Origin of the sequence: Sporosarcina sp. NPDC096371 (assembly GCF_044762865.1) — a bacterium.
Taxonomy (GTDB): Bacteria; Bacillota; Bacilli; order Bacillales_A; family Planococcaceae; genus Sporosarcina.
In genome coordinates this window covers 746,584-861,926 of sequence record NZ_JBIWFE010000001.1, presented here as the reverse complement: position 1 = coordinate 861,926, position 115,343 = coordinate 746,584, and the positions used below count along the sequence as shown (strand labels likewise).

Below are 115,343 nucleotides of genomic sequence, written 5' to 3'. Positions count from 1 at the left end.
GAGCAGAAGTCAATCGGATTGCCAACGACAAACTCAAGACGTTTGAACTCGCCACTCTTCTGGGCATTTCAGCGATACCAACGAAAAAAGTTCAGCAGATCGAACAAATAGAATCGTATCCATGTGTCTTGAAAACTGTGGATGGGCATGGCGGCCAACAAGTGGTTCTCTGTACATCACATGTACAAGCGGCAGCATTTTTAAGCCAGTTCCACGACCACACATTAATTGCACAACCGTACATCGAATCGGGTGCACGTGATATTCGGGTGTTCATGATTGGCGAGGAAGTCGTAGGTGCTGTCAAAAGAACTGGTCATGACTCCTTCAAATCAAACTACACACTTGGCGGCACCGTTGAACAATATACACTCGCCAACTGGCAGGAAAAAGAAGCCAAAACAATTGCGAAAGCAGTGAAAAGTGACTATATCGGCATCGATTTTATTCTGCTCCCAGATGGCAGATGGATGCTGAATGAAATCGAAGACCCTGTAGGTGCGCGCTCCTTATATACAACCCATGATTTTTCTGTAGCAAAAAAATTGATGGAGTATGTGAAGGAAAAGCTTTCTTAACACGTTATTTGAATACAGTGAGAGTCCCGCCAATCTTTTTTGAATGGCGGGGCTTTTTTCGGTAAACACAGAAAATAAACAGGTTGACGTAAATTATTGAGTTGTTATACAATAAATGAGTAAACCTAACTACATAAATAGATAACCAATTAAGGAGACTTCAACTATGGTAGAATCGCGTTTCAAATTACGAATGATGATAATATCAGCACTATTCGCAGCCATTATTGGTGTATTAGCACAAATCACGATTCCTTTACCCATCGTTCCCATTACAGGGCAAACGCTAGCCATCGGACTGGCCGCGACCATATTAGGAACACGCTACGGGACTTTATCGGTTGTCATTTATTTATGTATGGGGGCGATTGGTGTACCTGTATTCGCACAAATGCAGGCTGGTTTCGGCATTTTATTCGGGCCTACAGGCGGCTATTTAATTGGATTCATCCCTACCGCATTGATCATTGGGTATTTTCTTGAGAAGACAAGCTTTACACTGAAAAATGCAATAATCGCAAATGTATTAGGCATGTTTATGGCATTAACATTTGGAACCGTCTGGCTAAAAATGATTGCCGATCTTTCATGGACCGCGGCATTCACTGGCGGGTTTGCACCTTTTCTAATCGTCGGACTTATGAAAGCAGTAATGGCGGCGTGGGCTGGGATTGCCGTTAGAAATCGATTGAAATCAACAAACCTGTTAAACACATGGCGTGTTGAAGTGAAATAAAAATAGCAAAAGGCATCCCGATGTAAGGGATGCCTTTTCCATTTATTGTCGAGGTGCAAAAAGGATAACCGAAACGCCTAGTAGACAAATAGCGGCACCAACCCAATCATAAACGTCGGGTGCTTTCTTATCTACTCCCCATCCCCACAACACCGCGAGGACGATAAAGACACCACCATAGGCCGCGTAAACCCTACCAAATGAGGGGAATGCTTGAAAGGTAGCGATAACCCCGTATAAAGCCAGCGTTATTCCGCCAATTAATCCCCAATAGTACGGCTTTCCTTCGCGCAACCAAAGCCAGATCAGGTACCCGCCGCCTATTTCTGCTAATCCGGCAAATATAAATAATATAATGGCAACAATCATTGCAATACACTTCCTAATTCAATTGATGATATAAGTATAGCCTATCCATATTAAATAGTTTTACTTTACCTTTCGCACGAAAGAAAAAGCCACAGCCTTAACGGCTGTGGCGACGTATACTTATATGCTAACTCATAACTTTTTTACTAACAATCTCCTGAACCTCTGAACCATCAAGCGTTTCTTTTCGAGTCAGCGCTGCCACTAATCGTTCGAATTCTGCGGAGTATTCCCGAATAAGACTTTCCGTTTGACTGAGCGCCTTGTCAAAAATCACTTGCATTTTCGCTTCTTTTTCCCCTTCATTAAAGGTCAATGTGAAGCCGTCTTGCAAGAGACCTGTATCAACCATTCTTTCAATAATTTCTCTCGCCTGCTGCACATCACCACCGACGCCAATGCTGTGCTCGCCGAGGTGGATACGTTCAGCCACCCCACCACCCAAAATCATGCTGACCTGATCCAGTAATTCACTATACGTCGAAAGATGAAGTTCTTTCTGAACGGGAGCAACATACCCAAGAGCCTGTCCTCTTGGAATAATCGTCGCTTTCCTCACTGAACCAGGTTTGGTAATCGCTGCGATAAGCGCGTGACCAGATTCGTGAATAGCTACTCTACGCTTCGTTTCCGGATCATTCAATGTACGTGAAGCGCTCCCCAAAATGGTACGGTCAATTGCAAAATCCAAGTCGTCTTTTCCGATTTGTTGACGCCCATCACGAATAGCTCTTTTACTCGCCGTTTCAAACAGTGAACTAAGTTCAGCTCCGGAAAAGCCCGCTGTACTTTCAGCCAATACATCTAGGGATGCAAAGACGTCTCCTGCTAGTAGCTTTCCTTTCGTATGGATATCAATAATCTCTCTTCTACCTGTGGTATCTGGTAAAGGAACTTGGAATGAGTAATCGATTCGTCCTGGACGAAGAAAAGCTTCGTCTAGCATATCCTTACGGTTCGTTGCAGCAATGAATAGCACACCGTCATTATTATTACCGCCATCCAACTGTACAAGTAATTCCGTTAACGTTTTTTCCGTTTCTTCCCCACCATGCGTTTTCCGCTTTCCAGCAAGCGCATCAACCTCATCAATGAAAATGACTGCTGGACGTTGCTTTCTCGCATTTTGGAACAGCGTGCGTACACGGGAAGCTCCGACACCCACAAATAATTCCGTGAAAGCTGCACCACTCGATGAATAAAATGTGGCACCAATTTCCCGGGCAATAGCTTGCGCTAGCAAAGTCTTTCCTGTTCCCGGCGGCCCATACAGTAGAATACCTTTCGGCGGTTTAATACCAAGCTTTGCCGATCGTTTTGGATCTTTTAAAATAGATAATGTTTGGTAAATTTCTTCCTTCATTTCATCCGGAAGTCCACCGATGTCTTGTAACGTAACATCAGGTAAAGGTATTGCTTTAGATGCGCTATTTTTCATAGCAGAGGCACCAATGCCAATCTTGCCTTTTTTGTGGAGAACGAACAGTGTTACGAGTGATGCTATAAGTAATCCTCCGATCAGTAGACCATCGAATTGATTTTGATTTGAGTATTGATATGATAGATTGTATTTTTCCACCAGTTGTTCAACTAACTGGCTTTGCGGGCGAACTTTTGTCACATAAAGCGCGTCTGTCGTCTGTAAATACAAAGATCCACCTGACGTTTCTTTAAGTGAGATTGCCTGACCTTTGTCTGCCTGAATCGTTTTTTCCATTTCTGAAAATGTAACGGCAATTCCTTTATTTGCATCCACTACATACCAGCCAACACTTGCAGCTACTCCAATGACTAAGAGGACTAGAATCACAATCTTTGTTGCAAGCGTAGAATGAAACTTCAAGTCTGCTCAGCTCCTTATAGGATATATGACTAGTATAAATGATGAGCAAGGTCTTTTGGTGAACGAATAAAAGGATTACCACCCAGTAATGCCCATATCCATCTGTAGCTCAACTTGGATTAGCAAGGGACCTCTTTATCTGACGCTCCCCTTTTAGTGCAAGGTTACAGGTTGATTCAAGTGAAAAAGCCCTGAATTAGATTCAGAGCTAACCATTTACCATGTTTTCAAAAACTGCCTAGTTCGACTACGTCCCATTTCCAAAAGGGCTTCTTTGGACTGTTCATCTAAATCGAAATCAGTCGCGCTATACCCCTCCACCGGAATGAAAATAATATTCATTTCATGCTTGCGGGAGATATATCTTTCATCATGTGCATTTTTCATCGTTGTAAATAGCGCTTCGAATAAATTTAAGGCATTATTGATTGGGTAGCCTTGCTGATCTTCTTGACTACGACTTAGCTTCAAACCAAGTACTGGACGTTCTTTTCGTCCTCTTTCATCGTCAAATATCCACAAGGGGAAATTACTTAACACCCCGCCATCAACAACAATTGTGTCACCTGATCCAACTTTCAATCTGACAGGCTCAAAGAAAAATGGAATCCCGCAACTCATGCGTAATGCGCGCGCGATTGGAAATGTCTCTGCAGTAATTCCATAACTCGGCAAATCGTCTGGCAGCACAATCATTTTACCATTCGTTAAATCGGAAGCAATGAGCTTCAAAGAGCCTGGTGCGACATCCGCAAATGTATAGACATCTTTCGCCGCCAACTTTTCTAAAAACCAATTTTCCAATGCTTTTCCCTGATACAAACCGAGCCGCCAATATAAACCAATCCATTTCATAAAGGGAAATGGTAGTATCCTTCTACTCGGATCGAGCAAAGATTGTACATCCAGTTCATCTAATATCTCTTCAATTTCCTTAGCTGTATAACCAGCAGCTATAAAGCTTGCGATGATTGCACCTGCGCTCGTTCCAGCTACACGCTGAAAGCGATACCCCTTTTCCTCCAACATTTGATAGGCTCCCACTAATGCAAATCCTTTCAAACCTCCCCCTGAGAACACCCCATCTATTAACATCGTTAATCTCTCCCTTTTTCTTGGTGTTGTTACACTGTAAGAATAAAAGAAGAATAATAGAACAAAAAGTACCGGCCAGAAAACAATTTTGCATTGTTTTAGTCGCCGATACATGTATTTATCACAGACGAAAATTTTGTCGCCATTCAATCAGTTCCGATGCTATCATCGGTTTCGCAAAATAGTAACCTTGAATTATCGGTTGCTCACATGTTGAGGATAAAAACTGTGCTTGCTCCTCTGTCTCTACCCCTTCAAAAACAATCGACAAATCCAATGAACTCCCAAGTGCAATGATTGCTTGAATAATCGATGAATCTTTTTCGAATGCCGGCACTTCCTCCAAAAAAGATTTGTCAATTTTTAGTGTTGATATCGGCAATTTCTTTAAATAAGAGAGCGATGATACACCCATACCAAAATCATCAAGCGCGACAGAAAAACCATCTTGACGAATAATACTAACGGCTCTCATGGCTTCTTCAATCGATTTGACGAAACTTGTTTCCGTTATTTCAAGTTCAAGAAGCCTTGGTTCTAAATCATAATTTGTAACGGTTTGCTTTAAAACTTTCAACAGTCGTGTTGAGGTAACGTACTGGCCCGGTATATTAATGGACACTTGCCCAAATGATCTTCCATCCTTACGCCATTCTACTATCTGACGGCAAGTCCGCTCGATGACCCAATCGGTCACATCCAGCATTTGATCATACTCTTCCAAAATAGGAATGAACACCGCTGGAGAGAGCATGCCATACGTTGGATGTTGCCAGCGAAGCAAGGTTTCAACACCTATTACTTCATAAGTTTTGCCATTCACCTTTGGCTGATAGACAAGATACAGTTCTTCTTCCACCATCGCACGTTCTACATCTCTCGCTATTTCTCGATCAAATGTATATGTATGTATGTTTGGATCATAGGGAATAATTTCAAATTTGTATTGAAGCGATGGTGAATTTAATACCGCTAGCACATCCGAATATATTTTTGACGATTCATTTTGTTGGCTAACTGGTAACCAGGCACAGACCGCGGGAAGAATAATTTCCTTATCTTGATATGTGATTGGCTGACGAAGTGTTTGTGCGATTTTTTCCATTGCTGTTTGAAAAGCAATCTCCCGCTCTTGGCCTCGCCCTAAAAAGGCAAAACGATTACCTTTAATTCTATACAGATCAGTTTGTGGCGATTTTAGCGCAATCATTAAATCCGCGACATGCTGCAGGACTTCATCGCCAAAGAGATATCCATTCTCTCGATTAACTCTTTCCATATCATGTATATGCCAAATCGCTAGTGTCTGCTTCGCCGAAGAATTTGCCAACCGCCTTTCGAAATGACGACGATTTGGTAATCTTGTCAAAGTATCATAATAGTTGGCTCGATAGTTCACATAACGATCTACCAGAGTCGATAACAGCAGTAAACTGAGTAATATAGCCATACCACCTGCAACAGTGATCACGAGAAATGATAGTTCAAACTCATGATTCATCATGGAATTATATGTATAATCCGATACAACATAAAAAGAAATCGCCATCATTCCTGTATAGTGCATACTTGAAACCGCTAGCCCCATGATGATAGCTGCAAGAAATTGTATGAAGCGATTTTCCATATAACGCTGGAGAGCTGAAAAAATGAACAGCGCGACGAAAGAAACTGATATGGCAATAATAATAGACGCTGTAAACAGCCATTTATCATAGACATAACTCGCATCCATTTTCATAGCAGCCATCCCAACATAATGCATCGTTGAAATACCCAGTCCCATCACAACTCCGGCAATGATGTTCAGCCAAAGTATTTTTTTTGGCCGATTGGCTATATAAAACGCTAGAAAAGATGTAAGCATAGCTGGAAATATTGAAATGATAGTTAATAAACGATCATAGTGCATACTAACTGGTAGAGAAAAAGCACTCATTCCTACAAAATGCATAGACCATATACCAAATCCCATAGCAATCGACGCCAGCGTAAGCCAGAAATTATGATGCAAAAAGCTATTTTTTTGGGCACGCTCATTCATAGCTAACGCTGTATAGGAAGCAAAACATGCAATCAAAATTGATAACCCAATAAGCGGTAGCGAATACACCCCTTGTAACTCAATCAAATCTTTTGGTGGCGGACCAAAAAACATATTAGTCCCCCTTTCTACGAAGTTTATTTCAGTAAATCATACCATTCGTCCCAATCAATTAATATCCTTAAGTATTAAACAGAATTTAAAAATGGTTCTTTATATCTATAAATAAATAATTATCGGTACCTACTTCACACTTTAAATAGTTTTTAATACCACGCGGAACTTAGTAATCAGACATTCGTCTCTATTATGGTATACTTTTTTCACACAACACATAAAGACACATAATGGAGGAACATCATGAATCGATTAGAAGTAAAGAAGACAAAAAAACGTAAAAAATGGCCATGGATCATTGCAATTATTGCTCTTGCAATCGCGGGAGTTGCGCTAACCGTCTTTTTAGATTTAACCTCAACCTTAAAAGAAATGTACAAACCTATAGATCGGGAACTGTCTGATAAACGCGAGGAAGGTATCGCATTTGACAAAAAAGATCCTTTTTCGGTACTTGTGCTGGGCGTTGATGAACGAGAAGGCGATAAAGGTCGCTCCGATACAATGATTGTCATGACTATCAATCCAACTTTGAAGTCAACGAAAATGGTCAGCATACCGCGCGACACGTATACGGAAATTGTTGGTCACGGTACTCAGGACAAGCTGAATCACGCCTATGCGTTTGGCGGCATTCAGATGTCGTTAGATTCAGTTGAGAATTTATTGGATATGCCGATTGATTATGTTGCAGAAGTCAATATGGAAGGTTTTCAAAAAGTAGTTGATGCCGTCGGTGGCATAACGGTTGACAATGCACTAGAATTCACACAGGATGCCTTCCGCTTCGAGGCTGGTGAAATTACATTGACTGGTAAAGAAGCATTATCCTATGTACGAATGCGTAAAGGAGATCCAAATGGGGATTGGGGTAGACAAGATCGACAAAGACAAGTCATTCAAGGCGTTTTGCATGAAGGAAAATCGGTCAATAGTTTATTAAATTACCGCAGTGTTTTTAATGCTCTAGGCGACAACGTGAAAACCAATATGACATTTGATGAAATGGTTGGTGTTCAAAAAAACTACCGAGATGCGGCTGATACAATTGAACAATTGCATTTCGAAAAAGGGACAGGCGAGCGCATGAACGGCGGGATTTGGTATTATGTGATGGATGAAGAGGAATTACAAGAAGTTTCAAGTACGTTGAAACAGCATTTGGAATTGAAGTGACGTAATTCACAAGTGCTGTAATTTGGCTACATCCAATCTTCCTGAAGCCTTATACTGAATACGCACAAGGTTTATAGATTAAAAAATGCCCCGATGGATTTACATCCGGGGCATTTTTGTCGTTTAAAAACCTACAACACCACTACATGAATTACATTTTTGTATCACAAATTTAAGGCTATAACCGCTCAGGTAACATCATGCATTTGTTTCTAAATTTTCATTGCATGATCTGAATAGTTTAATACTGTAGATACTTTCCACTTTCAGACATTTTATGAGCTAGGCGAATCGTTGATACGGCTAACTCTGCATATGTCACTTGTTGTTTAGGATGAAAAGAATTTTGATTTACTTTTAATAATCCTACTGAGTTTGCTAATGCCACGTAGCCACTATATTCTTTGTTAACCTTTTTGGCATCGGCAAAGTCAAGTTTATAAATACTTGCATCTTTAGCGGCTTGCTCAAGTCCTAGGATTCGTATATACCAGGCTGCTAGTTCTTCCCTTGTGACAGGTCCATCGACATCAAAACCTTTATCATTTGGTTGAATGATCCTCAATTCAACCGCACGTTCAATCACTTGATAGAACGGATGTTTAACGTCTATATTCTTAAATGTTTGATTCATATTTTCTTGATCAACTTCATGGTTACCTTCATAAAAATAAGTAAGTGAATTAATGATGACCTTTAATGCTTCGCCTTTTGAAACAGAAGCATTCCCGTCAAATTTCTTACTATCTTTTACGTCTAAAATATTTGCTTGAATAAGATAATTGAGTTCCTCTTGAGCCCAAGGATGTGAAATGACAGTTGAATTTTTTCTATTCAAAAAGCTCTTCCATTCTCCTGTGTTAGCATCTAAAAAATTTAACGATTCTTCGCTAAATATAGGTACATAGACAAGATCATAGCCATGATTGGCCCCGTTTTGCTCTTGTTTCTTATACGTTAGTTTTAAATTTAGTGACTCTTTCAAGATATTTTTTGCCGCTTCCTTGGAAATTATTTTATCACTCGATGGCCATTTTTCCACCTCTTGATAACTGACATTTAGGCTACTTAAAGAACCGTCTGCAGCGATACTTACAGTAATGTCATCTCCTATCACAGTAATACCATTGACAACTCTCGGGAACGAAATGCTAAAAGCACCTAGTTCTTTGTCAAAATAAGGAGTTGCTATAGGCATAGCATAGTTGTGTAGGTAGGATGGAACCCATTCCTTTAGATATTGAATCGCTTGGGTGAGTGCTTTCTGCTGAGAAATAGCATTCTCTTTTTTAGGTTGTTCTCCAATTTGTTCTTGAATTTGACTTGTTAGATCGTAGAATTGCGTAACTTCTCCAGTACGTTTATTAATTTCCAAGGCCGTTCCAGTTCCACCATTCGCAAATTGATACATATAGTTAATACGGAAAACCGTCTGTCCGTTATAATTTTCTACTTCCTGAATAGACTCAATGTTTAATTTAACCTTATCAGATTTACTTGTAAGGAGTTGTTCAGCAATTTTCTTTGCTTCTTCTAAAGAAACGCCATTTTGTTTTGCGGGTAATGGCTTATCAGAAATCATCTCTATCTTTGTCCCCTTAGGAAAGTCTGTCGTGTAGCCGTTTGTAGTTAACCACTTCCCTGAAGTTGCGTGAACCCCCTGTAAATTTACAGTTGGTTGATAAACGAGTTGGACTCCACGTTCACCCGTCCTGTAATCAGTATTAATTTGATAGTACAAATCAGCAGATAGATTTCCTTTCACATTCTCTTCAATCTTCTTTTTATCTTTTAACAGTTTTACATCCTCAAAGGTAGATTTTTCGTTCTTCATAGGATACCTGTAAAAATTAACGAGCTCGCCATTCCCAAGAATAGTTACTTCTATCCTCTGATCCGAAACGGGTACTTTATTTTCCATACGTGTGAAAGAAAATGAATAACGAACAGGTTCTGTTAATGGTTGTTGTGAATAATAGTTGAAGGAATCTGTTTCCAATTGATATTCTTCGCCATCAAGAAATTGCTTTATAAAATTAACTGCTTTTTTCCTAGCCTCTTCTTTCGAAACCTTTGCAGGAAATAATGCTTCTGCTTCATTGGTAGGTTGATAATAAAATTGTTCGATGTCTAAATCCTTTCCAACGAATCCAACACTGCCATACAATCGCTTCCCATTAACTGTTTTAGTAAAAGATAAATCATGACGCAATGTCTCGTCATCAAGATAAAAATGACCATTACTCATTTGAAAATCACTATCTTTTAAGTAACCAAACTGATTAGGGAACAACTTCCGAAACTTCTTAATTAAATCATTTTTTGTGACACCTATTTCTGTGGAAGCAACTTGAATCTGTACCTTTTCTGGTTGCTCATTCACTGTGTTTGATGCGTTGGCAATAGTTGAAAACATTCCAAAAGATAAAACAGAGGAACTTAATAGGATACCGGCCTTCTTCACTTTTTTCAAAATAACCCTCCTACATGTAGTGGTCAATAACTTGTACAGTCGATTCCGTGAATTGTGAACAAGAAACTTTTCTTCTTTTCTATCGTTGATTCCAGACAACATTTTGATTTTATGATTTCTATAAAGAAGATAGACCTAATTTAACAATTGATTTTCCAGCTGATAAAATCGATAAATAAGAATTGATTGTATTTGAAGAATAAAGCTCAGCACCTTGCCTCATTAGACGGCAGGTGCTGAGCTTTATTTTCCATTACTTATAAGTTTGGCAAGTTTTTCTTCATTAGCCACATGATACATCTAAAACCTACGAAGGTCATTACTCGGATTGACTGCGCCGATACTTTTAATGCATCCATTCCGGTTTGCAAAAATACTATTTACCCATTGAAACGTATTTCATCCACGGTGAACTTCTTCATCCCTTCCAAATCTGGCTCGTACCCGATACCATAGGCAGTCGGAACAGCGATATAACCACCATCTACGACCACCTCCGGAGAAATAATATCTCGTTCCCAGTAATGAGATGATCCTGCTGTGTCACCTGGTAGGATGAAGTTTGGCAGTGTTGTGAGTGCAATATTATGTGCACGTCCAATTCCTGCCTCCAGCATACCACCACACCAAACCGGAATGCCTTGCTCCATACAGTAATCATGAATTCTTTTCGCTTCGCTCAGGCCTCCAACACGCCCAATTTTAATATTAATCACTTTTGTACTACCAAGCTCTACAGCTTTTCTTGCATCTTCAAGAGAATGTATGCTTTCATCCAAACAAATTGGTGTTTGTAATTGTTTTTGCAACACAGCATGGTCAATAATATCATCAGAAGCAAGTGGTTGTTCAATCATCATCAAATGGAACGCATCAAGTTGTTTAAGCAAGTTCACATCTTTTAGTGTATACGCCGAGTTAGCATCTGCCATTAGCGGGACGTCGGGGAAATGTTTGCGTAGCTCACGGATGACTTCGATGTCATGTCCCGGTTTAATTTTCACCTTTATGCGCTTATATCCTTGGTCGATAAATCCTTGGACAGCAGTCACTAAATCCGCATGATTTTCATGGATGCCGATACTAATACCTACTTCAATCTTATCTCGTTGTCCACCTAGCGCTTGTGCCAGTGTCAATTTTTTACGCTTAGCATAGAGATCCCAAATGGCACCTTCAACAGCTGCCTTGGCCATATTATTTCTACGAATAGCAGCGAATAAAGTACCCACTTCATCCGGATGATCAATTTCTTTCCCTATTACCATCGGGATTAAAAAATCTTTAATCATATGTAGATTTGTTTCAAGCGTTTCTTCTGTGTACCAAGGGGCACGGAATGCGACAGACTCACCCCAACCTGTGTTTCCGAGCTCATCCTTTACCTCAAGCACCAGGAAATCCTTCTCTTGAAGCGTGCCAAAACTTGTTACAAATGGTGTTTTCAACATCATCTTCATTTTACGGACGTAGATTTCTTTAATGATCATTGGAATTCTCCTTGTATGTTAAAGTTAGTCTAATTATGTACCTTATCGTTCTATCTTCCCTCTTTCCCGGTGAAGTTTCAACATTTACATCCATACAAAACTAAAGACACCTCATCTAGTAGACAAGGTGCCTTTTCACTGTCTTATGCTCGTGCCAACATCCGTTCCAGTGCGGTAATCGCATCTTTAGCCGTTTCTTTATCAACCTGAATAATATTGACCTCCTTTGCCTTTGCAATACTGTCCAAACTCCATAATAGATGGGGTAGATCAATACGATTCATGGTCAAACAAGGACACATACTCGGATTAAGGGAAATAATTTGTTTGTCCGGATGATTTTGAATGAGTCGATTGACAAGATTCATTTCCGTACCAATTGCCCACTTGCTACCAGGTTCTGCATTTTCTATTGCATCAATAATGTACTTTGTAGAACCGTTGTCATCCGCCAGTGCAACGACTTCGCGTGAACATTCCGGATGGACGATGATACGCATTTCTGGATCATTTTCGCGAAGGTCAACAATATTTTTAACAGTAAAGTTCTCATGAACGGAGCAATGTCCTTTCCACAAAATCACTTTGACGTCTTCCCATTTCCCTTCAAACTCCAGCTTATCGCGCACCGGGTTCCACACAGCCATCTGCTCTAACGGAATCCCTATGTCGTACGCTGTATTTCTACCTAGATGTTGGTCCGGTAAAAAGAGGATTCGTTCTTTTTGTGTAAAAGCCCATTCCACCATCGCATGCGCATTTGATGATGTGACCGTCGCACCGCCGTTTCTCCCAACGAACGCCTTAATCGCTGCAGTCGAATTGACGTATGTAAGAGGGACGATGGTGTCGCCAAACATTTCCGTAAGAGCCTCCCATGCCCGATCCGTCTGGAAGATATTCGCCATATCCGCCATCGAACAGCCCGCACGCATATCAGGTAAATACACTTTTTGATGGTCATTTGTCAAAATATCAGCCGTTTCTGCCATGAAATGTACACCACAAAAGACAATATGCTCCGCTTGTTCATTTGCCGCGCAAAGCTGCGCCAATTGTAAGGAATCGCCTGATACATCTGCAAACTGGATGACCTCATCTTTTTGGTAGTGATGCCCTGGGATGAAAAGTTTCTTCCCAAGTTGATTTTTAATAGCCGTAATACGTGCTTCCATTTGCTCGCGTGTCAGATTTTTATACATTTCTGGCAATGTACCACTTTTCTGCTCTTCAAAATAGTGCAAGATAGACAAATCGATTCCCCCATTATTTTGTATGAATACTTACATTTGCGCTTATATCCAGCGCCTTTACAGAGTGCGTTAAATAGCCTAAAGAGATATAATCTACACCCGTTTCCGCATAAGTACGGATTGTATCATTGGTAATCATCCCAGACGCTTCGGTGATGATGCTGTCAGGGACAATTGCTATCCATTCAGCAATTGTTTCGGGTGTACAATTGTCAAACATAATAATGTCCACTTTCGCTGCAATTGCTTCCTGTAATTGCTCAAATGATTCTATTTCCACCTCAATTTTCACAGTATGGCCAAGTGCCGCTTTGACTGTTTCCACGGCTTTGGTCAGAGAGCCCGCAAATGCCAAGTGATTATCCTTCAACATCACTGCATCAAATAAGCCGTTACGATGATTGAAACCACCGCCGGTACGAACCGCATATTTATCCAACATGCGTAAGCCCGGCATCGTTTTCCGGGTATCACATACTTTCGTTCCCGTCCCCTCGATTTTTCCCACAACCCGATTTGTTTCAGTAGCTATCGCACTCATCCGTTGAATCAAGTTTAAAATAACACGCTCACTTTTCAATAAGCTCTGAACAGAACCTTTGGCAGTCGCAATGACACTTCCTTTTACAATTGGTGTGCCATCCTCCACATAACAATTTACTGTCGTGTTTCGATCGACAACTCGTACGCCTTCTTCAATGACCTTTGTCCCGCAAAAGATACCGTCCATTTTTGCCACGATATTCAGTTCTCCGATGACGGACTCAGGGAATAAAAATTCACTGGATAAATCACAATCACCGATATCTTCTAGATAAAACTGTTCAAGCATAGACCTCAACTTTATGGTGTTCACGTTGTCGTTCCCTCATTTCGATTCCTTTTTTAGATTGGACAATATGGATTTGTCCCCATCGCTCATCCTCTTCGTAAAAATCTTCTCGATTATGTGCCCCTCTGCTTTCCGTCCTCAGCTGCGCAGCTTTTGTAATCAGTTTTGCGGCATGTAGCATAAACAGCAATTGAATGGTGTCGGTACTCCATTCATTCAATGACAAATCCTCGGAAATTCCTTCTCCGTATCCACTTAACCAATTATCCAGTTGTTCGAGTTCCGATTGCGTCCGAATAATCCCTGCATAGGCCATCATTTTTTCCTGTAGTTCTGCTTTAGCAGGCAACAAAGGCTCTTGTCGCACAGCTTGCTTCGTTGGAAAAACAAATGTACTTGCCATCCCGCTCTGGGCAGGCTGTATATTGAGAAACGTGGCCAATTTTTTGCCGTAATGTAGCCCTTCTAGTAGCGAGTTGCTTGCAAGCCGGTTGGCGCCATGGACACCTGTAGATGCCGTTTCACCAATCGCATACAATCCTTCAATCGATGTGCGGCCTACGGAATCGACGGCAATTCCCCCCATCAGAAAATGGCAGCCCGGTGCGACAGGAATCTTCCGTTCTTTCAATGACACGCCATTTGCCTCACACATCGCAGTGATGGTTGGGAAGCGTGCTTCGAATCGATCAATCTTCGAAATGTCCAAATAGACGTCTTTTCCAGCCACTCGCTGTTGAAATAATTCTTTCGCTACAATATGTCGTGGTGCCAAGTCTTCCAGGGGATGTTTTCCAGCCATTATCGGTATTCCAGCCCCATCGACCAATTGGCCCCCTTCCCCTCTGACCGCTTCAGAAACCAAGCCCCTTGTTTTACCGTTTAAGTAAAGTAGCGTCGGATGAAATTGTATAAATTCCATATCTGTAATTTCCGCACCTGCCCGGTACGCTAGCGCAATGCCATCACCGGCCACGGAAGGATCATTTGATGTGAAGGAAAATAATCCGCCAATTCCCCCCATCGCTAGAACTACATGATCAGCGATATACATTTCGTTATTGCCCTCTTCATCCTTCGCTTTAATGCCAATACACTTTTTCGTAACCGGATGAATAATAAGTTCATAAACAAAGCGATTTTCTACAACATCAATATCTTCCCTCAGAGATAAAAATAGATGATCCATTATGTATGTACCTGTTGCATCACCGCCACAATGAACAATCCGGTTTCGTCCATGGGCACCTTCCATGCCCAAAGCAAGTCGTCCCTTATCGTCCTCATCGAAATAAAGTCCACCGTCTTTCAACTGTTCAATGAGTTCTGGACCATTCTCAACGAGCTCACGTACTTGCTGTTCGTTATGAAAATGACAACCTGCTTTAATCGTATCTTCATAATGAAAGACCGGTTTGTCCCCCTCACCGACTGCCGCCGCGATCCCCCCTTGCGCTCGATAGGAATTACTAGCACGTCTTGTAGATTTTGTGATGATCAGTACGCGAAATCGAGCGCTTAGATGATGGGCTAGTTGCATGGCAGCAATACCGCTACCGACAATGATACAATCATACGTCTTCATTTTTGTCCCCCCGACCCGTTTAATGTCTTGACACCTATCTTTACACAAAAGATAATCTATGACAAGATGAATTTATTACAACTGAGGGGGAATGACTTTTGCATTACTTTGATTACGCAGCAACAACACCATTACATCCGGAGGCAGCACATATCTATGGCAAACTGTCACAAGGTTGCTACGGTAATACGAGTAGCTTGCATGAAGTGGGAGCGGAAGCACAAAATATGCTGACGTTTTGCCGTGAGGAACTTGCGGGGATGCTCGGCGTTCATTCTGCCGGTATTTATTTTACGGGTGGAGGTACGGAAAGTAATCTGCTGTCGATTATTTCACTAGCGAAAGCTAATCGCCATAAAGGGAATCATATCGTTACGACAGTCGGCGAACATCCCTCCATCGATTCTGCATTGGCTTATTTACAAGAAGAAGGATTCACTGTCACGACAATCCCATTTACAGAAGAGGGCTTTGTGGATCTTCAGTTATTTCAAAAAGCATTAACAAGCAAGACGATTCTTGTTAGCATACAACACGTCAATCCAGAAATTGGTACGATACAGCCACTTGAAGAAATTGCGTCACTCTTACACGAACGCTCGATTCTTTTGCACAGTGATTGTGTGCAGTCTTTTGGTAAAATCAATTTGAAACCGATAGCGCAAATTGTTGATAGCCTAACCATCTCCAGCCATAAAGTGTACGGGCCAAAAGGAGTCGGTGCTGCCTACATTCACCCTCGTCATCGACTTGTACCCGTCTTCCCAGGTTCGGTCCATGAATCTGGTTTCAGAGGAGGTACGGTTAATGTGCCAGGCATCGCCGCATTCGTTACCGCTGCTACCTATGCGAACAACATCGATCACCATTGTGCTTCATTCCGACATGCATTTCTGGAAAAAATCATGAGACATCCCAAGCATTTTACCGTCTACCAAACAAGCGTTGCCGAAAAACAACTTCCGCATATTATCGGACTAGGTGTGAAAAATATCGAGGGACAGCTAATCATGCTAGAATTGAATCGACTCGGTTTCGCAATTTCGACTGGTAGCGCTTGCCAAATCGGCCAACAACATACATCGAAAGCTATGATGGCCCTACAAGTAGATACACAACAAGCGAAGGAATTTATACGTATTTCTTTCGGAAGTAGCACAACAATGGATAGCGTACACAAGTTAGCGAATCACCTTATTGAAAGTGCCTTAAAAATTCATGCATCAGTATGCTAAACTAATAATGCTAGGAGGAATTTAAATGACCGTTAATAAAAAAATACATGGCGATGAACGCCGACAACTATTGATCGATACATTGCAATCATCTGCCAGACCGATGACCGGAAAAGAACTTGGAGAGATGACCAATGTCAGTCGGCAAGTCATTGTCGGAGATATTACATTGCTGAAGGCAAAAAACGAACCTATCATTGCGACAAGCCAGGGCTATATCTATATGCAAGCACAAACGGCACAGGAGAAAATCGAAAAAGTAATCGTCTGCCAACATCAACCTGAGCAAACGGAAGAGGAATTGAATATCCTGGTCGATAACGGGGTAACTGTAAAAGATGTAAAAATCGAACATCCTGTTTATGGAGATTTAAGTGCTTCTATCATGGTATCCAATCGCCATGAAGTGCAAGAATTCATCAAAAGAATTCAAGATGCGGACGCGTTTTACTTATCGAAGCTAGCTGAAGAGGGCATTCATCTTCATACCCTACTAGCAGACAATGTAGAGCAAATAAATCAGGCGGAGCATGCATTAAGAAAAGCGGATATCCTCGTCGAATGACCGGATTCCGCTTTTCATTCTCACTAAAAAATCCAAAAGACTATCGGGCCAATAACCGCGCCGATGATGGCACACAGTGTCATGGCAACCGAACTCATCGAGGCTTCCTGCTCACCAAGTTCAATGGCTTTCGATGTACCTAAGGCATGGGCCGCAGCACCTAAGCCAAGCCCCCGCCCCATAGCCGTATCTATCCGAGTCCATCTAAAAAACATCGGTCCGAAAATAACTCCAGTAAAGCCTGCCAGCATGACAAATACGACCGCTAACGAAGAAATCCCCCCTACTGCCGAGGTAATTTGAATCGCGATAGGCGTAGTAATTGATTTTGGTAATAATGAAAGAAGAATGTCTTGCGAGAAACCAAATAACTTGGCAAATAGGACGCCACTCGCCATTCCGACCACAACGCCCATTAACCCCCCCCCACCAATCGGAAGCATATTCTTTTTCAGTAGATCCCGCTGCTTGTATAACGGAATGGCTAACGCAACAATGGCCGGACCAAGTAATCCATCCAACCACTTCCCACCAATCATATACGTCGTATAAGGAACTTTAAACAACAGAAGGATGATGATAATCGCAATTGTCGATGTAAGAATAGGAATTAAAAAAGACCTACGATACTTTACATATACAACATTCAGTACAAGGTAAATACCAATGGTCATGACAGTAAAAAGGATAGCAAACATCATTATTCGCATGGCACTTCCTCCTTCTTAGCCGATTTCCTGGCAATAAATTGACTGGTATAGCCCGAAATCCACATCGTCAAAAATGTACTAATCATTGTAATAGGGATTAATAGAATGCCTTTTCCTTTAAAGACGTCCCCATAATCCATCGCACCAACTGTTGCGGGTAAGAGGAATAGCGGGATAAAAGATAATAAGAAATAAGAACCTGCTTCAATCCACTGAAGCCGAACAATTTTCAATGATAATGCTGCCCATAGCAATAGCAGACCTATGATACTACCTGGAAGCGGTATATGAAAAAAATTTCTAAGCCAGCCGCCTACTAGCACAATGCCGTATAATAATAGGACTTGTACAACAATATTCACGTATTTCACCAAGACCCCTCTTCCCCTTCCATGATGTATATGCCAAAGTGAATTGTAAGACTATTCCTATGATTATAGAGAAGTATAGTAGAATTATCAAAGGCGGCTCTTATGAAACTCTTTTAAAAGTGAAACGTATAATAGCTATCCGTATGTATCAAATTTATAAAAGGAGTGGTTGCTAATGGGATTTAGTCCATTTGATGATTTCATGTTTTCATTCGGTCCAATCTTCATCGCTGTCATATTTATTGTAGTCATTGGTTTCTTTATTTTTACGATTGTTAAAGGGATTGGTCAATGGAATACCAACAACAACTCACCAAAGTTAACCGTCCCCGCAGAAGTCGTCACAAAGCGTTCTGAGACGTCTGGCGGATCAGGCGAATCATCGGCCAGCACATGGTATTATGTCACCTTTCAAGTCGAAAGTGGTGATCGCATGGAACTGCCAATGAAGGGCTCTGAATACGGTATGCTCGCTGAAGGCGATGTGGGAATGCTAACTTTCCAAGGCACGCGTTACCTAGAATTTAAACGGGTTATTCGCGAATAAACTGTAACGAACACAACGCCCCCACTTATCACTGGGATACGCCCTTTATGTGATTGAAGTGGGGGTCTTCCATCGGCAAATAGATAAAACCCCTTGTCAATTTGTCAGACAAGGGGTCTTACACACTATTCCAATCCGATTTCTTTCTCCAACTGCTTCAAAAAACCTACCATATAGTCATGCCGTTGCTCTGCCATACGCTTGCCTTCTACAGTCACCATCAGCTCTTTCAGCAACAGTAACTTTTCATAGAAATGCGTAACTGATGCGGTTTCCTTACCCCGATACTCCACCTCAGACATATGTCCACGTACCATTTCGCTAGTATCATATAGCCTTCTACCCCTTGCCCCGCCGAATGCAAACGTCCGGGCAATCCCAATGGCTCCAATTGCGTCTAAGCGGTCGGCATCGCGGACGATAGCTCCTTCAATGGATGTCAGTTCTTTCGCATTACCGCCGCTGAATGACACACTTTCAATACATGCAAGAACTTGTTGAGATAGATCATCAAGCGCACCGATTGAACGTAAAATATCAGCCGCAGTTAGCTGACCATCCGTTTTGTATTTGGCATCATCAATATCATGCAGTAGAACAGCTAACCGGACAACATCTTGGTTGGCAGTTTGCTCTTTATGTAAAATCTCTTCAGCATTTTTCAAGACACGTTCAATATGTGCAAAATCATGACTTGCATCAAACTGATTGTATATTTGTTCGACTACTTGCCGACATTTCTTTAGAAGGTTCTCCATAAAATCACTCCGTTTTTGATTAATATAAAATGAATTAGGTAGTTCAGAAAATTTAGGCATATCGTTGACGTAAATTGTCGATTAATGTATAGTTAATTCATCCATGCATAGAATGGATGGGACATTGAAACGCCGAGGAGGAGTCTACATGTACCAGGGAAAAGTCAAATGGTTCAGCAATGAAAAAGGCTATGGTTTCATCGAAGCGGATGACGGGGAAGATGTGTTCGTCCACTTTACCGGTATTGTATCAGAAGGCTTTAAAACGCTTGATGAAGGGCAATCCGTATCTTTCGAAATCATCGAAGGAAATCGAGGTCCTCAGGCGGCGAATGTCTTAAAATATGGCGATGAATGATTCAACATAAAATCCCGCTGACGCAAGTTCCGGCGGGATATTATTTTTTGACCTTATTCATCTCCTGCCCTAGAAACCGAAGCTGCTCACCGATTGTACAGATTTTTATACAAAATCTGTGGGCACCTGTCTTCCCTTTCTCTTTGGACAGTTGTTTTTTCAGAAAACAATCCTCACAATAGGTAACAAGAATCTCATCAATTTCACCCATTATCGTTGTCTTATTCATAATTTCCTCCCAGTAAGACGATTCATCTATTCTAACTTGAATCAGCAATAAGTTCAAACTCCTTACTGAATCAAGTTATGTGAAAAATATGGCATGTAGCTACAACTCTTCGAAAGAATACGTCAATCGAGGTGAACCATATGCTTGAAGTATACGTGGACGGTGCCAGTGCTGGTAACCCAGGAAAAAGTGGTATTGGAATTTACATCAAAGGCGAGGGCCATCAACTCAGGATTTCCGAAGCGATTGAACCAACAGACAATCACACTGCTGAATTCCAAGCTCTGCTACGCGGAATGGAAGAAGCAGCAAAGTTAACGACCGGTATCGTATCCGTACGCTCTGATTCCCAGATTGTTGTCATGGCTGTGGAAAAAGAATTTGTTAAACGAGAAGCCCATAAACCAATCTTGGCACAAATTCTTGCCATCGCCAAAACGTTTGACTTCTTTTTCATCAAATGGATTGCCGATACAGAAAACCGCGCCGCCGATGCCCTTGCGCGAGAAGCCATACATAAAAAAGACTGAATTGGCCAAGCCGCTTCAGTCTTTTTTCGTTATGCTTTCATAAATGTAACCGTATTGTCCGTTGAATCATACAAAACCCATTCTCGATCCCCTACAACCGCACCGACATTGACGTGAATATTCTCACCCTCCATACGATATGGAACGCCAAATTCAATCTCTTGATGAATACCATTTTGCACCAACTCAGATTGATGGCTATGGCCATAAAATACAAAAGAATGTTCAACACTTTCTCGAACGAGTGACCAAGGTAGCCCGCCCCACTCCCACTGGTGCCCATGGATAACTTTAGCATTGCCCATATCAATTGTTTGCGGCAATGTAGCTATTTTTTCCCGTAACGAATCATCTGTTTGCGTTATCAATAAGATACGTTCTTCTTGATTACCACTTACTGAAGGAAACATCAATAAGTCAGGAAAGCCTTCGGGAATAAGCATGACATCCTCTAGGTTTGTATATTTTTTATCGGTAATATTTTTTTTACTAATGATGCATTCAAACAAGTCGCCTGTTCCAACCAACTCCGCTTCCGGTGCTTTATCGGAAATGTCGGCGAGCACTTTTTCTAGATCCACCTTGGAAGAATGAATGTCTCCGAGTAATGCAAAGATCATGTAAATAGCCTCCTCAATCTTTCTCGACCTTGGCGTCTTTCTGCGAAATCCAATCGCTATAACTACCAACGTACAGGCGCACACTGTCAAAACCATTGTGCTTCAGCATGGCGTATAACGGAGCCGCAGTCACGCCACTACCGCAATACACGGTCACTTCCTCCGATGGATCCGCGACCTGCGCCAATTGCGATTTGACACTTCCATCTAAATCGAAGATACCACCTTTTTTCAACTGTTCCCAATCAAAGTTCAACGCACCCGGAATCCGCCCCGCAATCGGATCAATCGGCTCCTTCTCACCACGGTAACGTTCCGCTGCGCGGGCATCTAGTAAGATACCCGCTGTATTACCCGCAACCGTCTCCTCGACCAGCTGACGAGATGCATAGATACCTTCATCCCATTCAGGAGACATCGACGTTAAAACAGGTACCGATGCTACGCTATCAATCGGAATTCCAGCCTGTGTAATCGCCCCGAAACCTTCAACCGCGATAACAGCATTGGTGAATCCAGCGTATTGCAGCAACCACCATGCGCGTGCCGCAAACGGACTGCCACCATCGTCGTAAATCACAATGTGGTCACCGATTGATAGGCCACTTTTACGGAACAGATTCGTCAAGGCTTCCTTTTCAGGCATTGGATGACGTCCGGCTGTTTTAGTCATATCAGACATGTCTTGTTCAAGGTCCCAGTACACCGCACCCGTTACATGACTTTGCTCATATTTCCGCTGACCTTCATGCACATCTTGCAATGAAAAACGGGTATCAATCCATTTCGTTTCACCAAAATCGATATCTTTTACAGACACAAATACGTTCCCCAATTACCCCAGCTCCTTCACTGTAGTTTATTATAAACTGCACGCCATTCTTCAAGCTGTTCTGTTCCTTGTAGTAGTGTTCGTTCTGAAGCAATCTGCGACAGGCTTTCTTTCAATAAATGCTGTCTAAGTCCTTCTGCTTCACTGTCAATCCAACTATCCGTCCACTTTTCAAGTAACTCCTTTTCATGCCCTAAATAAATGGAAGCATCTTGCTTCAGTAGCTCCTCCAGTCGGTCTTTCAAGATATCCCGTTCCCCTTTTTCAAAGAACGCCTTCTGATTCTTAAACAGTTTATTGACACGACTATAGACGTTCGGATCTGCATAAGGCGCCTCGAATGACAACATTTCAGCATCCTGCGCTTCGTATGGTGAAGGTGAAATGGAGCCGTCTGTCTCATTTAGATGGGAAGCTTCTATGCGTTGACGTTCATTCAGCTGCTTCTTCATGAAGTTCAACATCCGTAAATTGGTCACTTTCAGCTCTTGTGTCAAATCGAATCCAATCATCTGCACAGTTTCAGCAAGCGCGCCTTTCAATGCACGATCCGCTGAATGATTAACGAAGATGGATGGATTATATGCTTCTTTGAAAAAATCGCCGTAGCGTAAAAATACGCGTTGTAAAATGTAGTAGACCAGTTCACCCAACTCATTATTTGCTGCTTTTCTTAACACATCTGCAAAATTGTAAGCGAAGTGTTGACGCACTTCCCCTTCAATCTTATTCAACTCTTCTAGTCTTTCTGCCTTTCGCGTCATGTTCGCTTCCGTACGTGAAATCAGTGAGGACAAGCGTTCGATTGTTTTTAGAGTCTCTTCTTCTAACGCCTGCACTGCAAGTCCTTTAAGATCGTTCTCAAGGAAATGATGGAACTGTTCTTCGAACGGGGTCATAAGTGGATCTAGTTGTTTAGCCACTTTAGCTTCAAGTGCTTGCAAGCTTGAAATCCCATGAACCCTCGGATTGCGGATGCCGAACTTCTGCAGTTCATCCGAAACGAATGTCTTAACAGCCTCCGCTTCTTCCGCGTTGGATGCAAGGTCGATGGCATTGACGATGAAAAACATCTTATCGAGTTCGAACGCATCTTTCACACGCCCCAGTTGGACAAGGAACTCCCTATCTGCTCTGGCGAATGCGTGGTTATAATAAGTGACGAACAAAATAGCATCGGCGTTTCGGATATAGTCAAATGCAACATCCGTATGACGTGCGTTGATGGAATCGGCCCCAGGAGTATCGACAAGCGTAATCCCTTTTCGCGTCAATTCGCAATCATAATAAAAATCAATGGATTCAACAAAACAGCTACGATCTTCTTCCGCGACAAATTTAACGAATTCGTCCCGTTCCGCCTTGATGATGGAACCTAGTTCATTTTTATAGATGGGATACCCTTTTTTGAAAGCCGTGATAAACGCCCTATGAATATGAAGATTTTCATCCGTCAATTCTGTATGAAGTGCCTCATCAGCCTTTTGATAGGCATCATTCAATGAAGTTGTTACTACACCAAGCGATTCAAATGAACGGCTAACGTCTTCAATCATACGTTCTTCTGTTTTCAACAGCACATCAGCCGTGCCGTCTTCTTTCCCTGGCCCAACAGGACGAATTCGATTGATAGCCGCCGTTGTTGGATTTGGCGAAACCGGTAATACTTTCTCCCCAATCAATGCATTCGAAAATGAAGATTTTCCTGCGCTAAACGCTCCAAATAATGCAATGGTAAATTCTTGACCATCTAACCGATCCGCTTTTTTCCGTAAATAATCAGCTGTTTCCAGAAAACCTGGGATACTTTCTACTGAATGTGCGACTTGAATGGCTTGAGCAACGACCGTTTCTGAATCAGAAGTAATTATTGCCAACTCAGGCTGATTGGTGTCTTCGTCCGGTTCCACTATTTCTTCCGGGATAACCACTTGCTCTTCGGAAAACTCCATTGTTTGAAGCGCTTCGCGTGTCTCCCACTTTTGAAGAAGCATTTCGCGCCCCTCAATGATTGCTGTGGATGGACTTTCCATGCTATTTTCAAGAGTTGCTAATTGAACTTCAACTTCCTCAACTTGCCTGATGGCTTGTAGTTTTTCATCCAAACGACGTACTTTCTGCTCAAGCATACCGGCATTATCATCGCCTGCTGTCGATGCAATCAACGCCATATCATGTTTCCATTCGTCCGTCATTCGGCGGAATGTAGCATGGATTGCTGTTTTCATACGTTCCGAATAGTTTAGTACGGTGTCACCTGTAATGACGTCTGATACGGTAAATTCCTTTTCAATCGCAGCAAACGGAATAGACAAATCCATTCCATCAATGGCAAGCGACCGTTCGTCTGTCAAAATCCCGGCCTCTTTCAAGGTCTTTTTCATAAGGGTTTTCAAATGGACCTCAATTTGAGCATGGACGAGCGCACCCATATTATCAGCCAATGCCTGTTTACGGCGTTCTCTTTCTTCAGCCGTCTTTTTGGCACCAAATAGTAAACCGACTTTAAAACGAGAAGATAGTGACTCCAAATATGTCTTCAACAGTTCACGCGTTTCATAGGGTGTGATGGCTGCACTTTGCATAAGGCTATTACGTTCATTTTCAAATGTAGTAGAAAATTCATCCCCTGACAGAAGCGCTAGCATTTTTTTAGATTCCGAAGCCTCTTCTAGCAGTTCGTCATGCCTGTCCCACTCATCATCCGTAACGATTGCAGAAAATGTATTTTTCCGCTCCACAATTTCATCGGCTAAATAGAAGCTATGCTCATCTTTTAGCTTCACAAGTGTTTGCTTCGCATTTTCTACGAATCGCTCCTGCCAGTTTTCCATCGATCCATCAACAATCGCTTTAACAGCGCCAAAATCATTATGTGGATGTGCCGCATCTTTCAATGAGGTATAAAAGATGCCTTTCGGTATAACGCCCCACATCTTAAATGAGTCTTCAACGGACTGTTTGAATTCTGCAAATGACAATTCGCTATCACGATGTTTGTCGATTTGATTGATGATTAAATAAACGTTATCGTTATAACGCATCAATTCCTTCGTAAAACGAAAGTTTAGTTCGGATTGTACATGATTATAATCCATCGTATAAAAAACGAGGTCTGCAAGGTGAAGTGCAGATTCCGTTGACAGTCGGTGAGCATCGTCCGTTGAATCGACACCTGGCGTATCCATTACTGTGATACCCTCAGGTAACTTAGATTGCGTATGACCTATTTCAACAAGTGATACGGCCGCTCCGTCCTTACTAAACGATTTGACGGCCGCTGGAAAACCATGCCCTCCATATTTCACTGCAGTCCCATCTGTACGATAAATAACCGCAAAATCCGTAGCTGTTTTTCGTACTTTTACAATGTTAGCACTTGTCGGGATTGGACTTGAAGGCAATAAGTCATCACCCGTCAATGCATTAATCATCGATGATTTACCAGCGGAGAAATGGCCTGCAAAACCAATTGTATATTCCCTGTCAATCAGTTTCGCTGCAAAAAGTTCCGTTTTCTTAAAACGTTCTTCATCATCATTGTTCGCAAAAATTTGACCGTAACTAGCCGCTTGTTTAATTAATAGATCTATCTCTTGCATGGTTCACTCTACCCCTTCATCAATTGCTGTCCCTATCATACCATTTTTCTTTATATGACAAATAAAAAAATAAATCATAGAATTTTGTCGAATAACGTGTTTCTCTAAGAGAATACCAGTATAATAGAACTATCATTATTATATGGAGGTGATTTTTATGAGTACTTCCACTCACGCTCGGATGATCTTAAATGCAACTATTGTCTCGTTATCAACTATCATTCCTATCAAATTAGAATTTTTAGCTCCCACGAGGATCGTACAACCATACGACCAAAAAGAATTAAGTGTATTGATCGAACTTGTAGGTAGTGTAAAAGGCCAGTTAATCCTAGATTCGTCCACGGATATCATTGCAAAAATTGGACAAACCATGTTTGGTATGACTATTGAAAGTGAGATGGTTGAATCGTTAACCGGAGAGATCGGCAATATGATAGCTGGAAACTTATGTACTTTACTTGAAAAAGACGGTCTTATTCTTGATATTTCCCCCCCTACAGTTATGGCAGGTACAAAAAAGTTTTGCGATTTCAAACAGGCTATCAAATTACCAGTACGATTTGACAACGGCGCCATATTAAATGTACTCCTGACAATAGATGAAAATTAAAACCAAAAAGTGCTGTTCCATTCACCGGATTTTCTCCGGGGTATGAAACAGCACTTTCTATTTACAGATTATAAAACTTTGTGTATTTTTCGGACAAATAGTCTGCCAAATAACTGGCGTTTAGACCTTCACCTGTAGTATCTTGAATAATTTCAAGCGGCTTCTTCATCTTGCCGTATTGATGAACATGCTCTGTTAACCATTCAAGAATCGGGCTGAACTCCCCTTTTCCACACAATTCATCAAAATGAGGGATATCTTTTAACATAGCCGCCTTGAGTTGCGCAGCATACATATAGCCGAGTGCATAGGATGGGAAATATCCAAAGTCGCCGCCCGCCCAGTGAACATCTTGCAGCACACCTTCACCGTCATTTTGCGGACGGACTCCGAGGTACTCTTCATACTTATCATTCCAAATCTGCGGTAAATCTTTCACTTCATATTCGCCGTTAAACAAGCCTTTTTCGATTTCATACCGGATCATAATATGAAGCGGATACGTCAGTTCATCAGCTTCAATCCGAATCAGCGAAGGCTCGGAATAATTGATAGCCCGTAAGAAGTCCTCCACTGATACCCCTTTAAATTGTTCAGGTGATCGACTTATCAATAAATCGAAATTGTACTTCCAAAAATTTTCGTTATGGCCGATAAATTGCTCATAGAATAATGATTGTGATTCATGAATGCCCATTGACGTTCCTTGTGCAATCGGTAATCCTTCAAGCGCTTTATCGATATGTTGATCGTACAATGCATGTCCGCACTCATGAATCGTTCCAAATACCGCAGAACGGAAATCAGTCTCATCATATTTTGTCGTAATGCGAACATCACCAAGATTGATGCCCATCTCAAAAGGATGTACGGTTTCATCCAAACGACCTGCCTCAAAGTCATAACCCAACTGCTGTAAAATTTCATGACTGAATTTCCGTTGGTTGTCTTTCGGGAACTGTTTGAACAAGAAGGATGTGTCCGGCTGATTGCCCGAGGCTGCAATTTTCTGAACAAGCGGCACAATGGTTTCTTTCAACTGATTGAATACCCCATCGATTATATCCGTTGTCATGCCTGGTTCGTATTGATCGAGTAATGTGTTGTATGGATTATTATCTTTTACACCCCAATAACTGATAAACTTTTTCTTCGTTGCAACAATTTTTTCAAGATAGGGCAGGAATTTTTCAAAATCAGCTTCGTCTTTTGCTTCTTCCCATACAGATTCCGCTTGTGATGCTAACACGACAAATTCACGATGTTCATCTGCCGGAATTTTTTCGCTTCGATCGTACTCTTCTTTCACTACTTCAACGGTCTTAGCTACAATTGGACTCAGTGAATCAAGGTTTTTTCCAAGTTCATCAAGGTAACCGCTCATTTCCTCAGAAACACTCATTTTGAACAGTTCAGATGATAATGTGCCGACTGCTTCAGACCGCGTCGAAATCCCCTTTTTCGGTGCCCCCGTCCGCATATCCCAGTACATAACGGACAGTGCCTCAGAATATGCACTCATTTTTTTCAGCAATGCTAAAAAGTTCTCTTCAGTCGTCAAAATAATTCCCCCTTGCGAAATATGTAAGTCTTTATTTTAGCATAATTCTATACTGTCATATAGTTTGGAGAATGTTTGACTATGAGAACAAACGATTCCTTTGAACCTCACTTCAACTCCCCCCTCATACTATCACACTCGGTATACTACTTTTGTTTTACGCAGGTATAGAACCAATGGCTAAAAAAAGTTACAACCTATGTTTTATTTCCACAAAAGAATAAGTATGGGATGATATGTTTAATTGATTAATATTTACGAATATTTAATAATCATCAGATTAACTCCCGTTTGACGCTAGATTAGTTGTAATTCTTCGGTGACAAAATGTCGAAAGACCAATCCGTGTATTAAATGTGAAGTCGAGTCATTAGCACGAGGCATCATATTTTTACAAATATATCAATCTATTTTTTTAGTCAGGAAGAGGAGAGATGTAATGGGGAAGATGGGGAAAAAGAGAAACAAAAAAATGGTGAATGTAATGACTGCAGGATTGGCATCTGCAGTACTTTTGTCAACAAGTTCTGTTCAATCATTTGCTTATGATGCCACCAGCTCCAAAACGCCGTCCAATCAGGCGTACAAGCAGCTGGAAAACAACATGGTCGTCGACTCGCACACGGTTACCCTTATCACGGGCGAAGTTGTAATGCTTGACCTTTATGCCGACGGATTAAAGGCAGTGACCGTCGCACCTCCGCTCGATGGCGAACCAACAGAAATAACGAAGATGCAGTTGGGTGACGAAATCTATGTCATACCAGCCAAAGCGCAGCCGTACATCGAAGCGGACGAGCTTGACCGCGAGCTATTCAACATCACCAAGTTGGTAGAGTACGGGTACGACGACTCAAATGGCTCCGATATACCGGTGATCGCGACTTACTCTGACAAAATGTCTACAGTGGGCAAAGCGTTAGAAAAGCCGGCTCCGGAAGGTTCTAAAAAAGACATCGTATTGGAGAGCGCCAACGCTGTTGCGTTAAAAGTGAACAAATCGAAAGCTGAGACGTTCTGGGAAGCCATCGATGATGACAGCGACTCCGCAGCGACCGAGCCGGAACTTGCTGGTGGTATAAAGAAGCTGTGGCTTGACAAACAAGTACAAGTGACGCTGGAACAGAGCGTTTCACAGATTGGTGCGCCTACAGCATGGGCGGCTGGGTATGACGGCGAAGGCGTGAAAGTAGCTGTCTTGGACACTGGAATCGATCCGAATCATGCTGATGTTAAAGCATCTATCATAACTGCGAAGAACTTCACAAACGATCCCAATTATATCGATGGTCACGGTCACGGAACGCATGTTGCTTCGACTGTCGCGGGATCTGGCGCAGCTTCCCACGGTAAATTAAAGGGAGTAGCTCCAGGTGCAGATCTATTAATCGGGAAGGTGCTTAACAATGAAGGGAACGGTTATGATTCAGGAATCATCGCTGCAATGGATTGGGCAGTTGAAGAAGGCGCCGATATCGTCAGTATGAGTCTTGGTAATCCAACACCGAGTGACGGCACAGATCCAGTGAGTCAAGCGGTTAACCATTTGAGCGAAACCACTGACACATTGTTCGTTATTGCTGCCGGTAATGCAGGACCAGATAAAAAAACCATAGGCGCACCAGGTGTAGCCGAAAAAGCATTGACTGTTGGGTCAGTTAACAAAAACGATGTGTTAGCTTCCACCTCAAGCCGTGGCCCGGTTATCGAAAATTATCGAGTCAAACCAGAAATTACGGCACCAGGAGTAGGCATCGTAGCTGCACGTGCTGCCGGAACCTCTATGGGTACTGTTGTAGACGACAATTATACTGCTGCCAGTGGTACATCGATGGCTACACCACATATTGCTGGTGCTGCAGCCATTCTTAAACAAAGGCATCCAGATTGGTCTGCCGATCGAATTAAGCAGGTGTTGGTTGGAACAGCTAAGCCAAATGCCAACGATTCGGCATATCAGCAGGGAGGCGGACGAGTAAGGATTGATAACGCTTTGGATGCGAATATCTATAGCAGTCCTGCAGTCGTCAGTCTTGGAGGAGCTGAGGAAACTAGTGAGTCCCTCGAGCAGACATTTGATTATGTCAATTCATCCGATAATGAAATGAAATTAACGCTTACTATGGAATCTAAAAATGAAAAAGGAGCCCCGGCACCTGATGGTATGTTTACACTAAGCGAGTCCGAAGTAACGATTCCTGCCAATAGCAGCAGTGAGGTGAACGTGACGTTTGATCCTTCACTCGGAACTGTGAGCGATTACAAAGCAGTGGTTACGGCTACTTCAAGTGACGGTAAAACAATCAACACTACCATTGGTGCGACGAAGAAAGTACCATCCGTGGATTTAACGCTTCAAATGATCGACCGCAATGGAAACCCAACATATGGAGAAGTCTTTGTGGTGAACCTCGATACGGGATTCAACAGAACAGTCACCCTCAATGGAATAAAGCTCATCGAAGTACCGCAGGGCCGTTACTCGGTAATGGGTACCGTGTACACATACGATGAGGCTAATTGGCGAGTCGCGAACCATACCCTCGCAGGTGAGCCTGAGATTGAGCTTGGCGAGAACAAGATGATCACGTTAGATGCACAGTTGGGCAAAGAAGTCAAGATCGCTACGCCTAAGGAGTCCGAAGGGAACGGATATAAATTAGGATACCGCCAGACTAATGGCAAGTTCATGGTTGATTTCCTGAAAGGTTTTACGGCACCGTACTGGGATCACCCATACGTGGTACCAACCGATCCTGCGACTACTAGCACGTCCGATTTTGATTTCGAGTTCAACTTCCAACAGCGTAAGTACGCCCCTTTGATTCGTGCATCTTATGACGGAAATGGTAGTTCGATTCCGCTCGAGCATATCATGTATACGCCTAAGTTGGACGGCGATAAGACACTAGAAACAGTCAACCTCGGCTTTGCGCGACCTGATGACCTGGTTGGTAAGGATGTCAGCGGCAAACTAGCAGTCATCACCCGTGATGCACAATCGACGGTTACTGACCAGATCAAAGCCGTGACTGCTGCCGGTGCAGCGGGTGTATTTATAGTCTACGACGGACCAGGTATTTACTGGACTAGCGTATTTAAAACGGCTGGCATTACAATTCCAGCCTGGACTCTTCAACAAGACGACGGAGCGGTGCTGTTCGATCAAATTGCCAACGGTCCTACTAGCGTCAACTTGAAGGGTATTGCCAACAGTCCGTATGTGTATAACATGGCGATGATGGTTCCGGATGTAATCCCGGCAAACCCAGTCGACGCGGTGACAAAAGAAAACTCTGCAGTGGTGAATGCACAATACCGAGGAACGAAGGGCAGAATAATCAGTGAATCACTGGCGCCGATTCGCCCGCTCGAGGCCTCAATCTTCCTAAGCCCTGAGTTTCTCGACGCACCACTAGACCGGGAAGAATGGTACTCAACCGGCAGCATGTCACCAAAAATGAAAGATATTCAATGGTACCACGCGGTCTATGACGAAAATCGCATCAGCCGTAACATGAAGGACATCTTCCGCAACTATCTTCCAGGTGAGCAGCGAGAAGAGACATGGCTTGGCGCGGCGAACGGTCCGGCTCAAAGCGAGACAACCACGGCATATCGTGAGGGAGACATAATGACTCTCAACATGCAGGAACAGGGTGACAGCCAACAAGGGCACTGGGGCTATTTTGGTTACCCTGAAGACACTTCGATCACTCGATTATACGAGGACGGGAAGCTCCTCACAGAGAGAAAATATTTCTCATTACATTCCCCTGTGACTGTTAGCCCTGACCCAGCGACGTACCAAATCACGCTGGACACCGAGCACCCGACAGGATTCAGAATGTCTACAAAGACCAACACGGCGTGGACGTTCAAGTCCGAGCGACCGGAAAGTGGACAGGAAAACCTTGCCCTGCTGTGGCCGAAGTATGACATTAGTCTCGATAATGAGAACAAAGCAGAAGGTGGCATAACTGACCACTTCAATCTATCATTCGCTCTTCAATCAGGTGCTACCCCAGTCATGAAAGGGGTCGAGGTCCAAGTATCCTTTGACGACGGCGCAACTTGGAAAAAAACAAAAGTGGATAACAGAAAAGATGGCAACTACAGAGTGTATTTGAAAAATCCAAACACTGGCTACGTTTCACTTCGCATCAAGGCATGGGACGCAAACGGTAGCCAGATTGAACAGACGAACATTCGGACTTACGCTGTGCGCTAACACGTGTGGCAGGTACAATAGATTTGCATGAAAATACCCGCTGCTTTGGTTAATGATTGTGGAGTTGCTTTGGCAACTCCTTTTCTTATTGAACTCCTATAAAAATTTAAAAATACGTATTAAAATATTCATTTTCAGATAACAAAAGTACCATGAACACTTAGTTCGTGGTACTTCAATTTTATAGACTTTCTTATCGTTCAAAAAAGCTCTCCATCAAGCTAGGAGAGCTTTCTTTTCATCTTTATTAAACTGTCATTTTCATTTGAACCGGGAAAATCCCTTCGATTTCAGCCTTCATATTCTGTTCTTCACCTTCGAGTAACAGATAAACCGTACCAGAATCGGCAGATGTTCGAATAAGGCGACCTGCACCTTGGCGCAATCTGAGCAGCATGAACGGTAAGTCCACTTCACGGAATGGATCCTTGGCATGCTGACGTCTTGCATCGAAAAGCGGATCCGAAGGCGGTAACGGCAAGTCATAAATAATGACACGCGTCAATGCATCTTGCGGAATATCTAAACCTTCCCACAAATGGTAGGAGCATAGAACAGATACTTGCTTCTGCTGGAACTCACGAACGATCGAAGATAATTCACGTTCCCCTTCGAAAGCAATACGACCTTGCCATTCGGCAGGTACTTGCTCTTTAAATTGATCCATCGCTCGTTCTGACTTGAACAGAATCAACGTTTGCTCTCCATCCTCTAATAGTTCAAGGGCTTGTTTTGCTTTCCCACCCACTTCAACATCGGTCGCAAACACTTCCATCACTTCATCATAATCGAAGGGTGAGTCCACTGAAAATGACAGGTAATCTTGAATACCCAGACCGTCTGCCAAATAAGTAAACTGTTCTCCAACCGATAATGTTGCAGAAGAAAAGACAATCGGTGTTTTGGAAGAAAAGAGTTTTTCCCGTAAAATATCCGTAACAAGGCGTGGCATAATGACAAGTGTCGATTCACCCTCACGCTCTTCTAACCAATCAACTGCATCATTTTCGGACGTAAATAGTTCCATTGAATAGATGTATTGGTCCAAATATTCTTCAACTATTTTCAAATCGTATTCTGGGATAATGAACAATTCACCCTCGAAGACAAACTCTTCAAGAAGCGCAGTCGAAATCTGTATAGCTTCTTTACCAATGGCAAGAAGTTCAGCTGTTTTTTCAATCGCTTTCCGCTCATTATCCGTATCCTCTGCCAACTTATCAAGTAAGTTGAAAAATGCTTCATGCGTATCGATAAGACGTTCCATTAGTTGAAGCGTCTTCTCTCGGATACCATCTACCATAATTCGCTCAAGCAGATTTAGCAAAGTACTATTTTGTACTTCGTAAGTCAATGCACGTTGCGCTGAATATTCAAGTAGATGCCCTTCATCGAACACAATCATCGAAGCTTCAGGCAATAATGGTAATTGACCTTGACGTTTACGAGAGTCCTTCGTCCAAATATGCTCCATGTAGAAGTCGTGCGAACAAATAACTAATTCAACAGCTTCCCTATAATGGTTGCGATGAATCGTTTGCCCGCATCGGTTGCGGATATCACACGCAGCGCATTGTTGGATCGGATGGAAATTCACAGTTTTCCACTGTTCATCGCTTAGAGTTGGATAATCGGAACGTTCCCCGTAAGGAGCAATGGACTGCAAGGAAACATTACCATGCACAAATTCAGGAATACTATCTTCAATTATTTCAATATATTCTTCCGTGGATGTGTTACCCGTTTCCTCCAACCGTTTCAAACAAAGATATTGATCGCGAGATTTAGCAAGACGCACGTCGATATCTAACCCCAACGCTTCGCTCATTTTCTTAATATCGCCATCTTCTTTGACAAGCTGGTCAATCAGCGTTTCATCTGCACACGAAATAAGGGCTGGCTTCCCCGTATAGCGAGCGTAGGCAATCGCCGGTAGCAAGTAAGCAATCGTCTTACCCGTACCAACACCCGCTTCCGCAAACAGTACTTTCTTTTCCCTCAGTGCCTGCTCAATCTGAAAAGCCATGTAAATCTGTTCATCCCGGCAGTCAAACCCTTTTTCGGTTAAATCATCATACAATGTATCCCCTATCCAATCATTCAGCGACTCATAGAATGATTTTTCTTTGGATAAAGGGAATGGCATCTTACTTTTCATATGAAACCCCTTCCGATTTACATGCAAAAGGAAGAGGAGTTCTCCTCTTCCGCATATCCTAATCTATTGACGTTTTCCCCAGTACTGATACAAATCGGTACGGATAAAGCCATTAAATAGCTTTCTCTTTTTCGTCGTTTTTTTACCATACATCGTTTCAAAGTTTTCCAATGAAGACAGCATGTACACTGACCATGACGGATAGTCTTTCATGATTCGACCAAGTTCACGTGTAATTTCTTCCGCTTCTTCTATCTCACCAAGACGTTCACCATATGGAGGATTGCCAACCATTACACCATTCAAACCATCGACAGTCAAATCCCTTACATCACACTGCCTAAAATTGATTAAATCCATGAAACCGGCTTCTGCCGCGTTTTCCTGCGCTATTTTGACCATGCGTGGATCGTAGTCTGAACCTGTGATATCAATGGGTTGATCGTACTTCGCGATATCTTCCGCCTCTTCACGAACTTGATTCCAAATGCTTTTGTTGACCCATGGCCACTGTTCGGCCGAAAAGTCGCGGTTGTAGCCAGGTGCAATGTTTTGCCCAATCATGGCCGCTTCAATTGCAATTGTACCTGAACCACAAAACGGATCGACGAAAGGACGGTCTGGATTCCAACGCGTCAATTTGACGAGTGCTGCCGCCATCGTTTCTTTCAACGGCGCATCCCCTTGTCCAATTCGATAGCCGCGTTTGTGTAGCCCTGTTCCACTAGAGTCAATCGTAAGCGTCACTTTGTCTTTCAAAATCGATACTTCCAATTTAAACAATGGACCTGACTCATCCAAAAAACCGATTCGTTTATAGGCGATTTTCAGTCGTTCAACGATTGCTTTCTTAACGATTGCCTGACAATCAGGCACGCTGTATAATGTCGATTTTACTGATTTCCCTGCAACTGGAAACGCTGCATCCACCGGTAAAAAACGTTCCCATGGAATCGCTTTCGTCTGTTCAAATAAATCATCGAACGTCGTCGCGTGGAACTCACCTGCTACAATTCGAACCCGATCCGCTACACGTAGCCACATATTCGTTTTTGCAATCGCTAATGCATCACCCTGGAAAAAAATCTTACCATTTTCCGAAGTTGTCTCGAAACCAAGTGCTTTCACTTCATCAGCAACAATCGATTCTAGCCCCATTGCAGATGTAGCCACTAATTTAAATTCAGTCATGCATATCCAACTCCAATCCTATTCCATCAACCTTGTCACTCTATATCAAGTATAATTTCCAAAAAGAAAAGCTCCCCATATTATATAGGAGAGCATTCAATGTAACAATAATACCATAGGAAATTCGATAAGCCATGTTTTGTTCCCGCGTACTCAAACGGCTTGCACCTCGTACTTAGGGTGGTAATCATCTATCTACAGACTGGTGTCTGTCCCTTCGTCAGTTCATTTCCTTCAGAAGAGTGCCCCTACCATAATTTGGGTTTCTCACTCGTGGGGTTTACCGCGTTCCATCTGACCCGTTTCCGAGCCAGCTACGTCACTGTGGCACTGTTCAGGGAACCTCATCCATATCCGAAGACTTAGGACTTATTCCCGCCGTCAACACGCGATGCGTGAAGCCACGGCTTATTTTTTAGCCGAGCACGAACACTACGGTCATCTCAGAACCGTGTGAGCATGGACTTTCCTCTACAACTTAGGCGTTGCAGCGATTACCTAAATTCACACTATGATAATGTTAGTATACAGTACGTTTGTCTTATTTACAACTAGGATAGGTTTTAAAAAAGTATTCCATAAAGTCTGTCTTGTTGCATAAATCAAATCCATAAACCTTTTTGTTATTCCTGATCAAAAAGCTTACTACCGAACACATGCTTCTCCAAGTTAGAAATACGCTTTAATAGATCAAAGTTCGTTGTACCAGCACTTCCTGCCGAGGGACGTTTTTGAGCCTCCGTCAGTTCTTCTTTAATACGAGCATTTTCAGTACGCAATTCCGCAATCGTCTTTTTAAAAGCTTCATAATCTTGAATGACATCATCGAGGAATAAATCGACTTCTTCCTGCTGATAGCCGCGCAATCCCGTCTTGAATTCCTTTTCAAGAATCGTTTTTGAATCTAATTTAATATCCATGAAAAATCGCCCTTCCGTCTCTGTTTACATATCATTCAGTATACCATGATTTGTCCGTCCTTGTCTTACTTATTCTCCGAGTAGTGTCAGTAGCTGGCGTCGGGTGTCGTTTTATGCGCTTACCCGGGAAATAGCTTTGTTTTTATTCTTATTTCCCGTTTGGCAAAATCTTTTCCTACACGCACTTGGAACCGTTCAGTCAAGTCAGTGGCCACTTGTAATAACCATATTGCCTCTTGTGTAGTATCAAGTGCTTTCTTCAACTCTTTCAGCTTATGCTCATACAACTTGGCTAATTCCTCCAACGCGATAATTCGTTCACGCCCTGCAAGACCTGTCGCCGCTATCGTGAATGAAGAAACTGCATCCTCATATTGTTGCTCCTTTTTCAAGATGAAGCCCATGTAAAAATGCGTCGCAGGATGATCGATGCCATACGTAGCAATTGCACTTTCAAAAATTTGTTTACTACGATCATGGGACTTCAAATCAGCGAACCATTTCCCAATATTCGTATACGAAATTGCCGATTCCGGTTTGTCCGTCTCCAAAAGTAAATCCGTTGACCTGATATAAAGCGCAACAAGCGATAGGATATCCCATTCATTATGGACGAGTACCTTCATCAGAAGTTCCGCGCGACCGTTTTTCACCGCATCTTGGTAAATAATTGGCGCCATATGACCTGGGATATCCCCATCGCGCATGAACCCCAGCTTCTCTTCCTCAATCGCCGGCAGTCTAAATGTCCCCATATCGTCTTTCCAAATACGTCTTGACCCGTGAAGCAAATCAATTTGGGTATGTTCAAGCAATGGAGGGATATCTTTTCGGTTCATCGTCCATCTCGTTGCCAGTTGCGGGACGTCAAAACTCTTGCCATTATACGTCACAAGTGTGGTCGATGTTTCCCAGAGTCTTGACGCGTAAAGAAATGCGGCTTCATGGTCCGGCCCTGGGAGTACATATTGCGTTAGTTTAAAAGAGGAATCCGTCTCAACAATAAACCCCATTAGAAAAATAAGTGTTCCAGCACCTTTTAGCCCAGTCGTTTCAGTATCAAAAAAGACGAGTGGCTTAGAAAAATTCGGTGACAATGGATGTACTTCACCGGATTTTTTCCACTCATCCATGGTTGACTTCAATCCAGAAAGGACGATATTTCCATGTTGATAATCCTTTGGATATTCTACAATGCGTTGATAGACGATCCCGTGTTTGTTCACTTTTTTCGTCAGCCCCGCATCAAGCCACGCTTGTTCATACGGAGGAGGTTGCGCAACCACTTTGACGGCTTCAGGAACCACTTTGTTATCGGTTTTCTTTAGCATCTTTTTCATCTGCATCAGTTTTTGTTCATAGGACATTTTGAGGCCCCCCAGCTAATTCTTGAAGTAAGGAACCGACATCATGTTTCATGCCCATCCCCGCTTCTTGCGCCCCTATACAAACTGGACAGCCCGATGCGCAGTGACAAGACGATACATGATCAGCCGCCCGGCGTAACAGTTCATCCCAACGGTCAAAGATTTTTTCACTTAAACCGATCCCGCCTGGATAACTATCGTATATGAAAATGGTTGGCTTACCAGAATGGACAGCCTTCACTTGTGGCACGACGTGAATATCCGTCTTATCACAACGGACAAAGAGTGGGATGAATGACTGAATCGCATAAGCTGCCCCTGTCATGGCATCCGTTAAACCGGCACCTGTCCAACCATTTGGTATATCAAAGCTGTACCAAGTGGAAGACGTATGTAGCTCTTCCGCTGGCAATGAGATGGGCCCAGAACCGATGTTATCGTGAGAATCGAACCGGATTTTTTTAAAAAGTGTAGGGATGGCGAGCACAGCAATATCACCGTAAGCCGCCTCGCGTTGTCCAAATGACTGCACTTGGTCTTCATTCATCACTTTTAATTCCACCGCGAGATTGGCATCCGTGAAGTAATCGACATCGACTTCAGTGACATACGCTTTCTTTTCATCCCAATCAAGGATCTCGACCTGGAATTGTGTGCCTTGATGAATATAAATCGCTTCTTCATGGAGCAGTGTCATCGCGCTAAAACGATCCATCTCCCCAATGACCCTCGTTGCTTTCGGATGTGTTTTATCGATAATCACGACATTTTCCTGGGAGGCGGAACGCAGACTTACTTCACTCGCTGGGAAGGTCTCCGTCATCCAATGCCATTTATCGGTCGTCTTGACGAGGACACCTTCACTTTCAAGAAAAGCGAGCAGTTCTTGCACCTCGAATTCACCGTATGTTTCTGTCGATGAAAAAGGCAATTCAAACGAGGCGCATTTAAGATGATCCATTAAGATAAACATATTGTCTGGATGAATGCGCGCTTCTTCGGGCGATTGGCCCAACAAATAATCAGGATGCTCGATAATGTATTGGTCGAGCGCAACCGACTGTGCAACGTAAATAATCAATGCCTCTTCCTGTCGCCTGCCCGCTCGTCCTGCCTGTTGAAAAGCACTCGCAATATTTCCCGGGTAACCCGTCATAATACAAGCCTGCAGTTGCCCGATGTCAATGCCAAGTTCAAGTGCATTCGTACTAACAACTGTACGGATATCGCCTTCACGCAATCCCTTTTCAATTTTCCGTCGTTCGGAAGGTAAATAGCCTCCCCTGTACCCCATAACCGTTTCATCGAATAATTTTTTCTTCGTTAGTTCCTTCATATAAGTGACGAGCATCTCCACACGCACTCGGCTCTTTGCGAAAATGATTGTCTGAATTCCTTCGCGATATAACAAAGCTGCAACATCGCGCACTTCAAGCACCGCACTTCTACGAATTCCAAATGTTGGATGTATGACAGGTGGATTGTAGAATATAAAATGCTTTTTCCCCGCAGGCGCCCCATTGTTAGCAATCAGCTGCATATCCGTATTGGTTAACGACTCCGATAGCTCTCGGGGATTGGCGATTGTAGCTGATGTGCAGATGAACACCGGATCACTACCATAATAATGGCAAATCCGTTTCAGGCGTCTTAGCACATGTGCCACATGACTGCCGAAAACGCCTTTATAGGTATGAAGTTCATCGATGATGATATATTTCAGATTCTCAAATAGCGACACCCATTTCGTATGATGCGGCAGTATGCCTGAATGCAACATATCCGGATTCGTCAATACAATATGACCAGACTTTCTGACCTTCGCGCGTAATCCAGGCGCGGTATCACCATCATAGGTATAACTTAGAATCGTTTCCTCACTCGCTTCGATTAATTCATGAAGATCCGCCAGTTGGTCTTGCGCTAACGCTTTTGTCGGGAACAAATAAATCGCCCGCGATGATGAGTCTTCCAAAATACTTTGCATAACCGGTAGATGATAGCAAAGCGATTTTCCCGATGCTGTTGGTGTAACGGCAGTGAATGACTCTCCTTCCGAGGCTAATTCAAATGCTTCCCTTTGATGACTATATAATTGGTGAATCCCTTTGGACGCCAGTGCTTTAATAATCGAAGGATGGAGCATGTCCGGAAAATCCGCGTAGACGGCATCTTTTCCTTCAATCGTTTTGTAATGGGCGACGTTAGCGGCAAAAACCGAATCCGTGCGCAATTTTTCAAGCACTTCTTGAATTGCGGGCTTTATCGTCATGTTACTTCCTCACTGTTAGCGACTTTGATTGCATCCAAAATCGTCTTAAGGGTATATTCCGCAGAATTTATGGACAAGACGAAACGTTTTTTTCCAGTCTTCTGATAAAATGATTGCACAATAAATTGCTTCATTGAATCATTTAACGATTCAATTTGAATAGGATGGACATATTTTGGCTTGGCCGTCTTGATGAATTCAGATACTTCCTCTGTCCACTCATCCAGCAATGTATGATATTGATCGGCATATGGTTTTACTTCTATGAAAAAATCAGGTTCCCGTTTGAGTTCCCTCATTTGTGCGTGTCTTTTGAAACATTCTCCGCAAACAGCAAGCAATCTTTCAGTCTTTTGTTGTAAATTCAACATATTGCCCCCTTCCGGACGTTTCTTCTATTTTAGCAGAAATGATTGTGATGTACCATTATAGCAAGAACGTATATTCTTCACCTTCTTTCGCAAGCTCAAGTTATGTTCAAATTATGTCAAGGATATCGAAATTTCGACTTAATATGACAACTAACACTAGTGCTCTTTTCATCTGTAGTGTACATTAGCGATAATCGTTCGCTTGCTTCAACGTTAAAATAAGCATCTTAGAGGGAGTCGTATTTATCATGACGAAGAAAATTGCTTGGATTACAGATACTGCTGCACAGTTAGACGAGTCTTTTATCAAAAAATATAACGTACATATCTTACCGCTAAGTGTCGTATTTGCAGATGGTGTTTTTAGAGAAACAATCGATTTGACGCAAGATGAATTTTATGACAAATTACTGGTGGCAAAAACGCCCCCTAAAACCTCCCAACCCGCTATCGGTGAGATGGTTGCCCTATATGAAAAACTACAGGAGCAAGGCTATGATTGCGCCATTTCCTTGCATGTTTCTAGTGGCCTATCAGGCACGTTCGACAGCTGCCAATCAGCAGCAAAAATGGTCGACTTCAAGGTCTACCCCATCGATTCGAAAATCGGTTCCTTCCCGATGATCAAAATGATTGAAATCGGTAATAAATTGGTTGAAGACGGGCATGACATAGAAGAAGTGGTTACAGCCATCAAGAAGGTAACAGAAAACGCCAAGCTTGCTTTCATACCTGCTAATCTAAATCAACTACATAAAAGTGGTCGCGTCTCTGGAACACAAGCGTTTTTAAGTAATTTACTAAACATCAAACTCATCATCTCATTCGAAGACGGAAAGCCTGTGATGAAAGATAAAGTACGTGCAAATAAACGGGCTAAAATAAATGTGACGGATTTACTGCGAAGTGACATGAAAAAAGGCGCGGTTCCAGAAGTCGCAGTAATCCACTGCAATAACGTAAAAGATGCTAGCACCTGGAAAGATGAGCTGTTGCAGGAATTCCCAAAGTTAAACGTCCACGTTCTTCCCCTTAGCGTCTGCGTTGGTGTACATGCAGGTGAAGGCACTGCCGGTTTGAGCTGGGTAAGATACTGACGATCTATTTTTGCTAGATAAATTGATAAAAAGAAGTCCTTGTATTTTGCATAGGCGCAAGAGATGGAGTAAACTAACTTCTTCCCTTGCGCCTACGCTCAGTTTATACACTAATACGTATCTACCTTAGGAATAAGTTTTAAGTGCCCGATTGGGATTGCCAGAATAACATATGCATCATATGTGTTGCTCTTTATCCTTCTGCAACGATCACCTTAAATTCTCTATATAAATCTGTTGAACTTATAGATTCCTAAATAAACTGAGCGTACGCGCCTTACTTGACAGCTGGAGTGCGAAAGCGAATTGACCAGGATTTTAAACCCTTTGTCCCCTTGAACAGTGTTTAGTGTGAGGTTTATTTATCGGTGTATGGTGTCAGCTTGTTCATCAACTTGCAACTTTCCCATTGCATATCCGTCTAATTGATATGGTATGATAGTGAGATGCGAGGTGTTATCTATGACAATACGCTATCCGAACGGTAAGAAATATGTACCCGTTCAGAAGGCTGGCTTGCCAAAAAAAGTCGATCTGTCATTCAGTAATCGCGGGAAGTCGTTGGAAGATGAATTGAATGAAACGAATGAGTTCTATTTAAGTCGCGGCATCGCTGTCATCCATAAGAAACCCGTCCCGATCCAAATTGTCAATGTCAATTATCCTGCTAGAAGTGCAGCCGTCATTACTGAGGCTTATTTCCGAACTCCATCTACAACAGACTTCAATGGGGTATGGCAAGGGAAGTATATTGATTTCGAAGCGAAAGAAACCAAAAGCGCAACATCTTTCCCGCTACAAAATATTCATGAGCATCAAGTGGATCATATGAAAAGTGTGTCAAAGCAAGCTGGGATTGTCTTTTTCATCATCAAATTCACTGCACTTGATCGCTATTTTATCATTACTTATAATAGTTTTGAGAAATATTGGGAAAGAATGAAGGCAGGCGGAAGAAAATCGATGACACTGGCAGAGTTTGAAGATGTAGCAGTAGAAGTTGTACCGAGTTACAATCCGAGGCTCGATTATTTACAAGCCGTGTCTACCATTTTAGCAACATCGCGTAAAGCGAATGAAAGGTAGGATGCAATATGAGTGATAATATAAATTCAAGAACAGGACGACGTGAAAAAATCAAAGCTGAACGTTCGAAAAAGAAAGGCAATAAACCAAAGGGTGCAATGAATATCATTAAAAAGGTATTTCTTGTACTTGTACTCATAGGATTAGCTGGACTAATTGGGGGTGCAGGACTATTCGCATTTTATGCCAGTTCCGCTCCCAAACTCGATGAAAGTCTATTAAAAGACCCTCTTTCATCTGAGTTGCTTGATATTCATGGTAATGTATTCATGAAATCCGGTGCCGAAAAACGGGAATTCGTCCCTTACGCCGAAATTCCACAATCCGTAAAAGATGCTATTTTAGCAACAGAAGACGTACGCTTCTATTCTCACCACGGAATGGACTTTTGGCGACTTGGCGGTGCCGTCATAGCCAACTTCACAAACGGCTTTGGTTCGCAAGGTGCCAGTACACTAACCCAGCAAGTGATTAAAAACTCTTTCTTAAAAGATGAGAAAACATTAAAAAGAAAAGCACAAGAGGCTTGGCTCTCCTTCCAACTTGAACGAAAGTATGAAAAAGAAGAAATCTTTGAAATGTATTTCAATAAAATTCTAATGTCCGGTAATATTTACGGTATTGGAACGGCTTCTAAGGAGTTTTACGGTAAAAGTTTGAATGAACTTGAATTACATGAGGCAGCCATGTTAGCCGGAATGCCACAGAGTCCAAATGGTTACAACCCATTTAAAAATCCAGAACGGGCGGAAAAACGCCGCAACATCGTTCTCGGATTGATGTATCAACATAAAAAAATTACAAAAGAAGAAATGGAAACGGCTAAGCTAATCCCCGTTACATCGACACTTCTTCCTGAAGATAAAAGACAGGTTTACAAAACAAAATACCCTGCCTATGTCGATCTTGTATTAGCTGAATTAGAAGAAGCCGGATTGTCACACTTGCTTTCTGAAGGTGTAAAAATACAAACGGCATTAGATCCAGCAGCCCAAGAATCTGTTGAAGGTGCGTTGAACACATCTGATTTATTCGAATCAGACGATATGCAAGCTGCGATGACAGTCGTCGATACAAAAACGGGTGCAATCGTTGCCATAGGCGGCGGACGTAACTACTCAGGACTGGATTGGAACTTCGCTTCCGACCAAAAACGCCAACCGGGTTCCGTTATCAAACCAATTCTCTCTTACGGACCCGCGATAGAAAACTTTAGTTGGTCAACTGGACAGACGACGAAGGATGAACCATATAAGTATAAAGGAACTAACCAAACTATTCGTAACGTTGATGGAAAATATCTGGGATCTATGACCATTCGTGAAGCATTGTATAATTCAAGGAATGTCCCTGCTATTAAGATATTTGAAGAAGTAGGTCCTCAAAAAGCAGGTGCTTTCGCAAATGACCTAGGACTTCCATACGAAAAATTAAACTCTTCCAACGCAATCGGTGGCGGTGAATATGATTTCTCTACTGTCCAAATGGCCGGAGCCTACTCTGCGTTCGGCAATGGCGGTATTTATACGAAACCGTATGCTATTCAAAAAATTGTTTTTAGAGATGGAAAAACTGAACGTAAAATGGCACCTGATTCTGCGATGGTGATGAAAGACTCAACCGCTTATATGGTAACGGATATGTTACGTGATGTCTTGGACTATGGATCAGGAAAAAGAGCCAATATTTCCGGTCTAGACATCGCTGGAAAAACAGGTACAACCAATTATCCATCCGAAATTATTAAGAAAAACGGTATGAAAAGCTCATATGTACCCGATGTCTGGTTTGCAGGGTATACGACAGACTACACCATCGCTGTATGGGGTGGTTACGAAAAATATACAACACCGATTACAACATTCGATAAAGGCAGATATGTTCCTCAAAATCTTTTCAAAATGGTAATGAGTGATCTTGCTGCTGGGAAAGATACAGCCCGATTCAAAAAACCAAAATCTGTCGAAGAAGCTACGATCGAATACGGTTCGAATCCACTTGTCCTAGCTAGCAATTCAACACCTAATAATTTGAAACGAACAGAGTTATTCGTGAAAGGAACTGCTCCTGTCAAAAAAGCTGAAGAAAAAATCATTGAACTCGAAGCGCCGACTGGTTTAACAACGCAATATGATATCAATACCAACTCCATTCAGTTGAGTTGGAGTCATAATGCCCCAGATACGGACACAATGGAAGGCGATGTCACGTTCACGGTCTTTGCCGGCGTAGATGGCGAAGAGATGAAAGAAATGACGACGACCAAAGATATGTCCCTTACATTCCCTGGTGCTGAACCTGGTAGAACCTATGCGTTCACCGTTGTTGCTAAACTTGGCAACTTAGAAAGCCGGTCGGCAACTACGACTATACAAATTGAACCAGTAATTGATGAAGTTCCGGATGACAGTGAATCGGAAAATCCCGATGAAGGAAATAACGGGAACAACGGTAATGTTGACGGAAATGGAAATGGAAACAGCAATGGCAATGGCAACGGCAATGGCAATGGCAATGGCAATGGCAATGGCAACGGCAATGGCAATGGCAATGGCAATGGCAATGGCAATGGCAGTGGCAATGGCAACGGCAGTGGCAGTGATGGAGATCCAAACAGTGGTGGTAATCCTAGCGATGGCTTACCAGGTGATGAAGGAACAGACCCTGGTACTGATCCCGGCACTAATCCCGGTGCCGATACCGGAGGAAATGAACCTCCTGGTGATGGCACCCCATAATAAAAGCAGAACCCCAGATACCAAACGGTATCTGGGGTTCTGCTTTTATTTACTTTCGTATTGCAAGTCTCGCTACTTTCTTTTTCGTTTCTGTAAAAAGTGCATCCAGCTGTACATATGCATAATGGCTGGCAATCTTGTCTTTAACAAATTCGAAACGTTCCTCGCCGTTTAATGGCAAGAGTAGATATTCTAACTTGCCTTTTCGGTCATCGAACTCTTTGCCACCGCACTCAAGTAGTTCATGATAGTTTGTAATCGCTTCTCGCATCCACTCGACAGCATGATGATCTTTCTGTTGATAAAAACCTTCAATACTCCCACGCATTGATTCCCATTTTTCAAAATAGGGCATAAGCTGCTCCTTATTGATACGATTTGTTTCACTTGGCATCTGCTTTCATCCTTTTCTTCCCTTCCCTGCACAATGGCAGGAGGGGGCAGATCGTACATCCAGGGTTTTGTGCCTTACAATGATATCTTCCGAAAAAAATGATCTGGTGATGCGTGTCCGTCCATTTTTCCATTGGTGTCCAGCGCATGATCTTTTCCTCTACTGCCAGCACGGAGTCTTTCCATGCATTCATACCTAATCGCTTCGCCACACGTTCCAGATGTGTATCAATTGCAATGGCTGGTATACCGAAAGCATTCGATACAACAACATTTGCCGTTTTCCGACCTACCCCTGGCAATGTCATCATAACGTCCCGATTAGCAGGTACTTCCCCACCAAAATCATCAATAAGCATTTGACTTAGCGCTTGAATATTTTTAGCCTTGTTACGGAATAATCCAATCGATCTAATATCGGTTTGTAATTCTTCGATATCAACTGCAAGGTAATCCTCTGGTGTTTTATACTTTTTGAATAGTTCCGCTGTCACCCGATTGACGAGGACATCCGTACACTGAGCAGAAAGTAGTGTAGCTATTGTCAATTCAAAAGGATTATCATGGACAAGTTCACAATGTGCATCTGGGAACATTTCGCCAAATTGCTCAAGACAAACTTGCCATTGTTTTTTTGTTAACATGTGCTCTCCCCTAATCTCGTTCTTCTAACCAATTATAGAAAGGGACACGTTTGACTGAAACGGTCTTTTGTTGTTGTTGCTGTGTGGGACGAACGCCAACAGTCCTAAATGACTTTGTTTGACGTTCGACATCAGACATGGTTCTTACATTTTTCTTTTTCCACTCAAAAAGAATTCGATCGATATAGCGAAGGCTTATTTTTTGTGCAAGGACTGCTTCTTTCAATGCCGCACGGATAATTTCGACACTATGTCCATCCTCATCCAACCACATCGTAATCGATTCACACTCCATCGGAGATAAGAAACGTCCAAACTCCTGTTCAAACAACGAAAAAATTTCTCCTTCCGCATTCTGTTGACTTTCCTCTTCAACCTTGTTTGCCTCAATCGCAATTTGATCTATCAAACGGTCCCATAAAGGTTGCAAGGAGAACGTCTCATGCAATACCCCATTTTGATCTTCGTTTTGACTGATTTTTAGAAAACCGTGTTGCATCAATCGTTGTAAAACCATGGATACTTCATTTTCGTTCAAATGCATACGGCTAGCCAAATCCATCGGTGTCGGAAATTGGTTCCCTGCGGATGTATAGGCCGTCATATGCATGATTAGCATTGCATCTAAATCTTGTATGCCTAAGCTTTTATAGTGCTGAAAAAAAAGCTGGGAAATGGAAACATTTCCCCGCTCAATCCAAATTCGGAGCCGTTCTTCGTGTTGCATGTCCGAACTCCTCTCTATTAATCAATTACGCCTCGGCGTAATTGCGTCCAAATTTTGAATTGCGCTAGCGCAATTCAAAATTTGTGACATCCGCCGGAGGCTTAACTTGATTCAGCAGGGATTTAATCCCCCACTGTATTGAAATGCTATTTTACATTCATCCTGTCATTTTTAAAAGTGGAGGACTTTTGCTGAAGCAAGTTAAATTAAGGGTATAATCTGTTCAATAAACGTGGGAACGGAATCGATTCACGTACGTGTTCTGCACCAGAAATCCACGCAACTGTGCGCTCAAGTCCTAGACCAAATCCAGAATGTGGAACAGCTCCATATTTACATAGATCCAAGTACCAAGCGTAAGCAGATTCATCAAGATTATGTTCTTTAATGCGTTGTTTCATCAACTCATAGTCATAAACACGTTCTGAACCACCAATAATTTCGCCATAGCCTTCCGGCGCAATCATGTCTGCGCAAAGCACAACGTCATCGCGTTCTGGATGCGGCTGCATATAGAACGGTTTAATACCGATTGGGTAATGCGTGATGAATACCGGCATATCGTAACTTTCAGCAATCGCTGTTTCATGTGGCGCTCCGAAATCTTCTCCCCATGTAATGTCATTGAAACCATTATCATTAAGGAATTTGATAGCATCATCATACGAAATACGTGGGAATGGCGCTTGGATTTTTTCAAGCTTGGACAAGTCACGTCCCAATCTTTCCAATTCAATTGGACAGTTTTGAAGCACTGACTGAACGACATGTGTTACATATTGCTCCTGTACTTCCAAACTTTCCTCAAATTCAACGAAAGCCATTTCCGGCTCTATCATCCAAAACTCAATTAAGTGGCGACGCGTTTTCGATTTTTCCGCACGGAATGTCGGACCGAATGAAAACACTTTACCAAGTGCCATTGCCGCTGCCTCCATATAAAGCTGACCCGACTGTGAAAGATAGGCGTCTTCATCAAAATATTTCGTATGGAACAATTCAGATGTTCCTTCCGGCGAAGAACCTGTCAAAATAGGTGGATCGACTTTAACAAAGCCATTCACATGGAAAAATTCATACGTTGCACGAATAACTTCGTCACGAATTTTCATAATCGCATGCTGCTTACGTGAACGGAGCCATAAATGACGGTGGTCCATTAAAAATTCCGTTCCGTGTTCTTTCGGTGTGATTGGGTAATCGACAGCTTCATTAATGACTTCAATGTCTTTTACTTGTAGCTCAAAGCCAAATGTTGAGCGTTCGTCAACTGTTACTTCAGCTGTTATATAAAGTGAGGTTTCTTGCGTGATCGATTTTGCTTTTGCAAAGATCTCTTCACCAACTACTTCTTTTACAACAACGCCTTGGACAAATCCAGAACCATCACGCAATTGTAGGAATGCAATTTTTCCGCTAGAACGTTTATTGGCAAGCCATCCACCGATACGAACTGTTTCACCCGCATGGTCTGGCATTTCATGTATCATGATTGTTTTCATAGTAACCTCCGAAAGTTTTAATTCTATATTTTTTCACCAGATAAGAAGGTAGACGTTATTTCAACTTAGCTCAGTGTATAAACTCTGGGCGCCAGTAGCTATAGTCGCTTCTATGCGGGCGCCCTGCGCTTGTCATTATTCTTTCCAGTTTGCTTCTACAAATACACGAATACGACGAATAGCCTCTTCGAGTAAGTCTATAGATGTCGCATAGGATAACCGAACCGTATCTGGGGACCCGAAACCAGACCCAGGGATTACTGCAACATTTGCTTGAGTTAATAGCGCTGCGGCAAAATCGTCCACATTGGCAAACCCTGTTTTCACAGCCGCTTCCGAAACATCTGGAAGTAAATAGAATGCTCCCTGCGGCTTAATGACATTAAAGCCAGGAATGGCAACCAGTTGCGGATAAACCCGCTCCAACCGTGATTCGAAATCTTTACGCATTGTCTCAACTGTATCTTGCGGTCCGTTATAAGCTTCGATTGCCGCATGTTGTGATGGTGTCGTCGGATTAGATGTTGAATGACTCGCAAGATCCGTCATAGCTTTAACCATTTCCGCATCCCCAGCAACATAGCCAATGCGCCAACCTGTCATCGAATGTGATTTCGACACACCATTGATGATTAGTGTCCGTTGTTTAGCATCGTCTGACAGTTGAGCGATGGAATGATGCTTTTCTTCACCATATATGAGTTTCTCATAAATTTCATCCGATACGATCCAAATATCTTTCTCTTGACATACCTCAGCAATTTGCTGCAATTCCTCTTTCGAATAAATCATCCCCGTAGGATTCCCTGGAGAGTTGATGATAATCGCTTTTGTTTTACTTGTGATTGCATGACGAATCTGGTCCGCAGTCACTTTAAATTGTGCTGCCGCGGTCCCTTCGATATGTACAGGTACCCCGCCCGCTAACTTGACCTGTTCAGGATAGCTCACCCAATACGGTGTCGGGATAATTACTTCATCGCCCGGATCAAGCATGACCTGGAACATCGTGTACAAAACGTGTTTTGCACCAATCCCAACCATAATTTCATTTCTAGAATAACTCAAGCCTTGGTCTTTCAACAGTTTGTCAATGATGGCATCTTTAAGTAAAGGTAATCCACCAGCTGGGGTATACTTCGTTTTTCCTTCTTTCAAGGACCTATAAGCCGCTTCAATGATATTCTCGGGTGTATTGTAATCAGGTTCACCCGCACCGAGACCGATCACGTCGATACCCGATTCTTTCATTTCTTTTGCTTTCGCCGTAATGGCAAGCGTTGTAGATGGTGAAAGTGTATTCACCCTAGATGCTAAACGTTTCGTCAACTGTATCGCTCCCTTATAGGTTCAAAATTCGTTTCCACCATTGCCCGTTGTTGAAAAACACATAGACATAATTCAGTTTGCCGTTGTCGCTTGTAAATGCAACCTCCCACACTGGACCTTCCACTTCTAGTCCTAGCGTGACATGCAGAACTTTTTTTACATTCAGTTCCTGTTTAACATTTGCAATCGCTTTTTCCGCCGATATTCCATCTGCCAACTTTACTTCCTCGAAGTTCTTTTCTGATCTTCCATCGACAAATACAGCTTTTTTCTCTCCCTCTTTATCCACACCGATTACCGTGACCATCGGAACTGCACCATTAAAAGGTTCTGCCGAACTCACAGATACAAGTTGCCCCGAGTCTAATGCAGATTCGACAGCTGCCTTATTTGCTGATGAAATCGGCTTACCTGCATTGTATAAAACGGTAACGGTAATGAATGAAGTTAATACAAGAAGGAAGACGACAATGAATTTAATCCAATTTACCATACTGCTCCACGTCCTGTACGTCGTAAAGACGTTTTTTTCCTTATCAAGTACTCTCTTGTTACACCTATTAAGTATATCAATTTTCGAGTTCATTCACCATATGTTCAAGCGACACTTTTTTAACAGGTACATCCGGTAAAGAAGCTAGAAAACGCTGACCATAAGACTTCGTTTCAATTCGCCTATCCAAAATAATGAAAAAGCCCTTATCCGTTGAAGAACGGATGAGTCTACCAAACCCTTGACGCATCCTCATAACAGCTTCCGGCAAAGCAAACTCGTTAAAGGGATTCACTCCACTGGCTGTTAACTTAGCCGCTTTCGCTTTGAATACCGGCTCATCTGGAGATGAGAACGGCAGCCTGACAACAATGACAGCGGTTAATGCATCTCCCGGAACGTCCACGCCTTCCCAGAAACTATTCGTTCCAAAAAGAACGGAATTATTAAATTGTCTAAATGACTTCAATAATCGAATCCGGCTGCCCGAACTAATGCCCTGTGCAAAAAGTGCATAATCTTCTAATTGCTCGCTTTCCGAAATCAAATCATACGTCTTTCGCAACATATCCTGCGAAGTAAACAGTACGAAAAGCCTTCCGCCCGTTGCCATAACTGTTTGGACAACTGCATCTGCAACGGCTTCAATGTACTCCGACTGTGCAACATGTTGGATATCGGGCATATTGTCAACAATGAATATTTCAGCCCCTTCATAAAAATGAGCTGGCGCATCAAACGTTAACAGCGGGATAGAATCATCGATACCTAGCTGTCTGGCGATGAAACGTTCATTATCTTGGACCGCCAACGTCCCCGACGTCCAGACAATACCTGTCTGCTCCTCTTTCAGTCTGTCGATAAACGTACGAATCATAGGTGCACTATCCAATGAACGCTTGATAACAGCAAGGCTTCCCGGGATACTCCGCCGATCTTTTTCCATCCATACGGTATAATCATCTGAATCATTGTCCAGAAAGATTTCCACCCACTCACCGGCTTTGATGGTCATTTCCCGGACCCAAAAATCCCACTCAGAAAGTATTGCTTGCTCTTTTTTAGTTAAGTTATCTGTTTTGTTCGATAATCCGCGAGTAAATAGTTCGGCTTTTTCGATATACTCCGTCATTGCTTCTGTAACTTTTGAAAAATGGATCCTGCCGTCTCCCAATTTATCTAGCGGATAGACGATTCGATTGCCCTGTTGCTTTTTCTGAGCAATCGGTTGATAGGCAGTTAGTGTACTGACGGCACGATCAAACAATGCTGTAAACTTTATAAATAAGCCATCTAAGCGCTCTTTCTCTTGCATTCGGTCCGTGCCTAATCGTTTATGGAGGGCAGTTACCTGATGCAACAATTGTCCTGTTGCATCGGAGCCCATTTGCCCCATCACATACTTCCAATTTGTATAGGAAAACACAGTTTCATTCAACCGAGATGCCGTTTGTACGAATTGATGGGCTTCATCGACAACCAGTCCCGCCAGTTGGCTAAAAACTAGTTGACCACGATTTAAGTCGGACAAAAGCATTGCGTGATTCGTAATAATGATATTCGATTGTCCACATATATCCAATAGCTTAAAGTGATAATCAGCTACCTGTTCATCAGGGGCTAGGGCATTGGAACGCTTTCGAATACGATCAATAAACAGCTGTCCCCCACCTGAAACGTTCAACTCCTCCAAATCGCCTGTCACAGTTTCCGTCAGCCACACCAGAATTTGCATGATTGAAAACGTTTCGTCATACGACTCATCCGTAATACGTTGAAGTTCCTCAAATTTACCTAGGGAGATATACTGCTCTTTTCCTTTTAAAACCGTTGCCGTTACTGTTGACCCGAGCATTGAACTGATTTTGCTGAGCTCATCGTCTTTAATTTTATCGGCCAGATGGTTGGTAAATGTACTGATAACAACAGGTTTTCCTGTTTCGATTGAACGGATGGCCGCTGGCAAAAGATAGGCGGCCGTTTTGCCGATTCCCGTCGGTACTTCAGCAATTATTTCGGACTGGTTTGAAAGTGCACCCCATACCGCATCCATGAAACCAAACTGGGATTCCCTACGCTCAAAAGTCGGGAACGCTCTCTTTAGTAAACCTGTTTTCTGTTGTTCGTCAATCGGATACGTCGGCGTTTCAAAATGATCGGCTATTGCCACAGGTATGTTCCGATACGGGATCCCACGAAAATGTGAAAACTCCTGTATCCTACTTGCCGTCCGTGCTCGCTTTACAGCCTCATAAAAAAGTGTTGATAAATCAGATTTCAATCGGAAAGATCTGCGATGTAGAAGATTCAGCGTATCTTCAGGCAAACTGTGCATTTTCTGCATACAGGCCAGAAAGAGCTTGGCAGTTGCCTCTGCATCGTCATCAGCTCGGTGGGCAGACGCGAGCGGTATCCCTAAATCTTCCGTAATATCCTGCAATCGATAGCTCGCAGCAGATGGAAACATGATCTTAGATAGTTCAACCGTATCAATTTTTTTACCTACCCATTTACGAATGCCACATCTGCTAAACTCACTCTGTAAGAAAGACAAGTCAAAGTCTGTATTATGTGCAATGAAAACCGTTCCCTCCAACAGGTCGGCTACTTCCTCTGCAATTTCCTCAAAAAACGGCGCATCTGCCACATCATCATCCGCAATCGCTGTCAACTGACGGATAAAAGCAGGAATTTTCTGTCCTGGGTTAACAAAACGGACGTACTTATTCCCAATTATTCCATTTGTAATAAATACAATCGCTAGTTGAATAATCCGGTCCCCTTTGGTCGGTGAATGACCCGTCGTTTCCAGATCGACAACTGCATATGTTTTGTTGTCCACTCAATCATCAACTTTCTTAATCAAATACGCCTTGGCGTATTTGGCCCAGATTTTTCATCGGGTCTGCTCGATAAAAATCTGTGGCATCCGCCGACTGCGTCAACTTAATTCAGCAGGCTTTATGTATCCATTGGTTCGCCCACATCCGTTGCAAATTCTTGCCGCTTACAGAAGTTAGAAAACACTGCTGTTTTTTTAACATACTACTGCAAATTGTATCACATTTCATTGCTTGAAAACAAAGAAACCCCCATGAAATCGTTGCGTACCGATTCCATAGAGGTTCCGTAAATTAAGCGTTATGGGCAAGTCATCCCTTGCTTTTCTTTGATGACTTCTTTCACGCCATTATTTTCATCCATAATGAGAACGGTTGGTTCATGCGTCAGCGCTTCTTCGTTTGTCAGATAGACGTAAGACAGGATAATCACAATATCGCCACGTTGGACAAGTCTTGCAGCCGCCCCATTGACACAGATGACGCCACTTCCACGCTCTCCCGCAATGATATACGTTTCAAATCGTGCACCGTTATTATTATTAACGACATGCACTTTTTCGTTTGGCAACATCCCCGCTGCGTCCAACAAATCACTGTCGATTGTAATGCTTCCGACATAGTTTAAATCCGCTTCTGTTACGGTTGCACGGTGCAATTTACTATTCATCATCATTCTAAACATAATACTCATCCTTTTGTAGATATAATTATATTATCAATCAATCGTGTTTTTTCAAATTTCACAGCACACGCAATGATGACTTCACTCGTGTTATCAATGGCCTTAGTTAGTGCTGGGTATGCTAGCAACGATACATAGTCGATACTCCCTGAACTATTTGCCACGATATAATCCGATACTTGTTGTTCAATCTCATCGATGGGTAGTCCTTCAGCAACTAGTCGCGCCCCTTTTTGAAGGGCTTGTTGAATAGCTGGTGCTTCTTTGCGCTCGTCTTCCGACAAATGGACATTGCGGGAACTTTTCGCCAAGCCATCCTGCTCACGAACCGTTGGCACGCGAACAATTGTCGTTCTTAAGTTGAAATCACGAACAAAAGTCTCAATAATCGCAAGTTGTTGGGCATCTTTCATTCCAAAATAAGAATGGTCTGGATCAACAATGTTAAACAACTTCAACACGACTTTCAACACTCCGTCGAAATGACCAGGTCTAGATGCTCCACAAAGTTCGGCGGCTTGCGAACCTGGCAAAATACGTATGCCGCCTTCTTGCGGATACATTTCTTCCGGTGTTGGCATGAATAGAATATCAACGCCAGCTTCAGTCGCAAGACCCGCATCACGCTCTGCATCGCGAGGATACGCATCAAAATCTTCTCCAGGACCGAACTGTGCAGGATTGACAAAAATACTCATAACGACAACATCATTTTGCTTGCGTGCATGCTCTACAAGTGACAAATGTCCTTCATGCAAAAAGCCCATTGTTGGTACAAAGCCAACTGTCTGCCCTTGTCGCTTATTGCGATCGAGCAATGCTTGTAGTTCTTGTATCGTATGAATGATTGTTAATTTCGCCACTTTACTTACTCCCCTCTTGACCACCGTACAAAGCAACCAGCTCTTCTTCCTTCATCGTAAATCGGTGGCGCTCCGCAGGGAATGATTGCTCTTTTACAGCCTTTACATACTTTGTGATTCCTTCTTCGATGACTGTACCAACATCTGCAAATGCTTCAACAAATTTTGGCACGCGATGGCTACCGTATGTCACTGTATCGTGAAAAACAAGAACTTGCCCGTCTGTCCCTGCACCTGCACCAATCCCGATGACTGGAATAGAAACAGCAGCCGAAACTTCATCTGCCAACTGATAGGGAATACACTCCAACACAATCATACATGCACCCGCCGCTTCACTTGCACGCGCATCTTCAATGAGTTGCTGTGCAGCCGCCGCTGTCTTCCCTTGTACTTTGTAACCGCCTACCACTGCCGCTGATTGAGGTAGCAGCCCTAGATGTCCAACGACTGGAATTCCAACACTTGTCAGCAGACGAATCGTATCAATTACTTTTCCCGCTCCTTCGACTTTTAATGCATGTGCACCCGTCTGTTGGAATATGCGGACTGCCGCTGCAAGCGTGCTATCTTCAGAACCGTGATAAGAACCAAAAGGCATATCAACAACGATAAACGTATCTGTTGCCCCTCTTTTTACCGCTTTGCCGTGGTGGATCATATCATCCACCGTAACAGAAACCGTCGAATCGTAGCCAAGAACGACCATACCGAGCGAATCACCAACGAGTAGGACATCCACCCCCGCTTCTTCCGCAATCTTTGCAGAAGGATGATCATAGGCCGTTAGCATGACGATTTTCTCGCCCTCTTTTTTCATGTTAATAAAATCAAGTGTGCTTTTCATGTACTATTTGCTCCCTTCTTTTGGGAGAAAACCGAATATAAAAACCCTTCTAGCCAAAAATGGACAAAAGGGTTGTATCAACTAGTGATGGTTTCCTCCGTCCCTGTCTTTGTGAAGATCAAGGCAGATCCTATTGAATTTTGTGTATTTCCATGCAACAACAGGTGCAGCTCACGAATGATGCCACCCTTAAGAAACACTATAACAAATCCGTTGATATATGTATATAAATCGAAGTCAAAGTTCCGTCACATTCGTCAAAAACTTCAACATCATTCGGCAGGGATTTACATCCCTACCCAATTAGTTCGAAACTTCAATGTCCGCGGAATAAATGCCCCGTATTGACCCATCATCCAGTCTTAGTTCTAGGACACCTTCATCGGATATACCGAGCGCTGTACCTTCCAGCGTTTCATTCAACATCACTGCCCGAATCCGTTTTCCCGTCGCATTTGAATAGCCTTCCCACAACAGTTTAATAGGGCTAAAACCGTGCTTTTCATACATACTCGTATAGAGTTCAAGAAACCCAAGAATCTTGGCGATCAATTGTGCACGGTCGATAGGCTTACCGGCTAGGATTTGTAATGAAGTTGCAATGTCATGCAATTCTTCTGGAAATTCAACGAGTTCTTGGTTAACATTCATGCCAATACCAAGAATAATCGCTTTCACTTGATCGGGATCCGCTTGCAGTTCCGTCAAAATACCCGTCACTTTTTTACCATCTACTAAAATATCATTCGGCCATTTGATGGTCGGTTCAATGTCCGTCAATTCCTCGATGGCGCGTGTAACAGCAACCGCTGCGACAAGGGTCATCTGCGGTGCCTGTTGCGGCGTAAGCGACGGCCGGGAAATGACACTCATCCAAATCCCTTTTCCTGATTTAGAATTCCAAGGACGTGCCATACGTCCTCTTCCAGCCGTTTGTTCTTCCGAAATAATGACAGTACCATTAGCCACGCCCTTTTGCGCTTCCTCATGGGCAATTGTCTGCGTCGAAGTGCAGGTTTCAAAATAACGAATATTGCGACCAAAATCTTTTGTCGTCAAATGCTGTTGGACATTTGCTGCATTTACTCGATCGGGCGACGCAATAAGGATATAGCCTTTTTTACGAATCGTACCGATTTCATAGCCTTCTTTTTCGAGTTCTTTAACATATTTCCAGATTGCCGTTCTGGACAAGCCATGCTCATCAGCAATTTCCTGACCAGATACCGGTTCCCCGTTCGCTCCCAATAATCTTTTTAGTAATTCATCTTTCACAGTTGAATTCATGAAGAAACCATTCCTTTATGTTGTTTGGATTATTTTCACATATTCCGTGAAGAACGGCCATCGTGATTTTCCCAATCCATTCACCTGTCCATTTTCCGCCACGTAGCCCTGTCCACGTTAGCAAATCCTTACCCGTTACGGCCAAATCCGCAACCGATTGAATGGGCAACGATTGTTTTGCACTAGTGATTTCCACTTTGGACAATTCTTGATTCAACCGACCTTTTGCATGAACCAACTTTTCAACAAGCAGAAGAACTCCTAATTCAAATGCATAATAATCATCGAGCGTATACAAAGCAATTGATCTTTTGGCAAATGCCTGATGAACAGACGTTAAATACGACTTCTCTGCATTTGACAATCTGTATGCTTTAGCTACATCTGCTGGCGTAAAATCACCTGCAACCATCAAGCAAGCCCATCCCTCAATAGCCGTTTCAAAGGGGGATGTCTGATTAAGCACGTCCATTTTTGGAGGAAATAATGGCAAGTGACTAGCGAGCTCCGATTGTTGGATGAATTGAAATGCTTTCACGGGATTCTCGCCTTTAAACAGCTTATCCATCTCCGCTTTTAATCGTTCGACTGATATATATTGAATTTGTTGCGCATGGTCACGAATGGCTTCAAACGTTTCATCTTCGATATCAAAACCGAGCACCGATGTAAAACGGACTGCCCTAAACATCCGAAGAGCATCCTCCTGAAATCGATCCGCTGCATGACCAACCGCACGGATGATCTGGCGTGACATGTCCTGCTGACCACCGAATAAATCAATTAACTCGCCCTCTTTTGTCATAGCGAGCGCATTCATCGTGAAATCTCTCCGTAGCAAATCTTGACGCAAGGATGTCACAAACTGTACTTCATCTGGACGTCGATGATCACTATAGGTACCTTCCGTTCGATAAGTCGTGACTTCAAACGGTTCACCATTCATCAACACAAGAACTGTGCCATGTTCTGTCCCGATGTCTACAGTTTTCGGAAATACAGCTTTCACTTCCTCAGGTTGTGCAGAAGTGGCAATATCAATATCGGTTGCGGGTTTCCCCAAGACATAATCTCGGACTGCGCCACCAACAAAGACAGCTTCATAGCCTGCTTTTTCAAGTAAACGAATCACTTCACGACTCGACTCTGTTGCAAATTGAGCTGTCATCGACTTCCCGCCACTTCATAATACAGTTTTTCATACTGGTTCACGATCGTGGAAGAATGGAACTTATCAGCTACAGTCAACAAGCCATTTTCCTTGAATGTTGCATGAAGTTGCTCGTCTTTTAACAAGCGGAGTGCTCTTTCAGCAGCCATTGTCACATCTCCAAGTCCGACAAGAAAACCATTAACGCCATCCTCAATAACCTCCGGAATACCTCCAATAGCCGTTGCAACGGATGGAACCCCACAAGCAAGTGCCTCCAATAACACAAGACCAAATGCCTCTTTTTCTGACAATAAAAACGCGAGATCACTTATTGCCAGCAGTTCGGGCAAATCATCCCTCTTGCCCGTGAAAATCACATCTTCTTGAAGACCTAATTGACGAACTAGTTCTTCCATCTCTGTTCTCTCAGGTCCATCGCCTACCATCAACAATTTCGCATCCACTTCTTGCGTAACGAGGCGGAAGCTTTCAATAATATCGGGAATGCGCTTAACTGCCCTGAAATTAGAGATATGAATGATCACTTTTTCATCCTGGCTAATCCCTAGATCGCTTTTCAGCGTCCCTGGGTCAACTGGCCGATATTTATCTTCATCGATAAAATTATAGATGGTCAATAAATCTTTTTCCGGTTCAATCAATTCAAGCGTCTCCCGACGTAGTGATTCAGAAACAGCCGTCGTGATTGTCGATTTATTAATACCATATCGGACAGTATTGCGCAGTCCCGGATCATGTCCAAGAATTGTAACATCTGTCCCATGCAACGTTGTAATAACGCCAATCGTTGAATTCGCCATATCCTTCCCTAGCGCTGCGGATACTGCGTGTGGCACAGCATAATGCACATGTAACAGATCTAATTTTTCCGTTTCAATCACCTGTGCAATACGATTGGCAAGCGCAATATCATAAGGGGGATATTTAAAAACGGCATAACCATCGATTTTCACTTCATGAAATTGGATGTTGGGATGAACGTCGAGAAAGCGAAAAGGCTTACTCGACGTAATATAATGCATTTCATGTCCTCTATCTGCCATCATTTTACCAAGCTCGGTTGCTACAACCCCAGACCCTCCAAGGGAAGGGTAGCAGATGACACCCACTTTCAATTTTTCCAATCACAACAATTCCTTTCGCTCTATGTAAACTGAAACAAAGAATCCCATAGAGTCCACGTTGGCTAGCCCATGCAAGGTGCCTACGTTCAAGTCATATATGGATTCTATTGCTCAACATATAAATTTACAATGACTGTTTAGTCGATAATATTCTCAAGTCCATAGACAAGATCTTTCCTTGACATAACTTCGCGCGCCGCCATCAGGATACCAGGCATAAAGCTATTGCGGTCAAATGAGTCATGACGAATCGTAAGTAGTTCACCTTCACCGCCAAGTAGCACTTGTTGATGCGCAAGAAGGCCCGGCAATCGAATACTATGGATTTTCATCCCTTCAACATCGGCACCACGTGCACCAGCTTGATGTTCCTGCTCCTCGGGATGTCCTTGTACATGTGGCTCTCTGACATTCATAATCATTTGAGCTGTTTTCACGGCTGTACCCGATGGTGCATCAAGTTTCCGATCATGGTGCATTTCAAGAATTTCAACATCGCCCAGATAGCGTGCCGCCATGACAGAGAATTTCATCATCAACACCGCACCAATCGAGAAGTTCGGCGCGATAATACTACCGACTTGCGCTGAAGATGATAATTCAGATAAAATCTCAATTTGATCCTTCGTAAGCCCTGACGTCCCAACAACTGGGCAGATTCCTAGGGCGATTGCCTCTTTAACATTGTTGAAAACCGCATCTGGATCGGTTACATCGAGAAGGACATCTGGATGAGTTTCTGCTGCCAAGTCGGCAAGTGATGTGTAGAATGGGACTCCTACACTCTCTTCAGTGATTACCGAGTTATGTAAATACATTCCTTCATATTTGTAATCCAGTGCTGCAACAACTTCCAAATCAGGCGCTGCTGTAATTGCCTGTAGTGCAGCACCACCCATTCTTCCTCTTATTCCTGCAATCGCGATTTTTATCATTGTGTTTCCTCCTTTTTTGTCCACCGATCTGCATCGCGGTCTTTAAATTTATCCATCACAGTCGTCAATGCCTTTTCTAAGCTAATCCCTTGCGAATTGGCAAAACAGACAAGAACAAAAAATAAATCTCCTGTCTCTTCTTCTAGCGAACGGACCGCCTCACTAGATTTTTTCTTTTTCATCCCGTATACATGTTGCACTTCTCTCGACAATTCTCCAAGTTCTTCAGTCAATCGAGCCATCAATTCCATTGGAGGGAAATACCCTTCTTTAAAACTGCTTATGTACAAATCGACTTCCTGTTGTAGCTCTTCCATATTCTTAGATGACTCCATTTTATTCAACTCCCTCTCCTATCGTATAAACTTACAACACTATTGTCAAAATATAAAATATAACTGATAATAACACCATGGCCTAACTAAGAAAGGTGTGCAGTAAATGCTTGACGGAATTAGATTAAAAAATATTATTTTCATCATTATCGGCGCTGCCATCTTCAGTTTCGGACTCGTCCATTTTAATATTCAAAACGAACTTGCCGAGGGCGGTTTTACGGGGATTACCCTTATTTTATTATTCGCGTTCAATTGGGACCCTGCTATCATGAACCTTGTTTTAAATATTCCAATGTTCCTCATCGGTTGGAAATTGTTAGGGAGACGGGTCTTCATCTACACAGTGATTGGCACAGTAGCAGTGTCTGTCTTCATCAAAATCTTCATGGTCTATCAGATTGATATTCATCTAAAAGATGATCTGTTCCTTGTTGCATTGTTTGCCGGCGTTTTCATCGGGATTGGACTCGGCATTATTTTCAGGTACGGCGGCACAACAGGCGGTGTTGATATTATCGCACGTCTTGGTCATAAATACATGGGGTGGAGCATGGGAAAAACAATGTTCATGTTCGATGCACTCGTTATCCTTGTATCTTGGGCCGTCTATTTGGATCACCGCTCCATGATGTATACACTTGTTGCTTTATTTGTCGGTGCTCGCGTCATCGATTTTGTTCAAGAAGGTGCCTATGCAGCGCGGGGTGCTTTCATCATCTCCGAATTCCAAGACGAAATCGCAACGAAAATTGCAGCTGAAATGGAGCGTGGTGTCACGGTCTTTAGAGGCTACGGTCATTATACGAAGGCCGACCGGGAAATCCTCTACTGCGTCGTCGGCAGAAATGAAGTCATGCGCTTGAAAAACATCATTACCTCCATCGATCCACATGCGTTCGTATCACTCGTCGACTCACACGACGTTATGGGCGAAGGCTTTACATTAGATGAACAGAAACGACCTCTTGAGCGATAAATGGAAATAGACCTCCCAAAAAAGCATCGGACTAAGCACCGATGCTTTTTTTAAAAATACGATTAACTTTTCAACTAATTCACTATTCCATTCAAATAATGGTTAATTATTCAAGTCGTTATCTAGAAAGGATTTTTTTGATTTCTCGTTTCCTTGTGTATCGTATTGTACATCTCGTTCTCTTTTTAACAACAATATAAGACCCATAATTGTTGTAATAATACTAATGATTACGAGTGAATAACCGACTTCTGATTACCCACCAGAAATTGAAACTGAAATAACATTAGCACTATATAAGATGGCAGATATCAGGAGAAAAATAGCCCCTATAAAATTTTGCATCATCTTAATTACTTATTAGAATTATTCCACTCGACTTCCATATTAACACAATTAGAAGCGCATAGCTGTTGTTAATTTTGATAGTACCTATCATATTTATCTTTCATTTTCTTTTTAAACGAAAAAAAAAAAAATCCGTCTCTCTGTTGAGGACGGATTTTCAATATACTTAGTCTCTGTTCGTAAAAATCATCAAAAGACGGACCAATTCCATTACAGCTACGGCTGCTGCCGCAACATATGTCATTGCTGCCGCACTCAATACTTTCTTCGCATGTGGTTCTTCTTCGTTACGAATAATATTAAGCTCAACAATTTGATTCATCGCACGAGTCGATGCATTAAATTCCACTGGCAATGTAACCAGTTGAAAAACAACCCCGACAGCAAGTAGTGCAATACCTACACCAAGTAGTGCGTTCATACTTGAGAAAATAATCCCAATCATTATGAACACCCAAGACGCATTTGACGTAATGCTAGCTACAGGCGCTAAACGGTGGCGGAAACGAAGAAATGAGTAAGCTTCTTTATCTTGAATGGCGTGTCCGACCTCGTGGGCCGCAACAGCTGTACCTGCAACGGATGCTTCATGGTAGTTCTGTGGGGACAAGGCAACAATTTTCGTCACCGGATTATAATGATCACTCAAGAAACCTTGACTTTCCACGACTTGTACGTCATGTAAACCGTTATGATCTAAAATGCGACGCGCTACTTCCGCCCCAGTCATACCAGAGGTAGAACGGACTTTCGAATATTTTTTATACGTACTTTTCACTTTAAATTGAGCATAAAGTGGCAAGATAATAATTGCCGCCAAGTAAAACCAAAACATAAACGATTTCCTCCCTTTTCTCTATATGACCTATTCTATAACGGAAGAACAGCTACTGCAAGTTTTTACTATTGCTGTATAACAGTCGTCAATCTTCTCCTCCATAACCAACAAGCCAGCAGTATACAAGCTATTGATAGCCAGAAGGTAAAGTAGCCGATTTGGTCCATGTATATCATCAAATCACCATAGATAGGCATCTGCCCAAATACATAGTCGATCACGTCATTATGAAGTGTCCAGACAGCCGCTATCGCAATATGGACAAAACTAAACCGATAGAGAGGACTATAAAGAACGGCTTGAAGGGCCATCGCAAAATGCGAACCAACAAGCATCCAGCCCACCGGACTGAGTTCCCCCGTTTCAACAAGCGTTAAGATATTCATGACCACTGCCCATAGCCCATATTTAACGAGTGTAATAAGCGCAAGTGCCTCGATTAACTTGAAGTTCCGTCCAATAAGCCAGCCAATAATTGCAAGTGTGAAAAATAAGCTTGCTGTTGGACTATCTGGTACAAAAATCCAAAATTTAGGCTCAGTGTTTTCCAATTGCCACATATACCAGTCATAGCCATACACTGTACCAAGCAAGTTTACAAATAACAAAATCCAAAGAAACGATTTATGTGAAAGAATGAGCCAAACCCTTTGTATTAAAAAACCCATAGGCACCTCTCCATGAAAATCTTATTATATATACAAAAAAGAGTCAGTTTCCTGACTCTTTTTACGTACTTCTACTTACTCGCTTTTCAAACCTTCGATAAACTCCGCAAGGGTTTGCAGATCTTCATCAGATCCTTCCCAAGTTCCCGGTGGCATATCTCCTCGACCATCATGAGCGATTGTAGTAATTTCTTCAGCTGTCAAGCCAGTATTTATTAATGTCGGACCAAGTGCACCTTGGAAAGCATCCCCGTGACAGTTAATACATGAAGCGCCTGCATAGATTTGGTAGCCTTCAGACTCCGTATCGTATTCAACTTCTTCAACAATCGCACCAAGTGCTGCTTGCTTTTCCCAGTCATGGTTCACAACAGATTCCCATGTCAAATAGAACAAAGCAACAAATGTAAGTAACATAAATGCCGTTGGAAGTGGACGTTTGAATGGACGACGTTCTTTCGAAGTATCCATAAATGGCACAAGCATCAATGCGCCAAATGCCAGTCCTGGCATAATAATTGCACCAATAATATTATAAGGTCCGGAAGCAAATTCATACTTCAGTAACTGATACATGGAAAGGAAATACCAGTCTGGAACCGGCGTATACATCGTATCCGTTGGGTCCGCTTGACGTTCAAGCGGTGACGGATGAGCAACTGTTAATATTAAATAACCGATTAGGAAAACGGCACCAATCATCCATTCCTTCAAAAGGAAGTTTGGCCAAAAAGCTTCTGTTTTCCCCGGATATTCCGAGTAATCTTTCGGGACGTTCGGCATTTTGTTCGTAGCCTTAATGCGCGAATCTCCGACAAATTTCATCCCTTTTCCGCGTTGCATGGTGTCCCCTCCTTTACTATCTCTTTAAAATCCTCTTCCCTCTTATAGAGGTCCAGAAATACCTTGTCTTCTGATCATGATAAAGTGTGCTGCAAGCAACCCAAGCAAAGCAGCTGGTAGGAAGAATACATGAATCGCAAAGAAGCGCGTCAATGTTTGTGCACCTAGAATCGTTGAATCCCCTGCAAGCAGAATTTTGATCGATTCTCCGATGAATGGAACAGAAGCCGCAATTTCAATACCTACTTTTGTAGCAAATACTGCTTTCATATCCCATGGTAATAGATAACCTGTGAAACCAAGTCCAAGCATAACCATAAAGATCAATACTCCGACAACCCAGTTCAGTTCACGTGGCTTCTTATAAGAACCTGTGAAGAATACACGGAGCGTATGTAGAAACATCATAACGATAACAAGTGATGCTCCCCAATGGTGCATCCCACGCACAATCTCACCGAATGCTACTTCATTTTGAAGGTAATAAACGGATTTCCATGCATTTTCAATGTCCGGTGTGTAATACATTGTAAGGAACATACCGGATAGAATTTGGATAACCGTGACGAAAAACGTCAGGCCACCGAAACAATAAATGAATGCAGAAAAGTGATGTGCAGGGTTTACGTGCTCAGGTACTTCGTGGTCAGCGATATCGCGCCATATCGGGGTGATATCCAACCGTTCGTCAACCCAATCATAAATTTTATTTAGCACTTCGGTCGTACCCCCTTACAATTTTAAACTAATGTGTTCGGTTTTGTTACTCCGAGATACACGAATCCGTCTACGACATTAACTTCATACTCGTCAAGTGGTCCCGTCGGTGGTGTTCCTGGTACGTTCTTACCATCTTTCGTATAACGACCTGCGTGGCATGGACAGAAGAACAAATCTGGCTTCGCCTCGTCACCAGCCCAGCTCACCGTACAACCTAGGTGTTTACATACAGGTGAAAGTGCGATAACTTTGTCGCCTTCTTTATAAACCCAAGCAGTGTTTGACACGTCAGATTTATACCAAGCATCTTTTCGATCCTTAATTGTGAAGTCGACACGAACTGGAATATCCGTAAGGTCGGCCACTTTTTGCGAAGTCGGGATGAAGTCTCCACCCGTTGACTCTTGCAAGACAGGATCAATCGCAAAGCGAATCATCGGCATCAGCATTGCAGAGGCCATAAATCCACCAGTTCCCATAAGTGTATAACTCATGAATTGGCGTCTTGACACTTTGTTGCTCATCATTTTCCCTCCTCTTACTTAAAGGTCAGTCCAACGGACATATTTTTGCTAATTGTAATACTAGGACATATCTATGATATATCAATACCTTAGGAAATTCAATGATGCTTTCTCTACAGAAGTAAGATTGTGAACAAAAATCGAATTTTATTCCTGTGACCACTTTTCCATGAATCTTGGTAGCACTTGACGAAGCTGATCTTCAATAATTGTTTGTCTTAGCTGCGGGTCCATACTTTCAAGCGGGATGGAGGGTAACCAGATGACTTCCCCGTCCAATTCAATGCTTGTCCAAGCGGAATCCGTTGTCAAGTAAAACACATGTTTGAATGAAGCCGCTGAAATGTCCTGCGACAGCGTCCCTGCCATCGCTTGCAAATTCATCGACTGTGTATAGGCAAATGGTGGCATCAAAATCATACGCCCCTTGAATTGCGTTTCAATAAACGTTGCGAGATGCATAAGAAACTCTGAGGAAGATGTACTATTCTTCAAAGCACTAGGTGTTGTTTCTACTTTTAAAAGCGGGACAATTAACGTATCGATATACTCTTTCTGTTGCAAATATGTATCCATATCTTTTGCAGTCCAGTTCATTGTGTAAAACCTCCGTAATAAATCAGTAAAGGACCCCATCAAGGAAGGATGGTACTTAATCCTTCCCCTAGGAAGGACTGAACTACATCCTTCCCTAATTGAATGGAGTCATCAATCTTTCGATATCTTCATGTCATTCAACATGGCTGACAGTATGATAAACCGTTCCTTATCATTGGCATCGAGGGCTTCATCAACCCTTTTCATCAACGTATCCACCGTAGCAGATGCAACACTTTCCTCTAGAAGTTGCTGTGCAATTTTCCGATCACTCTCACTCACCTGCAAATAGGCAGGTAGGAATGGGTTCTCTTCACGTACACTTGCATACTGGGGACAGGCATGACTGTTCAAAAAGTTAAGCTGGATATACATCTTATCCTCTGGATGAAGTCTCAAATCGTGAAATGACTTCTCGGCATCAGCAGTCATCAAATTCCCTTTGTAAAAGCGGAATGGGATACTTTCCGACCCCGTAGTTGACATCACCATCGCTCGCGGACAATAATGTGCTTCATCCGTAAAGTGGACGTTGTGCAGAAGGTGTTCATGGCTAAGAAGATAGTTCAAAATCCACACACATTCACGGCGCTTCAATTTGTACTGCTTTAAGAACCATCGTACAAAATCCTTTTTAGCAGCAACAGGAATCATGGCCGTCATGTCACACCTCCTCATCATTTTGCGCTTCCAGATACGCTCTCCAATATTCATTTTCCGGAACAAGACTGACCAATTCTTTCACAACCACAAGGGCCTCCTCGCGCTTGCCTTCTTCTACTAAGAAATTGGCATAACTTTCAAGAAACCCGTGATCATCCCTCATTCCAACATATGCCTTACCATAGGATACGTATGCATCATCATATTGTTCATCACGCTCGTAGGCATACGCCATAAAGGCATTTAATAGAGGATGGTCCCCCCACTCCTCTTTCGTGTACGAAAGGAGTTCAAACAATTTTGCATCCTCTTCCCCTTCACTATAGAGGGACGCTAATGTAATCAGTGGCTCTACGTATTCGGGATCCAGGGCCAATGCTTCTTGTAAATGTCCTTCTGCCTCTTCAGGTAACCCCAGTTTCAAAGCTGATTTGCCCGCGGCTAATCTAAGTTCTTTATCAAACTCATCTCTGCGGATTCCATCTTTAAATAGGTCATACGCTTGTCGATCTTCACCCATAACAGACAAGGACTGTCCCGCCAGCATATAAGCAGAAAAGTAATCCGGGTCCATTTCAATTAAGTCGGTCAGATGCGCCACTGCTCTTTCTGCATTGCCGCTTTGGAAGTAAGCAAACGCTGCCCCGAAAAGGATATCCGGCAGCACTTGATCCTGCAACATTTTTTCATAGTAAGGGATTGCTTCCTCATACGCCGCTCCAGCGCTATACGTTTCCGCAAGCCTAGCTACCATGCTAATGCCGCCAATTTCATCCGTCTCCTCAAGCAAGTCAAGGTATAAACGGGCCGCTTCACCGTACTTACCGGATTCAAGGAGTAGTTCTGCATAGGCAAATCGGATAACAGGCTCATAAGGTACGAGTGTATGAGCTTCCTTAATCTTTGAAAGTGCTGCTTCTGCCATACCAGACATCTGGTAATAATCAGCTAATGCCAGAAGTGCTTGTACATACTCTTCATCGTCCGGACCTACATCTGTCAGCAGGAGAAGTGCTTCGTCTTCTTCCCCAAGTTCAAGTAACGTACTGGCACGATCGATCTTAAGCTGCGCCTCATCTGGTAAATGAAGAAGTAATGTTTCATAGATACGGTCGGCTTCTCCCATGAATCCATAATCTACAAGTAGCCCCGCTGCTTCATAAAGCATATCAAAATCGGTTGACTCATTTAATTGCTCGATAAGACGACCGAGTGCGTCGACATCGCCTTCCTGAATATATCTTTCAACTTGCTGTAACTGTCCCATATTTTCACCTGTTCTTTCACATTGTATACATTCGTCTATTAGCCTTGAATGTTTACCCCGTAGTATCGGGTAATAAGACCCTTACTTCAAGATTATCATACCATAAATGAACGGTGACAAGTGCCCGTAAAAGCCCGTCTAGTTCGACTAATAATCAGCAGGAGATGAGTCCTCCTGCTGATTACCGCTTCACTTTACAGGAAAGGCAAGTTTTTCGAGATCATTGAAGAAAGTCGGATAAGAAATATTGATGCATGAAGGATCTTCAATAACTACTGGACCCGATGCCGCTAGCGCCGCTATTCCAGCCATCATACCGATACGATGATCACCATAAGAGGCGAGTGTACCGCCCGTCAACGGAGTCGGTCCATGGATGATCATGCCATCTTCCGTCTCTTCAATCTGCGCGCCAAGTTTCTTCAGTTCTGTTGTCACTGCTGTAATTCTGTCTGTCTCTTTGACGCGCAGTTCAGCGGCATCTTTGATCACTGTTACGCCATGTGCTTGCGTCGCGAGTAAAGCGATGACTGGCAACTCATCAATCAGTTTCGGAATGAGTTCACCACTAATTTCCGTAGCATGCAATCCATCGTGTGAAATATTGACTGTACCATAAGGTTCACCTAGTCCATCCGATTGCTCAAGAATGTCAATCTTTGCACCCATAGCCTTCAATACATCCAGTATGCCGGTCCTTGTTGGATTAAGACCTACATCTTTGAATGTTACAGAACTTCCTTTTATCATTGCCGCCGCAGCCATGAAAAATGCTGCAGACGAAATATCACCCGGTACACGGACATCCGTTCCACTAAGCATACGACCACCAGTGACACGTACTGTGTTGCCATCCTTCTGAATATCCGCTCCAAATTGCTCTAGCATCCGTTCTGTATGATCACGTGACACGGTCTCTTCACTAACAGTTGTCTGCCCCCCTGTAGTTAAGCCCGCAAAAAGAATCGCCGATTTCACTTGAGCACTAGCGATAGGCATCTCATAATCAATTGGTGTGAGTGCCCCCCCTGTAATGGTAAGTGGTAGGAGATTGCTGTCCGCTTCACCAGCGATTGACGCTCCCATTGATTTCAATGGAATTGATACCCTGTTCATAGGTCGTTTTGACAGGTATTCATCCCCTGTTAGGACGCAAGTGATACGGGATGCGGCAAGTATGCCTAGTACCAAACGTGCAGTCGTACCTGAATTGCCTGCATACAGATTGTCGGATGGCTGATGCCAGTCTTGCATGCCGGGACTTTCCACCGTTACATCTGTACCATTTCTTTCAATGTTTACACCAAGCTGCCTGAATATATCAATGGTCCGCAAACAATCTTCCCCGTCCAGGAAGCCCGAGATCGACGTTTTCCCTTTAGCAATCGAGCCCAACATGATGGCACGATGTGAAATCGATTTATCGCCTGGCACAGTAATTTCGCCCTTCAATACAGGTTGCTCGAACGCTACTTTTTTCATTTCTATCAAGAAAATCCCCCCTAATCAGATAATCCACGAACTCAAACGATTTGCATACTATACTCCATTGTTTTGGCAAGTGCCGATTTGGCATGCTCACGGTCCTCTGCGCTTTGGAAGCTAATTACAAGAATACCAAAGACATCTGTGCGTGTTTCAACGATACGAATATTCGTCAAGCTAATTCGCTCATCCGCCAATACTTTTGTAATTTCCGATATAATCCCCGGATGGTCAGGAATATCAATATGCAAATCGAACGTCATGAATAGTGCTCCTTGCGACGTAATCGGCAAGTCGTCCCGAAACTTTTTTGCTCCAGCGAAATAATCATAGATTTCAGCAGGATTGTTTGATGTTAACATCTCCCGAACATGCCCCATCTCCTCAAGCCAGCCGTCTAGTTGTTTCAACAGTTCTACCCGGTTCTGTGTTGTAATATCTCGCCACATGACGGGATCTGCCGAGGCGATACGTGTTAAATCACGGAAGCCGCCCGCTGCCAATTTATTGACAAACGGTTGCGATTGTTGTTGTGCTGAAAGCCTTCCTACAAGGGAGGATGCTACGAGATGCGGAAAATGGCTGACAATGGCCGTCATCCGGTCATGTTCTTCAGCATCCAGTACCACAACTTTCCCTTTCGTCGGCTCAAGCAATTGACGCAAACATTTAACCCGATTACTATCCGTTCGTGAATCTGGTGTTAATATGTAATACGCATTTTCGAACAGATGTCCTTTAGCGGCAGTGACACCACTTTTATGGGACCCCGCCATTGGATGACCACCAATAAACGTAATGCCCCGTTCGAGTAACAATCTAGCTGCATCCATGATTGGACCTTTTGTACTTCCCGTATCCGTCATAATAACATTTTCTTTAAACGTCCATTCACTTGCCTGTTGCATCATAGCGACGGTCGTATTGACTGGAGTCGCAAAGATAATCACATCTGCTTGTTCGCATGCATTTTCAATCGATGTAGCAATCGTATCGATAATTCCCCTACGAAATGCTTGATCCAATGTACTAAATGATTGGTCGTAGCCCGTTACATGTATTTCAGGATCTCGTTTCAGCGCAAGCCCCAGAGATCCTCCAATCAAGCCAAGCCCAATAATTGTAACGTTCAGTTTCATTTTGCTGAACCTTCTACGACTAGTAATGTATCAAGCGCAGCGAAGAAATCACTGTTCTGCTGTTCTGTTCCAATCGTCACACGGACATAACCGGGTGTTCCAAGTGCATTGCCACTTCTGATGATGAACCCTTGCTGCAATAATTGTTCAGCAGCTAGATCTGCATCACCAGGTACTGCTAGTAATACAAAGTTCGTTTCAGAATCGAACATATGCAGCTTCTTCTCAGTAGCATATTGTTTAAATCGGTCTCTTTGCTCGTGATTCACCTGACGGCATTGATGAATGAATGCTTGATCTGCCAACGCTTTTTCAGCAACAGCAAGTCCAATCGAATTATTATTAAATGGGTTTCGAACTTTATTGAGGTTAGCAATGATTTCCGGTTGGGCGATTGCATAACCAACTCTGAATGATGCCAGTCCATAGGCTTTTGAAAATGTTCGGAGAATAATAATATTCGGAAACTTCTCTAGCCACGTAACCGAATCTGTATGAGCATCCGCAGTGATATATTCAAAATACGCTTCGTCTAGCACCACCAGAATATGTTCTGGTACGCGTTCAAGGAATGCTTGTAATGTATCACTAGGTAACAAATTGCCTGTCGGATTGTTCGGATTACATACCCAGATGACAGAAGTTTCGTCATCTATTGCACGAACAAATCCTTCTAGATCATGTTGCCCGTCACGTAAAGGGATTTGTCTGATTTCAGCGCCTTCGATTTTCGCATTGTGTGCATATTGCGGAAATGTTGTCGTCGCCATGATAGTATTTGTTCCCTTGCCCAAAAGCGCTCTTGAAATGACCATGATGATTTCATCAGATCCATTGCCGAATAATAAAGTATCCTCGCTGACATCATGTTTAGCCGCAAGCTTGCTACGCAATGCACTCGCATAGCCGTCCGGATAGATTTCGTACTGGATGGCATCCGTTTCGATAAATTCTTTGACAGCTGGCGAACAGCCATATGGATTTTCGTTTGACGCAAGCTTTACAACTTCTTTCAGGCCATAAAGACGTATCACTTCTTCAATCGATCTGCCTGGTTTATATGGGGTCATCCCTTTAAGTGCGTGTTTCCAGTTCATCTTAATCCCTCCGGTCAATAGCCTGCATTATTTTTTTAAATCAGGGCGTAATTTAACAGCTTCGTTTTGATAAATATGGGCGATCTCTTGTTGCGAAATATCCGTATTCACATGCATGAGTGCTCTAATGCATAGCGGCATCGCCCCGGCCACATCCATCTCATGCGTGCACATAACAGGCACGTATGTCCAACCTTCAATCGAACGAACTGCTTTCGCCGGAAAAGTTGATGTCACATCTTTCGTTGTCGAAATTAGAACCGAAATGATATCGTCCGGTGAAATGTTATTAGCCTCCGCCATTTCGATGACAAGTGCTTCTGTTGCTGCGAGAACAGTCTTTTCTTCATCACTTACGACCGTTGTCGCACCCCTTAATCCCCTAACCATTATTGCGTCCCACTCCTTCCGTTCGTTGCCTTAACTGATCAAACGCTTGTTTACACTGCTCTTTCGACAGTTCTTTCACATAGGGGTTACCTACGCCATCTAGCAATACAAAATTCATTTTACCAAAAGAAGCCTTTTTATCTTTTTCCATATAATTCATAAATACTTCGAATGAATAATCATAAATCGGTTGGAATGTATAGCCATGTGTGCCCGCAAACGCGATAACACGGTTCGTCAATTGTTCATCAATCGCTCCGTGTTCTTCGCTTAAAATAAGACTGTAGGCCATGCCAATCATCACTGACTCTCCGTGGCTCAAGCCGCCGAATCCACATGCCGCCTCAACTGCATGGCCAAACGTATGGCCAAAGTTAAGGTATTTCCTTGTGGATCGCTCAAATTCATCTTCTGCAACGATTTTCGCCTTGACTTCAATGCCCTTTAACAACTCTCCTGCCAACCAATCGGTAGCCGGTTGTGAGAACGTGGAATGAGCCAATAAGTCATCTGCCCACTCTGCGTCCGATATAATGGCGTGTTTCAACAGTTCTGCCATGCCCGACCGAATTTCTTTCGGCGGTAAAGTTTCGAACAGTGACGTATCAAAAAGGACTCCGACTGGTTGATGAAAAGAGCCAACCATATTTTTCCCTTCCGGCATATTGATGGCTGTTTTACCACCCACCGCGCTGTCATGCGCCAAAATGGTTGTTGGGCATTGTAGAAAACGAATACCTCTCATAAATGTCGCCGCAACGAATCCCGTTAAATCACCACAAGCCCCGCCACCAAATGCGATAACAAGTGAATCTCGTGTGAATTTTTGTTGTAGAAGAAATGATAGACAATCGATGTATACAGCGGAAGTTTTACAACTTTCGCCTGCCGGTACCGTCTTAATGACGATTTCGCGATTTAAAGGTGCCAACGCCCGTTCTAAGAGCGGCAAATGGATGGCTGCAACTTGTTCATCCACTATAATTGCAATGCGGTCCGTTCGCTCGAACAGCTCTGCATAATCAGTTGCAAACAATTCATACGTATTTTGACCAATATGGACATCATATTCATGATTCTTGATATTAACCGTGAGCTTCCCCATATTAAAACTCCTTTACGTAGCGCCTGTATTGTGCAATCTCCTCTTTAAGCCCGTCCATCGTATCCGAACGAAACTCCTCCATAATGGCTTTTGCCATTTCTGTTGCAATGACATGCTCTGCTACAACAGAAGCCGCCGGAACTGCACAAGGATCAGAGCGCTCAATTGTCGCCACAAACGGTTCTTTCGTATCGATATCTACACTTTCGAGCGGTTTGTATAGCGTAGGAATTGGTTTCATGACGCCTCTCACGACAATCGGCATCCCTGTCGTCATGCCGCCTTCAAGACCACCCAACCGGTTGGACTTACGGTAATAACCCTGTTCTTCACTCCAAGCAATCTCATCATGCACCTGACTACCCGGCAGATTGGCCATTTCAAAACCAAGCCCAATTTCAACACCCTTAAACGCATTGATGCTCATCATTGCTCCTGCAAGCTTACCGTCCATTTTGCGGTCAAATTGAACATAGCTTCCAATTCCAGGAGGACATCCTTCGATAATCACTTCCACAACGCCACCAACTGTATCTCCACGGCCCTTCGCATCGTCAATGGCTTGTACCATCTGTTTGGACGCTTCAGGGTCTGCGCAGTAGACAGGGTCGTTCTCAACGATGTCACGAAGCTCCTGCGTCCCTTTTCCTGCATATGTATTCGGATTTGTTGTAAACCCTCCAATATCAGTTACATGTGCGACTGTTTCGATATCAAGTTCGCGCAGGAATTGTTTAGCTACTGCACCAATTGCCACACGCATTGTTGTTTCACGAGCAGATGACCGTTCAAGTACATTGCGTAAATCCCGATGACCATACTTCATACCTCCGACAAGATCGGCATGACCCGGTCTTGGCCTTGTTATCTGCCTCTTCACATCTTCAGGCTTTACATCCTCCGGTAATGGTTCGACGCCCATAATGCTCGTCCAATGTTTCCAGTCATCATTGACCACTGTCAGTGTCACCGGCGAGCCAAGCGTCTTACCGTGGCGAACGCCTGATGAAATGATCACCTGATCTTTTTCGATTTGCATTCGTCGACCCCGACCATGCCCTCCTTGGCGTCGTGACAATTCACCATTTATCATTTCAGCCGTCAATTCCATTTGGGCAGGAAGCCCTTCGATAATTGCTGTCAATTGTGGACCATGTGATTCTCCAGCTGTGAAATACCTCATTCCATTTCCTCCTCTGTCGGATAATTTTAACATCCGTTTTATAGCACTCTACCAAAGTAAAGTTCTTTTGACTATATGTTTATATGAAAAATATCCGGAAAGTTATCCGGATATTTAAAGTTTTCTTATACTTTCCTATAAAAGAACGTGTCTTCAGACTCTAAACCATATTTTGCCGGATTGAATATTTGCTCGGTACTTCCTACAAAAAGAATCCCACCCGGTTTCATCGACTTGGAAAAATTCATGTAAATTTGGTCTTTTGCTTCTTCTGTGAAATAAATCATCACATTGCGACAAACGATTAAATCAAAACCGGTATCGTAGCGATCATTCAATAAATTTTGCTGTTTAAACGACACAGTTCTCTTAATTTCATCATTGACCTGATAATACTGACCTTCATTGACAAAATATTTTTTAACAATTGGTGCAGGTACTTCTTTTAGTGCCCTATCAGGATAAAGTCCAACTTTCGCTCGTTCAATGACACCCAGATCTAAATCCGTCGCTAAAATAGAGATATCACGAATGGGCACATGTGTGGCTAATACCATGGCAAGGGAATAAGGTTCTTCCCCTGTGGAACACGCCGCACTCCAAATCTTCAGTTTTTTATTTTGGGCAAGCAACTTCGGAAAAATCTTTTTTTCAAGCACGTCCCACCGCTGGGCGTTACGATAAAATTCAGAGACGTTAATGGTCATCCTGTCGAGAAATTCCTCAAGTAGTTCTTTATCATTATGTATCGCATCGAAATAATCCTTAAAATTTCGATACCCTTTCTTTTCATAAAGGGACGTCAGTCTTCTTTTCATCTGGGCTTCTTTGTAAAGTGACAAATCAATTCCCGTTTTCTTTTTTATATTCTCTATAAATACAGCATAATCCGGCAATGTAACCCCTCCCGTTCATATGTTCTTTCAAGTATAGCCGATTGGGAACAATTACGGAATAACAAAAAACAGCCAAGCACGAATGCAAGGCTGTTTATCAACTATTAGTTAATCCAGTTGTTCATCGTTTTGTCATAAGAGACAAGTTCTTCTTCTTTGAAGAAAAGACCGATTTCACGAACTGCAGATTCTGGTGCATCAGAACCGTGAATGATGTTTTTACCAACAGTAACTGCGAAGTCACCACGGATTGTTCCTGGTGCAGATTCTTTCGGGTTTGTTGCTCCTGTCATTAGACGACCTACAGAGATAACGTTTTCGCCTTCCCATACCATTGCAAAAACAGGACCTGAAGTGATGAAGTCAACAAGCTCGCCGAAAAATGGACGCTCTTTATGTTCAGCGTAATGTTGTGCAGCAAGTTCTGGTGTGATTTGCATAAGTTTAGCGCCTGCAAGTTTAAATCCTTTGCTTTCAAAACGACCAACGATTTCTCCGATTAGATTACGTTGTACGCCGTCAGGTTTAACCATTAAAAATGTTCTTTCCATGTGTAAACACTCCTTCTTGTATGTAGCTGGATTTCTCCTTGTCGATCGTACCACCAGATGCACAATCTTTCAACTGTTAGATTGCGCAAATTCGTTCAGATATCTGGCGGTGGCCTTTTAACCTTACTTAGTAAGGTTAGTAATTTCGTTTCCCAATAAATTCAGCAATTTGCACGAATGCTTTTTTCGCACTGCCTTTGGGGAGATCGTTTAATTCATCGAGCGCTTTTTGTAAATATAAATCGCTCACTTGTTGCGCTTTTTCAATCGCGCCTGTCCCCCGAATATATATCAGCATTTCTTCACGGTCCGCCCCCGTCAACGTCCCATCAAATGAACGCTCCATATAGGGTTGAAATACAGGGTCATCTTTTATGTATAGGATTGGTAATGTCAGATGGCCATTCAACAAATCACTACCTGCTGGTTTTCCAAGTTGTTCGTCTGTCGATGTAATATCAAGAATATCATCCACAATTTGAAAAGCCATTCCTGCGTAATAACCGAAACGACGCATCTTCCTCACAACCGTGGGATCGGCTTGTGAAACGAGGGCGCCTAGTTCACAACTGGATGACAACAGAAGTGCTGTCTTCCGTTTTATGCGGCGCAAATAATCTCGGATGGTCTGATCCGTTTTTCGCTGATGATCAATCTGTATAATTTCGCCTTTGCAAATTTCAAGCATAGTTTCTGCAAGCAGTTGGTGGACTGCAGGCAATTTAATTTCACCAATGGATGTCAGCGCACGCGAAAAGATGAAATCCCCCGTATACATCGCAATCCGATTATCCCAACGTGCCTTCACCGTCTCAAACCCCCGGCGCATATCTGCATCATCAATGACATCATCATGGACGAGAGACGCCATATGGACGAGCTCAAGAGAGACAGCAACCTTTGCCACATCCTCCAAAGAGTACGAGCCAAATTTAGATGCAAGAATCACAAAGATTGGCCGGATTCTTTTCCCACCCGCACGAAGTAAGTGAAGTGAGGCTTGCTGAATGATCGGGGAAGATGAATTGACGGATCGTTCAAGTTCCTTTTCTATATAGGCGATGTCCTTTCGGAAATCGGCATAAAGTGTCATTAACTTCAATTTCTCCAAAACGATTACCTTCCCCTGCGGTCTTTATTATTTATATCCTACATGGCCCGCCGCCGCACCACCGCTATATGATTTATAAGACACGGTTGTAAAGCCTGCATCAGTGAATAGCTGGGCAAGCTCTTTCATCCCCGGAAAATCATCCGCAGATTCTTGCAGCCATGAATATTCCTTATAACTTTTTGCAAACACTTTTCCAAGTACAGGCATGACAAACTTGAAATAAAAGCGGAACAGCTGTCTATAGCCCGGTAATTCAGTTTGCGATGTTTCCAAGCAAGCAATCATACCGCCTGGCTTTAGGACACGATTCATCTCTTTCAATACAGTTAAATAATCCGGTACATTACGCAAACCAAAACCAATTGTCACGTAATCAAATGAATTATCCGGGAAAGGTAATTCCATTGCATTTCCCTGTACAAGTGTAATGTTAGGATACTTTGCAGTTTTAGGACGACCCGCTTCTAGCATTCCTTCACTAAAATCCAGTCCAGTTACATGGCCCGTCGTTCCAGCTGCTTCCGCTAGTGCAATCGTCCAATCCGCCGTCCCGCAACAGACGTCTAGTGCTTTCGCTCCCTCGTGAACATTCATCCGTTTCATAATGTCATCACGCCATTTTTTATGTTGGTTAAAACTAATGACAGAATTCATCTTATCGTAATCGACAGATATTTTTTCAAAGACTTTATGGACCTTTTGTTCTTTTAGTGTCGCCAAGTGTCATACCTCGTTTCTTTAGATCAGTTTACCAAGAAGCGGTACCGCAAGACTGCCAATTTCTTGTTGTAAAGATGGCTTCAGAAAACTAGCTGCCTGAACCGCCTGTTGCACTTCGGAATGGAGCTGAGCTATCGCCTGGTCAACATGAATAGCTTTTGTATTTCGGTTATACCATCCACGCTCCAATCGGAGAAGTGGCAATACAGTATTGGCCAGTGTAGCATATTGTGAAAAACCGAATGTATGTAAAAAGTCTGCTATACATCCCGCTTCGACGATTCGGATGGACTCAACCAATTGTGTTGGCTCATCTGGAAATTGTTGATGAAGGGTTGTCTTCACCTCATTAATTTGCCCAATTGTACCCGACAATGATTGAATGAAGCCCAATTCCGGAATCGACGCAAGTAGTCGATAATAGACACCACTAAAATGATCACCTGATAATACAGAAAGCTGTTGTTGCTTTGATGTGGCATCCGAGACATCAATTGTATCATGCGCATCAAATGCTGCATGCACCGCCCCCACTGCGAGGGCCGACGTGTTTAAGTGCTCCGTCCACTTCTCTCCGTTCAACATCGGTAACAAAAGGAAGAAGACCTTCGTCGGATCAATCGGTGCCTGTCCAACATCTCTCTCCACGACTGGCTCGTGAAGGACATGCTTCAACTCTGCTATATAATTTTCAATTTGTCGTTTAATTATTTGTCTTTCCATCGTCGGATCTCCATTCAAAGACGTCTCCGGAAGAGTGTGTCTTGGAGCGAATTATTCCTTCGCTTCGCTTGACACGACACCATATGCGGTATGAACGTCGGCTTTGCCCCGTATTTTCATCGCTGACGTATGTTCAGTGAACTGTGCAATCATCACTTCACCACGATCTAATTTTTCCGTATGGTGAAACTTTGTATCATTGCCTCTTGTCAGTCCGATGACGTTCACGCCATCCTCTTGTGCTTTAATAACAATATAGTCTGGTTGTGTCAACTGTATCTCTCCCGTCAGTTATATACAGCTCAATCATATCATAAAGAAGGAGTTACCCGCAAAGACCTCAAGACATTTTTATGAGCGATAAAATTTCAGCCCGTTTTATATCGTCATGTTCATAGATGCCCCGTGCTACTGTCGTTACTGTTTTCGCTCCTGGTTTCTTAATGCCTCGCATTGTCATACACATATGCTCTGCCTCAATCACAACATAGACACCGATAGGATTCAACATCTCCATCATCGTTTCAGCGACGGTCGATGTTATTCTTTCTTGTAATTGTGGTCTTCTCGCAGTTGTTTCAACAGCCCTTGCCAATTTACTGAGTCCGGCAACGACGCCATCACGAGGGATATAAGCGATATGTGCATGGCCGTAAAACGGAACAAGGTGATGCTCACACATGGAGTGGAACGGTATATCTTTGACCAGTACAACCTCGTCATGATTTTCATGGAAAACCGTTTTAAAATAATCTTTTGGATCTTTATTTAATCCTTCAAATACCTCGGCATACATTTTCGCAACCCGCTTCGGAGTGTCGATCAGACCTTCACGTTCCGGATTTTCACCGATCGCTTCAAGGATCATTGTAACCGCCTTCTCTATTTTCCTATAATCGACATCATTCATCATAAAATCCCCCTCAATCGGAAATAAAGCTATTCCAACAGAAATAGTAGCATACTCCCTCATTTCCGTACAGTTCACATGCTTCTTTACTTTCTTGGTGCCAGCCGCTGGCACCAAGAAAGTAAAGAAGCCCGACCAAAGTATCTGATAATCAGATACGCCGGACGGACTTCTATGTAAACTTAAAGATTATTTCACCGCGTCTTTAAGCGCTTTACCTGCTTTAAAAGCAGGAACTTTGCTTGCTGCGATATCGATCTCTTCCCCAGATTGTGGGTTACGTCCTTTACGAGCTGCACGCTCACGAACTTCAAAGTTTCCGAAACCAATCAATTGTACTTTCTCACCTTTTGCAAGAGTAGACTGGATCGTATCGAATACAGCTTCAACAGCTTTTGTAGCATCTTTCTTCGTTAGACCTGCTGCCTCGGCCACAGAGTTAATCAATTCTGTTTTATTCACACCATTCACCTCCCCTCAAAGGAAATCAATAACCTATCAATACTGTAAAAAGAGTATCACAACCAAAACCATGACGCAACAATATTATCGCCATTTCCCCATTATCATGCACTTTCCTCTTAAAAACGCAGAAAAAGATCCGTTTTTGACGGATCTTTCTCCTTTAAACGATAAATGTTATCATGCCTTTATTTCCATCGTTCACCATTTGTTCAATGGTTTCACGCAGACGTTTTCGTGCATTTTGTGGTACAGAAGCTGTTTTAAATCGAATACTTTCCTTCATAACTTCATGGAGTGGAGTACCAAAAAGTTGTGTTTCCCAGAGCGCCTCTCTGTCATGTAAATATGCATTCTTCAATTCTTTTAATAGATGATGACTATGGAATTCTGACCCAATTAAAGGAGAAAATTCCGCTTCCATATCAACCCGAATAATGTGAAGTGACGGCGCCGTCGCTTTCATCCGAACACCAAAAAAGTTATTCTGCTTAATCAATTCTGGGGCAGTAGGATTGAAATCCTCAATCGTCGGCAATGCGACTCCGTACCCTTGTTTTCTAGCTGTATCAATCGCTTCTGCGTACATATTATAAGACTTCTTCGCTTTCGAGGCTTCTTGCACAAATAATAACCAATCTTTCTTTGTACCAATTTCCTGCCCTGTAATGTTCTCACAAATTTCACGGAATGCCTGTTCATCCATGTCAATCTTCACAATTGCTCTGCCTTTACCCGCGTCTACTTCAATAACTTCAGCATTTCTAACATACTTTTCATCTTTCAGTCTTTCTGCAAGTTCCTGTACTTTACGAATCTTTGATGCTCCTAGAAAGCCTTCATTCACTACCCTATCAATATTGGCATTCAACTCATGCTCGCTACCAAGTACATCCATCCAATCCGGCTTCTGGACGTCGATATCAGTAATCGGGAACTCATAAAGAGCTTCTTTTAAGATGAGTTGGATCTCCTGTGCATTTAACTGATCCGCACTAATCGCAATAACAGGTACTTCATACCTTTCATGAAGGCTTTGTTTCAAAGCCACCGTTCGCTCATTTGCCGGCATTTTAGAGTTCAAAACGATGACAAACGGTTTGCCAATGTCTTTCAACTTGCTAATAATCTCTTCTTCTGCAACTTCTGCTGCGGCCCGTGGAATATTGTTGACGGTTCCATCCGTTGTCACCAGAATACCTATAGTGGAGTGGTCCCGAATGACTTTGTCCGTGCCAATGCGGGCCGCCTCTTCGAACGGTATCGGTTCGTTATGCCATGGTGTGTGGACGTATTTAGGACCATCCTCGTCTTCGTACCCCTTTACACCATCAATTACATAGCCTACACAATCAGCAAGCCGAATCTGGAATTTCAACTCCCCATCCCCCACAGCAACCGAAGTTCCTTGTGCAGGTACAAATTTAGGTTCCGATGTCATAATAATGGGCCCTGGTGAACTTTGGGGAAGTTCGTCCTGTGCTCGAATCCGATCCGACGCTTCCGTCATGTTCGGAATGACGACTTCCTCCATTACCCTTTTCACGAATGTAGATTTCCCAACACGCACAGGGCCAACAACTCCGATGTAAATGTCACCGTCAGTACGCCTAGCTAGATTTTCATATAGTTCCTCTTTCAATCCATCGCCCTCCTTTTCTTCGCATATTAGTTTATGTATAGAAAAAACGTTTCATGCGCGTAGCATGAAACGTTTTTTATTTTATTTCTGTCATGAAGATAGGTTCGTTCTGATCATTCACTGTATAAGGTCGTGAATAAGCCGGTAACACCGGATAATTATCCGCCAATAAGTAACGGATATCTTCTCCTTCTTTGACATCAGGCTGTTGTTCTTTCAATATTCGATTTAAGTCAATCGAATAATCAATATAAAACTTCCCATCCCCAGCAATCACAATCGGCAAAAAAGTATCTGAATAAGGACTCGGTACTGTCAAAGGTTCTTTGAAACCCATCGCCTTAAAATCAACTGTATACACATTTTCACCAACAGCATCATTGAACGGCACGCGGCCATTGATCTGCTTCCGTAGATTCAATTCACGAATCCGCTCCGCTGATCGCAAATCGACTAACTTAACTGTCGGATTATTCTCAACATCCATGAGGACATATTGATATATCCCGCCTGTTTCATAGCTATTTGAAGGCGGTTTTTCCGTATAAGTGGGAATTATTTGGGCAAATTCAATCGGATATTTGATATAGATATCCGTTTCAGCATCTCTTGTTTTGATCGGCAATAAGCCGCCAGTGCTTTCCTGGTAGGCGTCAACAGCTTTTTGAATCGTCTCTAACTGATCCGCGTAAGGAGTCTCTCGAGTCACCTTTTCATCATCTGGGTACATACTACAACCAGTAAGTATCAAAATAATAGATGAGAAGAGAACAATCCCTATTCTTTTCATATTCACCATCATGCTGCTCCTCCCGTCGGACCATTAAACACAAGGTAAATCATCGCCAAAAATGAGAAAATAAGTAAAGCGTACGCAATGATTGCAAATAATAATTTAAGTATTTTATTTTGAAGCTTATGTCTGCTCGCATAAATAAGACCCATGGAAATAACCATGAATCCCATTGCATAAAAAGAAAGCCACATTTTATCCATTGAGGACAAGATAAGTCACCCTTTCTTAAAGTTCAAATACACCTCGGCTTATTTGCGCCCAGATTTTGAATTAAGCTTGTACTAGCTGAAAGTAGGTCTGCAACTGAAAAGGATTTAACTATATCCTTCTCAGTTGCGGCAAATTCGGTTTACCTTTCCAATCCTTTCAAAATCTGGGGCACCCATCAAAGATTTCAACTTTATTCGGCAATGGTATGCAGAATAAAATTCAATCAACGTTGGTCAAATAAATCTTCAACTTCTTGTTTTTTCATGCGGTTCATCAATTGATCGACTGCCTTTTTCGGTGGAACATCTTCAAATAACACCGAGTAAAGTGCTTCTGTAAGCGGCATAGAGACTTTATGGAGGGCTGCCAACTGGTGAGCTGCTTTAGCAGTTCTAACGCCTTCTATGACCATGCCCATACCTGAAACGACTTCTTCAAGGCTATTCCCTTTACCAAGCATGTTGCCCGCTTTCCAGTTACGCGAATGCACGCTTGTGCATGTCACAATTAAATCACCAAGACCCGTTAAACCTGAAAATGTTAAAGGATTTGCTCCCATCTTGGCACCTAGTCTTGAAATTTCCGCCAAGCCTCGTGTAATCAGCGCAGCTTTCGCGTTATCACCGTAGCCTAAGCCATCTGTTATCCCAGCAGCAAGCGCAATCACATTCTTTAGCGCGGCCCCAATTTCTACGCCAACAATATCAGGATTCGTATAGACGCGGAAATAATTGTTCATGAACATATCCTGTACCCGCTCTGCCGCCGCTAAATCAACCGAAGCAGCTGTCACAGTTGTTGGGTGTCTATAGACGACTTCTTCCGCGTGACTCGGACCCGAAAGTGCTACAATGGCATCCACCTTTTCAGGAGCCAATTCTTCCGCAATCATTTCAGATATTCGTTTCAAAGAATCAGGTTCAATCCCTTTGGAAACATGGACGATGAGTTTCTGCCCAATCGTCATGGCATTCAATTCGGAACATACTTGACGAATCCCTTTTGTCGGAACAGCAATGATGATAATATCACCGTGCATCGCTGCTTCATGTAGATCGGACGTCGCCCTTAAATTACTAGGCAAAGAAACACCAGGTAAATAAGCATGATTCGTATGTTCATCATTCAATTCGGCAGACTGGGTAGAGCGTCTTGCCCAGAGTAGACAGTCATGATCATTTTCAGCAAGGACAAAGGCAATTGCCGTTCCCCAGCTTCCAGCGCCGATAACAGTTACTTTCTCCATTGTATACATCCTTTCTTTGGGAACTCCTTAACTTCTTGCGCGTGTAATGAGTCGAATCGGCGTTCCTTCGAAGCCAAATGAATCCCGAAGACGGTTTTGTAAAAAGCGTTCATAGGAGAAATGCATAATTTCAGGTTCATTGACAAAGACAACGAAAGTCGGCGGCTTCACAGCAACTTGTGTCGCATAGTAAATACGTAGACGACGACCTTTTTCAGAAGGTGCCGGGTTTCTTGCAACAGCATCTTCAATGACTTCATTCAGTACACTTGATTGGATGCGCAGTGCATGATTTTCGCTAATCAACTTGACTTTATCAAACAATGACGTAACACGTTGCTTCGTTTTCGCTGACACAAACGCAATTGGCGCATAATCAAGAAATTGGAAGTTATCGCGGATGTCAGTAATGTATTTATTCATCGTCTTGTCATCTTTTTCGACAGCATCCCACTTGTTGACAACGAATAGAACTCCTTTACCTGCGTCTTCCGCGTAGCCGGCAATTCGCTTGTCCATCTCGCGGATGCCTTCTTCGCCATTAATTACAATCAGAACGACATCGGAACGGTCAATCGCTTTTAGCGCACGTAGAACAGCATACTTCTCCACGTTTTCATAGACCTTTCCTTTTTTACGCATCCCAGCTGTATCTATAATCTTATATTTCTGTCCGTCATATTCATAACTCGTATCAATGGCATCTACCGTTGTTCCAGCTATACTACTCACAATGACCCGTTCTTCACCTAAAAATGCATTGACGAGTGATGATTTTCCGACATTCGGTCTACCAATTAATGAAAAACGGATAACATCGTCTTCAATCGGTTCAGCACCTGGTTCTGGGAAACTTTTTGCGACTGCATCTAGCAAATCACCAAGTCCAAGTCCGTGAGAGCCCGAAACTGGATAAGGATCTCCAAATCCAAGGGAATAGAAATCATAAATCATGTCTCGCATATCGGGATTATCGACCTTATTTACAGCAAGGACGACAGGTTTTTTCGTTTTGTACAAAATTTTAGCTACTTGTTCATCCGCATCGGTTACACCTTCACGGCCATTCACAAGGAAAATAATAACATCCGCTTCGTCAATCGCAATCTCTGCTTGTAAACGGATTTGCTCAAGAAAAGGCTCGTCCCCGATATCAATCCCACCTGTGTCGATGAGGTTAAAATCATGCGTGAGCCAGTCTGCCGAGCTATAAATGCGGTCACGGGTAACTCCCGCAACGTCTTCTACAATCGAAATTCGTTCTCCAACGATTCGGTTAAAGATTGTCGATTTCCCGACATTCGGTCTTCCGACAATCGCCACTGTTGGTTTAGTCATAATCAAACATCCTTCCAGCTTATCTTCTGCATATTATACACTAAAAAGCGAATTGCGCCCACTTAGACGCGACATTCGCTAAAAGACCTGAAGATAAAAACATCCTTCGCCTTTATCAACAAGACCGAAACAACTCGAGCGGCTGACGCCCGCAGTCTAGACACACAAAAAAATGATGATGCTCGTAAAAGCATCATCATCCATGCAAGTACTTGTTCATATTGCTCACACACCATCAAAAATGGTGTGGTTAGTTTGAAAATTTCTTGAGTTGATCGCCAATCACATCACTTAAAGAAAATCCTGATGCTTCTTCAGGCATCTCGTAATCTCCATAAGCGTTATTATCTTCTTTTTCAATCAGATCTTTGATACTTAAAGATAAACGTTTCTCTTCACTGTTAACTTCCAATACTTTAACATCCACTTTTTGACCTTCCTGCAACACTTCATGCGGTGTGCCGATGTGTTGGTGGGAGATGCGTGAAATATGGACGAGCCCCTCGACACCCGGGAGTACTTCAACAAATGCCCCGTAAGACACGAGACGTTTTACAGTCCCTTCAAGCACTGTTCCTTTCGGCGCCTTGTCTTCAATCCCTTCCCACGGACCAGCCAATGTGTCTTTAATAGACAGTGAGATGCGTTCCGAGTCGCGGTCTACAGAAAGGATTTTCACATTCACTTTATCGCCTTCTTTAAGGACATCGGATACTTTGTCAATGTGATCATGTGACAATTGTGAAATATGGACTAGCCCGTCAATTCCACCGATATCTACGAATGCGCCGAATGTTGCAATACGCTGGACAGTTCCCTCAAGCACTTGACCTTCCTTGAGACCTTCCAAAACAACACCTTTTTGTGATTCTTTCTCTTCCTGAATAACTGCACGATGAGATAGGATAAGGCGATTTTTTTCTTTATCCATTTCAACGATTTTGAATGTCATCGTACGGCCTTTGTATTCTTCGAAGGTTTCGACGAAATAATCTTCCACAAGTGACGCTGGGATGAAACCACGCACGCCAAGGTCAACGACTAGTCCACCTTTGACGACGTCCTTAACTTCTGTTTCGATTGTTACTTTGTTATTAAATTTTTCTTCAAGAGAATCCCATGAGTCTTCCGCATCGACTTTCCGTTTTGATAGGACATACGCGTTATCTTCCACTTTCATGATGATCAATTCAAGTTCATCACCTTCTGCCACAGCATCTGCAGCTTTTTCAATGTGAAGGCTAGACAATTCACTAATTGGAATGACACCATCAAACGGTGCTCCCGAAATTTCAACTGTCACCGATTTCTCTTCAACCTTTGTCACTTTTCCTGTAACACGATCACCTTCATTGTAGCTGTTCACCGTTTCCAAATTCATCTCTTCAGTCATTATGTAGTCCTCCTCTATAAAGAATTCTACTTCTATATTATTCGAATCTACTCATAAAAACAAAAATTAACCCTTATTATTTCAATTATTATGCTGTTCTATCAATTTTCGGATTTCATTCATGATGACTTCAGTCACTTCCTCGGAAGAAGCTCTTCTTTCACGATAAGGTGTCACATCAATCGGTTTTCCGTAAACAACCTTTAATGATTTGAAGGGTTTATAAGGGCCAATAATCGCACAAGGCATAACTTGTGCTTCTCCCTTTAACGCGAAGAAACCTGCACCCGCAAGGCCTTCCCCTAATTCACCAGTTTTACTTCTCGTCCCTTCCGGAAATAAGCCAACGACTTCCCCGGATTTTAGGATTTTCAATGCTTTGCGAAACGCTTCCCGATCACTCATCCCGCGCTTCACCGGGAAAGCATTGACACTAGGTAGTACACTTTTCAAAATGGGCGCATTGAAAAGTTCTTCTTTTGCCATGAAATGAACAGGTCTTGGACAAGTGATTCCAACAACCGGTGGATCAACATTTGCAATATGGTTCGTACAAAGAAGAACGCCACCTTCTTTCGGGAAATTTTCCTTGCCAATCACTTTTACTCGATAGAGTGGATAAAAGACTGCACTACATAACCATTTTCCTAGTGGATATAAGTTCATAAGGCAAGCCTCTTTTCGGCGAGTTCGCTGATTTGGTTTGCTACATCCTCAATTGACATCGATGTTGTATCAATAAGTACAGCATCCTCCGCTTGTCTAAGTGGAGATACTTCTCTTTCGCTATCCACACGATCACGTTCACTGATTTCCACTTTTAAGTTGTCTAAAGAGGAAATCATGCCACGTCGACTATTTTCAATATGGCGACGCATTGCTCGTTCTTCAACAGATGCAGTCATGAAAATCTTCAGTTCTGCGTTCGGTAAAACAGCAGTCCCGATATCACGACCATCCATGACAACACCCATTCCTTCAGCTAGTTGACGTTGTTTCTCCACCATTAACTCGCGAACTCCTGTATGGATAGCAACCGCAGATACATGCGCCGTTACTTGTTGCGACCGTATCTCCTCCGATACATCCATACCGTCCACAATGACGGCTTGCCCTTCTTTAGATGGCAACAGAACAATTTCAGTCTCCTGCAACAAACTTTTAAGTTCTTCGCCATTAGTAGTATCTATGCTTTGGCTTAACGCTTTATGCGTAAGTGCACGATACATTGCACCTGTATCAATGTACGTATACCCTAGTTTTTCCGCAGTCATTTTGGCAATCGTACTTTTACCGGCAGCTGCCGGACCATCGATTGCAATTTTTATCCCTATAGCCATTTCATCTACCCCCGTAGTCAATTCGACAATATTGTATCATATGGAAAAGGGAAAAGCCCCATTTGCACGGACTTTCCCCCTAACAATTTCTACGACCGGTTTCTTACCTGCAACTGCCGCTCAAAGCAAAATCGAATGATAGATTGACTATCAATCGGTCCAATATCTTCAAATTGTAACGAGGCAATTTTTCTACCGTCTTTTTCCCATAACCGAATAATTCTTGCCTTTAATTTGACATATTTTATTTCCTTGTTCATGTATGGCAAAACAATCGTCAAAGACACGATTTCATCTGCGTCAAACGGAACTTTTCCAGGAAGATTAAGTGCGGTGCCGCCCGCACTTATATCCTCCGCTACGTAATGGCTATAGTGTCCATCCTTCTCAACCGCAATATCGATAGGTGTTTCCACTCTGACAAATTGACGTCTTTGAACTTTGATTAACTGCTCATCGCCTGGATAGGATAATTTCAGCATAGGAATCCCTTTGTTTAGGCGGCCGCTCACTTCCGTTCGGAAAGCATAAGACATCTTCATATGATCGATGAAAGACACTAGCAATTGTGTTCCATCCAAGAAAAATGCCGTTTTTCCCGTTTCGGTATGAGTCGGATAATCAATCATGACGAACCCGTCGCCCATATCAATCACTTTACTTTTATATTTTTCACTATCCGCTGTAAGATTTGTGTCAATAACAATGACTGTTCCGATTGAAAGTAACATCCCAAAACACCTACCATCCATGTCTAATGTCTAGTTTCAGGCACTTGTCAAAGGCTAGCGTGTCGTAGTAACAACAACTGCATATACGCTTTTTCATCATCCTCTAACACATTAAATTAGGTATTTAAACCTAATGGTTAACCTGCTACTATTCTCACATTCATTATGTCATGAATGGCTGGGAATTCCAATGGGTATTTTGTATTTCACACTTTATAAACCTTGTTGAAGCACGTTGAACCTATTGCAACTTCTCGGTTTTAATTACTTCAGACGTTTCAGTATCAATAATGACCGCGTACGTGCCTATTTGCCCATTTTCATCCATTGTAACCGTTAGGTAATGTGTTAACCTTTGCTCTAATCTGTCGTTTTCCACATAAGCAAGCTCTTCTTTAACAACCGTCACACCAGAATGGAAAAACTTCTTCCAATCTTTTTCTGTAATGGGCTGTGATTTCGTCTTCTCTTTCCGGATATATTCAGATGCATCCAATCCAACAATACCGCCATTATCTTTCGCGACTTTCAAATGGATCACATCAGAAAATATTTTCGCCTTATACTCAGGCTCTACTCTCACGTATACAAAATGCCAGGCCGTATTATTTTCCCTGGATTCCTCGTAAACAAGATCTTTATATCCCGCATCCAATAAAAACTTCTCGGCTTTTTTCTTAATATCTTCAAAGGGAAGACTTTCCTTACCAAAAGGTCTTTCAGAAAGAAATGATAAGACATGCCCACCTTTTTCCGTTATATCCACATAACCAATGGATTGGTTTTCCGCAAATCGTATGTGATAAAAAGGGTATGGTGAGCCTGGTTTACTGGATTCAACACCAATAATCTCATTGGAAACAGAAGGAAATAGTTGTTTGAATCGATCAACAGCCTCATCACTTGTTACTTTTTCATCGGACAAATCTCGTAAATCCCTTTTCTTCATCGAATCTGATTCACTTGCTGTCAGCGGAAAATCACTTTCCGTATATTGTTTCACCGCTGTCCCCATACCTGCCCAGTCATGCCCTTTGTCGGTAGAGTCTAGCCTGTTCCTCCAATCGTCCATTGAGAGTCTTCCACTGATCATTCCAACTGTCGCCACTTCCCACTCATCCGCCAGTTTACGAAGATTGTTTGAAGCTTGCGCCATGACTTTATGATACTCTTCATTATCTGCTGCACGATCTGCTTCTTTGGCATAATTGCCAAGTCGCCCGAGATAGTTCAACCACGAGGTAGAGAAGCTCTGATCGAGCGGTAATGATGAAACTGAGTTTTTAATGTCGGAAGACAGTCGCCAAATATCTTCACGCGCTTTTTCTGAGCCGTCCGATTCTTTGAACAGTAACGTCTTCTTCACCGCCGTATCAAGTTCTTCAAGCTTTTCGGACGCATCTGTCATCTTACTTGCGTATTGCCCACTAAGCGCAATGGCAAGCTGTTCGTTTTCGGCTGCTTTCCCGATAGAAAAAATCGATAATGCAGCTAACGAGTACACTAAGACAAATATCACTTTTTTCATAGTTCTGCAAAACATCACCAGAATCAATTAACATTTCCAGTAACTTTTGCCTGTCCTCCTCTCGTCACCAATTTCTGATACTCCCATTAGTTGCAGAAAATATGCAATCCGATTTTCTTGATTTGCGGACGTGACCAAATCCATTTACTTGTCGCAGTGATTGGATTAAAGTAGTAGATCGCATTTTCAGATGGATCCCAACCATTAATCGCATCAAGGACGGCTTCTTTCGCCCGTTCATTTGGCTCCAGCCAGATCTGCCCATCCGCTACCGCAGTAAAGGCAAGCGGCTGAAAAATCACACCGCCTACAGTATCAGGAAAATCAGGGTGCTCAACCCGGTTCAAAATGACCGCTGCAACCGCAACCTGACCTTCATATGGTTCCCCCCTTGCCTCCCCATAAACAGCATTTGCCATTAGTTGAAGATCTTTTTCCGAATATTTAGCAGGTAATTGGACATCGCCTTTATTCCCCGACCCTTGATTCCCTGCCCCTTGATTCCCTGTTCCTTGCGTTACTTGGGATGATAAAGGCTTGCCACCATAATGGGTAAATTTATTGCCCTTATTCAAATTATCTTTGACGAATTTCTCGTCATAGGATGAAGCGTCCGCCAACTTCTTTTTGGTCTTTGCTCCTGCAACTCCATCGACAGGGAGTCCATACTTCTCTTGAAAATTACGCAACGCCCAATAAGTCCCGTAGCCAAATTTCCCGTCTATCGTTCCTGTATAAAAACCGATATACTGAAGTCTCGATTGCAGCTCGATAACATCATCACCGAAGGCACCACGTGTCACCTCCTGCGAACTGAACGCTGTAATTTGGCCTGGTGATACGGCATATGCACTTCCAAAAAGAAGAGCAACTACCATCACGCGCATAAACCACTTTTTCACATTCATTCCTCCTTTTTATACAGCTTGCCCAAAGTTCTACATTTTATTTGTCGATAAATACCTGCTGACAATAAAAAAAAATCCGGCGGCGGCCGGATCATTTTGTCATCGTTTTAGCTTTGCGTCTAAATTGTTGCATCGCGAACGTATGAGCATATTTAACTCGCGTCAAGCCGAACCACCAAAGGAACAGCATAAACGGTACGATTAAGTACTGTGAAAAAGCATTTATAGCAAATATACCGTTATAGATAAAGTGAAGGCAGTACGGGGCAAGAAGCGCCAGGAATAAATACTTATTAATATTTGATTCCACTGCAAATTTCGCGCGCCCAAAATAATATCCCATTACAACACCAAATAATGCATGGCTTGAAACAGGTAACAATGCGCGAACGAATGCAACGTCTGCTCCAAATGCAAGAAGATAAATAATGTTTTCGACTGTAGCAAAACCAAGCGACACGCTGGCACCATATAAAATACCATCATAGGCATCCTCAAATTCGAAATGCCGGTAAATCGCGATGAGCAGAATAAGCCATTTAAAAAATTCCTCAAGACCACTTGTGAAAATGACATTGAGTGTAAAATAGTTAGTAAAGATATTTTCTTCTTCGAAAACATGCTGAATGAACATAATTGGAAATGTCATAATAGCGCCATATATGAATGTATGGAATAATGTACGTGATGGCTCTTTTGCAATCTGTTTTCTTAAATAAAAATAGCTGAAGAGCGCCAATCCCGGCGCAATTGCAACAGTTAGCAATATGAACATAGGCGCGCCCCCAATCCAGACCATTATACCATGAATTACCTTACATAGGAGGTTCCAAGTTGAAGAAAAACATTTTACTAATCCATACAGGTGGAACAATTTCGATGCAGTTGAACATGGAAACAGGCGGCGTCATATTGAGCGCTGCAAATCCACTCGCACTGGAGATTGACAAAGTTCAACAATTTGCCAAAATCACAGAAATGGAGGCTTTCAATTTACCGTCGCCGCATATTACTCCGCACCATATGCTTACACTGAAAATGATGATTGATCAGCAGACTGAAAGTAGTGATTTTGATGGTATCGTCATTACGCATGGCACAGATACACTTGAAGAAACCGCCTACTTTTTAGAACTATCGACAGACTACTCGATTCCGATTGTCCTAACAGGTGCCATGCGCTCTTCCAATGAAATTGGTGCGGATGGTGTCTATAACCTAATGTCTGCTGTACGGGTCGCCGCCGACGATGAGGCCTCAAATAAAGGCGTTCTAGTCGTCTTGAATGATGAAATTCACACGGCGACAAACGTGACTAAAACGCATTCCAGTAGCGTTTCAACTTTCCAAAGTCCGCAATATGGACCTATCGGTATCGTGACTAAATCGGCTATTCATTTTCACCATGCTCCTTTATCCCGCATTTTCCTTCCAGTGGGGTCGATTTGTAAAAAGGTGGCCATGTTCAAAATCTATGCAGGGATGGAATCCGACATGCTCCACTCCGCCGCCTCACTTGGCTATGACGGCGTCGTACTAGAGGGACTCGGCCAAGGAAATGTGCCGCCCGCTTTACTTACAGGCATTCAACATTTATTGGATGAAGATATTCCTGTCATTCTCGTTTCACGCTGCTTTAATGGCATCGCACAAGACATTTATGCCTATGAAGGTGGCGGGAAAATGTTAAAAGATCTTGGCGTCCGTTTCGAGCATGGCCTAAGTGGTCAAAAAGCACGTCTAAAGCTACTGCTAGAACTTTGTTCGGGAAGATCTTAGTAGGATGAAGAAATGGATGGCCTAAACCGTGACTGTCCAACAAATCGCAAACACATTGTAGCCCCTATGCTACATGAAAAAGGCCACGTCTATTGATTAACCATTTTCTTTCATATAAACACCGGTATGAAAGGCTTGAAAACCTCCATTTTCACTGGTTCGTTTCCGGTCCGCTTTCGGCGAAATATTCACGACAGATTTACCAAAAGGAACCCCCAGTATGTCTAGCAATGACGAAGTCATTGCTAGACATACTCTTCTCGGTCATCCTGTTGCGATTAGTTGCCTGTCGCGTCCCTACAACATTCAAGTGAAAAATGTGGTTACTTTAAAAGAAAAGATTAGATAACTTTCTTTCGGGATCGTAAGTTCCCGAAGATTCAATTTCGGGAACTCTGGCACGCTGTACAATGGGTTTCATTCGTACTTTCAGCAAAGATTATGCATCTAATCTAAGGAGAAATGCAATACAATTCCTCCCCCTGTGATACCTTATAGAAAGTGACGCTACTTTAGAATAAATAAAGAAAAAACCAAATAGAAAGCCTCAGCCGCCAAAATTGTATCTTTGGTGGCTTCTTTCCATGTTTAATGCTAGCTACTCTTTCGTCCCAAAAAGCTTCAGCTCTTCGTGTGTCTGTGCTTTTGGAGAGCGCCGGATGTAGGACCACCATACGATTACCGAAAAGAGTGTGTAGGGATCTCGATAATCGCATAGTAGTCATTCAATCCAAAGAGTGCCAAACATACCATACACGTAGCACTCGGTGTTTGATTCAATTATTTTCTGGTTGGTTTTAATTACTCAACGGATGTGAAAAAAGGCTACCTTTCAACCAATGTTCGGTCAAAAGGCAGCCTTCCATTATTTCATATCAGCCTGTTTTGCTGCTATAGCACGGGCAATCATACCCCCGTGAAACTTGCCGTTTTCGATAAATATTTCATTTGCATTATTGCCAGCAGAGATAACACCGGCTATAAAGAGCCCCTCTACATTCGTCTCCATCGTCTCTTCATCAAATGTAGGTCGACCACTTGCCTGATCTGTGGTAATGCCAATCCCCTTCAAGAAAGAATAATCCGGGTGATAGCCAATCATCGCAAAGACAAAATCATTTTCCACTTCGAATGTTGCCCCTGCCTGTTCAATCGTCACAGTCGATTCCGTGATGTTAACGACGTTAGCGTTAAAATGCATATCAATTTCTCCGCTCCGAACGAGGCTATCGAATCCAGGTAAAATCCACGGTTTAACACTTGGCGAATAGTCAGATCCACGATAAACAACAGTGACCGATGCACCTGCACGCTCCAATTCAAGCGCGGCATCGACAGACGAATTTTTGCCACCAATCACGACCACTTTTTTCCCGAAAAAAGGATGCGCTTCTTTAAAATAATGAAAAACATTTGGTAAATTTTCGCCTTCAACATCAAGTTGATTTGGATTGTCATAATAGCCAGTTGCTATGACAACATAAGTAGCGAAATAGTCTCCTTTATCCGTCACGACATGAAAGCCTTCACTTTGTTTCCTGACGTCTGCCACTTTTTCAAAACTGTTCACCACTACTTTTTTCAGTTCAGCAACTTTTCGGTAATAAACAAGCGCATCATTGCGCTTGGGTTTGTCAATCGCGGTAATGAATGGGATATCCCCAATGGATAATTTAATGCTAGAACTGAAAAACGTCTGGTGCGTGGGATAATTATAAATCGAGTTGACAATGTTGCCCTTTTCAATAATAAGTACATCCAGTCCCATTTGCTGTAATTCAATTGCCGCAGACAAGCCACATGGACCGCCTCCGACAACAATTGCATCTTTACGTATCATTTGTCCTTACAACTCCTTTGGTACACTTTCCGTATAACTGACGTGAATGATATGACATTCCGGCGGGGCGCCAAGGCGGAGAGGCAGTGTAGATGTGCCAAAGCCATTGCTAATTAGCTTTGCCCAGCCCTCACCCCGTCGAAAAACTCCTTTTTCCTGTAAGCCCCACTTCCCTAACCGAATTTGCCCGCCGTGTGTATGACCCGCAACCATCAAACGCGGCTGAAATACTTGCTCTATTTTACGAAATAGCACGGGGTTATGTGTCGCGATAATCATATGGGCATACTGTTGTATCGACTGAAGCATCGAACCGATATCGACATTACCGCTGGAAGGGTCATCGGTTCCCCCAATGCCCCAATCAGGATGCCCGGGGATACTGACGCTTTCATTATCAAGAATCTTGCCGCCATTCTGAAGAATAATGTCTCTGATTTGTTGTTCACCAACCTCACGATCATTATTGCCCCAAATAAAAAATAGCGGAGCTAGACGGGAAAGATGCTGAACATTTTTGGCTATTCGTGCTAGTGGTACGCCTTTTTCCGCAAGATCCCCACCGATGATGACGACATCAATTTCATTGCCATCACGAATTTTCGTCAATAATTTTTTGCCAATTTTGCGTCGATGGATATCAGAGATGAAAAATACAGTTAGTTTTTTGTCAGGGTCCCCCCCTGTTCCGACATTCACTTCATGCAAGATGACATTTCTTTGCTTGGCGTTCGTAAACATATAGGCGAACAAACCAATCGTTAACGACAGCGCTATCCATACCATTTTATCGACCGTAATCATGCGCCCCTTTCATAAGAAAAAAGGCAAAGCAAGGATACTTCGCCTTTTTTCCGTACTTTGTTATACACCTTGTTAGGTTGAACTAATAAATGGTAGCCTATCGTTCTCTATAAGACTATACACTTGTTCAACTGTTATAGATTTTGAATGATGCCTACTGCTTGTAACTATTAAGGAATAATAAGTGTCTGCCCAACCGCAATATTATTCGATGATAAGCCATTAGCTTTTTTGATTTTTTCAACACCTACGTCTGAACCGTAGTAGTTCACCGAAATCCGGTAAAGCGTTTCACCTGTTGCCACTTTATGTGTTTTGCCTGTTGGCTTTTTCTCCGGCGTCACTTCCGGTTTCTTTTCCGGAGTTGGATTCACATCTACAACCGGTTTCGTTACAGGCTTCTCTTCAGGTTTTTTTTCGACTTCTGGTTTGGTATTAACTTCCGGCTTCTTGTCAATTTCGATTTTCGGTTCCTCTTCTTTTACATCCTTGCTATCTACTTTACCACCATCAGCCTTTTCACCCAAGGCGATATCCTTATCTGGATCATCATTTTTTCCGTCAGTGGTATTTTTCGGCGTTTCTTCATAACGAATACCCGTATCCGTGTCTTTGGCAGAAGGATTAGCGCCTGGATTATAAAAATCAGTAACAACATAGACCAAAATAATGACTGGAATCAGTGTGAACAATCCAAGAATGATATTAATCAGAAGATTACCCGACTTCTTTTTTTCTTTGCGACCTTTTCCATGCAATGCTGCACGTGATGGAAGATTGTCATTATTTTCATCCAAATCAATTTCCTGTCGCTGTTTTTCAAATTCAGTTTTATAATCGTCTTTTTTCATCGCTACATTCTCCTATCACATCTTGCTATTCCTTCATTATGACGAATTTTGTCGTAAAAATCAAATATACCTTAGCGTACTTTTACGACATAACGGTGAACCTTTTACCCAAGAAGTTGGGTAAGTCTTTGCTCCCAGCTTACTATTTTTTTATCGAGCATAAGCGGTTCTGCCCATAATTCGTCGACTGTTCCGCAGACTGAACAACAGGAATTTGGCACCACATCACATTGCTCACCGAAAAAAGCCAATAGTTCTTCTCTTAGACATTTTTCCGAATGAACGAAGCGAAGCATCTTTTGGAGTTGGGCTTCTTTTTTGTACTTTTGTTGCGCCATTTGTTGAATAACTCCGTCGATTGACATTCGTTCCCTGTAATAGTTTATGACACGCTGGTTCGTTTCGCTAATTCGCGCCTCCCCAGCTGCCACATCTACCGGGATCTGTTCCGCAAGCAGACTTGCATAGTGACGTATTTCCGACTCTTGCGGGATATCCTCCTGAAGAATGAAACGCATTCTTCCTTCATCAGCCGGTGAAAAAAGTAAAGTTGCCGCAGATTGTTTGCCATCGCGTCCCGCTCGTCCAACTTCTTGAATATAGCTAGCGATTGCTTGCGGAACGTGTTCATGAATCACTTGGCGTATATTATTTTTATGTATGCCCATACCAAATGCATTTGTCGCGCATATCCAACTGATTTCACCTGCGATGAATTGCTCTTGAATGAATGCACGGTCTTCCTGCTCCTTGCCCGCATGATAAGAAGCCACAGATACTCCCACTCCTTGAAGAATGGCTGCGAGTTCATCTGCCCGTTTTCGCGATGCTACATAGATGATGCCAGGACTTGCCGTCGTCACTAGCCGCTCCTTAATCCAATCCGTTTTCATCCTTTCATCATCGACCTTGACGATTGCGTATGAAATATTCGGGCGATCTAGCGATTGGCGAAGAATAACCGGCAATCGGAGCCGCAAATACTGAATGATATCGGTTGTTACCTGATCATCAGCTGTTGCCGTTAGCGCAAGGATAGTTGGCCGATGGAATTCCTCAAACAATTCTCCAAGCCGTAAATAATCCGGTCTAAAATCAAAGCCCCATTGTGAAATACAATGCGCTTCATCGACGACAAGCAAGGCCAAACGAATGTCTTGAAGACGTTTCACCACATTTTTTTGCATTAGCATTTCCGGTGAAATAAAAACGAATTTATAGTTCCCTAATTCAGTTAGAATACGTTTTTTCTCCGTATATGATAAAAATGAATTGAGTGCAACAACCCGCTTTTCACCATTTCTCTTCATAATCGCCACTTGATCCTCCATTAACGCGACAAGCGGTGAAACAATCAACACGGTCCCGTCCAAAAGATAGGCTGGCAATTGATAGCACAAGGACTTTCCCATTCCGGTCGGCAAAATAGCAAGCGTGTCTTTACCCGCAAGGACATTACGAATCACTTCTTCTTGCCCGGGTCTAAATTGCCCAAAACCAAATCGTTCTTTTAGTATTTTGTGAATATCCATCAATTCCCCTCCCCGGTCCGCGCCCCTAAAATCAGTCGAAGTTGAAAATAGGACAACGTTTCAAATTCAGCTTTTAACAATCGGAGCCTGCGCGAAGCCATATCATTCACTTTCGCCACAACCTCTTGAACCGTCTCCTCTGCGACAAATTGCGTGAGTGGAAATTGTGGGTCATTAATGGACAGTTCGACAAAATGATCCTCAATGGTACTTACCTTTAATTGTCGCATCGCTGCAATCTCTTCAATCGACATGCCACGATCAAAAAGTTGTTTCGTCTTACTTGAAGAATCGGTCAAATAGGTCTTTACTTTGATATTTTCAGCGATTGTTGTCAAAAATGGCATATCGGGTGAACGTTCGATGACCACCAGTAACCTATGTAGGCTTTCGATAAATAGTAGTTGAATCACAAATGGCTTTAGTTTTAAATGATCTGCTAGCTGATCCCACGTCCAACCAGTCAAGCCAAAGCCACTTAAACGGTGCGTAAAGATAATTTTTTGTTGATCATCCATGCCACTGCGCTCCATGCATAAACTAAGCTCTCCAGCAATATAACTTGCATAGGTTGGATCACTAATAGGTTGCTTGTGAAGCAGTTTTTTTACAAACAGTTGGATATCATAGTCTTTTTGAATCGGCATGAATGAACTTTCTCCCGCTTTAACATTCGACACAGTTTGAATCGCAAGCGATAGTCGTGCAAAAAAAATCGTTTCTCTCCCCCGATAATCCCAACCATTAAACTGGTAGACCGGTAAAGTTTTAGCAGCTAGTCGTCCACTTTCCGTCAAAATCACGGACGAATCAGCTCTCGTTTCAATTAAGCCTGCATCACTCAATAATTTTGCCGCCTCATCATAGTCTTCGACGGTTAACTTAGGTAAAATACCAAAGAATGTTTTCAGGTTATAGTACTCCACATCCTGCAGCGTTTGCCCTGAACGTTTGCCACGCAATAAATGAAGCCCGGCATAAATCGTCCGCTCACCATCTAGCTTCTGTATGATAGCCAGTAGTAATAAAGAAAGATTCATGAGGAATTCCTCCAATTAATAAATTCTTTTTGTTGAAAACTGTAGTCAATATCATTAGAATGAGATGTGAAGTAAATTGTTTGTACGGAGAAAAGAGGAGAGAAAGACTATGCCTAAATATACAATCGTCGATCAAGATACATGTATTGCATGTGGCGCTTGTGGAGCTGCTGCTCCGGATATTTACGATTACGATGATGAAGGAATTGCTTACGTTATCCTTGATGATAACACGGGTACAACCGAAGTTCCAGAAGAACTAATGGAAGATTTGGAAGATGCATTTGATGGTTGTCCAACCGATTCAATCAAAATCGCTGATGCGCCATTTGATGGCGATGCGTTAAAATACGAAGACTAATTATTCGTTTAGTACATTGAAAGGCCGCCCTGAAATCATTCAGGACGGCCTTTCTTTTTGGCTAAATTGTGACATTTCCATCTGAATAGTAGATCGCAGGCTAAGTTCGCCACGTCCTGTGGCAACGCCTGCATGACCTGCGTCGTGCAGGCCCAAGCCTCCGTCGGATATCACGCCATCAATTGAGTTCGTTGCTGGGCAATCCATTTTTTCATGCTCTTGAAAAGCAGCAATGAAATAAGCATCAGCATGATGCCTTTAATGAAATTGAAAGGTAAAATACCTAAGACAACCACTGTATATAAAGCATTCCCCGTATAAGGTGGGAAGTTAAGAAAGTACGTGTACATCGGTAAAAATACGAAATAGTTCAATGCGGTCATTCCTACAGCCATCGCGACTGTACCTGCGATAAGACCCACCGTCAACCCTTTTGCTGTACGGAATTTATTGAAAATAAAGTAGATTGGCAGGATGAAAAGCATACCTGTTGTAAAGTTTGCAATTTCCCCAACCGGAACTCCAGTCGGGCTTCCCGAAAAGAACCAGTGCAAAATATTCTTGATGAGTTCGACCCCGATACCTGCAACCGGCCCCATTGTCATAACTGCCAAAACTGCTGGGATTTCTCCAAAATCGATTTTCAAGAATCCTGGTAAAGCCGGTAGTGGAAAATTGAACTGCATTAACACAGTCCCAATGCTCCCAAGGACTGCAATAAGAATCATCCTTCGTAATTTCTTGTTATTCATTTGTTCCTCTCTCCTTTTGCGATTCACTTCAAAAGAGGAAAGGCCGTTCCGTCAATCCATGTCTACAAAAAATCCCCAGAGCTAATAAGCTCTAGGGAGTTAAAAGGTATCGTTAAATAGACGTGTAAAAAAGATAGAATTATCTTTTTTACCCGCATTTAAATAAGCACCCTTTTTGTGGACAACACAAAAAGACGGCCGCACCTTCACCTTCTCCCATCCAGACTATACTGTCGGCTCCGGAATCACACCGGAATCAGCTGTTAAGCTCGCGGGCTAGAAGAGAAACTCTCCATTTCCGCCGGTCGGGAATTACACCCTGCCCCGAAGATGAATCAATATTTTATTACCACCCTATTATATACATCAAAAAGCGCTTTGTAAACTTAAGTGTTTACAAAGCGCTTTTTCTATCATTATTCAACGTAATAGGTTGGATTGACACCAACTGGCTCAGGCAATACGATTGTCAAATCGTAGCGTAAGAATGTGTCCTGTATGACGTTTTCCAAACGAACTTGTTTATTGAAACTTTTTGCTGTTAGCATGAATCCTTCTATCATTGCACCTGCCTCGATTTGATCCATTCCTGTCAAATCGAGCGGCTCTGTAAACGTAATCACTGCCACGCCCTGCTTTTCCTCTACGTCATATAGAAGATTTGCTGGAACAAGTTCTTCTAATGCACTATCATGTGATTCCTTCATCACAAGAAGTGCCTTTTCTACGGTCAGTACATTCTCTGATTCAGATGGCGTCAGATATTGTTGACCAGTAGGCATGACCATTTTGTAATAAGGTTGCGGGTTTACCCTAGCAACTAGCTCCATTTCCGCAAACCCAAGTTCCTTCCCAGGAATCCCTGCAGCATACTGATTGTAAAGGGCCACACTATCCGGCTGTCCTTTCGAAAAATCAGCAACCACTCTTTCCGCCGGAATTAAAAAAGTCATTGGAACAGTTATATGATCATCTGCAATAAGCCCTATTTGAAGAGGTTGAAATCCTTGTAGATCCTCTTGCAACAAGACATGACTTTGAACATCCATCAAAAGCTTTGCTTCACCGACTACTCTGGTTTCTGGTACATTGTTCGCCAACTCAGCACGGTCTTCAGTCGCATCGTCCGTAGACATTTCCATTTCATGATGTTTTAACGAAACAGACTCAACAGCTTTATCCATCGCACCTTCATTATTTTTCAACATGGAAGGGATTAGAAGACTAAACATAAGGAGTGCAGCCACCACCACTAAAGCCGGCACCCATTTTTTCTGCGTATGTCGACGAGGGGGGTGTAGCCTTTCGTCTTGTTTCAGCCGCATCAATATGTCCGACTTTAGGCGCTCATCTTGTATATCCGGCATGCTGCCAAGAAGGTTGTCAATCTTGTTGTCGTCCCATTTTTTATCGGTCATTTGGTTTCCCCCCTTCTGTAGGAAGAGCATTCAATTTCTTTTGTAGTGCTTTGATTGCCCGGTGTTGGGTTGTTTTCACTTTCCCCTCTGTCCAGCCAAGAATTTCAGCCGTTTCCGCTATCGAAAGATCCTGGAAATAACGCATCGTGATAACCATTTTCTGATCACCTGTGCATTTGTTAAGCGCCTGTAAGAGCTCTTTCATCTCTTCACTCAGTGTAACCAGTTCTTCCGGGAGAATCCCCGTCGAAACAAGCTCACTTTTTTCCCAGTCAAATTTATCGAATAGATGCTTCTTGCGGACAGCATTTTTTCTGAAATGGTCAATCGCTACGTTTTTCGCAATGGAAAAAAGCCACGTCTTTTCAGAACTTTTCCCTTCAAAACCGCCGTATGCTCGCAATACCCTCACATACACTTCATGCACAAGATCCTCAGCGTGATCACGATTCCTCGTCAAATAGATAAGAAACTTGAACACGTCTTGGTGGTATTGTTCATAGAGCCGGTGGAAAACGGAGTCGTCCATGAAATACCCCCGTTCTTTTAATTAGTCGTTTTTCACGTTAAATAGTTACAACATTTTTAAAGGTAATGTACAGCTAAAAATGGTACCAGTTTTTTCTCCCCTATTTGCCGTAATTGTACCACTATGGGAATCAATAATATTTTTGGCAATCGCAAGACCCAAACCTGTTCCGCCTTTGCCCCTTGTTCTCGCTTTGTCCGCTTTATAAAAGCGCTCGAAAATATATGGTAAATCCCCTTCCGGTATGCCCACACCCGTATCCGTCACCGTAATTTCGATCGTATCGGCATACTTTTCGATAGCCAATATCACTTTTCCTCCATCAGGCGTATGACGGATCGCGTTATCAATTAGATTGGTAAAGACTTGCTCTATCCGATCTTCATCAACATTCGAGACAATTTCTTCTCCTTGCGGAAATTCAAATGACAATTCGACATGCGCATCACGTGCGACTTGCATAAACTTGTTGACAATTCGATCTAGGAAAGGAATCATCGGTAGATCATCTTTGTATAGTCGCATATGGCCCGATTCCATCCTAGCGAGATCTAGCAGATCCGTTACAAGTCTGCCCATCCGTTTCGACTCATCATGAATGATTTGCACCATCTCATTGCGTTCTTCGTCATTGGACGTAACACCGTCAATAATCGCTTCACTATATCCCTGTAGCATTGAAATCGGCGTCCGTAACTCATGCGAAACATTTGCGATAAAATCCGAACGCAGCTTATCCAATTTATGTTGGTCTGTCATATCCCGAAGAACCGCAACCGCTCCGCGAATATCTCTCCCACTATAGAGCGGGCTAATCGAAATCACGTAAAATCGGCCCCCTAGTTCCAATTCGTCTTCTACTTCTTCAGCGAACGTGATGACATGGTCGAGCATATGAAAAATCTCTGGGGGAATGGTGTTATTCTTGTCTTGCGCTTCACTCTTAAAGTACCAGTTCTGTAATAACCGTTCTGCCTGCGGATTACTGAGTAGAATGGTGTAATCACGATTGAAAGTGATGACCGCATCCGTCATAGACGTTAATATACTTGAAAGCTGTTCCTTTTCCTGATTAATCAACTCAACGTGATATTTAAGTTGTCTACCCATTTGATTAAATGCAGTTGCAAGCTGACCGATTTCATCGTTTTGCAAGGCAGGCAATCGTGTATCAAAATTACCTTTCGATAATTCAAATGCGGCTTGTCTCATACCACGTAAGGGTGAAGTGATTCTTGTCGATAAGAAAAAGGCGAAAACAGTTGTTAAAATAAAGGCAATAAACGCTGACAAGAATACAATATTTGTTGTTTCCTTCGTGGCTCTATGGACAGCCTCTAAACTTTGATAGATAATAACCGAGCCGACCATCTGCTGATCTTTCTCGAATGGGTAAGCCAGCACAAGATATTGTTCCATTACCCCTTTTTCCATAATAGAAGGGAGAATCATTTCCTTCACAACAGGTTTATGACCTCTATTATTCGATGAAAAATTAAAGTCAGCTAAAATTTTGCTCTCAATATTCTCTTTGTTCATAGCTTGTTGAAAAGAGTACATAATTTGCCCCTCTGGTCCCACAATCATCGCATCCGATTCTTCACCAAGGATGTCTTCGATAATAAGCTCCATCGAGGATTCATTATCATGATCCACAACGATTTTTCCAATTGTCGTCGCATCCCTACGCAAGGAATCTTCTGCCTGTTGCGTATGGTAATTATCGAGAAACTCAAGTAACAAAGCAGTCACGATAAACAGGACAAAGGAAACGAGAAGCAATATGGTTGCCCATAGCTTCCCGACGATTGAACTCCATATTCTATTCATGAGGAACCTCGAATTTATAGCCGACGCCCCAAACGGTCACAATCATTTTTGCTGCACGCTCAGACACACGACTTAACTTTTCGCGGAGTCGTTTCACATGCGTATCTACTGTGCGCAGATCGCCAAAAAATTCGTAATGCCATACCTCTTTTAGTAGTTGTTCACGATCGAATACCTTGTCCGGCGATTTCGCAAGGAAATAGAGCAGCTCGTATTCTTTCGGCGTTAGATTCACTTCGTTGCCCTCAGCTAGCACACGATGCGCATCGTTATCTATCGTTAGTTGTGGGAAAACGACAAGATCTTTCGATGAAGATGCTGATGTGGCTCCGTGAAACGTCACAGACCTTCTAAGAATGGCCTTCACCCGCAGTACCACTTCACGTGGACTGAATGGTTTTACTATGTAATCATCGGCGCCTGATTCAAATCCAGTTACCCGATCCGCTTCTTCTCCTTTTGCTGTCAGCATAATAACTGGTGTCATGATTTTCTTTTCTCTTAACTCCTGCAAAACTTCAAAACCGTCTTTTTCAGGCATCATTAAGTCCAGCAATATACAGTCATAGTGCGTGACAAGTGCTTTTTCCAGCGCTTCTGCCCCGTCCACTGCTTCTTCAATTTCATAACCTTCACGCGTGAGGTACATATTTAACAGACGGCGAATTCTTTCCTCGTCATCTACAACTAACAACGTCACTTTTTCTTCCATAGCTAATTGCCCCTTTCAACGTGCATCTAAATTCATTGTACAAGTCAAACTCTAAAAAAGAAACAAGAATGCGCAACCACGACAAGAACAAAAGCGCAAGCGCCTGTTCAGCCCCGACAAGTAGGAAGGATGCAGTTCAATCCTTCCCCGCTGGAGCATAGACATCAAATCTCTATGTCGTAACCAATCCACAGTTCGAGATTTTATAATTTCCTAAGTAACCTAAAAAAAATTGCACGGCGTCTAGTGAACAACCGTGCAATCTCAGGTCAAGCGTATGAATGCAATCCCGCGATGATTAAGTTCACGGCAATCAAGTTAAACATAATAATGATGAAACCAATAACGGCAAGCCACGCCGACCTTTTGCCTTCCCAACCGCGTGATAAACGGAAGTGAAGAAATGCTGCATAGAATAGCCATGTAATAAGAGCCCAAACTTCCTTTGGATCCCATCCCCAGAACCTAGACCACGCTTCGTGTGCCCAGATCATCGCGAAGATGAGCGCCCCCAGTGTAAAGACTGGGAAACCAATAATAACAGCACGATAACCAATTTCGTCCATCAATTGAGAATTAGCTTTTTGGGCGAATGGTTGGAACAACGTCGCAATTGGACGTCTGAAAATGAGTCTAAGAATGAAGTACAAGACTATTCCCGTTGCAACCGACCAAACAAACGTCGTTAATGTCTTCGCATTAACGATAGCTGGCATTTCCACCCATGGTGTCATCGCCTCTGGCGTAAGTGCTTCATATTGATGCATACCAAATAACGGTGGATAATTATAATCCATTTTTGCAACTTGTTCATTTTTATCGACAAATGTGAATTTCGCTTCATAGCCTGTCAGTTTAAAAGTTGTCGAAGACAATACGAAACCGATGACAAGTATAAGTGTAAACATAACTGCTTCTAGCCAGAAACTCTGTTTTGATTTTTTGGTCATATCCACATTTTTCAACAAGAAAATAAGGCCAGCGACTGCACTGATGGCAAGAATCGATTCACCCAAAGCGGCTGTAATCACGTGAACCGTCAACCAATAGCTTTGGAGTGCCGGGATGAGTGGCGTAATTTCCTTTGGGAACATGCTCGCATATGCGATGATAATCACAGCAATCGGCAACGCAAACAATCCGAGTGATGGTGTTCGGTACAGGAAAAATAACAGAATGAACGATCCGACAAGCATCATTCCGAATGCTGTCGTAAATTCAAACATATTACTAACGGGTGCATGACCGGACGCCATCCAACGCGTAATGAAATAACCTAGATGGGCAATAAACCCGATGATAGTAATAGTTATCGCAATTTTTCCCCATCTGTTGTTTTTATAAGAAGCTTCTGATTTAGCGCCTTTTACTGCCCCACCAAAAAATGCCGTTGCAATAAGGTAGGCAATAAATGAAACCAAAAGTAAATTAGCGCTTAACGCCGCAAGTTCCATTATGATTTTCCTCCTTCCTTATCTTCCAAAATAGCTTCCTCGTCTTGCCTATCTTCATAGGAAGGCAATGCCGCAAAATCTTTCACTTTATCAAGTTCTTGTTTCAACTTGAACCAGTTTTTATTTGTATGACCAGCCACTAAAAGTTCGTTGCCAGTTCCTTGTTGGATCCAGATTCTTCTATGGTTCCAATAAGCGCCCTGTGCAACACCAATCATAAAGATAATTCCTCCAAGAAGAAGAATATATATGGTTTTGTCCTTACGGATGGTTAGCCCCGAGATATCACGGGTCTCCGCACTGACAAACTTCACCTTATAATCATTTTGATCCGTTTCAAGCGTCTGTTGAATGGCAACAAAACTTCTTTCTCCGTCCGGTTTTTCCGGCGTCTTCATCTCAAAGATGAATGCAGGATTGTTCGGAACTGGCGATTTCGTATCTGGTACTCCATCCGTCATAACAAAGTCTGGATAATAATCCATCAATTTGACATGTGCCCCGTTTTCCAGTTCGTAATCCTTAGTCGGTTCAGTTAAGTCAACCGTGAATTCTCCATACGCTTTATCTGTTGCTTTTTCGATTAATTGAAATGTCATGGATTTTAATTCATCTAGGCGGTAATCCATTTGGAATACGTTAAAGCCATCGAATTTAAGCGGCTTATTAACAATGATGGAGTAATCCTTGATGAATTCAAATTCACTAGAGCCTATCAATGCGTCATCTGGGATTTTATAGAGCGCAACATCGGTCTGATAGTTACTAGCAATCATCCCCACACGATCCAGCGCTTCGCCAAATACTTCGTTGGCGTCGTCTTTCGTATAGGTCTCCATAATGAATTCTTTACTCTCCAAATAATAGCCTTCTGCGCCCGGGATTGAACGTGTTTCACCTTCACGAATCCACATCGTTTCATCCACATAAAAGCCAGGGATTCCGCGAAGCAAGACACCTATTAAGAAAATGATAATTCCAGTATGATTGACATAAGGGCCCCATCTAGCAAAACGGCCTTTTTCTGCAAGCAATGCACCGTCTTCTGTCTTGACGTTGTAACGAAGTTCCTTCAGCTTTTCCTCTGCTTTATTAAGTGAAGTAATTGGGTCTTCTGAAGAGCCTTCCCCATAAACGCGCTGTTTCTTCATGAATGACGGATGACGTTTAGTGCGTTGCTTTTTCAAGGACTTATAGAGTGGAACAACCCGATCGACACTGGCAATGATAATGGACAAACCAAGCATTCCTACCAGTGTGATGAACCACCAACTATTATACATATCATAAAAACCAAGTTTGTAGTAAACTGTGCCAAAAAATCCATACAAGCGCTCATAATAAGCTAGGTATTCAGCTCCAGATGCTAGCGGTGATACTGGCACATATAACTTCTGCGGAAAAATGGTTCCGATTGCAGCTGTAACGAGAACAGCAACAATAATCCAAATTCCAACCTTGACACTTGAAAAGAAATTCCAAGTTTTATCGATGATGGACTTGTTATACGTTTGTGATCGCCTAGACGAACCCTCGTAACGCATGTCAACAAGTTCACTCTTTTTCGCTTCTTCGGTCTGCGGTCTTCCACATCGCTCACAAAGTACCGTGCCAAATGGATTCTCATGGCCGCATTGACATTTGATTTTGCTCATTATGCATGTACTCCTTACTTAAGGTTGAATGCTTTCCATATGGGATATAATTTCAGCCTCAGTCATTTCGCTTGTGATAATCTTTTCGATTTTACCTTCTTTGTTTATCAAAAATGTTGTAGGGAGCGGCACTATATTATAGGCCTCTTTGACACTCTTATCTTTGTCAATAGCGATAGGAAACGTCAAGCCATACTGATCTCTAAACGCTTCGACCTTCAACGATGATTCCGCAATATTGACAGCCAGTATATTAACGCCTTTTCCTTTGAATGCTACAGACTGGCTTTCCATATGCGGCATTTCTTTTTTACATGGGCCGCACCAAGTTCCCCAGAAATTCAAGAATACGCCTTGTCCTTTGTAATCGGAAAGCCGTTGTTTGTTGCCATCTAAATCTACTAGTTCAAAATCAGGTGCTTTGTCACCGACCGCCAATACTTTCACCTTATCTTTAGAAGCAATGGTATAGCCGACGATCACTACAAAAAGTAACAGGACAATTGTCCTTATAATAAGACGGTTTCTTTTTTTATCTACTTTAGCCAAACCTATTTCCTCCTAACAATCGATAGCTCCATCCTCAATTATAACAAACGGGTTCTTATAGATGCCCCGCAGAAATGAAAGGATTGTGAACGTTTTGCCCGCCAAAAAGGAACCAACTACAATTCCTCCCCGTCGGGCAAAGCATTCGTAGGATGTTGGGATTAGCCGATTTTACCAGTTTCCGCAAGAACACGTAGCTGTTTCACTTCATGCTTAGTCAGTTCACGTGCTTCTCCTGCATTCAACCCATGAGTTGTCAGCGTTCCAAACGATTCTCTTCGAAGTTTTAGTACAGGACAGCCGATCGCATCAAACATGCGACGGACTTGACGATTTCTTCCTTCGTGTATCGTAATTTCTATGAGTGCTGTACCAGCCTTCTTATCGACGGTCTGCATTTTTACATGCGCGGGAGCCGTCTTCCCATCATCCAAGTCAATGCCCCGTTCCAGTTTCCGAAGCGATTCGCGATCTGGAATCCCTTTGACTTTTGCAACATACCTTTTCTTGATGCCGAATTTTGGATGCGTCATCAAATAAGAGAAATCTCCATCATTAGTCATCAGGATGATACCAGAAGTATCATAGTCAAGCCGCCCTACAGGGAACACCCTTTCATCTACCAAAGGAAACAGATCGAGTACTGTCTTCCTTCCTTTGTCATCATGGACGGTCGAAATGACCGATCTAGGTTTATATAAAAGATAATAGACATAGTTCTCTTTTACGAGCTGAATACCTTCCACTTCCACCCGATCTGAATTCGAAACTTTTGTTCCTAATTCCGTTACAACGACTCCGTTCACTTTCACTTTACCTTCTACAATGAGTGTTTCGGACTTTCTCCGTGATGCAACACCCGCTTGCGCCAATACTTTTTGCAATCTTTCCATCAAGACACCTCGTTCTTCATTCTGAAAAAATTATGTCATACTTTGCGTCAAATTAAAAGAAGACTGACCTATTATGATGGCAGTCTTCTTAAAAACGTCACATTTTAGTACGTTTTTACTCTTTTGGCTCAAATTTTGATTGCGCTTATTGCTTAATTAATATTTCACTCGTAATAAGCGGTACATTATCAAAAGAAACCGTCCAAGTTCCTGTACTTAGCTTACTTTTTCCACGCGGAATGCGCACCACATTCTGTAATTCCGCCTTTTCCCCTTTTTTCAACAACAGACGAATGGGTTGTTTCAATTCCCCTTCCACTCCAGGAAGAATTTCATACGTACCTTCCTTGGCGACCGTCGCTAATTTATGAGAGGAGAATACTTTATTAGCTAAAAATTTATGCGTGTTCCAATCGTTACCGTCATTTAGCGTGACGACGATGACTTTTTTACCATCTTTCTCAAAGTATGTCGCAAGTGTCCGACCAGCCGCTTTTGTAAATCCTGTCTTCCCTGCAATAACAGTTGGCTCAGAATGGATCATACGATGTTTGTTACGCCAGCTGTAAATCTGCTCGTCTCCCTCGTAACGATAATTTTTTGTCGATGCAATTTTACGGAACTTGTCATTTTCCATCGCATACTTCAGCATAAGTGCTGTTTCGTATGCAGTCGATAGATGGCGATCATCATGCAGACCAGACGGGTTTGTGAAGACGGTGTCTTTCAAGCCGTATAACATCGCTTTTTCGTTCATAAGATCTACAAATCCATCCAGTGAACCGCCCGCATGTTCGGCAAGCGCATGCGCCGCATCGTTTCCTGATCGTAGCATTAGACCATACAATAAGGACTCGGCATCAATGGTCATCCCTTGTTGTAAATAAATCGATGACCCTTCTGCAGATGCAGCTTGGGGCGTAATCTTGATCTTATCAGACATGTCACTACTTTCAAGAAAGGTCAAGGCTGTCCACATCTTCGTCAAGCTGGCAATCGGCAATCTAACATTTTCATTGGAGCCTTCCAATAATCTCCCCGTCTCAGCATCAATTACAGCCCATGAGCTTCCACCCGCTGCCGCCTCTTTTGGAGCAGCTCCCAGAAAAAGTGAAAAAAACAGGACAACAATCATCGTCCGTTTCAACATTCGTTTCCTCCTTAGGAGAGGGATAAAAAATCGATCCCTCTTTAGTCATTGTCCATTGCAAATGCTTCTTGGAATTTTGTCATAAACAAGTCCGTATCTCCTACAGAACTATCTTCCTCCTGCTGAAGGGGTGGCAATTCAAGGAGAGATTCCAGTCCAAATCGATCCAGGAACAAGTCCGTCGTACCATAGAGAATGGCGCGTCCACTACCTTCTGAACGTCCCTTTTCCATGATTAACCCTTTCGCAATCAGTGTATTGATTGGCCCTTCCGATTTAACGCCACGTAGATCATCGATTTCAACACGCGTCACCGGCTGTCTGTACGCAATAATCGCCAATACCTCAAGAGATGCTTGCGTCATCGTCTTCGGCGTTGGATTTTCCAGCAACCGTTTAATATCTTCCGCAAATTCTGCTTTCGTCACAAGACGATAGGCACCACCAAAAAGCTTTATCGTTATGCCGCTTTCATCACGCTGCTCATAACTTAACCGAAGCCAATCAATCGCAGCGTTCACCTCAGCTTCTTGCCGTTCGGTTAGGACGGTTAATTGTTTCACCGTCAAGCCCTCATCCCCCATTAGGAATAAAAAACTTTCAATCATTCCCGACAATCGCTCTTTCATTTCCATCTCACTCATCCTCCCGTCGGAACGACACCCTTAGCTCGTCAAAATTACCGACCTGCTCAACGATGATATCCCGCCGTTTCATCAATTCCAACAATGACAAAAACGTCACAACAAGCCCCGGCGTATCTCCTTCATCAAATAACGAATAGAAATCACAAGTCCCGCCGCCTCTTTCAAGTATTGCCATAATATCATCCATTTTTTCACCGATAGACAGTTCCATTTTTGTAATATTTGCCGTTATCGGTGCTTTTAACCTTTTTCTGTCGAGCATCTTTTGAAATGCACCAATTAAATCGAAAACATTGAAGCTTTCATCGGATTCGGTCGCAACAACCTCGCCAAATCCCGATAAATCTTCAGGAGATTTTGTAAAATGATCCGATCGTTCATCAGCGGATTCCCTCAGACTGATAGCCGCTTCCTTATATTTCCTGTACTCAATTAAGCGGGCGACAAGCTCGTCACGCGGATCATCCTCCATATCGAAATCGATTTCATCATCGAAATCTTCTCCCTCATGGACAGGAAGTAGCATTTTACTCTTAATCTCTATCAACGTTGCAGCAAGTACAAGGTATTCACTCAGTTCATCCAACTGAAGGACACGCATCGCGTGAAGATGTTCTATGTATTGCGCTGTCAATTCCGCCATCGGAATATCATAGATATCAATTTCAAGTCTGTTGATTAAATGCAATAATAGATCTAAGGGGCCCTCAAAGGCTTCTAGTTTAACTTTATATGACATCCTGTGTGACACCTACCTACTATTTTTTCAAACGAAGCTACCATGAAGTATACCTTTACATCCGCATAGGTTGTCCATGAAGCACTTACACATTTAGAAAGGATTGATTTCATGCATCCGTATCATCATCCGTTATTCGTACAGTTTATTGTTTATTTTAACGACAATCAAGATTATTTTGAATGTCATGAAGTGTTGGAGGAGTATTGGAAGTCGCTGCCAGACGGCGACAAGGAGCATCCGCTAACCGCATACATCCTGCTTTCGACAGGCATGTACCATTGGCGTAGAGGAAATCTAACCGGTGCGATTCGTACCTTGCGAAAAGCCGAGAAAAAGTTCCCTACTTTTGCCACTCATTTTGCAGAAGAACTCGATATTCAACAATTGGTCTCTAACGTCAGTCATGCCGTGAATTTAGTGGAAAAAGAATCACCTTTTGAATCCTTTTCCCTACTGGTTACTTCGGTAAACCTACAAGCGCATATTACACTTGCTACACAATCTATGCAACTACTCGCCGCGGGTAGCGATGCAGTGATCCATAAACATCTATTGCGGGATCGGACGGGTGTACTTCAAGAACGCGAAGAAAAGAAGAAGGGCAGACGTCATTAATCTGCTCCTTCTCCTTTTAGCTGACACTTCTTTATGAATAATTCAGTTTCATCGGTACTTTTACATGTCTTATTTGGAAAAAGTGCCTGCAATTTTGTGACCATTTCCTTGCCGACTCCTTCTCCTCGAAAAGATGGATTGACCGAGAGATGATATAACGTATAGTCATCGTTACCCAGTTCCACACCAACCAGGCCGATAAAGTCATCCTCTTTTTTTAATAAATAGAGTTGCCAATTTTCGTCTGTTTCGTATCGGTGAATCGTTTCCTGTAACTTTTTCGCATTTTTATCGCCAGGCATATAGGAAAGTAGCCCCATCGCAATTTTTTCATACGTTTTCTTATACCGTAAAAGCATCAATTGAATCCCTTCTTTTCTAAAAATCCTTTGTAAACGAAAGTGTTGCCATTTAGCGCGGATCGATAATTGGCATGACAAAGTACCAGTATACCGCTCCCCACACGATTGCCGCAACTACGATAAATAAGAAAAGGAGAATGTTGCGCTTCTTCAAATCTTCTCCTCCAGACCTATCGTTTGTAGCGGGATATCGAGTCGGACAACGTCTTCATAGGTCTCTCTACGGACAACAAGTTGATGTTCTCCATTTTCACAAAAAACAATAGCTGGTTTAGGGAGTCGGTTATAATTGCTTGCCATCGAATACCCATAGGCACCTGTACAAAAAACAGCAAGCACATCCCCTTCAGACGGATCTGCAAGGTATGCTTCTTCAATTAGTTTATCGCCTGATTCACAACATTTTCCAGCGATCGTGACTTTTTTGTCATGTGGATCATTCATTCGACTAGCCGAAACAGCTGTATACTTTGCACCATACAAAGCTGGTCGGATATTATCGGACATTCCACCGTCAACCGCTATGTATGTACGGACACCTGGTACTTCTTTAGTACTTCCTGTCGTGTAAAGCGACGTACCAGCATCCCCAACAAGTGATCTGCCTGGTTCTATCCAAATTTCTGGTACCGGATAGTTATGACTACGGGTCATCGACAGCACGACTGTCGCCATTTCTTCAATATAGGCAGAAGGCACAAGTGGTGTATCTTCTTCTGTATAACGAATGCCAAATCCCCCACCCAAATTCAGCACCGTGCAAATGAATTCATAATTTTCGCGCCAAGAAATCATCTTGTCCATCAACACTTCTGCAGCAAAACGAAAAGCATCCGTCTCAAATATTTGTGAGCCGATATGACAATGCATCCCCAATAAGTTAATGTAGGGATGATCATGCAATTTCAAAAATGCTTCATCCGTCTGACCATTTTTCAAATCGAAGCCGAACTTCGAATCTTCTTGGCCCGTCGTAATATAATCATGTGTATGCGCTTCAACACCAGGGGTCACACGGATCAGCACATTCATGCTTTCCTTACGTGATTCCGCAATTTCCTTTACCAATGCAATCTCAGAAAAATTATCGATAACGATACACCCTATTTTTTCGTCAAAAGCATATTGTAATTCGGTATAGCTCTTATTGTTACCGTGGAAATGAATGCGCTCCCTTGGAAAATCTGCAGCAATTGCAGTAAATAATTCTCCCCCAGAAACAACATCAAGTGAAAGTCCTTCTTGTTTAGCGACTTCATAAATTGCAATAGACGAGAACGCTTTACTTGCATAGGCAACTTGCGCACGGATGCCAACATTTTTAAATGTTTCTTTAAAAGCCTGTGCTCGTTCACGGAATAAGGCGATATCATAGACGACAAGTGGTGTTCCATAAGTATGAGCAAGATCTATTGCATCGACGCCACCGATTGTCAAATGGCCTTGCTGATTGACCGATTGTGTTCCGTAGAAATGCATGCTTCCATCCCCTCCCAAATCATATACCTAAAACTTTATCACAACAGAGTGGGAAGTGGCAATCACCTATCAGATACGATCCCTTTTCGGAGAATCGGTAATATACGGTCGTGGTACATCCGCAGTCATTGGAAATCTGATGAGCACGCGAAGCATTGCACGCGGGAAAAACGGAACAGCTGGCCATAGATAGGGAACCCCCATCGGTTTCAGCGAACATAAATAGTAAAAAAGAACTGCGATGGATATGAAAAATCCGGGAGCGCCAAGCAATCCTGTTGAAATGAGTATACAAATTCTAAATACTTTTGTTGTAAGACTTAATTCATAAGATGGGATGGCAAAGGTGAAAATAGCACTTACGGCTACATACAACACGACTTCCGGCGTAAACAAACCAACATCAATCGCCACTTGCCCGATGACAATGGCAGCAACCAATCCCATTGCGGTCGACATCGGGGTCGGCGTATGGATAGCTGCCATTCGGAGTACTTCAATCCCACCGTCCGCAATAAGTAGCTGTAAGAGTAATGGAATTTCCCCTATATCTTTCGGCCCTATATAACTAAGAAAATCCGGTAAATACTGTTGTTTCGTCGCAATTAAATACCAAAATGGTAACAGCACAAGACTCATCGCTGCCCCTATAAAGCGAACCAAACGAACCGCCGTCCCTAAAAGGGGTGCTTGGCGATATTCTTCAGCATGTTGAAGATGATGAAACAACGTAGTCGGCACAAGAATGACAGAAGGAGATGTATCGACAATGATGGCGATATGACCTTCCAACAAATGCGCTGCACAAATATCGGGTCTCTCCGTGAAACGCACAAATGGCATTGGATGAAAACCCTGTTTAAATAAAAATTCTTCCAGTGATTTATCAGTCATAGTCAGTCCATCATGCTCGATTTCATCGAGTCTTTTTCGTATATAATCAAGATGTTCTTCACTTGCCGCTCCTTGCATGTACGTGATGGCGATATCTGTTTTACCACTTACCGACACCTTATGCATTTCAAAGCGTAAATCTTCTGTCCGCAGACGCCTCCGGATAAGTGCCGTGTTTTGGATGAGGTTTTCTGTAAATCCATCCCTTGACCCTCTTACAACTTTCTCATTGTCCGGCTCTTGAGGCTGTCGGCCAGGATACGATCTGATATCGATTGTAAACACATAGCCATCAGGCGTCACAAACGCTGCTTGACCACTAAGTATCGCCGTCAGCAGTTCATCGGCATCTTTGACGTTCGATACTGCA

110 protein-coding genes, 1 other RNA gene and 1 riboswitch (2 of these 112 only partly in view) are annotated in these 115,343 nt (G+C 42.7%); of the genes, 17 read left to right on the top strand and 94 right to left on the bottom strand.

The features are described from left to right. Together ACIQ0H_RS03975 and ACIQ0H_RS03970 are read left to right on the top strand one after the other, a co-directional pair. On the top strand, positions 1 to 578 hold the 3' portion of the coding sequence (locus ACIQ0H_RS03975) for an ATP-grasp domain-containing protein (protein ID WP_403411228.1). Its footprint begins 214 nt before the window's first position; only the last 578 of its 792 coding nucleotides appear in the window; its start codon lies off the left edge, out of view; its stop codon occupies positions 576 to 578. 166 nt (positions 579 to 744) lie between these two features. Continuing rightward, positions 745 to 1,314, top strand: a complete 570-nt coding sequence (locus ACIQ0H_RS03970) for a biotin transporter BioY (protein WP_403411225.1) — start codon at positions 745 to 747, stop codon at positions 1,312 to 1,314. Positions 1,315 to 1,356: 42 nt separating this feature from the next. On the opposite strand, the gene ACIQ0H_RS03965 is transcribed toward ACIQ0H_RS03970, so the two are convergent. The 4 genes from ACIQ0H_RS03965 to ACIQ0H_RS03950 all read right to left on the bottom strand — a co-directional run bounded on the left by ACIQ0H_RS03965 (position 1,357) and on the right by ACIQ0H_RS03950 (position 6,779). After that, positions 1,357 to 1,683 carry a YnfA family protein gene (locus tag ACIQ0H_RS03965; protein ID WP_403411222.1) on the bottom strand — a complete coding sequence of 109 codons (327 nt, stop codon included), beginning with the start codon at positions 1,681 to 1,683 and terminating at the stop codon, positions 1,357 to 1,359. 127 nt (positions 1,684 to 1,810) lie between these two features. Then, on the bottom strand, positions 1,811 to 3,526 hold the full coding sequence (locus ACIQ0H_RS03960; protein WP_403411220.1) for an AAA family ATPase: 1,716 nt from the start codon (positions 3,524 to 3,526) through the stop codon (positions 1,811 to 1,813). Positions 3,527 to 3,742: 216 nt separating this feature from the next. Beyond that, positions 3,743 to 4,621, bottom strand: coding sequence for a patatin-like phospholipase family protein (locus ACIQ0H_RS03955; RefSeq protein ID WP_403411217.1), 879 nt, complete (start codon positions 4,619 to 4,621; stop codon positions 3,743 to 3,745). A gap of 121 nt (positions 4,622 to 4,742) precedes the next feature. After that, positions 4,743 to 6,779 (bottom strand): bifunctional diguanylate cyclase/phosphodiesterase, encoded by a 2,037-nt coding sequence (locus tag ACIQ0H_RS03950; RefSeq protein ID WP_403411214.1) that lies wholly within the window; start codon positions 6,777 to 6,779, stop codon positions 4,743 to 4,745. A gap of 246 nt (positions 6,780 to 7,025) precedes the next feature. Between ACIQ0H_RS03950 and ACIQ0H_RS03945 the strand changes: the two genes are divergently transcribed. Beyond that, complete coding sequence (locus ACIQ0H_RS03945) at positions 7,026 to 7,958, top strand: LCP family glycopolymer transferase (protein WP_403411211.1); 933 nt, start codon at positions 7,026 to 7,028, stop codon at positions 7,956 to 7,958. Positions 7,959 to 8,199: 241 nt separating this feature from the next. Here ACIQ0H_RS03945 and ACIQ0H_RS03940 read toward each other — a convergent pair whose 3' ends face one another. The 5 genes from ACIQ0H_RS03940 to nadB form a co-directional block, all read right to left on the bottom strand. Further along, positions 8,200 to 10,422 carry an S-layer homology domain-containing protein gene (locus ACIQ0H_RS03940; RefSeq protein ID WP_403412354.1) on the bottom strand — a complete coding sequence of 741 codons (2,223 nt, stop codon included), beginning with the start codon at positions 10,420 to 10,422 and terminating at the stop codon, positions 8,200 to 8,202. Between the two features lie 389 nt (positions 10,423 to 10,811). After that, positions 10,812 to 11,921, bottom strand: a complete 1,110-nt coding sequence (menC, locus tag ACIQ0H_RS03935) for an o-succinylbenzoate synthase (protein WP_403411208.1) — start codon at positions 11,919 to 11,921, stop codon at positions 10,812 to 10,814. A 143-nt stretch (positions 11,922 to 12,064) separates the two neighbouring features. Further along, entirely contained in the window at positions 12,065 to 13,174 is a 1,110-nt protein-coding gene (nadA, locus tag ACIQ0H_RS03930; RefSeq protein ID WP_403411205.1) for a quinolinate synthase NadA, read from the bottom strand. A gap of 13 nt (positions 13,175 to 13,187) precedes the next feature. Then, positions 13,188 to 14,030, bottom strand: coding sequence for a carboxylating nicotinate-nucleotide diphosphorylase (gene nadC / locus ACIQ0H_RS03925; protein ID WP_403411202.1), 843 nt, complete (start codon positions 14,028 to 14,030; stop codon positions 13,188 to 13,190). Next, a complete protein-coding gene (gene nadB, locus ACIQ0H_RS03920) occupies positions 13,999 to 15,591 on the bottom strand; it encodes an L-aspartate oxidase (RefSeq protein WP_403411200.1) in 1,593 nt (530 codons plus the stop codon). The genes nadC and nadB overlap by 32 nt, the downstream gene beginning before the upstream one ends. 98 nt (positions 15,592 to 15,689) lie before the next feature. On the opposite strand from nadB, the gene ACIQ0H_RS03915 reads away from it, so the two are divergent. Together ACIQ0H_RS03915 and ACIQ0H_RS03910 are read left to right on the top strand one after the other, a co-directional pair. Next, positions 15,690 to 16,826 carry an IscS subfamily cysteine desulfurase gene (locus tag ACIQ0H_RS03915; RefSeq protein WP_403411197.1) on the top strand — a complete coding sequence of 379 codons (1,137 nt, stop codon included), beginning with the start codon at positions 15,690 to 15,692 and terminating at the stop codon, positions 16,824 to 16,826. Positions 16,827 to 16,851: 25 nt separating this feature from the next. Next, complete coding sequence (locus tag ACIQ0H_RS03910) at positions 16,852 to 17,391, top strand: transcription repressor NadR (RefSeq protein ID WP_403411194.1); 540 nt, start codon at positions 16,852 to 16,854, stop codon at positions 17,389 to 17,391. Between the two features lie 23 nt (positions 17,392 to 17,414). Here the strand turns inward: ACIQ0H_RS03910 and ACIQ0H_RS03905 are convergent, their stop codons facing one another. Then, positions 17,415 to 18,101 (bottom strand): LrgB family protein, encoded by a 687-nt coding sequence (locus tag ACIQ0H_RS03905; protein ID WP_403411192.1) that lies wholly within the window; start codon positions 18,099 to 18,101, stop codon positions 17,415 to 17,417. Next, on the bottom strand, positions 18,092 to 18,472 hold the full coding sequence (locus tag ACIQ0H_RS03900; protein WP_403411189.1) for a CidA/LrgA family holin-like protein: 381 nt from the start codon (positions 18,470 to 18,472) through the stop codon (positions 18,092 to 18,094). The genes ACIQ0H_RS03905 and ACIQ0H_RS03900 overlap by 10 nt, the downstream gene beginning before the upstream one ends. Positions 18,473 to 18,647: 175 nt before the next feature. Here ACIQ0H_RS03900 and ACIQ0H_RS03895 point away from each other — a divergent pair, with 175 nt between their 5' ends. Next, positions 18,648 to 19,019, top strand: coding sequence for a DUF2500 domain-containing protein (locus ACIQ0H_RS03895; RefSeq protein WP_403411186.1), 372 nt, complete (start codon positions 18,648 to 18,650; stop codon positions 19,017 to 19,019). A 125-nt stretch (positions 19,020 to 19,144) separates the two neighbouring features. Here the strand turns inward: ACIQ0H_RS03895 and ACIQ0H_RS03890 are convergent, their stop codons facing one another. Next, positions 19,145 to 19,777: an HD domain-containing protein gene (locus ACIQ0H_RS03890; RefSeq protein ID WP_403411183.1), complete on the bottom strand. Its 633-nt coding sequence runs from the start codon at positions 19,775 to 19,777 to the stop codon at positions 19,145 to 19,147. 148 nt (positions 19,778 to 19,925) lie between these two features. On the opposite strand from ACIQ0H_RS03890, the gene ACIQ0H_RS03885 reads away from it, so the two are divergent. After that, complete coding sequence (locus tag ACIQ0H_RS03885) at positions 19,926 to 20,135, top strand: cold-shock protein (RefSeq protein ID WP_403411180.1); 210 nt, start codon at positions 19,926 to 19,928, stop codon at positions 20,133 to 20,135. A gap of 40 nt (positions 20,136 to 20,175) precedes the next feature. Here the strand turns inward: ACIQ0H_RS03885 and ACIQ0H_RS03880 are convergent, their stop codons facing one another. Further along, positions 20,176 to 20,364 carry a zinc-finger domain-containing protein gene (locus ACIQ0H_RS03880; protein ID WP_403411177.1) on the bottom strand — a complete coding sequence of 63 codons (189 nt, stop codon included), beginning with the start codon at positions 20,362 to 20,364 and terminating at the stop codon, positions 20,176 to 20,178. Between the two features lie 140 nt (positions 20,365 to 20,504). Here ACIQ0H_RS03880 and ACIQ0H_RS03875 point away from each other — a divergent pair, with 140 nt between their 5' ends. Then, the gene (locus ACIQ0H_RS03875; protein WP_403411174.1) at positions 20,505 to 20,894 is read left to right on the top strand and encodes a ribonuclease HI family protein; all 390 of its coding nucleotides are present in this window, start codon (positions 20,505 to 20,507) and stop codon (positions 20,892 to 20,894) included. Between the two features lie 29 nt (positions 20,895 to 20,923). Here ACIQ0H_RS03875 and ACIQ0H_RS03870 read toward each other — a convergent pair whose 3' ends face one another. The 3 genes from ACIQ0H_RS03870 to ACIQ0H_RS03860 are packed head-to-tail and all read right to left on the bottom strand — an operon-like array spanning position 20,924 to position 25,948. Continuing rightward, positions 20,924 to 21,514 (bottom strand): metallophosphoesterase family protein, encoded by a 591-nt coding sequence (locus ACIQ0H_RS03870; protein WP_403411172.1) that lies wholly within the window; start codon positions 21,512 to 21,514, stop codon positions 20,924 to 20,926. 13 nt (positions 21,515 to 21,527) lie between these two features. Beyond that, positions 21,528 to 22,349 carry a sulfurtransferase gene (locus ACIQ0H_RS03865; RefSeq protein ID WP_403411169.1) on the bottom strand — a complete coding sequence of 274 codons (822 nt, stop codon included), beginning with the start codon at positions 22,347 to 22,349 and terminating at the stop codon, positions 21,528 to 21,530. Positions 22,350 to 22,363: 14 nt separating this feature from the next. Further along, the gene (locus tag ACIQ0H_RS03860) at positions 22,364 to 25,948 is read right to left on the bottom strand and encodes a dynamin family protein (protein WP_403411166.1); all 3,585 of its coding nucleotides are present in this window, start codon (positions 25,946 to 25,948) and stop codon (positions 22,364 to 22,366) included. 157 nt (positions 25,949 to 26,105) lie between these two features. Here ACIQ0H_RS03860 and ACIQ0H_RS03855 point away from each other — a divergent pair, with 157 nt between their 5' ends. After that, the gene (locus ACIQ0H_RS03855) at positions 26,106 to 26,561 is read left to right on the top strand and encodes a chemotaxis protein CheX (protein WP_403411163.1); all 456 of its coding nucleotides are present in this window, start codon (positions 26,106 to 26,108) and stop codon (positions 26,559 to 26,561) included. Positions 26,562 to 26,622: 61 nt separating this feature from the next. Here ACIQ0H_RS03855 and ACIQ0H_RS03850 read toward each other — a convergent pair whose 3' ends face one another. After that, positions 26,623 to 28,128 carry a carboxypeptidase M32 gene (locus ACIQ0H_RS03850; RefSeq protein WP_403412351.1) on the bottom strand — a complete coding sequence of 502 codons (1,506 nt, stop codon included), beginning with the start codon at positions 28,126 to 28,128 and terminating at the stop codon, positions 26,623 to 26,625. 679 nt (positions 28,129 to 28,807) lie between these two features. On the opposite strand from ACIQ0H_RS03850, the gene ACIQ0H_RS03845 reads away from it, so the two are divergent. Further along, positions 28,808 to 32,353: a S8 family serine peptidase gene (locus tag ACIQ0H_RS03845; protein ID WP_403411160.1), complete on the top strand. Its 3,546-nt coding sequence runs from the start codon at positions 28,808 to 28,810 to the stop codon at positions 32,351 to 32,353. Between the two features lie 247 nt (positions 32,354 to 32,600). On the opposite strand, the gene ACIQ0H_RS03840 is transcribed toward ACIQ0H_RS03845, so the two are convergent. From ACIQ0H_RS03840 to ACIQ0H_RS03810, 7 genes are all read right to left on the bottom strand, one after another. Next, entirely contained in the window at positions 32,601 to 34,511 is a 1,911-nt protein-coding gene (locus tag ACIQ0H_RS03840; protein ID WP_403411158.1) for an ATP-dependent DNA helicase, read from the bottom strand. Positions 34,512 to 34,574: 63 nt separating this feature from the next. Beyond that, on the bottom strand, positions 34,575 to 35,702 hold the full coding sequence (locus tag ACIQ0H_RS03835; RefSeq protein ID WP_403411155.1) for a THUMP domain-containing class I SAM-dependent RNA methyltransferase: 1,128 nt from the start codon (positions 35,700 to 35,702) through the stop codon (positions 34,575 to 34,577). 123 nt (positions 35,703 to 35,825) lie between these two features. Continuing rightward, positions 35,826 to 36,208: RNase P RNA component class B (gene rnpB / locus ACIQ0H_RS03830), an RNA gene on the bottom strand. Positions 36,209 to 36,325: 117 nt separating this feature from the next. Beyond that, positions 36,326 to 36,622 (bottom strand): cell division regulator GpsB, encoded by a 297-nt coding sequence (gpsB, locus tag ACIQ0H_RS03825; protein ID WP_403411152.1) that lies wholly within the window; start codon positions 36,620 to 36,622, stop codon positions 36,326 to 36,328. 119 nt (positions 36,623 to 36,741) lie between these two features. Further along, positions 36,742 to 37,989: a ribonuclease H-like domain-containing protein gene (locus ACIQ0H_RS03820; RefSeq protein WP_403411149.1), complete on the bottom strand. Its 1,248-nt coding sequence runs from the start codon at positions 37,987 to 37,989 to the stop codon at positions 36,742 to 36,744. Continuing rightward, complete coding sequence (locus ACIQ0H_RS03815) at positions 37,979 to 40,261, bottom strand: DEAD/DEAH box helicase (RefSeq protein WP_403411146.1); 2,283 nt, start codon at positions 40,259 to 40,261, stop codon at positions 37,979 to 37,981. Before ACIQ0H_RS03815 ends, ACIQ0H_RS03820 begins: the two co-directional genes overlap by 11 nt. Continuing rightward, entirely contained in the window at positions 40,258 to 40,629 is a 372-nt protein-coding gene (locus ACIQ0H_RS03810) for a YppE family protein (RefSeq protein WP_403411143.1), read from the bottom strand. The genes ACIQ0H_RS03815 and ACIQ0H_RS03810 overlap by 4 nt, the downstream gene beginning before the upstream one ends. Before the next feature lie 251 nt (positions 40,630 to 40,880). Here ACIQ0H_RS03810 and ACIQ0H_RS03805 point away from each other — a divergent pair, with 251 nt between their 5' ends. The 3 genes from ACIQ0H_RS03805 (at position 40,881) to ACIQ0H_RS03795 (ending at position 45,553) form a co-directional block, all read left to right on the top strand. After that, positions 40,881 to 41,729: a DegV family protein gene (locus tag ACIQ0H_RS03805; protein WP_403411140.1), complete on the top strand. Its 849-nt coding sequence runs from the start codon at positions 40,881 to 40,883 to the stop codon at positions 41,727 to 41,729. A gap of 462 nt (positions 41,730 to 42,191) precedes the next feature. Next, complete coding sequence (recU, locus tag ACIQ0H_RS03800; RefSeq protein WP_403411137.1) at positions 42,192 to 42,815, top strand: Holliday junction resolvase RecU; 624 nt, start codon at positions 42,192 to 42,194, stop codon at positions 42,813 to 42,815. A gap of 8 nt (positions 42,816 to 42,823) precedes the next feature. After that, complete coding sequence (locus ACIQ0H_RS03795) at positions 42,824 to 45,553, top strand: PBP1A family penicillin-binding protein (RefSeq protein ID WP_403411134.1); 2,730 nt, start codon at positions 42,824 to 42,826, stop codon at positions 45,551 to 45,553. Between the two features lie 49 nt (positions 45,554 to 45,602). Here the strand turns inward: ACIQ0H_RS03795 and ACIQ0H_RS03790 are convergent, their stop codons facing one another. From ACIQ0H_RS03790 to ACIQ0H_RS03720, 15 genes are all read right to left on the bottom strand, one after another. Beyond that, positions 45,603 to 45,947 (bottom strand): YpoC family protein, encoded by a 345-nt coding sequence (locus tag ACIQ0H_RS03790; protein WP_403411131.1) that lies wholly within the window; start codon positions 45,945 to 45,947, stop codon positions 45,603 to 45,605. After that, positions 45,937 to 46,590 carry an endonuclease III gene (gene nth / locus ACIQ0H_RS03785; protein ID WP_403411129.1) on the bottom strand — a complete coding sequence of 218 codons (654 nt, stop codon included), beginning with the start codon at positions 46,588 to 46,590 and terminating at the stop codon, positions 45,937 to 45,939. Before nth ends, ACIQ0H_RS03790 begins: the two co-directional genes overlap by 11 nt. A gap of 10 nt (positions 46,591 to 46,600) precedes the next feature. Beyond that, positions 46,601 to 47,317 (bottom strand): DnaD domain-containing protein, encoded by a 717-nt coding sequence (locus ACIQ0H_RS03780; protein ID WP_403411126.1) that lies wholly within the window; start codon positions 47,315 to 47,317, stop codon positions 46,601 to 46,603. Positions 47,318 to 47,523: 206 nt separating this feature from the next. Continuing rightward, positions 47,524 to 48,819 carry an asparagine--tRNA ligase gene (asnS, locus tag ACIQ0H_RS03775; RefSeq protein WP_403411124.1) on the bottom strand — a complete coding sequence of 432 codons (1,296 nt, stop codon included), beginning with the start codon at positions 48,817 to 48,819 and terminating at the stop codon, positions 47,524 to 47,526. A 135-nt stretch (positions 48,820 to 48,954) separates the two neighbouring features. Beyond that, complete coding sequence (locus tag ACIQ0H_RS03770) at positions 48,955 to 50,148, bottom strand: pyridoxal phosphate-dependent aminotransferase (RefSeq protein ID WP_403411121.1); 1,194 nt, start codon at positions 50,146 to 50,148, stop codon at positions 48,955 to 48,957. Positions 50,149 to 50,161: 13 nt separating this feature from the next. After that, entirely contained in the window at positions 50,162 to 50,641 is a 480-nt protein-coding gene (locus tag ACIQ0H_RS03765; protein ID WP_403411118.1) for a cell wall elongation regulator TseB-like domain-containing protein, read from the bottom strand. Positions 50,642 to 50,717: 76 nt separating this feature from the next. After that, the gene (dinG, locus tag ACIQ0H_RS03760) at positions 50,718 to 53,483 is read right to left on the bottom strand and encodes an ATP-dependent DNA helicase DinG (protein WP_403411115.1); all 2,766 of its coding nucleotides are present in this window, start codon (positions 53,481 to 53,483) and stop codon (positions 50,718 to 50,720) included. Between the two features lie 299 nt (positions 53,484 to 53,782). Next, positions 53,783 to 54,166, bottom strand: a complete 384-nt coding sequence (gene panD / locus ACIQ0H_RS03755) for an aspartate 1-decarboxylase (protein WP_403411112.1) — start codon at positions 54,164 to 54,166, stop codon at positions 53,783 to 53,785. A 5-nt stretch (positions 54,167 to 54,171) separates the two neighbouring features. Further along, positions 54,172 to 55,029: a pantoate--beta-alanine ligase gene (gene panC / locus ACIQ0H_RS03750; RefSeq protein ID WP_403411109.1), complete on the bottom strand. Its 858-nt coding sequence runs from the start codon at positions 55,027 to 55,029 to the stop codon at positions 54,172 to 54,174. Between the two features lies 1 nt (position 55,030). Further along, on the bottom strand, positions 55,031 to 55,876 hold the full coding sequence (panB, locus tag ACIQ0H_RS03745) for a 3-methyl-2-oxobutanoate hydroxymethyltransferase (protein WP_403411106.1): 846 nt from the start codon (positions 55,874 to 55,876) through the stop codon (positions 55,031 to 55,033). A 303-nt stretch (positions 55,877 to 56,179) separates the two neighbouring features. Further along, entirely contained in the window at positions 56,180 to 57,163 is a 984-nt protein-coding gene (locus ACIQ0H_RS03740) for a biotin--[acetyl-CoA-carboxylase] ligase (RefSeq protein WP_403411103.1), read from the bottom strand. Further along, positions 57,141 to 58,331 (bottom strand): CCA tRNA nucleotidyltransferase, encoded by a 1,191-nt coding sequence (locus ACIQ0H_RS03735; RefSeq protein WP_403411100.1) that lies wholly within the window; start codon positions 58,329 to 58,331, stop codon positions 57,141 to 57,143. Before ACIQ0H_RS03735 ends, ACIQ0H_RS03740 begins: the two co-directional genes overlap by 23 nt. Then, complete coding sequence (gene bshA / locus ACIQ0H_RS03730; RefSeq protein ID WP_403411097.1) at positions 58,328 to 59,461, bottom strand: N-acetyl-alpha-D-glucosaminyl L-malate synthase BshA; 1,134 nt, start codon at positions 59,459 to 59,461, stop codon at positions 58,328 to 58,330. The genes ACIQ0H_RS03735 and bshA overlap by 4 nt, the downstream gene beginning before the upstream one ends. 137 nt (positions 59,462 to 59,598) lie before the next feature. Then, positions 59,599 to 60,396 carry a 4-hydroxy-tetrahydrodipicolinate reductase gene (gene dapB, locus ACIQ0H_RS03725; protein WP_403411094.1) on the bottom strand — a complete coding sequence of 266 codons (798 nt, stop codon included), beginning with the start codon at positions 60,394 to 60,396 and terminating at the stop codon, positions 59,599 to 59,601. After that, positions 60,393 to 60,731 carry a nucleotide pyrophosphohydrolase gene (locus ACIQ0H_RS03720; RefSeq protein WP_403411092.1) on the bottom strand — a complete coding sequence of 113 codons (339 nt, stop codon included), beginning with the start codon at positions 60,729 to 60,731 and terminating at the stop codon, positions 60,393 to 60,395. Before ACIQ0H_RS03720 ends, dapB begins: the two co-directional genes overlap by 4 nt. Before the next feature lie 106 nt (positions 60,732 to 60,837). Between ACIQ0H_RS03720 and ACIQ0H_RS03715 the strand changes: the two genes are divergently transcribed. Next, positions 60,838 to 61,710 (top strand): YitT family protein, encoded by an 873-nt coding sequence (locus ACIQ0H_RS03715; RefSeq protein ID WP_403411089.1) that lies wholly within the window; start codon positions 60,838 to 60,840, stop codon positions 61,708 to 61,710. Between the two features lie 514 nt (positions 61,711 to 62,224). Here ACIQ0H_RS03715 and ACIQ0H_RS03710 read toward each other — a convergent pair. The 34 genes from ACIQ0H_RS03710 to prsW all read right to left on the bottom strand — a co-directional run bounded on the left by ACIQ0H_RS03710 (position 62,225) and on the right by prsW (position 91,860). After that, positions 62,225 to 62,893 carry a zinc metallopeptidase gene (locus ACIQ0H_RS03710; protein ID WP_403411086.1) on the bottom strand — a complete coding sequence of 223 codons (669 nt, stop codon included), beginning with the start codon at positions 62,891 to 62,893 and terminating at the stop codon, positions 62,225 to 62,227. Positions 62,894 to 62,961: 68 nt separating this feature from the next. Beyond that, positions 62,962 to 63,564, bottom strand: coding sequence for a lipoprotein heptaprenylglyceryl N-acetyltransferase LhaT (gene lhaT / locus ACIQ0H_RS03705; RefSeq protein WP_403411083.1), 603 nt, complete (start codon positions 63,562 to 63,564; stop codon positions 62,962 to 62,964). A gap of 75 nt (positions 63,565 to 63,639) precedes the next feature. Next, positions 63,640 to 64,407: a menaquinol-cytochrome c reductase cytochrome b/c subunit gene (locus tag ACIQ0H_RS03700; RefSeq protein ID WP_403411080.1), complete on the bottom strand. Its 768-nt coding sequence runs from the start codon at positions 64,405 to 64,407 to the stop codon at positions 63,640 to 63,642. Between the two features lie 42 nt (positions 64,408 to 64,449). After that, a complete protein-coding gene (gene qcrB, locus ACIQ0H_RS03695) occupies positions 64,450 to 65,124 on the bottom strand; it encodes a menaquinol-cytochrome c reductase cytochrome b subunit (protein ID WP_340738598.1) in 675 nt (224 codons plus the stop codon). 23 nt (positions 65,125 to 65,147) lie between these two features. Continuing rightward, on the bottom strand, positions 65,148 to 65,654 hold the full coding sequence (locus tag ACIQ0H_RS03690; RefSeq protein ID WP_403411077.1) for a QcrA and Rieske domain-containing protein: 507 nt from the start codon (positions 65,652 to 65,654) through the stop codon (positions 65,148 to 65,150). A gap of 144 nt (positions 65,655 to 65,798) precedes the next feature. Next, positions 65,799 to 66,248, bottom strand: coding sequence for a DUF2487 family protein (locus tag ACIQ0H_RS03685; RefSeq protein WP_403411074.1), 450 nt, complete (start codon positions 66,246 to 66,248; stop codon positions 65,799 to 65,801). 111 nt (positions 66,249 to 66,359) lie between these two features. Next, positions 66,360 to 66,911: a ReoY family proteolytic degradation factor gene (locus ACIQ0H_RS03680; RefSeq protein WP_403411071.1), complete on the bottom strand. Its 552-nt coding sequence runs from the start codon at positions 66,909 to 66,911 to the stop codon at positions 66,360 to 66,362. 1 nt (position 66,912) lies between these two features. Next, the gene (locus ACIQ0H_RS03675; protein ID WP_403411068.1) at positions 66,913 to 68,178 is read right to left on the bottom strand and encodes a tetratricopeptide repeat protein; all 1,266 of its coding nucleotides are present in this window, start codon (positions 68,176 to 68,178) and stop codon (positions 66,913 to 66,915) included. A 189-nt stretch (positions 68,179 to 68,367) separates the two neighbouring features. Beyond that, positions 68,368 to 69,660, bottom strand: a complete 1,293-nt coding sequence (gene aroA, locus ACIQ0H_RS03670) for a 3-phosphoshikimate 1-carboxyvinyltransferase (protein ID WP_403412348.1) — start codon at positions 69,658 to 69,660, stop codon at positions 68,368 to 68,370. Between the two features lie 41 nt (positions 69,661 to 69,701). Beyond that, on the bottom strand, positions 69,702 to 70,802 hold the full coding sequence (locus ACIQ0H_RS03665) for a prephenate dehydrogenase (protein ID WP_403411065.1): 1,101 nt from the start codon (positions 70,800 to 70,802) through the stop codon (positions 69,702 to 69,704). Beyond that, complete coding sequence (gene hisC / locus ACIQ0H_RS03660; protein ID WP_403411062.1) at positions 70,799 to 71,899, bottom strand: histidinol-phosphate transaminase; 1,101 nt, start codon at positions 71,897 to 71,899, stop codon at positions 70,799 to 70,801. Before hisC ends, ACIQ0H_RS03665 begins: the two co-directional genes overlap by 4 nt. A gap of 27 nt (positions 71,900 to 71,926) precedes the next feature. After that, complete coding sequence (gene aroH, locus ACIQ0H_RS03655) at positions 71,927 to 72,289, bottom strand: chorismate mutase (RefSeq protein WP_403411059.1); 363 nt, start codon at positions 72,287 to 72,289, stop codon at positions 71,927 to 71,929. Further along, entirely contained in the window at positions 72,282 to 73,394 is a 1,113-nt protein-coding gene (gene aroB / locus ACIQ0H_RS03650) for a 3-dehydroquinate synthase (protein WP_403411057.1), read from the bottom strand. The genes aroH and aroB overlap by 8 nt, the downstream gene beginning before the upstream one ends. 1 nt (position 73,395) lies before the next feature. Next, positions 73,396 to 74,577 (bottom strand): chorismate synthase, encoded by a 1,182-nt coding sequence (gene aroC, locus ACIQ0H_RS03645; protein ID WP_403411054.1) that lies wholly within the window; start codon positions 74,575 to 74,577, stop codon positions 73,396 to 73,398. Positions 74,578 to 74,702: 125 nt separating this feature from the next. Then, positions 74,703 to 75,473 carry a CheR family methyltransferase gene (locus ACIQ0H_RS03640; protein WP_403411051.1) on the bottom strand — a complete coding sequence of 257 codons (771 nt, stop codon included), beginning with the start codon at positions 75,471 to 75,473 and terminating at the stop codon, positions 74,703 to 74,705. A gap of 104 nt (positions 75,474 to 75,577) precedes the next feature. Beyond that, entirely contained in the window at positions 75,578 to 76,024 is a 447-nt protein-coding gene (gene ndk, locus ACIQ0H_RS03635) for a nucleoside-diphosphate kinase (RefSeq protein ID WP_403411049.1), read from the bottom strand. Between the two features lie 136 nt (positions 76,025 to 76,160). Beyond that, a complete protein-coding gene (locus ACIQ0H_RS03630; RefSeq protein ID WP_403411046.1) occupies positions 76,161 to 77,135 on the bottom strand; it encodes a polyprenyl synthetase family protein in 975 nt (324 codons plus the stop codon). A 27-nt stretch (positions 77,136 to 77,162) separates the two neighbouring features. Continuing rightward, positions 77,163 to 77,858, bottom strand: a complete 696-nt coding sequence (locus tag ACIQ0H_RS03625; protein WP_403411043.1) for a demethylmenaquinone methyltransferase — start codon at positions 77,856 to 77,858, stop codon at positions 77,163 to 77,165. A gap of 18 nt (positions 77,859 to 77,876) precedes the next feature. Next, positions 77,877 to 78,581, bottom strand: a complete 705-nt coding sequence (locus tag ACIQ0H_RS03620; RefSeq protein ID WP_403411040.1) for a heptaprenyl diphosphate synthase component 1 — start codon at positions 78,579 to 78,581, stop codon at positions 77,877 to 77,879. A 51-nt stretch (positions 78,582 to 78,632) separates the two neighbouring features. Further along, on the bottom strand, positions 78,633 to 78,854 hold the full coding sequence (mtrB, locus tag ACIQ0H_RS03615) for a trp RNA-binding attenuation protein MtrB (RefSeq protein WP_403411037.1): 222 nt from the start codon (positions 78,852 to 78,854) through the stop codon (positions 78,633 to 78,635). A gap of 67 nt (positions 78,855 to 78,921) precedes the next feature. Then, positions 78,922 to 79,491, bottom strand: a complete 570-nt coding sequence (gene folE, locus ACIQ0H_RS03610; protein WP_403411034.1) for a GTP cyclohydrolase I FolE — start codon at positions 79,489 to 79,491, stop codon at positions 78,922 to 78,924. A gap of 189 nt (positions 79,492 to 79,680) precedes the next feature. After that, entirely contained in the window at positions 79,681 to 79,953 is a 273-nt protein-coding gene (locus ACIQ0H_RS03605) for an HU family DNA-binding protein (RefSeq protein ID WP_403411031.1), read from the bottom strand. 163 nt (positions 79,954 to 80,116) lie between these two features. Next, positions 80,117 to 81,595 (bottom strand): stage IV sporulation protein A, encoded by a 1,479-nt coding sequence (gene spoIVA / locus ACIQ0H_RS03600; RefSeq protein ID WP_403411028.1) that lies wholly within the window; start codon positions 81,593 to 81,595, stop codon positions 80,117 to 80,119. A gap of 76 nt (positions 81,596 to 81,671) precedes the next feature. Further along, a complete protein-coding gene (locus ACIQ0H_RS03595; RefSeq protein ID WP_403411025.1) occupies positions 81,672 to 82,394 on the bottom strand; it encodes a hypothetical protein in 723 nt (240 codons plus the stop codon). Then, on the bottom strand, positions 82,394 to 82,591 hold the full coding sequence (locus tag ACIQ0H_RS03590; RefSeq protein ID WP_403411022.1) for a DUF2768 domain-containing protein: 198 nt from the start codon (positions 82,589 to 82,591) through the stop codon (positions 82,394 to 82,396). Before ACIQ0H_RS03590 ends, ACIQ0H_RS03595 begins: the two co-directional genes overlap by 1 nt. 233 nt (positions 82,592 to 82,824) lie before the next feature. Beyond that, positions 82,825 to 83,847, bottom strand: coding sequence for an NAD(P)H-dependent glycerol-3-phosphate dehydrogenase (locus ACIQ0H_RS03585; RefSeq protein WP_403411019.1), 1,023 nt, complete (start codon positions 83,845 to 83,847; stop codon positions 82,825 to 82,827). A 27-nt stretch (positions 83,848 to 83,874) separates the two neighbouring features. Then, positions 83,875 to 85,185: a ribosome biogenesis GTPase Der gene (gene der / locus ACIQ0H_RS03580; protein WP_403411016.1), complete on the bottom strand. Its 1,311-nt coding sequence runs from the start codon at positions 85,183 to 85,185 to the stop codon at positions 83,875 to 83,877. 250 nt (positions 85,186 to 85,435) lie between these two features. Next, on the bottom strand, positions 85,436 to 86,578 hold the full coding sequence (gene rpsA / locus ACIQ0H_RS03575) for a 30S ribosomal protein S1 (RefSeq protein WP_403411014.1): 1,143 nt from the start codon (positions 86,576 to 86,578) through the stop codon (positions 85,436 to 85,438). Between the two features lie 81 nt (positions 86,579 to 86,659). After that, positions 86,660 to 87,244, bottom strand: coding sequence for a lysophospholipid acyltransferase family protein (locus ACIQ0H_RS03570; protein WP_403411011.1), 585 nt, complete (start codon positions 87,242 to 87,244; stop codon positions 86,660 to 86,662). After that, the gene (gene cmk, locus ACIQ0H_RS03565) at positions 87,241 to 87,918 is read right to left on the bottom strand and encodes a (d)CMP kinase (protein WP_403411009.1); all 678 of its coding nucleotides are present in this window, start codon (positions 87,916 to 87,918) and stop codon (positions 87,241 to 87,243) included. The genes ACIQ0H_RS03570 and cmk overlap by 4 nt, the downstream gene beginning before the upstream one ends. A gap of 89 nt (positions 87,919 to 88,007) precedes the next feature. Next, positions 88,008 to 88,649: a flagellar brake protein gene (locus ACIQ0H_RS03560; protein WP_403411006.1), complete on the bottom strand. Its 642-nt coding sequence runs from the start codon at positions 88,647 to 88,649 to the stop codon at positions 88,008 to 88,010. A 241-nt stretch (positions 88,650 to 88,890) separates the two neighbouring features. Beyond that, positions 88,891 to 90,177: a PepSY1/2 domain-containing protein gene (locus tag ACIQ0H_RS03555; protein ID WP_403411003.1), complete on the bottom strand. Its 1,287-nt coding sequence runs from the start codon at positions 90,175 to 90,177 to the stop codon at positions 88,891 to 88,893. Positions 90,178 to 90,263: 86 nt separating this feature from the next. Then, positions 90,264 to 91,085 (bottom strand): spore cortex-lytic enzyme, encoded by an 822-nt coding sequence (gene sleB, locus ACIQ0H_RS03550; RefSeq protein WP_403411000.1) that lies wholly within the window; start codon positions 91,083 to 91,085, stop codon positions 90,264 to 90,266. A 91-nt stretch (positions 91,086 to 91,176) separates the two neighbouring features. Continuing rightward, positions 91,177 to 91,860: a glutamic-type intramembrane protease PrsW gene (prsW, locus tag ACIQ0H_RS03545; RefSeq protein WP_403410997.1), complete on the bottom strand. Its 684-nt coding sequence runs from the start codon at positions 91,858 to 91,860 to the stop codon at positions 91,177 to 91,179. 59 nt (positions 91,861 to 91,919) lie between these two features. On the opposite strand from prsW, the gene ACIQ0H_RS03540 reads away from it, so the two are divergent. Then, positions 91,920 to 92,864: an asparaginase gene (locus ACIQ0H_RS03540; RefSeq protein ID WP_403410994.1), complete on the top strand. Its 945-nt coding sequence runs from the start codon at positions 91,920 to 91,922 to the stop codon at positions 92,862 to 92,864. Between the two features lie 96 nt (positions 92,865 to 92,960). Here the strand turns inward: ACIQ0H_RS03540 and ACIQ0H_RS03535 are convergent, their stop codons facing one another. The 6 genes from ACIQ0H_RS03535 to ACIQ0H_RS03510 all read right to left on the bottom strand — a co-directional run bounded on the left by ACIQ0H_RS03535 (position 92,961) and on the right by ACIQ0H_RS03510 (position 98,931). Continuing rightward, positions 92,961 to 93,107 carry a hypothetical protein gene (locus ACIQ0H_RS03535; RefSeq protein ID WP_403410992.1) on the bottom strand — a complete coding sequence of 49 codons (147 nt, stop codon included), beginning with the start codon at positions 93,105 to 93,107 and terminating at the stop codon, positions 92,961 to 92,963. A gap of 622 nt (positions 93,108 to 93,729) precedes the next feature. Beyond that, positions 93,730 to 94,704: a YpdA family putative bacillithiol disulfide reductase gene (locus ACIQ0H_RS03530; RefSeq protein ID WP_403410989.1), complete on the bottom strand. Its 975-nt coding sequence runs from the start codon at positions 94,702 to 94,704 to the stop codon at positions 93,730 to 93,732. 6 nt (positions 94,705 to 94,710) lie between these two features. Next, entirely contained in the window at positions 94,711 to 95,508 is a 798-nt protein-coding gene (locus ACIQ0H_RS03525) for a metallophosphoesterase (protein ID WP_403410986.1), read from the bottom strand. A 170-nt stretch (positions 95,509 to 95,678) separates the two neighbouring features. After that, complete coding sequence (locus tag ACIQ0H_RS03520) at positions 95,679 to 96,359, bottom strand: LysM peptidoglycan-binding domain-containing protein (RefSeq protein ID WP_403410983.1); 681 nt, start codon at positions 96,357 to 96,359, stop codon at positions 95,679 to 95,681. 104 nt (positions 96,360 to 96,463) lie between these two features. Then, the gene (locus tag ACIQ0H_RS03515; protein ID WP_403410980.1) at positions 96,464 to 97,891 is read right to left on the bottom strand and encodes a RecQ family ATP-dependent DNA helicase; all 1,428 of its coding nucleotides are present in this window, start codon (positions 97,889 to 97,891) and stop codon (positions 96,464 to 96,466) included. Beyond that, positions 97,891 to 98,931, bottom strand: coding sequence for a YpbB family protein (locus tag ACIQ0H_RS03510; protein ID WP_403410978.1), 1,041 nt, complete (start codon positions 98,929 to 98,931; stop codon positions 97,891 to 97,893). Before ACIQ0H_RS03510 ends, ACIQ0H_RS03515 begins: the two co-directional genes overlap by 1 nt. A 109-nt stretch (positions 98,932 to 99,040) precedes the next feature. Here ACIQ0H_RS03510 and ACIQ0H_RS03505 point away from each other — a divergent pair, with 109 nt between their 5' ends. Continuing rightward, entirely contained in the window at positions 99,041 to 99,292 is a 252-nt protein-coding gene (locus ACIQ0H_RS03505) for a 4Fe-4S domain-containing protein (protein WP_203246438.1), read from the top strand. Between the two features lie 170 nt (positions 99,293 to 99,462). Here ACIQ0H_RS03505 and ACIQ0H_RS03500 read toward each other — a convergent pair whose 3' ends face one another. The 12 genes from ACIQ0H_RS03500 to ACIQ0H_RS03445 form a co-directional block, all read right to left on the bottom strand. Further along, positions 99,463 to 100,044: an ECF transporter S component gene (locus ACIQ0H_RS03500; RefSeq protein WP_403410974.1), complete on the bottom strand. Its 582-nt coding sequence runs from the start codon at positions 100,042 to 100,044 to the stop codon at positions 99,463 to 99,465. A 204-nt stretch (positions 100,045 to 100,248) separates the two neighbouring features. Continuing rightward, positions 100,249 to 100,380: riboswitch (FMN riboswitch) on the bottom strand. A gap of 80 nt (positions 100,381 to 100,460) precedes the next feature. Next, a complete protein-coding gene (locus ACIQ0H_RS03495) occupies positions 100,461 to 101,462 on the bottom strand; it encodes a hypothetical protein (protein ID WP_403410971.1) in 1,002 nt (333 codons plus the stop codon). Further along, a complete protein-coding gene (sigX, locus tag ACIQ0H_RS03490) occupies positions 101,452 to 101,991 on the bottom strand; it encodes an RNA polymerase sigma factor SigX (protein WP_403410969.1) in 540 nt (179 codons plus the stop codon). The genes ACIQ0H_RS03495 and sigX overlap by 11 nt, the downstream gene beginning before the upstream one ends. 45 nt (positions 101,992 to 102,036) lie before the next feature. After that, entirely contained in the window at positions 102,037 to 103,821 is a 1,785-nt protein-coding gene (locus ACIQ0H_RS03485) for an ATP-binding protein (protein WP_403410966.1), read from the bottom strand. Continuing rightward, on the bottom strand, positions 103,814 to 104,533 hold the full coding sequence (locus tag ACIQ0H_RS03480) for a response regulator transcription factor (RefSeq protein ID WP_403410963.1): 720 nt from the start codon (positions 104,531 to 104,533) through the stop codon (positions 103,814 to 103,816). The genes ACIQ0H_RS03485 and ACIQ0H_RS03480 overlap by 8 nt, the downstream gene beginning before the upstream one ends. A 269-nt stretch (positions 104,534 to 104,802) precedes the next feature. Further along, positions 104,803 to 105,987 carry a c-type cytochrome biogenesis protein CcsB gene (gene ccsB / locus ACIQ0H_RS03475; RefSeq protein WP_403410960.1) on the bottom strand — a complete coding sequence of 395 codons (1,185 nt, stop codon included), beginning with the start codon at positions 105,985 to 105,987 and terminating at the stop codon, positions 104,803 to 104,805. Further along, complete coding sequence (gene resB, locus ACIQ0H_RS03470) at positions 105,987 to 107,642, bottom strand: cytochrome c biogenesis protein ResB (protein ID WP_403410957.1); 1,656 nt, start codon at positions 107,640 to 107,642, stop codon at positions 105,987 to 105,989. Before resB ends, ccsB begins: the two co-directional genes overlap by 1 nt. Positions 107,643 to 107,660: 18 nt before the next feature. Continuing rightward, positions 107,661 to 108,191 (bottom strand): thiol-disulfide oxidoreductase ResA, encoded by a 531-nt coding sequence (resA, locus tag ACIQ0H_RS03465; protein ID WP_403410954.1) that lies wholly within the window; start codon positions 108,189 to 108,191, stop codon positions 107,661 to 107,663. 161 nt (positions 108,192 to 108,352) lie between these two features. Next, positions 108,353 to 109,084 carry a pseudouridine synthase gene (locus ACIQ0H_RS03460; RefSeq protein ID WP_403410951.1) on the bottom strand — a complete coding sequence of 244 codons (732 nt, stop codon included), beginning with the start codon at positions 109,082 to 109,084 and terminating at the stop codon, positions 108,353 to 108,355. A gap of 145 nt (positions 109,085 to 109,229) precedes the next feature. Beyond that, positions 109,230 to 110,234, bottom strand: a complete 1,005-nt coding sequence (locus ACIQ0H_RS03455) for a D-alanyl-D-alanine carboxypeptidase family protein (protein ID WP_403410948.1) — start codon at positions 110,232 to 110,234, stop codon at positions 109,230 to 109,232. Between the two features lie 41 nt (positions 110,235 to 110,275). Beyond that, positions 110,276 to 110,869, bottom strand: coding sequence for an SMC-Scp complex subunit ScpB (gene scpB, locus ACIQ0H_RS03450; protein ID WP_403410945.1), 594 nt, complete (start codon positions 110,867 to 110,869; stop codon positions 110,276 to 110,278). Position 110,870: 1 nt separating this feature from the next. Continuing rightward, positions 110,871 to 111,620 (bottom strand): segregation/condensation protein A, encoded by a 750-nt coding sequence (locus tag ACIQ0H_RS03445; protein WP_403410942.1) that lies wholly within the window; start codon positions 111,618 to 111,620, stop codon positions 110,871 to 110,873. A 111-nt stretch (positions 111,621 to 111,731) separates the two neighbouring features. Between ACIQ0H_RS03445 and ACIQ0H_RS03440 the strand changes: the two genes are divergently transcribed. Then, the gene (locus tag ACIQ0H_RS03440; protein ID WP_403410939.1) at positions 111,732 to 112,238 is read left to right on the top strand and encodes a DUF309 domain-containing protein; all 507 of its coding nucleotides are present in this window, start codon (positions 111,732 to 111,734) and stop codon (positions 112,236 to 112,238) included. Here ACIQ0H_RS03440 and ACIQ0H_RS03435 read toward each other — a convergent pair. From ACIQ0H_RS03435 to ACIQ0H_RS03425, 3 genes are all read right to left on the bottom strand, one after another. After that, positions 112,235 to 112,597: a GNAT family N-acetyltransferase gene (locus tag ACIQ0H_RS03435; RefSeq protein WP_403410936.1), complete on the bottom strand. Its 363-nt coding sequence runs from the start codon at positions 112,595 to 112,597 to the stop codon at positions 112,235 to 112,237. The genes ACIQ0H_RS03440 and ACIQ0H_RS03435 overlap by 4 nt on opposite strands. A gap of 153 nt (positions 112,598 to 112,750) precedes the next feature. Next, entirely contained in the window at positions 112,751 to 114,079 is a 1,329-nt protein-coding gene (lysA, locus tag ACIQ0H_RS03430; protein WP_403410933.1) for a diaminopimelate decarboxylase, read from the bottom strand. 69 nt (positions 114,080 to 114,148) lie between these two features. Next, a protein-coding gene (locus ACIQ0H_RS03425; protein WP_403410930.1) for a spore germination protein crosses the window boundary here: on the bottom strand, positions 114,149 to 115,343 show its 3' portion. Its footprint extends 251 nt past the window's final position; 1,195 of the gene's 1,446 nt are visible here — the last part of the coding sequence; the start codon falls outside the window, past its right edge; it ends in the stop codon at positions 114,149 to 114,151.

Excerpts from the sequence above, each read along its gene's own strand:
- ACIQ0H_RS03820 (WP_403411149.1), bottom strand. The coding sequence starts at position 37,989 with ATGTCCTATGAACAAAAACTGATGCAGATGAAAAAGATGCTAAAGAAA.
- ACIQ0H_RS03690 (WP_403411077.1), bottom strand. The coding sequence starts at position 65,654 with ATGATGAGCAACAAAGTGTCAAGACGCCAATTCATGAGTTATACACTT.
- ACIQ0H_RS03700 (WP_403411080.1), bottom strand. The coding sequence starts at position 64,407 with ATGCAACGCGGAAAAGGGATGAAATTTGTCGGAGATTCGCGCATTAAG.
- resB (WP_403410957.1), bottom strand. The coding sequence starts at position 107,642 with ATGAGCAAAATCAAATGTCAATGCGGCCATGAGAATCCATTTGGCACG.
- der (WP_403411016.1), bottom strand. The coding sequence starts at position 85,185 with ATGACTAAACCAACAGTGGCGATTGTCGGAAGACCGAATGTCGGGAAA.
- ACIQ0H_RS03485 (WP_403410966.1), bottom strand. The coding sequence starts at position 103,821 with ATGAATAGAATATGGAGTTCAATCGTCGGGAAGCTATGGGCAACCATA.
- menC (WP_403411208.1), bottom strand. The coding sequence starts at position 11,921 with ATGATCATTAAAGAAATCTACGTCCGTAAAATGAAGATGATGTTGAAA.
- aroB (WP_403411057.1), bottom strand. The coding sequence starts at position 73,394 with ATGGGGAAGCTCACGGTTAATATCAAGAATCATGAATATGATGTCCAT.
- folE (WP_403411034.1), bottom strand. The coding sequence starts at position 79,491 with ATGAATGATGTCGATTATAGGAAAATAGAGAAGGCGGTTACAATGATC.
- ACIQ0H_RS03480 (WP_403410963.1), bottom strand. The coding sequence starts at position 104,533 with ATGGAAGAAAAAGTGACGTTGTTAGTTGTAGATGACGAGGAAAGAATT.
- ACIQ0H_RS03740 (WP_403411103.1), bottom strand. The coding sequence starts at position 57,163 with ATGAATTCAACTGTGAAAGATGAATTACTAAAAAGATTATTGGGAGCG.
- nth (WP_403411129.1), bottom strand. The coding sequence starts at position 46,590 with ATGTTAACAAAAAAACAATGGCAAGTTTGTCTTGAGCAATTTGGCGAA.
- ACIQ0H_RS03665 (WP_403411065.1), bottom strand. The coding sequence starts at position 70,802 with ATGAAACTGAACGTTACAATTATTGGGCTTGGCTTGATTGGAGGATCT.
- rpsA (WP_403411014.1), bottom strand. The coding sequence starts at position 86,578 with ATGACTGAAGAGATGAATTTGGAAACGGTGAACAGCTACAATGAAGGT.
- ACIQ0H_RS03680 (WP_403411071.1), bottom strand. The coding sequence starts at position 66,911 with ATGACGGCCATGATTCCTGTTGCTGCTAAAAAGGATTTTGTACGATGG.
- ACIQ0H_RS03590 (WP_403411022.1), bottom strand. The coding sequence starts at position 82,591 with ATGGATAAAATGTGGCTTTCTTTTTATGCAATGGGATTCATGGTTATT.
- ACIQ0H_RS03585 (WP_403411019.1), bottom strand. The coding sequence starts at position 83,847 with ATGGAGAAAGTAACTGTTATCGGCGCTGGAAGCTGGGGAACGGCAATT.
- ACIQ0H_RS03525 (WP_403410986.1), bottom strand. The coding sequence starts at position 95,508 with ATGATTACGGTCGATAAAATGGTATGGATAGCGCTGTCGTTAACGATT.
- sigX (WP_403410969.1), bottom strand. The coding sequence starts at position 101,991 with ATGGACGACTCCGTTTTCCACCGGCTCTATGAACAATACCACCAAGAC.
- ACIQ0H_RS03455 (WP_403410948.1), bottom strand. The coding sequence starts at position 110,234 with ATGTTGAAACGGACGATGATTGTTGTCCTGTTTTTTTCACTTTTTCTG.
- ACIQ0H_RS03835 (WP_403411155.1), bottom strand. The coding sequence starts at position 35,702 with ATGACTGAATTTAAATTAGTGGCTACATCTGCAATGGGGCTAGAATCG.
- ACIQ0H_RS03620 (WP_403411040.1), bottom strand. The coding sequence starts at position 78,581 with ATGGAAAGACAAATAATTAAACGACAAATTGAAAATTATATAGCAGAG.
- ACIQ0H_RS03515 (WP_403410980.1), bottom strand. The coding sequence starts at position 97,891 with ATGGATATTCACAAAATACTAAAAGAACGATTTGGTTTTGGGCAATTT.
- ACIQ0H_RS03445 (WP_403410942.1), bottom strand. The coding sequence starts at position 111,620 with ATGTCATATAAAGTTAAACTAGAAGCCTTTGAGGGCCCCTTAGATCTA.
- ACIQ0H_RS03970 (WP_403411225.1), top strand. The coding sequence starts at position 745 with ATGGTAGAATCGCGTTTCAAATTACGAATGATGATAATATCAGCACTA.
- ACIQ0H_RS03495 (WP_403410971.1), bottom strand. The coding sequence starts at position 101,462 with ATGACCGATAAAAAATGGGACGACAACAAGATTGACAACCTTCTTGGC.
- ACIQ0H_RS03840 (WP_403411158.1), bottom strand. The coding sequence starts at position 34,511 with ATGAAAAGTAAGATGCCATTCCCTTTATCCAAAGAAAAATCATTCTAT.
- ACIQ0H_RS03895 (WP_403411186.1), top strand. The coding sequence starts at position 18,648 with ATGGGATTTAGTCCATTTGATGATTTCATGTTTTCATTCGGTCCAATC.
- ACIQ0H_RS03595 (WP_403411025.1), bottom strand. The coding sequence starts at position 82,394 with ATGGTGAATATGAAAAGAATAGGGATTGTTCTCTTCTCATCTATTATT.
- sleB (WP_403411000.1), bottom strand. The coding sequence starts at position 91,085 with ATGAATGTGAAAAAGTGGTTTATGCGCGTGATGGTAGTTGCTCTTCTT.
- ACIQ0H_RS03945 (WP_403411211.1), top strand. The coding sequence starts at position 7,026 with ATGAATCGATTAGAAGTAAAGAAGACAAAAAAACGTAAAAAATGGCCA.
- panB (WP_403411106.1), bottom strand. The coding sequence starts at position 55,876 with ATGAAAAGCACACTTGATTTTATTAACATGAAAAAAGAGGGCGAGAAA.
- ACIQ0H_RS03890 (WP_403411183.1), bottom strand. The coding sequence starts at position 19,777 with ATGGAGAACCTTCTAAAGAAATGTCGGCAAGTAGTCGAACAAATATAC.
- ACIQ0H_RS03440 (WP_403410939.1), top strand. The coding sequence starts at position 111,732 with ATGCATCCGTATCATCATCCGTTATTCGTACAGTTTATTGTTTATTTT.
- ACIQ0H_RS03555 (WP_403411003.1), bottom strand. The coding sequence starts at position 90,177 with ATGAAAAAAGTGATATTTGTCTTAGTGTACTCGTTAGCTGCATTATCG.
- ACIQ0H_RS03535 (WP_403410992.1), bottom strand. The coding sequence starts at position 93,107 with ATGACTTCGTCATTGCTAGACATACTGGGGGTTCCTTTTGGTAAATCT.
- ACIQ0H_RS03505 (WP_203246438.1), top strand. The coding sequence starts at position 99,041 with ATGCCTAAATATACAATCGTCGATCAAGATACATGTATTGCATGTGGC.
- ACIQ0H_RS03715 (WP_403411089.1), top strand. The coding sequence starts at position 60,838 with ATGCTTGACGGAATTAGATTAAAAAATATTATTTTCATCATTATCGGC.
- ACIQ0H_RS03520 (WP_403410983.1), bottom strand. The coding sequence starts at position 96,359 with ATGAAAAAAGACGATTATAAAACTGAATTTGAAAAACAGCGACAGGAA.
- ACIQ0H_RS03805 (WP_403411140.1), top strand. The coding sequence starts at position 40,881 with ATGACGAAGAAAATTGCTTGGATTACAGATACTGCTGCACAGTTAGAC.
- ACIQ0H_RS03510 (WP_403410978.1), bottom strand. The coding sequence starts at position 98,931 with ATGAATCTTTCTTTATTACTACTGGCTATCATACAGAAGCTAGATGGT.
- lhaT (WP_403411083.1), bottom strand. The coding sequence starts at position 63,564 with ATGGGTTTTTTAATACAAAGGGTTTGGCTCATTCTTTCACATAAATCG.
- ACIQ0H_RS03435 (WP_403410936.1), bottom strand. The coding sequence starts at position 112,597 with ATGCTTTTACGGTATAAGAAAACGTATGAAAAAATTGCGATGGGGCTA.
- scpB (WP_403410945.1), bottom strand. The coding sequence starts at position 110,869 with ATGGAAATGAAAGAGCGATTGTCGGGAATGATTGAAAGTTTTTTATTC.
- ACIQ0H_RS03795 (WP_403411134.1), top strand. The coding sequence starts at position 42,824 with ATGAGTGATAATATAAATTCAAGAACAGGACGACGTGAAAAAATCAAA.
- ACIQ0H_RS03860 (WP_403411166.1), bottom strand. The coding sequence starts at position 25,948 with ATGCAAGAGATAGATCTATTAATTAAACAAGCGGCTAGTTACGGTCAA.
- aroH (WP_403411059.1), bottom strand. The coding sequence starts at position 72,289 with ATGGTTAGGGGATTAAGGGGTGCGACAACGGTCGTAAGTGATGAAGAA.
- ACIQ0H_RS03790 (WP_403411131.1), bottom strand. The coding sequence starts at position 45,947 with ATGCCAAGTGAAACAAATCGTATCAATAAGGAGCAGCTTATGCCCTAT.
- gpsB (WP_403411152.1), bottom strand. The coding sequence starts at position 36,622 with ATGGATATTAAATTAGATTCAAAAACGATTCTTGAAAAGGAATTCAAG.
- panD (WP_403411112.1), bottom strand. The coding sequence starts at position 54,166 with ATGTTTAGAATGATGATGAATAGTAAATTGCACCGTGCAACCGTAACA.
- prsW (WP_403410997.1), bottom strand. The coding sequence starts at position 91,860 with ATGTTCATATTGCTAACTGTTGCAATTGCGCCGGGATTGGCGCTCTTC.
- ACIQ0H_RS03885 (WP_403411180.1), top strand. The coding sequence starts at position 19,926 with ATGTACCAGGGAAAAGTCAAATGGTTCAGCAATGAAAAAGGCTATGGT.
- aroC (WP_403411054.1), bottom strand. The coding sequence starts at position 74,577 with ATGAGGTATTTCACAGCTGGAGAATCACATGGTCCACAATTGACAGCA.
- asnS (WP_403411124.1), bottom strand. The coding sequence starts at position 48,819 with ATGAAAACAATCATGATACATGAAATGCCAGACCATGCGGGTGAAACA.
- ACIQ0H_RS03675 (WP_403411068.1), bottom strand. The coding sequence starts at position 68,178 with ATGGGACAGTTACAGCAAGTTGAAAGATATATTCAGGAAGGCGATGTC.
- ACIQ0H_RS03710 (WP_403411086.1), bottom strand. The coding sequence starts at position 62,893 with ATGTTTTGGTTTTACTTGGCGGCAATTATTATCTTGCCACTTTATGCT.
- ACIQ0H_RS03815 (WP_403411146.1), bottom strand. The coding sequence starts at position 40,261 with ATGACGATAAAGCCCGCAATTCAAGAAGTGCTTGAAAAATTGCGCACG.
- ACIQ0H_RS03500 (WP_403410974.1), bottom strand. The coding sequence starts at position 100,044 with ATGAATAACAAGAAATTACGAAGGATGATTCTTATTGCAGTCCTTGGG.
- ACIQ0H_RS03950 (WP_403411214.1), bottom strand. The coding sequence starts at position 6,779 with ATGTTTTTTGGTCCGCCACCAAAAGATTTGATTGAGTTACAAGGGGTG.
- lysA (WP_403410933.1), bottom strand. The coding sequence starts at position 114,079 with ATGCATTTCTACGGAACACAATCGGTCAATCAGCAAGGCCATTTGACA.
- ACIQ0H_RS03530 (WP_403410989.1), bottom strand. The coding sequence starts at position 94,704 with ATGATACGTAAAGATGCAATTGTTGTCGGAGGCGGTCCATGTGGCTTG.
- ACIQ0H_RS03765 (WP_403411118.1), bottom strand. The coding sequence starts at position 50,641 with ATGGTAAATTGGATTAAATTCATTGTCGTCTTCCTTCTTGTATTAACT.
- hisC (WP_403411062.1), bottom strand. The coding sequence starts at position 71,899 with ATGAACTGGAAACACGCACTTAAAGGGATGACCCCATATAAACCAGGC.
- ACIQ0H_RS03780 (WP_403411126.1), bottom strand. The coding sequence starts at position 47,317 with ATGCAACACGAAGAACGGCTCCGAATTTGGATTGAGCGGGGAAATGTT.
- ACIQ0H_RS03735 (WP_403411100.1), bottom strand. The coding sequence starts at position 58,331 with ATGACAGCTCAATTTGCAACAGAGTCGAGTCGTGAAGTGATTCGTTTA.
- ACIQ0H_RS03955 (WP_403411217.1), bottom strand. The coding sequence starts at position 4,621 with ATGTTAATAGATGGGGTGTTCTCAGGGGGAGGTTTGAAAGGATTTGCA.
- ACIQ0H_RS03460 (WP_403410951.1), bottom strand. The coding sequence starts at position 109,084 with ATGGAAAGATTGCAAAAAGTATTGGCGCAAGCGGGTGTTGCATCACGG.
- ACIQ0H_RS03965 (WP_403411222.1), bottom strand. The coding sequence starts at position 1,683 with ATGATTGTTGCCATTATATTATTTATATTTGCCGGATTAGCAGAAATA.
- ACIQ0H_RS03570 (WP_403411011.1), bottom strand. The coding sequence starts at position 87,244 with ATGAACTTATATCCACTAGGAAAATGGTTATGTAGTGCAGTCTTTTAT.
- dapB (WP_403411094.1), bottom strand. The coding sequence starts at position 60,396 with ATGATAAAAATCGCGATTGCAGGAATAAGAGGAAGAATGGGTGGTGCT.
- ACIQ0H_RS03685 (WP_403411074.1), bottom strand. The coding sequence starts at position 66,248 with ATGAACTGGACTGCAAAAGATATGGATACATATTTGCAACAGAAAGAG.
- ACIQ0H_RS03880 (WP_403411177.1), bottom strand. The coding sequence starts at position 20,364 with ATGAATAAGACAACGATAATGGGTGAAATTGATGAGATTCTTGTTACC.
- ndk (WP_403411049.1), bottom strand. The coding sequence starts at position 76,024 with ATGGAAAGAACATTTTTAATGGTTAAACCTGACGGCGTACAACGTAAT.
- ACIQ0H_RS03720 (WP_403411092.1), bottom strand. The coding sequence starts at position 60,731 with ATGGAGTCATCTAAGAATATGGAAGAGCTACAACAGGAAGTCGATTTG.
- ACIQ0H_RS03870 (WP_403411172.1), bottom strand. The coding sequence starts at position 21,514 with ATGATCTTTGCATTACTCGGAGACATTCATTCTTCCAAGGTGGATCTA.
- ccsB (WP_403410960.1), bottom strand. The coding sequence starts at position 105,987 with ATGGAACTTGCGGCGTTAAGCGCTAATTTACTTTTGGTTTCATTTATT.
- cmk (WP_403411009.1), bottom strand. The coding sequence starts at position 87,918 with ATGGCTATAGGGATAAAAATTGCAATCGATGGTCCGGCAGCTGCCGGT.
- ACIQ0H_RS03855 (WP_403411163.1), top strand. The coding sequence starts at position 26,106 with ATGAGTACTTCCACTCACGCTCGGATGATCTTAAATGCAACTATTGTC.
- nadB (WP_403411200.1), bottom strand. The coding sequence starts at position 15,591 with ATGAAGACGTATGATTGTATCATTGTCGGTAGCGGTATTGCTGCCATG.
- ACIQ0H_RS03910 (WP_403411194.1), top strand. The coding sequence starts at position 16,852 with ATGACCGTTAATAAAAAAATACATGGCGATGAACGCCGACAACTATTG.
- ACIQ0H_RS03875 (WP_403411174.1), top strand. The coding sequence starts at position 20,505 with ATGCTTGAAGTATACGTGGACGGTGCCAGTGCTGGTAACCCAGGAAAA.
- aroA (WP_403412348.1), bottom strand. The coding sequence starts at position 69,660 with ATGAAAAAAGTAGCGTTCGAGCAACCTGTATTGAAGGGCGAAATTACT.
- recU (WP_403411137.1), top strand. The coding sequence starts at position 42,192 with ATGACAATACGCTATCCGAACGGTAAGAAATATGTACCCGTTCAGAAG.
- ACIQ0H_RS03560 (WP_403411006.1), bottom strand. The coding sequence starts at position 88,649 with ATGTTACTTTCAATCGGAACAGTCATTGTTATTGACACAAATCTTACA.
- ACIQ0H_RS03905 (WP_403411192.1), bottom strand. The coding sequence starts at position 18,101 with ATGCGAATAATGATGTTTGCTATCCTTTTTACTGTCATGACCATTGGT.